101 protein-coding genes, 1 pseudogene and 1 riboswitch (2 of these 103 running past the window's edge) are annotated in these 114274 nt (G+C 71.7%); of the genes and pseudogenes, 62 read left to right on the top strand and 40 right to left on the bottom strand.

Translation table 11 applies throughout. The annotated features are described in order from the left end of the window. Positions 1 to 1002, bottom strand: the 5' portion of a protein-coding gene (locus OG521_34655) for an aromatic amino acid lyase (GenBank protein ID WUW25628.1). Its footprint begins 558 nt before the window's first position; 1002 of the gene's 1560 nt are visible here — the first part of the coding sequence; the start codon lies at positions 1000 to 1002; the stop codon falls past the left edge of the window. Between the two features lie 151 nt (positions 1003 to 1153). Between OG521_34655 and OG521_34650 the strand changes: the two genes are divergently transcribed. From OG521_34650 to OG521_34625, 6 genes are all read left to right on the top strand, one after another. Continuing rightward, positions 1154 to 2197, top strand: coding sequence for an ABC transporter ATP-binding protein (locus OG521_34650; GenBank protein WUW25627.1), 1044 nt, complete (start codon positions 1154 to 1156; stop codon positions 2195 to 2197). Continuing rightward, a complete protein-coding gene (locus OG521_34645) occupies positions 2194 to 2844 on the top strand; it encodes an ABC transporter permease (protein WUW25626.1) in 651 nt (216 codons plus the stop codon). The genes OG521_34650 and OG521_34645 overlap by 4 nt, the downstream gene beginning before the upstream one ends. 4 nt (positions 2845 to 2848) lie before the next feature. After that, the gene (locus OG521_34640) at positions 2849 to 3520 is read left to right on the top strand and encodes an ABC transporter permease (protein ID WUW25625.1); all 672 of its coding nucleotides are present in this window, start codon (positions 2849 to 2851) and stop codon (positions 3518 to 3520) included. A gap of 11 nt (positions 3521 to 3531) precedes the next feature. After that, a complete protein-coding gene (locus OG521_34635) occupies positions 3532 to 4470 on the top strand; it encodes an ABC transporter substrate-binding protein (GenBank protein ID WUW25624.1) in 939 nt (312 codons plus the stop codon). A gap of 144 nt (positions 4471 to 4614) precedes the next feature. Beyond that, complete coding sequence (locus OG521_34630; protein ID WUW25623.1) at positions 4615 to 5055, top strand: hypothetical protein; 441 nt, start codon at positions 4615 to 4617, stop codon at positions 5053 to 5055. A gap of 261 nt (positions 5056 to 5316) precedes the next feature. Next, entirely contained in the window at positions 5317 to 5850 is a 534-nt protein-coding gene (locus OG521_34625; GenBank protein ID WUW25622.1) for an EF-hand domain-containing protein, read from the top strand. A 72-nt stretch (positions 5851 to 5922) separates the two neighbouring features. Here the strand turns inward: OG521_34625 and OG521_34620 are convergent, their stop codons facing one another. The 4 genes from OG521_34620 to OG521_34605 are packed head-to-tail and all read right to left on the bottom strand — an operon-like array spanning position 5923 to position 10182. After that, positions 5923 to 6909 carry a class I SAM-dependent methyltransferase gene (locus OG521_34620; protein ID WUW25621.1) on the bottom strand — a complete coding sequence of 329 codons (987 nt, stop codon included), beginning with the start codon at positions 6907 to 6909 and terminating at the stop codon, positions 5923 to 5925. Further along, positions 6906 to 8012, bottom strand: coding sequence for an NAD(P)-dependent alcohol dehydrogenase (locus tag OG521_34615; protein ID WUW25620.1), 1107 nt, complete (start codon positions 8010 to 8012; stop codon positions 6906 to 6908). The genes OG521_34620 and OG521_34615 overlap by 4 nt, the downstream gene beginning before the upstream one ends. After that, a complete protein-coding gene (locus OG521_34610) occupies positions 8009 to 9418 on the bottom strand; it encodes an aldehyde dehydrogenase family protein (protein WUW25619.1) in 1410 nt (469 codons plus the stop codon). The genes OG521_34615 and OG521_34610 overlap by 4 nt, the downstream gene beginning before the upstream one ends. A gap of 8 nt (positions 9419 to 9426) precedes the next feature. Then, complete coding sequence (locus OG521_34605; protein WUW25618.1) at positions 9427 to 10182, bottom strand: (5-formylfuran-3-yl)methyl phosphate synthase; 756 nt, start codon at positions 10180 to 10182, stop codon at positions 9427 to 9429. 485 nt (positions 10183 to 10667) lie between these two features. On the opposite strand from OG521_34605, the gene recA reads away from it, so the two are divergent. Both recA and OG521_34595 read left to right on the top strand, forming a co-directional pair. Further along, positions 10668 to 11744 (top strand): recombinase RecA, encoded by a 1077-nt coding sequence (gene recA / locus OG521_34600; GenBank protein ID WUW25617.1) that lies wholly within the window; start codon positions 10668 to 10670, stop codon positions 11742 to 11744. 254 nt (positions 11745 to 11998) lie between these two features. After that, positions 11999 to 12652, top strand: a complete 654-nt coding sequence (locus OG521_34595; protein ID WUW25616.1) for a DUF6357 family protein — start codon at positions 11999 to 12001, stop codon at positions 12650 to 12652. Positions 12653 to 12777: 125 nt separating this feature from the next. Here OG521_34595 and OG521_34590 read toward each other — a convergent pair whose 3' ends face one another. Then, on the bottom strand, positions 12778 to 13200 hold the full coding sequence (locus tag OG521_34590) for a secondary thiamine-phosphate synthase enzyme YjbQ (GenBank protein ID WUW25615.1): 423 nt from the start codon (positions 13198 to 13200) through the stop codon (positions 12778 to 12780). A gap of 428 nt (positions 13201 to 13628) precedes the next feature. On the opposite strand from OG521_34590, the gene OG521_34585 reads away from it, so the two are divergent. The 3 genes from OG521_34585 to OG521_34575 all read left to right on the top strand — a co-directional run bounded on the left by OG521_34585 (position 13629) and on the right by OG521_34575 (position 16914). Then, positions 13629 to 14351, top strand: coding sequence for an ATP-binding cassette domain-containing protein (locus tag OG521_34585; protein ID WUW26899.1), 723 nt, complete (start codon positions 13629 to 13631; stop codon positions 14349 to 14351). Positions 14352 to 14498: 147 nt separating this feature from the next. Then, positions 14499 to 15707 (top strand): LLM class flavin-dependent oxidoreductase, encoded by a 1209-nt coding sequence (locus OG521_34580; protein WUW25614.1) that lies wholly within the window; start codon positions 14499 to 14501, stop codon positions 15705 to 15707. A gap of 103 nt (positions 15708 to 15810) precedes the next feature. Continuing rightward, positions 15811 to 16914, top strand: coding sequence for an NAD(P)/FAD-dependent oxidoreductase (locus OG521_34575; GenBank protein WUW25613.1), 1104 nt, complete (start codon positions 15811 to 15813; stop codon positions 16912 to 16914). Between the two features lie 19 nt (positions 16915 to 16933). Here the strand turns inward: OG521_34575 and mltG are convergent, their stop codons facing one another. Together mltG and OG521_34565 are read right to left on the bottom strand one after the other, a co-directional pair. After that, positions 16934 to 17809 carry an endolytic transglycosylase MltG gene (mltG, locus tag OG521_34570; protein ID WUW25612.1) on the bottom strand — a complete coding sequence of 292 codons (876 nt, stop codon included), beginning with the start codon at positions 17807 to 17809 and terminating at the stop codon, positions 16934 to 16936. 505 nt (positions 17810 to 18314) lie between these two features. Continuing rightward, a complete protein-coding gene (locus OG521_34565) occupies positions 18315 to 20123 on the bottom strand; it encodes an ABC transporter ATP-binding protein/permease (GenBank protein ID WUW25611.1) in 1809 nt (602 codons plus the stop codon). Positions 20124 to 20324: 201 nt separating this feature from the next. Between OG521_34565 and OG521_34560 the strand changes: the two genes are divergently transcribed. Further along, entirely contained in the window at positions 20325 to 20768 is a 444-nt protein-coding gene (locus OG521_34560) for a MarR family transcriptional regulator (protein ID WUW25610.1), read from the top strand. Positions 20769 to 20810: 42 nt separating this feature from the next. Continuing rightward, positions 20811 to 23741 (top strand): FAD-binding oxidoreductase, encoded by a 2931-nt coding sequence (locus OG521_34555; protein WUW25609.1) that lies wholly within the window; start codon positions 20811 to 20813, stop codon positions 23739 to 23741. 10 nt (positions 23742 to 23751) lie between these two features. Here OG521_34555 and OG521_34550 read toward each other — a convergent pair whose 3' ends face one another. Continuing rightward, entirely contained in the window at positions 23752 to 24492 is a 741-nt protein-coding gene (locus tag OG521_34550; protein WUW25608.1) for a hypothetical protein, read from the bottom strand. A 256-nt stretch (positions 24493 to 24748) separates the two neighbouring features. Here OG521_34550 and OG521_34545 point away from each other — a divergent pair, with 256 nt between their 5' ends. The 4 genes from OG521_34545 (at position 24749) to OG521_34530 (ending at position 32037) form a co-directional block, all read left to right on the top strand. Continuing rightward, the gene (locus OG521_34545) at positions 24749 to 26665 is read left to right on the top strand and encodes an ABC transporter ATP-binding protein/permease (protein WUW25607.1); all 1917 of its coding nucleotides are present in this window, start codon (positions 24749 to 24751) and stop codon (positions 26663 to 26665) included. After that, on the top strand, positions 26662 to 28443 hold the full coding sequence (locus OG521_34540) for an ABC transporter ATP-binding protein/permease (GenBank protein WUW25606.1): 1782 nt from the start codon (positions 26662 to 26664) through the stop codon (positions 28441 to 28443). Before OG521_34545 ends, OG521_34540 begins: the two co-directional genes overlap by 4 nt. Positions 28444 to 28507: 64 nt before the next feature. Further along, a complete protein-coding gene (locus tag OG521_34535) occupies positions 28508 to 30268 on the top strand; it encodes an ABC transporter ATP-binding protein/permease (GenBank protein WUW25605.1) in 1761 nt (586 codons plus the stop codon). Next, positions 30265 to 32037 (top strand): ABC transporter ATP-binding protein/permease, encoded by a 1773-nt coding sequence (locus OG521_34530; protein ID WUW25604.1) that lies wholly within the window; start codon positions 30265 to 30267, stop codon positions 32035 to 32037. Before OG521_34535 ends, OG521_34530 begins: the two co-directional genes overlap by 4 nt. A gap of 18 nt (positions 32038 to 32055) precedes the next feature. Here OG521_34530 and OG521_34525 read toward each other — a convergent pair whose 3' ends face one another. Beyond that, entirely contained in the window at positions 32056 to 33642 is a 1587-nt protein-coding gene (locus OG521_34525) for an MFS transporter (GenBank protein WUW26898.1), read from the bottom strand. 297 nt (positions 33643 to 33939) lie between these two features. Between OG521_34525 and OG521_34520 the strand changes: the two genes are divergently transcribed. Next, positions 33940 to 34935, top strand: a complete 996-nt coding sequence (locus OG521_34520; GenBank protein WUW25603.1) for an AsnC family transcriptional regulator — start codon at positions 33940 to 33942, stop codon at positions 34933 to 34935. Between the two features lie 105 nt (positions 34936 to 35040). On the opposite strand, the gene OG521_34515 is transcribed toward OG521_34520, so the two are convergent. Beyond that, positions 35041 to 35832, bottom strand: coding sequence for a metal-dependent hydrolase (locus tag OG521_34515; protein WUW25602.1), 792 nt, complete (start codon positions 35830 to 35832; stop codon positions 35041 to 35043). Between the two features lie 170 nt (positions 35833 to 36002). Here OG521_34515 and OG521_34510 point away from each other — a divergent pair, with 170 nt between their 5' ends. Both OG521_34510 and OG521_34505 read left to right on the top strand, forming a co-directional pair. After that, entirely contained in the window at positions 36003 to 38516 is a 2514-nt protein-coding gene (locus OG521_34510) for a DUF3516 domain-containing protein (GenBank protein WUW25601.1), read from the top strand. Between the two features lie 46 nt (positions 38517 to 38562). Then, positions 38563 to 39444: an acyl-CoA thioesterase II gene (locus OG521_34505; GenBank protein WUW25600.1), complete on the top strand. Its 882-nt coding sequence runs from the start codon at positions 38563 to 38565 to the stop codon at positions 39442 to 39444. A 4-nt stretch (positions 39445 to 39448) separates the two neighbouring features. Here OG521_34505 and OG521_34500 read toward each other — a convergent pair whose 3' ends face one another. After that, positions 39449 to 39637 carry a DUF6011 domain-containing protein gene (locus OG521_34500; protein WUW26897.1) on the bottom strand — a complete coding sequence of 63 codons (189 nt, stop codon included), beginning with the start codon at positions 39635 to 39637 and terminating at the stop codon, positions 39449 to 39451. A 331-nt stretch (positions 39638 to 39968) separates the two neighbouring features. Here OG521_34500 and OG521_34495 point away from each other — a divergent pair, with 331 nt between their 5' ends. Next, entirely contained in the window at positions 39969 to 41729 is a 1761-nt protein-coding gene (locus tag OG521_34495) for a cation:proton antiporter (protein WUW25599.1), read from the top strand. 51 nt (positions 41730 to 41780) lie between these two features. On the opposite strand, the pseudogene OG521_34490 reads toward OG521_34495, so the two are convergent. Continuing rightward, a pseudogene (locus OG521_34490) lies at positions 41781 to 42565 on the bottom strand (DUF5911 domain-containing protein). Between the two features lie 166 nt (positions 42566 to 42731). Between OG521_34490 and OG521_34485 the strand changes: the two are divergent. Then, entirely contained in the window at positions 42732 to 44168 is a 1437-nt protein-coding gene (locus OG521_34485) for a DUF2252 domain-containing protein (GenBank protein WUW25598.1), read from the top strand. Between the two features lie 142 nt (positions 44169 to 44310). Next, positions 44311 to 45651: a chloride channel protein gene (locus OG521_34480; protein WUW25597.1), complete on the top strand. Its 1341-nt coding sequence runs from the start codon at positions 44311 to 44313 to the stop codon at positions 45649 to 45651. A gap of 35 nt (positions 45652 to 45686) precedes the next feature. On the opposite strand, the gene OG521_34475 is transcribed toward OG521_34480, so the two are convergent. Further along, positions 45687 to 46121 (bottom strand): hypothetical protein, encoded by a 435-nt coding sequence (locus OG521_34475; GenBank protein ID WUW25596.1) that lies wholly within the window; start codon positions 46119 to 46121, stop codon positions 45687 to 45689. A gap of 162 nt (positions 46122 to 46283) precedes the next feature. Here OG521_34475 and OG521_34470 point away from each other — a divergent pair, with 162 nt between their 5' ends. Both OG521_34470 and OG521_34465 read left to right on the top strand, forming a co-directional pair. After that, on the top strand, positions 46284 to 46865 hold the full coding sequence (locus OG521_34470) for an XRE family transcriptional regulator (GenBank protein ID WUW25595.1): 582 nt from the start codon (positions 46284 to 46286) through the stop codon (positions 46863 to 46865). A gap of 13 nt (positions 46866 to 46878) precedes the next feature. Continuing rightward, complete coding sequence (locus OG521_34465) at positions 46879 to 47445, top strand: GNAT family N-acetyltransferase (protein ID WUW25594.1); 567 nt, start codon at positions 46879 to 46881, stop codon at positions 47443 to 47445. On the opposite strand, the gene OG521_34460 is transcribed toward OG521_34465, so the two are convergent. From OG521_34460 to OG521_34450, 3 genes are all read right to left on the bottom strand, one after another. Then, positions 47415 to 48662 (bottom strand): amidohydrolase family protein, encoded by a 1248-nt coding sequence (locus tag OG521_34460; GenBank protein WUW25593.1) that lies wholly within the window; start codon positions 48660 to 48662, stop codon positions 47415 to 47417. The two genes, OG521_34465 and OG521_34460, sit on opposite strands and share 31 nt — an antisense overlap. 47 nt (positions 48663 to 48709) lie before the next feature. Beyond that, positions 48710 to 50140, bottom strand: a complete 1431-nt coding sequence (locus OG521_34455; GenBank protein ID WUW25592.1) for an MFS transporter — start codon at positions 50138 to 50140, stop codon at positions 48710 to 48712. 91 nt (positions 50141 to 50231) lie between these two features. Next, positions 50232 to 51773 (bottom strand): amidase, encoded by a 1542-nt coding sequence (locus OG521_34450; GenBank protein ID WUW25591.1) that lies wholly within the window; start codon positions 51771 to 51773, stop codon positions 50232 to 50234. 150 nt (positions 51774 to 51923) lie between these two features. Here OG521_34450 and OG521_34445 point away from each other — a divergent pair, with 150 nt between their 5' ends. Further along, entirely contained in the window at positions 51924 to 52928 is a 1005-nt protein-coding gene (locus tag OG521_34445) for an Lrp/AsnC family transcriptional regulator (protein WUW25590.1), read from the top strand. A 36-nt stretch (positions 52929 to 52964) separates the two neighbouring features. Continuing rightward, positions 52965 to 53453 carry a glutathione peroxidase gene (locus tag OG521_34440; GenBank protein WUW25589.1) on the top strand — a complete coding sequence of 163 codons (489 nt, stop codon included), beginning with the start codon at positions 52965 to 52967 and terminating at the stop codon, positions 53451 to 53453. Between the two features lie 75 nt (positions 53454 to 53528). On the opposite strand, the gene OG521_34435 is transcribed toward OG521_34440, so the two are convergent. Further along, positions 53529 to 54758 carry an acyl-CoA dehydrogenase family protein gene (locus tag OG521_34435; protein WUW25588.1) on the bottom strand — a complete coding sequence of 410 codons (1230 nt, stop codon included), beginning with the start codon at positions 54756 to 54758 and terminating at the stop codon, positions 53529 to 53531. 172 nt (positions 54759 to 54930) lie between these two features. On the opposite strand from OG521_34435, the gene OG521_34430 reads away from it, so the two are divergent. Further along, positions 54931 to 55581, top strand: coding sequence for a TetR/AcrR family transcriptional regulator (locus OG521_34430; GenBank protein WUW25587.1), 651 nt, complete (start codon positions 54931 to 54933; stop codon positions 55579 to 55581). Positions 55582 to 55591: 10 nt separating this feature from the next. On the opposite strand, the gene def is transcribed toward OG521_34430, so the two are convergent. Continuing rightward, positions 55592 to 56146: a peptide deformylase gene (def, locus tag OG521_34425; protein ID WUW25586.1), complete on the bottom strand. Its 555-nt coding sequence runs from the start codon at positions 56144 to 56146 to the stop codon at positions 55592 to 55594. A gap of 123 nt (positions 56147 to 56269) precedes the next feature. On the opposite strand from def, the gene OG521_34420 reads away from it, so the two are divergent. From OG521_34420 to OG521_34410, 3 genes are all read left to right on the top strand, one after another. Then, on the top strand, positions 56270 to 56749 hold the full coding sequence (locus OG521_34420) for a nuclear transport factor 2 family protein (protein WUW25585.1): 480 nt from the start codon (positions 56270 to 56272) through the stop codon (positions 56747 to 56749). A 107-nt stretch (positions 56750 to 56856) separates the two neighbouring features. Then, on the top strand, positions 56857 to 58899 hold the full coding sequence (locus OG521_34415; GenBank protein WUW25584.1) for a hydantoinase/oxoprolinase family protein: 2043 nt from the start codon (positions 56857 to 56859) through the stop codon (positions 58897 to 58899). Next, positions 58899 to 60515, top strand: a complete 1617-nt coding sequence (locus OG521_34410; GenBank protein WUW25583.1) for a hydantoinase B/oxoprolinase family protein — start codon at positions 58899 to 58901, stop codon at positions 60513 to 60515. Before OG521_34415 ends, OG521_34410 begins: the two co-directional genes overlap by 1 nt. Here OG521_34410 and OG521_34405 read toward each other — a convergent pair. Genes OG521_34405 through OG521_34390 form a run of 4 tightly spaced genes read right to left on the bottom strand, consistent with a single transcriptional unit; the run spans position 60512 to position 65886 of the window. After that, positions 60512 to 62146, bottom strand: coding sequence for a helix-turn-helix domain-containing protein (locus OG521_34405; protein WUW25582.1), 1635 nt, complete (start codon positions 62144 to 62146; stop codon positions 60512 to 60514). The genes OG521_34410 and OG521_34405 overlap by 4 nt on opposite strands. Further along, positions 62143 to 63207 (bottom strand): DUF917 domain-containing protein, encoded by a 1065-nt coding sequence (locus OG521_34400; protein WUW25581.1) that lies wholly within the window; start codon positions 63205 to 63207, stop codon positions 62143 to 62145. Before OG521_34400 ends, OG521_34405 begins: the two co-directional genes overlap by 4 nt. Continuing rightward, positions 63204 to 64487 (bottom strand): hypothetical protein, encoded by a 1284-nt coding sequence (locus tag OG521_34395; GenBank protein WUW25580.1) that lies wholly within the window; start codon positions 64485 to 64487, stop codon positions 63204 to 63206. The genes OG521_34400 and OG521_34395 overlap by 4 nt, the downstream gene beginning before the upstream one ends. 52 nt (positions 64488 to 64539) lie before the next feature. Beyond that, positions 64540 to 65886: an MFS transporter gene (locus OG521_34390; protein WUW25579.1), complete on the bottom strand. Its 1347-nt coding sequence runs from the start codon at positions 65884 to 65886 to the stop codon at positions 64540 to 64542. A 341-nt stretch (positions 65887 to 66227) separates the two neighbouring features. On the opposite strand from OG521_34390, the gene OG521_34385 reads away from it, so the two are divergent. The 10 genes from OG521_34385 to OG521_34340 all read left to right on the top strand — a co-directional run bounded on the left by OG521_34385 (position 66228) and on the right by OG521_34340 (position 80703). Continuing rightward, a complete protein-coding gene (locus OG521_34385) occupies positions 66228 to 67466 on the top strand; it encodes a MurT ligase domain-containing protein (GenBank protein WUW25578.1) in 1239 nt (412 codons plus the stop codon). A 34-nt stretch (positions 67467 to 67500) separates the two neighbouring features. Then, positions 67501 to 68229, top strand: a complete 729-nt coding sequence (locus OG521_34380; protein ID WUW25577.1) for a glutamine amidotransferase — start codon at positions 67501 to 67503, stop codon at positions 68227 to 68229. A gap of 143 nt (positions 68230 to 68372) precedes the next feature. Beyond that, the gene (locus OG521_34375; GenBank protein ID WUW25576.1) at positions 68373 to 69398 is read left to right on the top strand and encodes a 6-phosphofructokinase; all 1026 of its coding nucleotides are present in this window, start codon (positions 68373 to 68375) and stop codon (positions 69396 to 69398) included. Positions 69399 to 69517: 119 nt separating this feature from the next. Continuing rightward, positions 69518 to 70468 (top strand): cytochrome c oxidase assembly protein, encoded by a 951-nt coding sequence (locus OG521_34370; protein ID WUW25575.1) that lies wholly within the window; start codon positions 69518 to 69520, stop codon positions 70466 to 70468. 115 nt (positions 70469 to 70583) lie between these two features. Then, positions 70584 to 70742 carry a hypothetical protein gene (locus OG521_34365; protein WUW25574.1) on the top strand — a complete coding sequence of 53 codons (159 nt, stop codon included), beginning with the start codon at positions 70584 to 70586 and terminating at the stop codon, positions 70740 to 70742. 913 nt (positions 70743 to 71655) lie between these two features. Beyond that, on the top strand, positions 71656 to 73191 hold the full coding sequence (locus tag OG521_34360) for an endo-1,4-beta-xylanase (protein ID WUW25573.1): 1536 nt from the start codon (positions 71656 to 71658) through the stop codon (positions 73189 to 73191). A 169-nt stretch (positions 73192 to 73360) separates the two neighbouring features. Continuing rightward, on the top strand, positions 73361 to 76117 hold the full coding sequence (locus tag OG521_34355; protein WUW26896.1) for an exoglucanase: 2757 nt from the start codon (positions 73361 to 73363) through the stop codon (positions 76115 to 76117). Between the two features lie 351 nt (positions 76118 to 76468). Beyond that, the gene (locus tag OG521_34350) at positions 76469 to 78523 is read left to right on the top strand and encodes a glycoside hydrolase family 6 protein (protein WUW26895.1); all 2055 of its coding nucleotides are present in this window, start codon (positions 76469 to 76471) and stop codon (positions 78521 to 78523) included. A 352-nt stretch (positions 78524 to 78875) separates the two neighbouring features. After that, the gene (locus OG521_34345; protein WUW25572.1) at positions 78876 to 79589 is read left to right on the top strand and encodes a 1-acyl-sn-glycerol-3-phosphate acyltransferase; all 714 of its coding nucleotides are present in this window, start codon (positions 78876 to 78878) and stop codon (positions 79587 to 79589) included. A gap of 64 nt (positions 79590 to 79653) precedes the next feature. Then, a complete protein-coding gene (locus OG521_34340; protein WUW25571.1) occupies positions 79654 to 80703 on the top strand; it encodes an NAD(P)H-binding protein in 1050 nt (349 codons plus the stop codon). 63 nt (positions 80704 to 80766) lie between these two features. Here OG521_34340 and OG521_34335 read toward each other — a convergent pair whose 3' ends face one another. From OG521_34335 to OG521_34300, 8 genes are all read right to left on the bottom strand, one after another. Continuing rightward, entirely contained in the window at positions 80767 to 82344 is a 1578-nt protein-coding gene (locus OG521_34335) for an alpha/beta hydrolase (GenBank protein WUW25570.1), read from the bottom strand. A 155-nt stretch (positions 82345 to 82499) separates the two neighbouring features. Continuing rightward, on the bottom strand, positions 82500 to 83273 hold the full coding sequence (locus tag OG521_34330; GenBank protein WUW25569.1) for an urease accessory protein UreD: 774 nt from the start codon (positions 83271 to 83273) through the stop codon (positions 82500 to 82502). Next, entirely contained in the window at positions 83270 to 83947 is a 678-nt protein-coding gene (gene ureG / locus OG521_34325; GenBank protein WUW25568.1) for an urease accessory protein UreG, read from the bottom strand. The genes OG521_34330 and ureG overlap by 4 nt, the downstream gene beginning before the upstream one ends. Before the next feature lie 53 nt (positions 83948 to 84000). Continuing rightward, entirely contained in the window at positions 84001 to 84663 is a 663-nt protein-coding gene (locus OG521_34320) for an urease accessory protein UreF (protein ID WUW25567.1), read from the bottom strand. Between the two features lie 13 nt (positions 84664 to 84676). Next, on the bottom strand, positions 84677 to 86398 hold the full coding sequence (locus OG521_34315; GenBank protein ID WUW25566.1) for an urease subunit alpha: 1722 nt from the start codon (positions 86396 to 86398) through the stop codon (positions 84677 to 84679). Further along, positions 86391 to 86702, bottom strand: coding sequence for an urease subunit beta (locus tag OG521_34310; GenBank protein ID WUW25565.1), 312 nt, complete (start codon positions 86700 to 86702; stop codon positions 86391 to 86393). The genes OG521_34315 and OG521_34310 overlap by 8 nt, the downstream gene beginning before the upstream one ends. A 13-nt stretch (positions 86703 to 86715) precedes the next feature. After that, positions 86716 to 87018, bottom strand: coding sequence for an urease subunit gamma (locus tag OG521_34305; GenBank protein ID WUW25564.1), 303 nt, complete (start codon positions 87016 to 87018; stop codon positions 86716 to 86718). Positions 87019 to 87156: 138 nt separating this feature from the next. Continuing rightward, complete coding sequence (locus tag OG521_34300) at positions 87157 to 87786, bottom strand: TetR/AcrR family transcriptional regulator (protein WUW25563.1); 630 nt, start codon at positions 87784 to 87786, stop codon at positions 87157 to 87159. 182 nt (positions 87787 to 87968) lie between these two features. Between OG521_34300 and OG521_34295 the strand changes: the two genes are divergently transcribed. After that, positions 87969 to 88961: an ABC transporter permease gene (locus tag OG521_34295; GenBank protein WUW25562.1), complete on the top strand. Its 993-nt coding sequence runs from the start codon at positions 87969 to 87971 to the stop codon at positions 88959 to 88961. A gap of 41 nt (positions 88962 to 89002) precedes the next feature. Here OG521_34295 and OG521_34290 read toward each other — a convergent pair whose 3' ends face one another. Next, positions 89003 to 89287, bottom strand: a complete 285-nt coding sequence (locus tag OG521_34290; GenBank protein ID WUW25561.1) for a type II toxin-antitoxin system Phd/YefM family antitoxin — start codon at positions 89285 to 89287, stop codon at positions 89003 to 89005. Positions 89288 to 89385: 98 nt separating this feature from the next. On the opposite strand from OG521_34290, the gene OG521_34285 reads away from it, so the two are divergent. The 3 genes from OG521_34285 (at position 89386) to OG521_34275 (ending at position 91315) form a co-directional block, all read left to right on the top strand. Then, the gene (locus tag OG521_34285; protein WUW25560.1) at positions 89386 to 90021 is read left to right on the top strand and encodes an ATP-dependent Clp protease proteolytic subunit; all 636 of its coding nucleotides are present in this window, start codon (positions 89386 to 89388) and stop codon (positions 90019 to 90021) included. A gap of 7 nt (positions 90022 to 90028) precedes the next feature. After that, positions 90029 to 90337, top strand: coding sequence for a hypothetical protein (locus OG521_34280; protein WUW25559.1), 309 nt, complete (start codon positions 90029 to 90031; stop codon positions 90335 to 90337). A 305-nt stretch (positions 90338 to 90642) separates the two neighbouring features. Beyond that, a riboswitch (cyclic di-AMP (ydaO/yuaA leader) is annotated at positions 90643 to 90838 on the top strand. A gap of 3 nt (positions 90839 to 90841) precedes the next feature. Continuing rightward, entirely contained in the window at positions 90842 to 91315 is a 474-nt protein-coding gene (locus tag OG521_34275; GenBank protein WUW25558.1) for a C40 family peptidase, read from the top strand. Positions 91316 to 91354: 39 nt separating this feature from the next. Here OG521_34275 and OG521_34270 read toward each other — a convergent pair whose 3' ends face one another. Continuing rightward, positions 91355 to 91996: a LysE family translocator gene (locus OG521_34270; protein ID WUW25557.1), complete on the bottom strand. Its 642-nt coding sequence runs from the start codon at positions 91994 to 91996 to the stop codon at positions 91355 to 91357. Positions 91997 to 92068: 72 nt separating this feature from the next. Between OG521_34270 and OG521_34265 the strand changes: the two genes are divergently transcribed. Then, a complete protein-coding gene (locus OG521_34265) occupies positions 92069 to 92989 on the top strand; it encodes a LysR family transcriptional regulator (protein ID WUW25556.1) in 921 nt (306 codons plus the stop codon). Positions 92990 to 93074: 85 nt separating this feature from the next. On the opposite strand, the gene OG521_34260 is transcribed toward OG521_34265, so the two are convergent. Beyond that, a complete protein-coding gene (locus OG521_34260; protein WUW25555.1) occupies positions 93075 to 93506 on the bottom strand; it encodes an ATP-binding protein in 432 nt (143 codons plus the stop codon). A gap of 209 nt (positions 93507 to 93715) precedes the next feature. Here OG521_34260 and OG521_34255 point away from each other — a divergent pair, with 209 nt between their 5' ends. Together OG521_34255 and OG521_34250 are read left to right on the top strand one after the other, a co-directional pair. Beyond that, on the top strand, positions 93716 to 94576 hold the full coding sequence (locus OG521_34255; protein WUW25554.1) for a helix-turn-helix domain-containing protein: 861 nt from the start codon (positions 93716 to 93718) through the stop codon (positions 94574 to 94576). Positions 94577 to 94601: 25 nt separating this feature from the next. After that, positions 94602 to 94808, top strand: coding sequence for a DUF397 domain-containing protein (locus tag OG521_34250; GenBank protein ID WUW25553.1), 207 nt, complete (start codon positions 94602 to 94604; stop codon positions 94806 to 94808). 33 nt (positions 94809 to 94841) lie between these two features. Here OG521_34250 and OG521_34245 read toward each other — a convergent pair whose 3' ends face one another. Beyond that, on the bottom strand, positions 94842 to 95984 hold the full coding sequence (locus tag OG521_34245) for an 8-amino-7-oxononanoate synthase (GenBank protein WUW25552.1): 1143 nt from the start codon (positions 95982 to 95984) through the stop codon (positions 94842 to 94844). A 143-nt stretch (positions 95985 to 96127) separates the two neighbouring features. Between OG521_34245 and bioB the strand changes: the two genes are divergently transcribed. From bioB to OG521_34225, 4 genes are all read left to right on the top strand, one after another. Further along, positions 96128 to 97378 carry a biotin synthase BioB gene (gene bioB / locus OG521_34240; protein ID WUW25551.1) on the top strand — a complete coding sequence of 417 codons (1251 nt, stop codon included), beginning with the start codon at positions 96128 to 96130 and terminating at the stop codon, positions 97376 to 97378. Further along, positions 97371 to 98675, top strand: coding sequence for an adenosylmethionine--8-amino-7-oxononanoate transaminase (locus OG521_34235; protein ID WUW25550.1), 1305 nt, complete (start codon positions 97371 to 97373; stop codon positions 98673 to 98675). The genes bioB and OG521_34235 overlap by 8 nt, the downstream gene beginning before the upstream one ends. Position 98676: 1 nt before the next feature. Next, positions 98677 to 99366, top strand: a complete 690-nt coding sequence (bioD, locus tag OG521_34230) for a dethiobiotin synthase (protein ID WUW25549.1) — start codon at positions 98677 to 98679, stop codon at positions 99364 to 99366. Between the two features lie 136 nt (positions 99367 to 99502). After that, positions 99503 to 100201, top strand: a complete 699-nt coding sequence (locus OG521_34225) for a methyltransferase domain-containing protein (GenBank protein WUW25548.1) — start codon at positions 99503 to 99505, stop codon at positions 100199 to 100201. Between the two features lie 203 nt (positions 100202 to 100404). Here the strand turns inward: OG521_34225 and OG521_34220 are convergent, their stop codons facing one another. Then, positions 100405 to 100776: a fic family toxin-antitoxin system, toxin component gene (locus OG521_34220; GenBank protein WUW25547.1), complete on the bottom strand. Its 372-nt coding sequence runs from the start codon at positions 100774 to 100776 to the stop codon at positions 100405 to 100407. Beyond that, positions 100773 to 101000: an antitoxin gene (locus tag OG521_34215; GenBank protein ID WUW25546.1), complete on the bottom strand. Its 228-nt coding sequence runs from the start codon at positions 100998 to 101000 to the stop codon at positions 100773 to 100775. Before OG521_34215 ends, OG521_34220 begins: the two co-directional genes overlap by 4 nt. A gap of 330 nt (positions 101001 to 101330) precedes the next feature. Here OG521_34215 and OG521_34210 point away from each other — a divergent pair, with 330 nt between their 5' ends. The 7 genes from OG521_34210 to mug all read left to right on the top strand — a co-directional run bounded on the left by OG521_34210 (position 101331) and on the right by mug (position 108981). Beyond that, positions 101331 to 102611 carry a cytochrome P450 gene (locus OG521_34210; GenBank protein WUW25545.1) on the top strand — a complete coding sequence of 427 codons (1281 nt, stop codon included), beginning with the start codon at positions 101331 to 101333 and terminating at the stop codon, positions 102609 to 102611. A 78-nt stretch (positions 102612 to 102689) separates the two neighbouring features. Beyond that, complete coding sequence (locus OG521_34205; protein ID WUW25544.1) at positions 102690 to 103115, top strand: GNAT family N-acetyltransferase; 426 nt, start codon at positions 102690 to 102692, stop codon at positions 103113 to 103115. 262 nt (positions 103116 to 103377) lie between these two features. Beyond that, the gene (locus OG521_34200; GenBank protein WUW25543.1) at positions 103378 to 104715 is read left to right on the top strand and encodes a hemolysin family protein; all 1338 of its coding nucleotides are present in this window, start codon (positions 103378 to 103380) and stop codon (positions 104713 to 104715) included. Then, positions 104712 to 105731, top strand: coding sequence for a hemolysin family protein (locus OG521_34195; GenBank protein ID WUW25542.1), 1020 nt, complete (start codon positions 104712 to 104714; stop codon positions 105729 to 105731). Before OG521_34200 ends, OG521_34195 begins: the two co-directional genes overlap by 4 nt. A 135-nt stretch (positions 105732 to 105866) precedes the next feature. Beyond that, positions 105867 to 106709, top strand: a complete 843-nt coding sequence (locus OG521_34190) for an SGNH/GDSL hydrolase family protein (GenBank protein ID WUW25541.1) — start codon at positions 105867 to 105869, stop codon at positions 106707 to 106709. Positions 106710 to 106949: 240 nt separating this feature from the next. After that, a complete protein-coding gene (gene purB, locus OG521_34185; protein WUW25540.1) occupies positions 106950 to 108392 on the top strand; it encodes an adenylosuccinate lyase in 1443 nt (480 codons plus the stop codon). A 22-nt stretch (positions 108393 to 108414) separates the two neighbouring features. Then, on the top strand, positions 108415 to 108981 hold the full coding sequence (gene mug, locus OG521_34180; protein WUW25539.1) for a G/U mismatch-specific DNA glycosylase: 567 nt from the start codon (positions 108415 to 108417) through the stop codon (positions 108979 to 108981). A gap of 331 nt (positions 108982 to 109312) precedes the next feature. Here the strand turns inward: mug and OG521_34175 are convergent, their stop codons facing one another. The 3 genes from OG521_34175 to OG521_34165 all read right to left on the bottom strand — a co-directional run bounded on the left by OG521_34175 (position 109313) and on the right by OG521_34165 (position 111557). Beyond that, on the bottom strand, positions 109313 to 109750 hold the full coding sequence (locus OG521_34175) for a hypothetical protein (GenBank protein ID WUW25538.1): 438 nt from the start codon (positions 109748 to 109750) through the stop codon (positions 109313 to 109315). Positions 109751 to 109878: 128 nt separating this feature from the next. Then, positions 109879 to 110616 carry an ABC transporter permease gene (locus OG521_34170; GenBank protein WUW25537.1) on the bottom strand — a complete coding sequence of 246 codons (738 nt, stop codon included), beginning with the start codon at positions 110614 to 110616 and terminating at the stop codon, positions 109879 to 109881. A 2-nt stretch (positions 110617 to 110618) separates the two neighbouring features. Continuing rightward, a complete protein-coding gene (locus tag OG521_34165; GenBank protein ID WUW25536.1) occupies positions 110619 to 111557 on the bottom strand; it encodes an ATP-binding cassette domain-containing protein in 939 nt (312 codons plus the stop codon). Between the two features lie 107 nt (positions 111558 to 111664). On the opposite strand from OG521_34165, the gene OG521_34160 reads away from it, so the two are divergent. From OG521_34160 to OG521_34150, 3 genes are all read left to right on the top strand, one after another. Beyond that, positions 111665 to 112849, top strand: coding sequence for a histidine kinase (locus tag OG521_34160; protein WUW25535.1), 1185 nt, complete (start codon positions 111665 to 111667; stop codon positions 112847 to 112849). A 4-nt stretch (positions 112850 to 112853) separates the two neighbouring features. Continuing rightward, positions 112854 to 113504, top strand: a complete 651-nt coding sequence (locus OG521_34155; GenBank protein WUW25534.1) for a response regulator transcription factor — start codon at positions 112854 to 112856, stop codon at positions 113502 to 113504. A 99-nt stretch (positions 113505 to 113603) separates the two neighbouring features. Further along, a protein-coding gene (locus OG521_34150) for an ROK family protein (protein ID WUW25533.1) crosses the window boundary here: on the top strand, positions 113604 to 114274 show its 5' portion. 487 nt of this gene lie beyond the right edge of the window; 671 of the gene's 1158 nt are visible here — the first part of the coding sequence; its start codon is at positions 113604 to 113606; its stop codon lies off the right edge, out of view.

Genomic DNA, 114274 nt, shown 5'->3' with positions numbered 1-114274 from the left:
AAGGGCGAGTTGAGCGATGTAGAAGCCGCCGTGGTGGTAGGCCGACATGTCGTCCGGCGAGATCAGCGGGTTCTCGGCCGCCGCGTTGATCTCGACCGCGAGGACGTCCTCCAGCGCGTCCGCCGCGTCGTGCGCGGGGCCATGGATCTGCGGCACGCAGCGGAGCCCGTACGGGTCCTGGATCCGGCCGAGCGGTGGCCTGGGGCGGTCGGGTGCGCCGAGCAGCTGCCGCATCCGTTCCGCGACCGCGTACGAACCGGCGTGCCGCCGCCCCTCGTGCACGGGCAGCGCGTACGCCTCGTACGAACCGTCGATCGCCATCAGGGACAGTGCCGCGACCACCTGCGTGGCCGCGATGAGCCCACGCAGCTCGTGCACGGCCAGGGCGGACTGGCCGAGGGTGAGGGCATTGCTGCTGATCAGGGCGAGGGCGTCGTTGTTGTCGAGGGGCTGCGGATCTGGCGCCGCCCCCGCTCCCCGCCAGGGGTGTTCGCCCGCCAGCGCGAGCCCCATCTGCGCGAGCGCGGCGATGTCGCCGGTGCCGACCGAGCCGAATTCGTTGACCTGCGGGCAGGCGCCGGTCTCCAGTGCCTCGCAGAGCGCCGTGACGACGGTGGGGCGCAGGCCGGCGCCGCCCGCGAGCAGCTGGTTGGCGCGGACCGCGAGCATGGCGCGGACCTGCCGTGCGGGCAGCTCCCGGCCGATCGCTCCGGCATGGCTGCGCAGCAGTCGCAGGCCGTGGTCGGCGGCCGCCTCCGTCGGCACGGACTCGTTCCGGTTGGCACCCACGCCGGTGGAGCGGCCGTAGACGCGACCCCACGAGGCGATCTGCCGAGCGGCGTTCCACGAGGTCTCCACACGCTTCATGCCATCGGCTGCCGGGACGGGCCTTGCGGCGGATTCGGCCAGACGTACGACATCTGCGACCATCAGTCCGCGGCCGTCCAGGACGACGATCGCGCCGCTGTCGCCGGCGACCCCGTCCACGATATGAGACGACATCAGTGGTGATTCCTCCTCAATCAGGCGCTCAGTCTTGCCCTGCGGCCACTTGTTACCGGGGATTTACGTCCGGGCGGCGACGACCTATTGACAATCTATTCAGTCACCGAGAACTCTGCATGATGATATGCAGTCGGGCAAGGGACTCCTCATGATCCAATTCGACCAGGTCCACAAGCGCTTCCCGAACGGCACAACGGCGGTGCACGACCTCACCCTTGAGATGCCGGAGGGTGGCGTGACCGTCCTCGTCGGATCTTCCGGTTGCGGAAAGACGACGACGCTCCGGATGATCAACCGGATGGTCGATCCGAGCTCCGGGACGATCAGGGTCAACGGCAAGGACGTCCTGGAGCAGGACGCCGCCGAGCTGCGCCGCTCCATCGGCTACGTCATCCAGCAGTCCGGGCTCTTCCCGCACCGCACGGTCCTGGACAACATCGCGACCGTGCCGCTCCTGCTCGGCTGGGGACGCAAGAAGGCGCGGGCACGCGCGTCGGAGCTCCTGGAGACGGTCGGCCTCTCCGCCGACGCCGGGAAGCGCTACCCGCATCAGCTCTCCGGCGGCCAGCAGCAGCGCGTCGGCGTGGCCCGCGCGCTCGCCGCGGACCCGCCGGTACTTCTGATGGACGAGCCGTTCGGTGCCGTCGACCCCGTGGTCCGCACCCAGCTCCAGGACGAACTTCGGCGCCTCCAGCGGGAGTTGAACAAGACCATCGTCTTCGTCACGCACGACATAGACGAGGCCGTACGGCTCGGCGACCGCATAGCCGTCTTCCGTACCGGCGGCCACCTCGTCCAGTGCGCCACCCCCGCGGAACTCCTGGCCCGCCCCTCGGACGCCTTCGTCGCGGACTTCCTGGGCGCGGAACGCGGACTGAAGCTGCTGTCCCTGACGACGCTCGCGGAGGTCCCCCAGGGGCCCGCACCCGAGGGCACCCGCTGGCAGCTGGCCCTCGACACCGCCCGCAAGCCACTGGCCTGGCGCGACACCGAGACGGACACGGAGTCCCCGGTCCGCCCGCTGCGGGACACGGACTCGCTCCTCTCGGCCCTCAACGAGTCGGTCTCCGTGCCGAGCGGCCTGGTCGCACGGATCGACGCGGACGGCGTCCTCACCGGCGTGACGTCCCGCGAGGACATCCACGAACACGCGGGGCACGTGCACAGCGAGGCGAGCAGGATGGCCGCATGACCGTCGACTGGTCGTGGATATCCGACCACTCCGGCGATCTCACCACCCTGACGCTCTCCCACCTCCAGGCCGCCCTCACCGCCGTACTCCTCGGCCTGGTCATCTCGCTCCCCCTGGCCGTGATCGCACACCGCGTACCCGGACTGCGCGGGCTTCTGCTCGGCCTGTCGAACGTGCTGTTCACCATCCCGTCCATCGCCGTCTTCGTGCTCCTCCTGCCGGTCAGCGGGCTCACCCGCACCACCACCGTCATCGGCCTGACGATCTACACCCTCGTCGTGCTCCTGCGGAACACCGTCGAGGGTCTGGACTCCGTCCCCGCCAAGACCAGGGAAGCGGCGAAGGCCATGGGCACCAGGCCGCTGCGCACCCTGCTCACCGTCGAGCTGCCCCTCGCCCTTCCGGTGATCATGGCGGGCGTGCGGATCGCGACGGTGATGGCCATCTCGCTCGTCTCCGTGGCGACGTACATCGGCGACGGCGGCCTGGGACAGCTCTTCACGGACGGGTTCCAGCGCAACTTCCCCACCCCCGTCATCGTCGGCGTCGTCCTGACCCTGCTTCTCGCGCTCGTCGCGGACGCGCTGCTCGTCGCCCTCCAGTACGTCCTCACTCCCTGGACCCGCCGGCAGAAGCAGAGGGCCTGATCCGATGTACGAACTCCTCAAGGGCCTCGGCGCCTGGCTGGTCAGCAGTGAACAGTGGACGGGCCCCGACGGCATCGGGCACCGCCTCGCCGAACACCTCCAGTACTCCCTGCTCGCCACCCTCGTCGCCGCCGCCATCGCACTGCCCGTCGGGCTGCTCATCGGACACACCGGGCGCGGCGCCTTCCTCGCCATCAACCTGTCCAGTTTCGGACGCGCGCTGCCCACGGTCGGGCTCGTCGTGCTGGTCTTCCTCGCCAGCGGCCTCTCCATGTGGCCGGTCTACATCGCCCTCGTGGCGCTCGCCGTGCCGTCCATCGTCACCAACACGTACGCCGGGATGACCGCGGTCGACCCCGACGTACGGGACGCGGCGCGCGGCCAGGGCATGCGAAGGCACCAGGTCCTCTTCCAGGTCGAGCTCCCCCTCGCGCTCCCCCTGATCATGACCGGGCTCAGGCTCGCGCTCATCCAGGTCGTCGCGACGGCCACCATCGCCGCGTACGTCTCCTTCGGCGGGCTCGGCCGGTACGTCTTCGACGGGCTCGCCCAGCGCGACCTCGTGCAGGTGCTCGGCGGCGCCGTGCTCGTGGCGGTCGTCGCCGTCGTACTCGATCTCGCGCTCTCCGTACTCCAGCGCACCCTCTTCCGCCACCGCCCCGCCAAGTCGGCCTAGGAGCAAGCACCATGAACCGCAGGACTCTCCTCGGCGGGCTCTTCGCCGCCGCCTCCGTCCCCGCACTCGCCTCCTGCAGCGGTGGCATCACCTCCCTCGACGGACAGGGCTCCGGCGGCGGAGGCGGAGGCGGAGGCTCCAGCAAGGACGGCGTCACCATCGGCACCGCCAACTTCACCGAGAACCAGGTCCTCGGGTACCTCTACGCCGCCGCCCTCGAAGCAGCCGGCGTGAAGACCACCGTCCGCCCCAACCTCGGCACCCGCGAGATCCTCATCCCCGCCCTCAAGGGCGGCGACATCGACCTGCTGCCCGAATACCAGGGCGCCCTGCTCCACTACCTCGACACCAAGGCCACGGCCACCGAGGAGGGCGAGATGCAGAACGCCCTCGCCATGGCCCTTCCGCGCGGCCTGCAGATCCTGCCCTACGGCACGGCCGAGGACTCCGACGCCTTCGTCGTCACCCGCGAGACCGCCCGGAAGTACCGCCTCACGTCCCTGGCCGACCTCGCCGAACACAACGGCAAGCTCGTCATCGGCGCGGCGCCCGAGGTCAAGAAGCGCGCGGTGGGCGCGGTGGGCCTCAAGGACGTGTACGGCGTGGAGTTCAAGGAGTTCAAGTCCCTGGACTCCTCGGGGCCGCTCGTCAAGGGCGCCCTGAAGAAGGGCGACGTCGACGTCGCGAACCTCTTCACCACCGACACCGACATCGTCGCGGAGCACTGGGTCGTCCTCACCGACCCCAGGAACCTGATCCCCGGCCAGCACATCGTCCCCCTCGTCGCCGACCGCAAGGCCGACTCGACGGTCCGCAAGGCACTCGCCCGCCTCGGCAACGCACTGACGACCAAGGACCTCACCGAGCTCAACCGCCTGGTGGACAAGGACAAGAAGGACCCGGAGGACGTGGCGAACGACTGGGCGGCACAGCACGGAATCAAGAAGTAGCCGCCCCGGGCGCGAGCGGCACGGCACGCAGGTCAAGGCATCGGTGACGTTGTTCGCCGGACGTCGCGGCTTTGGACGGCCGGTCTCACGACATTGCCGGGGCCTGATGCGCGGGCCGGCGGCCGGGCAGGCTACTTTGCTCGGATGAGTCTTCTTGATGATGTGGCCGAGCGCGACGGCTGGCGATGCTGGGTCTGCGACGAAGCGGTCGACCCCGACGAGTCGGTGAACGACCCGCGGGGCCCCAGCGTCGACAGCCGGACCGCCGACCGGAAGGCCAAGGTCGCCGAACGGCTCGCACACCGCGGATGCAACACCCGCAAGGGCGCGGTCAAGGTGGTCATCGCCTGGCCGGACAGCCTGTACGTGGTCGAACCCGCGCCGCTGGTCACCGTTGCCCAGAGGCTGGAGCGCAAGGGGGGCCGCGAGATGGTGGGCCGGTGCCCGACCCGCCGCGACGCCCAGGAAGCGGCGGACTGGCTGGTGGACCGGTTCTCCCGGCTGGTACCGGGGCTGCCCGTGACCGCCGACATCGAGCCGGGCGGCGGTCAGTTCCTCGTCATCCTGGCCACCGGCCGCCGGTGACCGGGGCGCACTCGCGTCGAGCTGGTCCGAGTGCGACGGCCGGCTGACGCGATCTGTGCGGCGTCCGGGGTGTCACGCTGAACTACGCCTCGACCGCGTCCCGCAGGCCTGGCCCGCGCGTACGAACTGGTTGTCGGCGAACTCACTTCCTCCGGCAGCGGACGTCTCCTCACCGTCACGTTTCTCCCCCTGCACGGTTACGCAGGTGCACTCACTGAGCCGAGTCCGGGATCGACGGACCGTAGGAGACAGGTGACGGACATGCGAACTGAGGCCACCGAGAGGGTCGAGTTGATCTTCTCCCTCTTCGACGCCAACGGCAACGGGGTCCTCGACGCCGACGACTTCGACCTCATGACGGGACGTGTCCTGGAGGTGGCGGTCGCGTCGGACGACGGCGCCAGGGTGGCCATCCGAGCCGCGTTCCGGCGTTACTGGACCACGCTGGAAACGGAGTTGGACGCCAACGGCGATGGCGTGATCTCCCTCGACGAGTTCCGTCCGTTCGTGCTCGACCCCGAGCGGTTCGGTCCCACGATCACCGAGTTCGCCGAGGCGCTCGCCGCACTCGGCGACCCCGACGGGGACGGTCTGATCGAGCGCCCGCTCTTCGTGTCGCTGATGACGGCGATCGGCTTCGCGGAGGCGAACATCCACGCCCTTTTCGACGCCTTCGGCCCGGACGCCGGGGACCGCGTCACCGTGACCACATGGGCCAGGGGCATCGAGGACTACTACGCGCCGGACCTGGGCGGGATCCCGGCCGACCAACTGGTGGCTGTCCGGGCCGTCTGACACGGCCAGGACCTGAGCGTCCCGGGGCACTGCCGGTCGGTACCGCCCCGGTGCGCCCCACCCGTGCCGACGTCAGGGTCTGCTCTTGTGCGCGAAGACCCACCGGTTCCCCTCCAGCGCGTCGTTCGGTTCGGGGAGGGGACCACGTCCCCGCAGGCGGGTGAATTCGAAGGGCGTGTGCACCGAGGTGGACCAGCCCTTGGCCGCCAGGTCACCCGCGGAGTCGGGGCGCGGCCCGCTGTCGAAGAGGTCGAGCAGATCGATGCCGATCTGTTCCCGCGTCGCCGTGTAGATCGGGCTGTCGCGGTACGCGAGCAGGTCCTTCTCCAGCTTGGCCTCGAAGGCCAGGGCGCTGCCCGTGGTGGTGAGCCGGTCCACCGTGTCGATGAGGTACGTCTCGGCGGGGCCCGGCAGGTAGAAGAGCAGCCCTTCGGCCAGCCAGACGCTCGGGGCGGCCGGGTCGAAACCGACGGAGGTCAGCGCGGTGACCCAGTCGCCGCGCAGATCGACCGGCACCGGGACCCGCTTCGCCTTCGGGGCGGCCGACAGATCCGTGAGCACCTGTTGTTTGAAGGCCAGCACGCCCGCCCTGTCGATCTCGAAGACGACGCAGTCGGACGGCAGGTCCAGCCGGAAGGCACGGGTGTCCAGTCCCGCCCCCAGCAGGACCACTTGGCGGACGCCCGTACCGACCGACCGGTGAAGGAAGTCGTCGAGGACTCCGGTCCGCAGACCGAAGTAGCGGGCGAACCTCCCCCACAACGGGTTGCCGTCCCCGTCCGGGACCTGTTCGATACGCACCGGCCAGTCCGCGCAGGCGGGGGCCGCGCGTACGAAGTGTTCCGCGTAGACGTCCCGGGCCAGGCTGTCGTGGCGGTGGGTCTCGATCGCCCGTGCGGCGGCGACCAGGAGGGAAGTCGATCCCACACCTGCGTCCACGCCTCCCTCGCCGGTCCGCCGCGTCGGCGTGGTGGTCGTGGCCCCTTCGGTGGGAGCGAGGAGCACGGAAGTGTCACTGGTGGGGTGGAGGGAGTCCCCGGGGATGGACGTTTCACTCATCGGTCTCTTCTTTCCGGCAGCAGGACGGGCTTGATCACGCGTCCGGCGTCGCAGTCGCGTTCGGCCTCGTTGATGTCGGCCAAGGGATAGGTGCGGATCAGTTGGTCGAAGGGGAAGCGGCCGGCCTGCCACAGGCCGATCAGCCGCGGAATCAGCAGTTCGGGTACGGCGTCCCCTTCGCAGATGTGCCGGATGCTGCGGCCCCTGTCCAACGTGCCCGGTTCGAGAGGCAGTGCGGTGTGAAGGCGCGCCACGAGACCGAGGGTGCCGGTGGGGCGCAGCGCGCGGAGCGCGTCATTGATGAGCGGGGCGGAGGCCGTGGTGTCCAGGGCGTACTGCGCGCCGCCGTCGGTGTGCCGACGGATGCGCTCGGCCAGTCCGGACGTCGCCGCGGGCAGCGGGATCGCGCCGAACCGCTCGGCGAGCTCCAGGCGCCCCGGATGCCGGTCGACGGCCACGCTCCGTACGCCGGCGGCGGTGGCCGCCATGACCGCGGTCAGGCCCACCGCTCCCGCGCCGAGTACGACGAGGGTGTCGCCGGGGCCGGCACGGAACGTGTTCAGCACGGCTCCGGCACCGGTGAGGGCTCCGCAGCCGAGCGGACCGAGCAGTTCGAGCGGCAGGGCGGTGTCGACCCGGACGGCGTTGCGCGCCGGGACGAGGGCGTATTCGGCGAAGGACGACTGGCCGAACCAGCGGGAGGCCACCGCTCCCCCGGCGGCGTCGGTGAGCCGTGGTGTGTCCTCCTCGCGTCCCCCGAAGAGGTTGAGTGAGGCGAACGAGTCGCAGTAGGCGGGGGCCGCGCCGCGGCAGCTCAGGCAGTCCCCGCAGGAATCGAAGCTCAGCACGACGTGGTCACCGACGCCGACCGCGGTGTCCGGGCCGCCGCCCGCCGCCACCACTACCCCGGTCCCCTCGTGGCCGAGGACAGCCGGCAGCGGGGTGCGTCCGGCTGACCGCCGGACCGCGAGATCGGTCCGGCACATTCCGCTTCCCACGATCTCCACGAGGATTTCGCCGGGGGCGGGCGCGGTGTTCAGAACGACGTCCTCGACCGCGAACGGGCTCTCGCAGGAGCGCAGCACGGCGGCTCGGAACCTCATCCCTCTTCCTCCGGCGGCCGGTGCACGACGAATGGACGGAGGTTGCCGTAGAGGCCCCACGGTCCTCCCGCGACACCCAAGCCGCTCTCCTTGACGCCTGCGAAGGGCTGGGCGAGGGAGAGTTCGGCGTGGTGGTTGATCCAGACCGTGCCGCATTCGAGCCGGTCGGCTGTCGCCGCCGCGCGGTCGGGATCGGTGCCCCAGACGGAGCCGCCCAGCCCGAAGCCGGTGCCGTTGGCCGCTTCGACGGCTTCGTCGAGGTTTCGGTACGGCAGCACCGGCAGAACCGGTCCGAACTGTTCCTCGGTCACCACCGGGTCCTCGGGCGGGACGTCCGTGAGGATCGTGGGAGCGACGAAGTAGCCCGGTCCGTCGAGCCGGTGACCGCCGGCCGCTGCCCTGGCACCGGCCGCCAGGGCCCGTTGGACGAACCTCTCGATCCGGGCCAGCTGGGGGGCGTTGTTGACCGGCCCGAGCCGGGTGCCCGGCACAAGACCGGGTCCGACGACGACGGTCTTCGCGCGGTGAGCGAGGGCTTCGACCACCTCTGCGTGGAGCCGGGCCGGTGCGTAGACGCGTTTGACCGCCATGCAGACCTGCCCGCAGTTGCGGAAGGCGGCCCAGAACAGCCGGTCCGCGACCCGCTCCACGTCGACGTCGTCCAGGAGGACCGCCGCGTCGTTGCCACCCAGTTCCAGGGTGACACGGGCGAGGGAGCCCGCCGCGGCCGCGGCGACGGCCCGTCCCGTCGGCACCGAGCCGGTGAAGGTGACATGGCGGATACCCGGGTGGGAGGCGAGGCGGGCACCGAGGGGTTCCCGGCCGGTGATGACGGTCAGGACGTCCTCGGGCAGGGCTTTGGCGAGGACGGCGCCGAGCAGCCGGGTGGCAAGGGGGGTGTACGGGGACGGTTTGAGGACCACGGTGTTGCCGGCCGCGAGCGCGGGCGCGAACTTCGCCGAAGCGAGCTGGAGGGGGAAGTTCCACGGCACGATCGCGGCAACGGGCCCGAGAGACTGCCAGCGGATCTCGCTGTGCACGGGGCGGCCGTCGGCGATCCGGCGGGTGCGGGGAGCCAGGGCGGCGAAGTACCGAAGCCGGGCTGCCGTACGGGCGACCTCGGCGTACGACTCGGCGAGGGGCTTGCCCTGTTCCCGGGTGAGCAGCGGAGCGAGGTCGTCTCCGGCGGCCTCCACGGCGTCGGCGGCGGCGTTCAGCCCGGCGGTGCGGGCGGCCGGGTCGGCGCGCCAACCGGTCCAGGCGTGCCTGGCCCGGTCGATCACGTCGTCCAGTTCGTCCGGCTGCTGGTCGGGGGTCTCGTCGAAGATCTCCCCGGAGGCCGGGTCGATGACAGCGAGGCAGGGGGCACGGCGTCCGGAGACGCGGCCGGCATGCGGTGTCGGCATCCCGGTGGTCAGTTCAGGGCCGGGACGTCGGCGGCGAACTCCCGGGCCTGCCGGTCCATCTCCGCCCGGAAGGCCGCGACCAGGTGCGGCTGAATCGTTCCGGCGTTGCGGTCACCGCCCGAGCAGACCGCACCCCGCACCCCGACGATGTCCGTGCCGATGCGGGTCAGCTGACCGAGATCGGCCTGCTTGACGCTGCCCGCGAGTGCGGCGAACTGACCGGCCGCGTGGGCGCGGCGGACGAACTCGGCGCAGAGGTCCGGCGGAACATGGTCGAACAGCCCGGTCCCGTCCTTGATCGCGGTGTCCAGCATGGCGGCGTCGGCACCGGCGCGGGCCGCGATGTCGGGCAGGGCGAGCGGGTTGACGCAGCCGACACGATGGGCGTCGGCGTAGCCCGAGGCGACGACGAGCGCGTCCGGACGGTAGTCCTTCACCGCGCGGACAACCGCCCGCATGACCTCGACACCCTGCTCGGGAGTCGTGCATCCGTACAGGCCCACCTTGATGTACGTGGCGCCGGAGACGGCCGCGCCGAGCGCGGCCTGCGCCACGGTGCCGGGCTTGTACGGCACGTCTCCCACGGTGGCGGACACCGGTTTGTCCGCCGGCACCGCGTCGCGGATCTCCCGGATGACCCAGGGGAAGTTGGCGCCGAGAGAGCCCTCGTCGGGCTTCTTGACGTCGACGATGTCGAGGTGCTCCGCCGCCTTCGCGCAGGCGAGCGCTTCCTCGATGCCGTCCGGGGAGATGAGAAGCAACACCGTGAACTCCTTCCGCCGCGAGTCCGCCCGGCCGGGGCAGGGGGAACTGCGGATCGATGGTTCATGTGCGGTGCGCTCATCATTTCCGTTGCCCGCGCGCACCGGTAGGGCGTGCGGAGTTCCCCGGGCGGCGCGTGTGTGCACACGTATGTCTCCGCGTACACCGGCGCGGACCAGAACCTGTTGAACCGTGCCGAAGCCGGCCGCACTCGTGGGCGCGCCCCGGCGCGCTGACGAGTTCCGGCGACCGGACTGGAGGATCCCCACCGGGTCCGGCCGCATGGCCGACCGCCGGCCCGGCCGCGGCCCGCCTCCGGAGTGGTCCGGCGCGTACACCGTCCCGCTTGCCTCCGTTTGGTACCTTTCAACGGACACGTAAATCGATCGGATGTTCGTTTCTGGATCTCCGACACGTCCGTTGTCGGCAGCAGACGCCCACGTTCTCCGACGTGCGGCGGGCCACTCAATCGGACCGGGTGAAGCTCATGGCAGGAACCGACCACGAGAAGGCGCTGGACACCGCGCTCGCGCAGATCGAGCGGAAGTTCGGCAAGGGTGCGGTCATGCGCCTGGGCGAGCGGCCGAACGAGCCCATCGAGGTGATCCCCACCGGGTCCACGGCGCTGGACGTGGCGCTCGGCGTCGGCGGACTGCCGCGCGGCCGCGTGGTGGAGGTGTACGGACCGGAGTCCTCCGGCAAGACGACGCTGACGCTGCACGCGGTGGCGAACGCGCAGAAAGCCGGCGGCACGGTGGCCTTCGTCGACGCCGAACACGCCCTGGACCCGGAGTACGCCAAGAAGCTCGGCGTCGACACCGACAACCTCATCCTGTCCCAGCCGGACAACGGCGAACAGGCGCTGGAGATCGTCGACATCCTGATCCGCTCCGGCGCGATCGACCTGATCGTGATCGACTCCGTCGCGGCCCTGGTGCCGCGTGCCGAGATCGAGGGCGCCATGGGTGACTCCCACATGGGCCTGCAGGCCCGTCTGATGAGCCAGGCGCTCCGGAAGATCACCAGCGCGCTCAGCCAGACGAGGACGACGGCGATCTTCATCAATCAGCTCCGCGAGAAGATCGGCGTGATGTTCGGCTCGCCGGAGACCACGACCGGCGGCCGTGCGCTGAAGTTCTACGCCTCGGTGCGCCTGGACATCCGGCGTATCGAGACACTGAAGGACGGGACCGACGCGATCGGCAACCGCACCCGTGTCAAGGTCGTCAAGAACAAGGTCGCGCCGCCCTTCAAGCAGGCCGAGTTCGACATCCTCTACGGCCAGGGCATCAGCCGCGAGGGCGGTCTGATCGACATGGGCGTGGACAACGGCTTCGTCCGCAAGGCCGGCGCCTGGTACACGTACGAGGGCGACCAGCTCGGCCAGGGCAAGGAGAAGGCCCGCGCCTTCCTCAAGGACAACCCCGGCCTCACCGACGAGATCGAGAGGAAGATCCTCGAGAAGCTCGGAATCGCAACATCGGCGAAGGCCGCGGCCGCCGACGACACGGACACCGTCCCCGCCCCTGCTGTCGCCGTGATCCCGACGGGCAACGCCACCTGACGAGCGTGGGTGCTGACCGGCCGGAGGTCAGGCCTCCGGCCGGTCAGCACCGCGGCGTGCTCCGGGCCGAGGCGCCCACCGACCTCGCGCATCATGTGCGGTGTCACGGTGGCGGTAACGGCCGCGAGGCACCGGCGTTCGAGGCAGCCTCCCGCCGGCCCTTCCGGCAGTTCGTCGGCCATGAACGGCGGCCGGTCCGTCAGCTCTGATGCGACTACGCTGACGCGCGTATCACACCTGCTGGAAGGACACACGTGGCCCGCCCTTACGCCCCTGGCCCAAAACAGTTCGTCTTCGCCGTCGGTGACGGCAACGACCAGCAGGTCTCCGTGGGCAACCCCCAGGAAGCGTACGTGGCATTCTCCGCTTTCTTCCGGGATCGAGACTCTGCTACTTACACCATCGAGGATGAACCGGCGGGACAGAGCTTGGTGCTCATGCCCGGACAAGGCGTGATCGCCCGGATCGAGGCGGCGGACACACCCCGGTCGGAATACCTCCGGGTGGACAGGGGGAATCGCTACCTTCCGAGCGCGATGCTCTTCTTCGAGAACGGATACACCGGCCTCGACCACTTCGGCCAGTGGTTCCCGGACCTCGCGGACCTCGACGCGTCACCGGAGACTCGTGGCGTTGCTCGCGCCGCCACGATCACGACCGAGGCCGCGGCAATCGAGGAAGTCGCCCGGATCTGGGCAGATTCGGGCATCGTAGACCCGAGCGACCAGTACTACGTCTTCTTCGACTCCCATGACGTCGGTGACGACCGGGCCGAACGGGCCGAACTGCTCAAGTTGATCGAATTCCTCGGCATCGAAGGAGTCGACGCCCCGGCCGAGGCCGCCGATGGCGAAGTCTGGGTACGCACCGACCCGCGCCTCGACGCCGAATTCGAACGGTGGTCATGAACAGATAGGCCGGATCGAAGTTGCCCGGGCCTGCTCACCTGCTGCCGTGCAGCGCGGTCCGTCCGCTGTGTGAAGCCGCCGGAACGCGGGGCCCGCTCAACATGACCGCCTGCGAGCGACCCTGGTCAGCCCAGGAAGCTCAGCCGCACCTGACGGTTGGCGTTGTCCTTGTTGGTGTCCACCAGACACACCGACTGCCACGTCCCCAGCTCCAGCCGTCCCGCGATCACGGGCAGCGTCGCGTGCGGCGGGACGAGGGCCGGGAGGACGTGGTCGCGGCCGTGGCCCGGGCTGCCGTGGCGGTGCTGCCAGCGGTCGTCGGCCGGGAGCAGGGCGTGCAGGGCGGCCAGGAGGTCGTCGTCGCTGCCCGCGCCGGTCTCCAGTACGGCGATGCCCGCCGTCGCGTGCGGGACGAAGATGTTGAGCAGGCCGTCGCGGCCCGCGGCCGTGCGGCTGAGGAACTGCTCGCAGTCGGACGTCAGGTCGGTGACGGTCTCCGTCGTGCCGGTGGTGACGTGAAGGACGCTGGTGGTGAAGGCGGAGGACATGCGCCCATTCTCCCGCCCACCACGCAGGATTGCTCGTCCAGGTGCCGAGACACCGTTGACCGTCCTCCTGTCGGCGGCTACGTTCGGCGCCATGTTCCGGTCAGTCATGCTCACTTCGCGCGGTCACATCGACCTGCTGCGGGTGGCCTCTGCCGCGTGTTGTCGCCGCGGCTGCTGACGTTCCTCCACGCATGACCCGTGAGTGACCGGGCGGAGTGATCCGTCGGCCCCTCCGCCTGATGGTGTGCACGCCCCGCCCCGTCCCGTCTCCGTCCTCGGCCTTATGCGTCCGGGGATCTCCTGGTCCGGTTCCTACCGGTGCGGGCCCGGGGCCGGGTCTCGGGGATGCCTCCCGGAGTCCCACCTCCCGATCTCGTCGTCCGTATCCCGGAAAGGCTGCCGTCATGGCGACCGACCTGCACGGAGTCATGAGCGCCCCCTCCCCCTCACCGGCCCTTCCTCCGCAGGACGTCGTACGCGTCGTCGGGCTGACCCGTTCCTTCGGCGGACGGGCCGTCATCGACGGGCTCGATCTCACCCTGCGCGCGGGGGAGTTCACCGCCGTGCTCGGGCGCGGCGGCAGTGGCAAGTCGACGCTCCTGCGGGTGCTCGCCGGGCTCGACCGGGAGATCCGCGGGACCGTTCTGGTGCCGAAGGGGCGTGTGCTCCTTCGGCCGGCACCGCGGCCTGCGCCCTGGAAACGGCTCTGGCGCAAGCTGCTCGAGCCGCCTTCGGGAGATCATCCCGGACCAGGCTTCGTGGAAGTGGTGGGGGAAGACTGCGCGCCCCTCCGTCGGTCCCGGGCCTGGCCGAGGGCGCTCTCCGGCGACGGGGCCCGGCGCGTCCCGGTCGCACGGGTGCCGGCCCGCCGGCCCGATCTGCTGCTTCTCGACGACCCGTTCGGCGACATCGCCGCCTCGTGGCCGGTGGCCGAGCTCCGGCGGCGGCACCGTGGGTGCACGGTTCTGCTCGTCACCCGGGATGTGGACCAGGCGCTGCTGTTCGCCGACCGTGCGCTCGTGCTGCGGGACGGCGTGATCACGTACGGGACGCCGGTCGCGGCGGACCGTCCACGCCTGCCCGGTACACCCGAGTTCGCCTCGCTGCGTGCGCGGCTGCTCGCCGAGCTCGGTCCGGAGGCCGACGTCTGATCCGACTCCGCACGCTCCGACGCCGAACGGGGCCGGCCCCGGGTCCGGTTCGGGTCCGGGGCCGGACCGCTCCGCCTCGTCTCCTGAACCCCCTGCCGTGCCCCTCTGTGAACCCGCCCTCCCCCGCTCGTACGGAAAGGCCTCCTCATGAACGTCCATCTGCACTGGTTCCTCCCCACCGGCGGTGACGGGCGCACGCTCGTCGACCGGCACGCGTACACCGACGGCGGGATCAAGCGGGACCGGATCACCCCGACCAGCGGGGTGCGCGCCCCCGACATCGAGTACCTGGCGCAGATCGCGAAGGCCGCCGAGCAGCTGGGCTTCGAGGCGGTGCTGACGCCGACCGGTACCTGGTGCGAGGACGCCTGGCTGACGACCGTGGCGCTGGCTCAGCACACCGAGCGGCTGAAGTTCCTGGTGGCGTTCCGGCCGGGGGTGATCTCGCCCGTGCTCGCCGCGCAGATGGCCGCGACGTATCAGCGGATCACCCGGGGGCGGCTGCTGCTGAACGTGGTGACCGGCGGCGACTCGACGGAGCAGCGCCGGTTCGGGGACCATCTGGACCATGACCGGCGGTACGCCAGGACCGCGGAGTTCCTGTCGGTGGTGCGGGGCGCCTGGAGCGGGCAGCCGTTCGACTTCGACGGTGAGCACTATCAGGTGGAGGGCGGGCTGACGGCGCTGCCGCCGGACCCGCTGCCCGACATCTTCTTCGGCGGGTCCTCGGCCGCGGCGGGGCCCGTCGCCGCCGCGCACGCGGACGTCTATCTGACGTGGGGCGAGCGGCCCGCCGATGTGAAGAAGAAGATCGACTGGATTCGCGGGCTGGCCGAGGAGCAGGGACGCACGGTCCGGTTCGGGATCCGGCTGCACACCATCTCGCGCGACTCCTCGAAGGAGGCGTGGGCGACGGCCGACCGGCTGCTCGGCGACCTCGACGCCGACACGATCGCGGCCGCTCAGCAGGCGCTGGGGCGCAGTGAGTCGGTGGGGCAGCAGCGGATGCTGGCGCTGCACGGCGGTTCGCGCGATCAGCTGGAGATCGCGCCGAACCTGTGGGCCGGGGTCGGTCTGGTGCGGGGTGGCGCCGGGACCGCGCTGGTCGGCAGTCACGCCGAGGTCGCGGACCGGATCGAGGAGTACCACTCCCTGGGGGTGGAGCACTTCGTGCTGTCCGGGTACCCGCACCTGGAGGAGGCGTACTGGTTCGGCGAGGGTGTCACGCCCGAGCTGGCGCGCCGGGGGCTGCTGTCGACCGTCCCGGCGTCCCCGTTGCTGGGAGTGCCCGCGGTGAACGGCCGGCCGGCCTCCGCACCGGGCGGGGCGCCGTTGCTGTTCGCCGGGGGGCGGTGAGACCGGCGGATGCGCCGGGGCGCGAGGCCGGGCACGGCCCGATCGCCTCTGCGGGAAGATCCGCACACCCGCCACGGTTAGTAGAAACGTGAACAACGTCGGGGTGCACTCAGTCGATGTCGTGGTGATCGGTGCCGGACAGGCAGGTCTGTCCGGCGCCTACCATCTGCGCCGCAGCGGTCTGGAGCCGGACCGCGATTTCGTGGTCCTCGACCATGCCCCGCACCCCGGCGGCGCCTGGCAGTTCCGCTGGCCCTCGCTGACGTACGGCAAGGTGCACGGCATGCACGCCCTGCCCGGCATGGAGCTGACCGGGGCCGACGACAGCCGGCCCTCGTCCGAGGTGATCGGGGAGTACTTCGACGCGTACGAGCGCGCCTTCGGCCTGCGGGTGCACCGGCCGGTCGAGGTCAGTGCGGTGCGTGAGGGCGAGGGCGGCCGGCTGCTCGTCGAGACATCCGAGGGGACGTACGCGACCCGCGCCCTGATCAACGCCACGGGGACCTGGGACCGGCCGTTCTGGCCGCGCTACCCGGGACAGGACACCTTCCGCGGGCGGCAGTTGCACACCGCGAACTATCCGGGGCCCGCCGAGTTCGCCGGGCAGCGGGTGGTCGTCGTGGGGGGCGGGGCATCCGGCACCCAGCACCTGATGGAGATCGCCGAGGTGGCGGCGGACACCCACTGGGTGACCCGGCGGCCGCCGGTCTTCCGGGAGGGGCCGTTCGGCGCGGACCAGGGCCGGGCGGCCGTGGCCATGGTGGAGGAACGGGTGCGGCGCGGGCTGCCGCCCGAGAGTGTCGTGAGCGTGACCGGGCTGCCGGTGACCGACGCCGTCCGGCGGGCCCGCGAGTCGGGGGTGCTCGACCGGCTCCCCATGTTCGACCGGATCACACCGACCGGCGTGGCCTGGGACGACGGTCGGAGCGTCGAGGCCGACGTCATCCTCTGGGCGACCGGTTTCCGGGCCGCCGTCGACCATCTCGCCCAGATGAGGCTCCGTGAGCCGGGCGGCGGAATCAAGGTCGAGGGGACGCAGGCCGTGCGGGACGAGCGCATCCATCTCGTCGGGTACGGGCCGTCCGCCAGCACCATCGGCGCCAACCGGGCCGGGCGCGCCGCCGTCCGCTCCATCAGTCGGCTGCTGGCGCGGACCGCGCCCGGGACCGCCGAGGAGGACGCCGTGTCCGTGCCCGTGTCCGTGTGAGTGCTTCGGTACGCGCCGCTCAGCCGGTGCCCGCGCCGCGGCGGTTGCGGTTGAACTCGGCCACGTTGCGCTGCTGTTCGGCGTAGTCGTCGGTGAAACGGGTGTCGCCCGGTGCGACCGTGACGAAGTAGAGCCAGGGGCCGGGCGTGGGGCTGATCGCCGCCACCATCGCCTGCTCGCCCGGATTGCCGATGGGTGTGGGCGGCAGGCCCTTGCGTTCGTAGCTGTTGTACGGGCTGTCGATCTTCGTGTCGCCGGTGGTGGTGTCCAGAGTGCTGCGGTTCAGCGCGTAGTTGAGCGTCGAGTCCATCTGGAGGGGCATGCCGCGGTCGAGCCGGTTGTGGATGACCCGGGCCACCTTCCCCATGTCGGACTCGGTGTCCGCCTCGGCCTGGACGATGCTGGCGATCGTCACCGTCTGGTACACGGTGACGTTGTTGCGCTGCGCTCCGGCCGTGATGTGGTCCTTGCCGAAGCGGCTCTGTGCCGTGTCGGCCATGTAGCGCAGCAGGCTCTTCGGGGTCGTGGCGGAGGTGACGGGGTACGTCGCCGGGAAGAGGTAGCCCTCCGGGTTGCCCTTCGCCTCGGCCGGCAGCGGCAGATCCGCTGTCGCCACGGCCTTCTCCGTGGTGCCGGCGGGTTCACCGAGGACCTTGTCGGCGGCCGCGTACACCTGCACTGCCCGCCGGCCCTCCGGAATCACCAGGGAGCGGGTCTGCTCGGCGGTCTTCGGCTCCCTGGTCAGCAGCGGTACGAGAACGGCGGCGGCGACCCCGAGCACGAGCACGGCTCCGACGAGGAGCAGCAGACGGCCGCGCCGGGTCGGGCGGAGCCTGCGGCGGGAACTGCGGCGGGTCCTGCGTCCTGGAGGGGTGTCCGGGGACTCGTTCACCATGCGGGCACGCTATCCCGCGCCGATCCCGCCGTCCGGTACCCCGTCCGTGGCGACACGCGCCCCGCATCGCGCGAAGTGAACACACGAACAGGGGATCGGATGTTCGCTGGAACGCGTGATCGTATCGGCATTCGTTGCTCAACCACCCTGCGGCGGTTGATGATTACAGGGCGCAAGCGACGGGCTGCAGACCGCGACTGTGCTGTCCCTGAGTTACATCATGCACAAGGAGAAACACCCGATGAACCTGATCACCAACCTGCTGGCCGGCGTCGTCCACTTCGTGGGTTGGCTCATCTGACCATAGCTCCGCCCGGCGCCGTCGTTCCCCGTCCCACGGGAGCGGCGGCGCCGTCGTGTGCGCCCCGTCCGCGTCGTGTCCGTGTCGCGTATGTGCCGCGCCTGTGTGGCGTCGGCCGCGCGCCGCGGGACCGGGAAGGAGCGGCTCCGGGCCGCGAAGTCGGGGGCAGCGGGCGCAATGCCGCTGCAAGGGCCGGGCGGCAGGTCAGCCCGCTGCCACGGGGGCGAGGTGGGTGTCCCTGCGGACCAGGGCGGCGTAGCGCCCGTCCTGCTGGAGCAGTTCCTCGTGGCTGCCGCGCTCCGCGGTGCGGCCACCGTCCAGGACGACGATCTGGTCGGCGTCGCGCACCGTGGAGAGCCGGTGGGCGATGGTGATCGTGGTGCGTCCTGCCGAGAGTGCGTCGATCGCTTCCTGCACCGCGAATTCCGTACGGGTGTCGAGGGCGCTCGTCGCCTCGTCGAGGATCAGCACCGGCGGGTCGCGCAGGATCGTGCGCGCGATGGCCAGGCGCTGCTTCTCGCCCCCGGAGAAGCGGTATCCGCGCTCACCGACGAGGGTGTCGTAACCGTCGGGCAGGGAGGCGATGTGGTCGTGGATCTGCGCCGCGCGGGCGGCTTCCTCGATCTCCTCGTCGGTTGCGTCCGGCTTGGCGAAGCGGAGGTTGTCGGCGACCGAGGCGTGGAAGAGGTAGGTCTCCTGGGAGACGACGCCGACCGCCCTGGCGAGGGTGTCGAAGTCAAGATCGCGCACGTCGACCCCGTCGAGGGTGACCCGGCCACCGGTGACGTCGTACAGCCTCGGCACCAGATAGCTGAGGGTGGACTTGCCGGAACCGGTGGGACCGACGACGGCCAGGCTGGCGCCGGCGGGCACGGTCACGTCGACACCGCTGAGCGTCGGGCCGCTCTTCTCGTCGTAGCTGAAGTCGACGTCCTCGAAGCGGACCTCGCCACGGATCTTCTCCAGGCGTACCGGCTGCTCCGGTTCGGTGATGTCCACCGTGAGGTCGAGGTATTCGAAGATCCGCTGGAAGAGCGCGAGGGACGTCTGCATCTGCACGCCGGTGGAGAGCAGGCTCACGGCGGGCCGGAAGAGGCCCTGCTGGAGCGAGACGAAGGCGACGAGCGTACCGATCGAGACGTCGGGTCCGCCGGACTGCAGGGCGAGACCCGCGGCCCAGTAGATGACAGCCGGCATGGCGGCCATGACGATGCCGATCGTCGACATCCGCCAGCGTCCGGCCATGCTGGAGCGCACTTCGAGGTCGACGAGGCGCTCGGACTCCTCGGCGAAGCCCTTGGTGAGCGAGTCGGAGCGGCCCATGGTGCGGCCGAGCAGGATGCCGCTGACGGAGAGCGATTCGGTGACCGTGGCCGCCATCGCGGCCATCTGCTTCTGGCGCTGGGTGGTGATCTTCTTGCGCTCACGGCCCACCCGGCGGCTGATCCAGACGAAGACCGGCAGCAGGAGCAGGGAGACGACGGTGAGCCGCCAGTCGAGCGCGAGCATGGCGACGACCGTCGCGATGACCGCGGTGAGGTTGGAGACCAGCGAGGTCGCCGTCGAGGTGACGGTGGCCTGCATGCCGCCGATGTCGTTGGCGATGCGGGACTGGACCTCGCCCGTGCGGGTCCGGGTGAAGAAGGCCAGCGGCATCCGCTGGAGCTGGGTGTACACGGCGGTACGCAGGTCGTGCATGACCCGCTGGCCGACCGTGGTGGAGATGAGGGTCTGCAGCACGCCGAAGACGCTGTTCATCACGGCAGTGAGGATCATGCCGAGGGCGAGCAGCGAGAGCAGCCCGGTCCGGCCCTGCGGGATGGCGGTGTCGAGGATCTCGCGCAGGAGGAACGGGGAGGCGACCGACACCAGCGACGAGGCGCCGACGAGCAGTCCGACCACCGCGAGGCGGCCGCGATAGGGGTGGAAGAGGCGGAGGATGCGGCGCAGCTCGGCGGGCGGCTGGGCGGCGTCCCGGGGCGGGGGTGTCCACGTGGGTTCGTCGGGTTTCATGGGCTCCTTCGTCAGGCGTGCGACAACAGGTAACGGCGGGCGCCCGCGCCTGCGGGCGCGTCCGCGGTGGGGCGGGACGGCCGACGGCCGCCCTGCGGGCTCCGGGCCCGGAAATCGCAGCCCTCGGCAGTGGAACAGATGAGAGCATAGCTCATTGTTACCTATACTCACAATGAACAGGGTCCTGATATTGTTCCCGGTATGGATTCCCCCGACCGCGACGGCGTGCTCGCCGAACAGCTGCTGAGGCTGACCCGCAGGCTCCAGCGCATTCAGAGCCGCCAGCTGGAGCCGATCGGCATCACGCCCGCGCAGTTCCGGCTGCTGCGCACCGTCGCGCACTACGACGGCCCGCCACGGATGGCGGATCTCGCGCAGCGGCTCGACGTCGTCCCCCGCGCCGTGACCACGCTGGTGGACGGGCTGGAGGCCAGCGGCCGGGTGCGCCGTACCCCGGATCCGGACAGCCGCCGGGTGGTCCGGATCGAGATCACGGACGAGGGCACCGCCACGCTGCGCTCGCTGCGCAACGCGCGCCGGGCGGCCGCAGAGGAGATCCTGGCTCCATTGACCGCCGATCAGCGCGAGGTGCTCGGCGGGCTGCTGACCGCTCTGGTCGACGGAATGCCGGAGCGCCGCTGCTGACCGGGTGCGAAGCGCCGAGCCGAGCCGCCGAGGGGATCCCGAATGCCACTGCTGGAGCCGAATCCGCAATCCCTGCGCCCCGGCACGGCGCGTGACCCCGCGCACGACCGGGTGCCCGACGCGCAGGCTGCGGGCACCCCCGAGCCCCTGCGCGGTGAGCTGACCGCACTGCTGGGACCGCAGAAGGTGCTCTGGAAGATCTCGGACCTGGTGCGGTACGCCTCCGACGCGAGTCCGTACCGGTTCGTACCTCAGGTCGTCGTCGTGCCCGAGGACCTCGACGACATCTCCGCGATCCTGTCGTACGCCCACGGCAAGGGGCGCGACGTGGTCTTCCGGGCCGCCGGCACCAGTCTGAACGGGCAGGCGCAGGGTGAGGACATCCTCGTCGACGTGCGGCACCACTGGGCGGGCATCGAGGTCCTGGACGGGGGCGCGCGGGCCCGGATCCGTCCGGGGACGACGGTCATGCGGGCCAACGCCACCCTCGCGCGGCACGGCCGGCTGCTGGGGCCCGACCCGGCGAGCGCCATCGCCTGCACGATCGGCGGGGTGGTCGCGAACAACGCCTCCGGGATGACCGCCGGCACCACCCGCAATTCGTACCGGACCGTCTCCTCCCTCACCTTCGTGCTGCCCAGCGGCACGGTGGTGGACACCGGCGACCCCACGGCCGACGCGGACCTGGCGCACGCGGAGCCGGCGCTCTGCGAGGGGCTGCTCGCCCTGAAGGCGGAGATCGAGGCCGATGCCGCGCTGACCGCCCGGATCCGGGCCAAGTACGAGATCAAGAACACCAACGGCTACCGGCTCGACGCCTTCCTGGACGGTTCGACGCCGGTGGAGATCCTGCGCGGTCTCATGGTCGGCTCCGAGGGGACCTTCGGATTCATCTCCGAGGTCGTCTTCGACACCCTGCCGCTGGACCGCCGGGTCTCCACCGCGCTGCTCTTCTTCCCCTCGCTGACGGCCGCGGCGGCCGCCGTCCCGCTGTTCAACGGGGCGGGCGCCATCGCCGTGGAGGTGATGGACGGCAACACGCTGCGCGCCTCGGTCAGCGTCCAGGGTGTGCCCGCCGACTGGGCCGGACTGCCGAAGGAGACGGCGGCCCTGCTGGTGGAGTTCCGCGCGCCGGACGAGTCGGGCCAGGAGGCGTACGAGCGGGCGGCGGCCGAGGTCGTGCGGCAGCTGGAGCTGGTCCGGCCCGTCACCTCGGTGACCAACGAGTTCACCCGCGACGCCCGGACCATCTCCGGCTACTGGAAGGCCCGCAAGGCCTTCGTCACCGCGGTCGGCGGATCCCGGCCGTCCGGTACGACGCTGATCACGGAGGACTTCGCGGTCCCGCCCTCCCGGCTGGCCGACGCCTGCGAGGCGCTGCTGGCGCTGCAGGCCGAGCACGGCTTCGACGCGGCCGTCGCGGGTCACGCGGCCCACGGCAACCTGCACTTCCTGCTGGCCTTCGACGCGGCGAAGCAGTCCGACGTCGACCGGTACGCCGCGTTCATGGCGGACTTCTGCCGGCTCACCGTGGAGCGCTTCGACGGCTCCCTCAAGGCGGAGCACGCCACCGGCCGCAACATCGCCCCCTTCCTGGAGCTGGAGTGGGGTCCGTACGCGACCGAACTGATGTGGCGCACGAAGCAGGTCATCGACCCGGCCGGGGTGCTCGCGCCCCGGATCGTCCTGGACCGCGACCCGAAGGCCCATCTGCGCGGGCTGAAGACCATCCCCGAGGTCGAGGCGGTCGCCGACCCCTGCATCGAGTGCGGTTTCTGCGAACCGACCTGTCCCAGCCATGATCTGACGACCTCACCGCGCCAGCGCATCGTGCTGCGCCGGGAGATGATGCGACAGCCGGACGGTTCCCCGGTGGAGACGGGGCTCCTGGACGCCTACGGCTACGACGCCGTCGACACCTGCGCGGGCGACTCCACCTGCAAGCTCGCCTGTCCGGTCGGCATCGACACGGGCGCCATGATGAAGGACTTCCGCCACCGGCGGCACTCCCCCCGCGAGGAGCGGGTCGCCGCGCTCACCGCGAAGAACTTCCGTGCCGTGGAGGCGGCGGCCCGGCTGGCGGTCGCCGCTGCGGCCCGGATCGACGACCGGCTGCTCGAAGGTGTCACCGGTCTGGCCCGCAAGGCCGTGCGCCCCGATCTGGTGCCCGAGTGGCTGCCCGAGATCCCCGGCGCGGCCGCCCGGAAGCTGCCCCGCACCTCGCGGACGGCAGCGAGCGCCGTCTACTACCCGGCCTGTGTGAACCGCATCTTCGGCGGACCGGAGGGCAGTCGCGGTCCTTCCCTGCCGCAGGCCGTGGTCCTGATCTCGGCCCGCGCCGGAAAACCGGTCTGGATCCCGGAGGATGTCGCGGGCACCTGCTGCGCCACGATCTGGCACTCCAAGGGGTACGACGCGGGCAACGCCGTGATGGCCAACCGGATCGTCGAGGCCGCCTGGGGCTGGACCGGCGGCGGAAAGCTTCCTCTGGTCGTCGACGCCTCGTCGTGCACCCTGGGCATCGCCCACGAGGTGGTGCCGTATCTGACCGACGACAACCGGGAGTTGCACCGCGAGCTGACGGTGGTCGACTCGCTGGTCTGGGCCGCCGACGAGCTCCTGCCGGAGCTGACGGTGCTGAGGAAGGCCGGTTCGGCGGTGCTGCACCCGACCTGCTCGATGGAGCATCTCGACGACGTCGGCCAGTTGCGCGCGGTCGCCGAGGCGTGTGCCGAGGAGGTCGTGATGCCGGACGACGCGGCGTGCTGCGGCTTCGCGGGCGACCGGGGCATGCTGCACCCGGAGCTGACCGCGTCGGCGACGGCGAAGGAGGCCGCCGAGGTGAACACCCGGGAGTACGACGCCTATCTGTCCGCGAACCGCATGTGCGAGATCGGGATGGACCGGGCGACGGGACGTACGTACCACTCGGCCCTGATGGAGCTGGAGCGGGCGACCCGCCCCGGCCCCTGAGGACGGCCCGTCAGGCCCGGAGACTCGCCCGGTCACCCATCACCACGACCGGGTTCTGCTTCGGGTCCAGGGTGCGCAGCAGCTTCACCATGGCCGCCTTCGGCAGGCTCACACAGGCCGAGGTGCCGCTGCCGTGGTCCATGTGGAGCCAGATGCTGCCGCCCTTCGACTGGCCCTGGGGGCGCGTCGGGTCGTTGGGGGCGGTGCCCTTGACCCGGTTGTAGTCGATGGCGATGACGTAGTCGAAGTCGTGCCAGTAGGGCTTCGCCCAGTAGCGCGGGGCCTGGATGGCGGCCGACTCGCTGTACGGGAGGTGGGCGCCCGGGTCGGGCAGGGCGCCGCCCGCGTCGGTGAGGGTGAAGACGCCGACCGGGGAGCGCTTGTCGTCCTCGTGGTGGTCGGCGGTCCAGCCCTTGCGGCCGTTGTGGGCCTTCCAGTCCGCCGCCTTGTCCCAGGTGGATCCGGTCCGGGTGTAGAGCACGACCGTGGAGTCCGCGGAGTTCTTGCCCGCGCCGTACACGGCGACGACCTGGCGGGAGTCGTCCGGGATCTGCGCCTCCAGGCGGTCACCCACGTCCGGGATGCGCTTGAGGTCGGTCGTCTGCTCCTTGTCGGCGTCCTTCCGGGCGCCGGCCGACGGCGTGCCGCTCTTCTTCGTGTCCTGTCCGTCGCCGCACGACGTCAGGGTCGTGAGCAGGACACCACAGGCGGCCGCCGAGACCACCACTCGTACCGCACCGGCTATATGCATCCGTCCATGCTCGCACCCCGCGGGGTGCGAGGCCGCCCGGGCCCGCGTGGTCCGGTGAATGCGTGCCCAATCTTTACCCCGCCGGCGCCGTAGGGGCAGCGCTCCCGCCCGGCCCCCGGCTTCGGCCGGTAAAAGGGTTTGCCTCGGCCACGGCGGGGGGCGAGGCTTGGACGGTTTGGTCCCCCCACACGCCTCCCCCACGTGTTTTCTGGAGATCCGCCCGCGGATCTCGGCTCCTTCCGATCTTTGGGACATCATGCACATTCGCGATCTTCCGTACTCGGATCCCGGCGATCCCGATGTCCGGTCGGGTCCTCGCTTCCTGATCTGGCTCGGCCGCAGCCAGATCCGCGGACAGCTCAAGTCCATGTCCTGGGGTCTGCTCCAGCAGTGCTCCATCGCGTCGCTGCCGCTGGCCGTCGGCTTCGCCGTCCAGTCGGTCGTCGACCGGTCCGGGGGGCGTCTCGCGCTGGCCGGCGGCATGCTCGCGGTCCTCGGCGTGCTGATCGCGGTGGGCGACACCATGCTCCACCGGACGGCCGTCACCAACTGGATCACCGCCGCCGCCCGGGTCCAGCAGCTGCTGGCCCGCAAGACCGCCGAGCTGGGCTCGGCGCTGACCCGCCGGGTCGCCGCGGGGGAGGTCGTGGCGGTGTCCACCGGGGACGTCGAGAAGATCGGCTGGTTCGTCGAGGCGCTCTCGCGCTTCGCCGCCGCCGCCGCGGCCCTCGTCATCATCTGTGTCGGGCTCGTCCTCTACCTGCCCTCGCTGGGCGTGCTCGTGGCGCTCTCCATGCCGCTGCTCGCCCTGGCCGTACTGCCGTTGCTCCCCCGCGCCACCCGCCGCGCCGACCTCCAGCGCGAGAAGGCCGGCAAGGCCACCGAGCTGGCGTCGGACACCGTGGCCGGGCTGCGTGTGCTGCGCGGTATCGGCGGCGAGGAGCTGTTCCTCGGCCGCTACCGGCGGGCCTCGCAGGAGGTCCGCGAGGCCGCCGTGCGCAGCGCGCGGATGTGGTCGCTGATCTCGGCGATCCAGGTGCTGCTGCCGGGCGTGCTGCTGATCTCGCTGGTCACCTACGGGGCCGTGCTGGCCCGGGACGGGCGGATCGGCGTCGGTCAGCTCGTGACGGTGTACAGCGCGGCGACGCTGATGCTGCTGCCGTTGCGGCACTTCGAGGAGATCGCCATGGCGTACTCCTTCTCCCGGCCGTCCGCCCAGCGCGCGGTCCGGGTGCTCGCGCTGAACCGGGTCGCCCGGCCGTCCACGGTCGACGCCGTGGCGGCCGGTGATCTCTACGACCCGGCCACCGGTCTGATGGCCCCGGAGGGGCTGTTCACCGCGGTGGTGTGCGGCGATCCGGACGAGGCGGGCCGGCTCGCCGACCGGCTCGGCGGTCACGCCCAGCCGGCCGTGGCACGGGGCGACGAGAGCGAGGGCGCCGAGGACACCGAGACCCCCGCGCTGCCGTCGGTCCTGCTCGGGGGAGTACCCCTGGACGAACTGGAACTCGACGCGGCGCGGACCGCCGTGCTGGTCCAGGACAAGGATCCGGTGCTGCTGTCCGGCACGCTGCGCGAGCTCCTCGACGTGCCGTCGTCCGGCCGGGTGGCCGCCGTGGACGCACTGGCGGCCGCACAGTGCGGTGATGTCCTGGACGCGCTGGCGCAGGCGTCCGTCGGCTCCGACGGCGACCCGATGAGCACCCGGATCACCGAACGCGGCCGGTCGCTCTCGGGCGGCCAGCGTCAGCGGCTCGCCCTGGCCCGGTCGCTGGTGACCGACCCGGAGGCCCTGGTGCTGGACGAGCCGACGTCCGCGGTCGACTCGCACACGGAGGCGCGTGTCGCCGAGGGCATCAAGGCGCTGCGCAAGGACCGCACGACGGTGGCCTTCGCCTCGTCGCCGTTGCTGCTCGACCTGGCGGACCGGGTGGCGCTGGTCCACGACGGCACCGTGGTGGCGGTCGGCACGCACCGCGAGCTGCTGCGCGACGAGCCGCGCTACCGGGCGGTCGTCACCCGTGAGACCGACGACGAGATCGCGGCCGCCTCCGCGCCGGACGCAGTGCCGGACCTCGCGGAAACCGAAGACCCACCAGGCACATCAGACACGTCGGACACGGCGGGCACCGCCATGATCGGCACGATCGAGGGAATCGAGGAGAGGGCATGATCGGCGTCGCACCACCGGCGTACGACCCGGCCGCCCCGGAGTCGGCGACGACCCTGCCGGTCGGCACCCCCGCGACCGTCCGCACCTATGTCCGGGAGCTGATGCGGCGCCACCGGCGGCCGTTCGTCGTGGTCACGCTGCTCAACACCGTCGCGGTGATCGCGTCGATCGTCGGCCCGTATCTGCTGGGCGGGCTGGTCGAGGACCTGTCCGACGACGTCACCGATCTCCATCTGGAGCGCACCGCCGTGGTGTTCGCGGTGGCGCTGGCCATCCAGACGGTGGTCACCCGGATGATGCGGCTGCGCAGCGCGATGCTGGGCGAGGAGATGCTGGCGGATCTGCGCGAGGACTTCCTCGTGCGGTCGGTCCGGCTGCCCCCGGGTGTGCTGGAGCGGGCCGGGACGGGTGATCTGCTGTCCCGGATCACCACGGACATCGACCGGCTCGCCAACGCCATGCGCGAGGCGGTGCCGCAGCTGGCCATCGGTGTGGTGTGGGCGGGTCTGCTGCTCGCCGCGCTGGCGGTCACCGCTCCCCCGCTGGCGCTCTCGGCGCTCGTCGCGCTGCCGGTGCTGATCATCGGCTGCCGCTGGTACTTCCGCCGGGCGCCGTCGGCGTACCGCTCGGAGGCGGCCGGTTACGCGGCGGTCGCGGCGATGCTCGCGGAGACCGTGGACGCCGGACGGACCGTGGAGGCGCACCGGCTGGGTGCCCGCCGGGTCGCCCTGTCGGACCGGCGGATCAAGGAGTGGACGGCCTGGGAGCGGTACACGCTGTTCCTGCGGTCGGTGCTCTTCCCCGTCATCAACGTCACGTACGTGACGATTCTGGGCGCGGTGCTGATGCTCGGCGGCTGGTTCGTCATCGAGGGCTGGCTGACCGTCGGCCAGCTGACGACGGGTGCGCTGCTGGCGCAGATGATGGTGGATCCGATCAACCTGATCCTGCGCTGGTACGACGAGCTGCAGGTGGCCCAGGTGTCGCTGGCCCGCCTCGTGGGGGTCCGTGAGATCGAGCCGGACGCGGGTGACTCGGGGGTGACCCCGGACGGCCGTGATGTGCGCGCGGACGAGGTGCACTTCGGCTACCGCGCCGGTCTCGACGTGCTGCACAGGGTGTCGCTGGATGTCGCGCCCGGTACGCGTCTGGCGCTGGTCGGTCCGTCCGGCGCGGGCAAGTCCACGCTGGGCCGGCTGCTGGCCGGGATCTACGCGCCGCGGACCGGTGAAGTGACGTTGGGCGGGGCTCAGTTGTCGCAGATGACGGCGGAGCGGGTCCGTACGCATGTGGCCCTGGTCAACCAGGAGCACCATGTGTTCGTCGGGTCGCTTCGGGACAATCTGCTGCTGGCCCGGACCGGCGCCGAGGACGCGGAGTTGTGGGCCTCGCTGGCCGCGGTCGACGCGGGCGGCTGGGCGGGCGCTCTCGACGAGGGGCTCGACTCCGAGGTCGGTTCGGGCGGTCTGGCGCTCACTCCGGCACAGGCCCAGCAGATCGCGCTGGCCCGGCTGGTGCTGGCCGATCCGCACACGCTGGTGCTGGACGAGGCGACTTCGCTGCTCGACCCGCGCGCGGCCCGTCATCTGGAGCGTTCGCTGGCCCGGGTGCTGGACGGCCGTACGGTCGTCGCGATCGCCCACCGGCTGCACACGGCGCACGACGCGGATGTGATCGCGGTCGTCGAGCAGGGCCGGATCAGCGAACTGGGCAGCCATGACGAGCTGGTGGCGGCGGACGGCGCGTACGCGGCGCTGTGGCGGTCCTGGCACGGCTGACCGCGGCGAACGGGTCCGGGGCTCCCCGCGTCCTCGCCGAAAGGCGGTCACTAGGATGCTGTACATGACATCCATCGGCGTGGATCCAGGGGCCCCGGACTGTCGCGGCCCCGCACGGTACATCTGGTGGCTGATCAACTGCCAGCGTCGCCGGATCGCCGCCGGTGCCCTGCTCGGCAGCGCCTGGATGGTCTGTCTGACGCTGCCGCCCTACCTGTTGTCGCGCGCCATCGACGACGGGCTGGAGCAGGGGCGGGAGTCCGCCCTGGCCGGCTGGATCGCGGCGCTGCTGGGTGTGGGTGTGCTGAACGCGTGGCTGTCCATCATGCGGCACCGCACGATGACGAGGGTGCGGCTGGACGCCGCCTTCCGTTCGGTGCAGGTGGTGGTCGGGCACGCGACGGGGCTGGGCGCGGCGCTCCCGCGCCGGGTCACGGCCGGCGAAGTGGTCACGATCGGCTTCCGCGACGTCGCCATGATCGCCAATACGCTGACCGTCACCGGGCCCGGGGTCGGCGCGGTCCTCGCCTGCGCCGTCGTGGCCGCTCTGCTGCTGAACGTCTCAGTGGTGCTCGCGGCGGTGGTCCTGGCCGGCGTGCCGCTGCTCGCCGTGCTGGTCGGCCCGTTGCTGGGGCGGCTCCAGGGGGTCGAGGCGGAGTACCGGGAGCAACAGGGCCGGCTCGCCTCCCGGTTCGAGGACATCGCCAGTGGTCTGCGGGTGCTCAACGGCATCGGCGGCAAGGAGGCGTACGCACAGCGCTACCGGGAGGGCTCGCGGGAGCTGCGGGCGGAGGGGTACCGCGTCGGCGCGGTGACCAGCTGGATCCAGGCGCTCGGCGTCGGCCTGCCCACCCTGTTCCTGGGGGCCGTCACCTGGCTTGCGGCCCGGATGGCCGCTCAGGGGACGCTCACGGTCGGCGAACTCGTCGCGGTCTACGGCTACGCCGCGGTCCTCGTCGTGCCCGTCTCGTCCTTCATCGAGGGCGGTTACGACATCGGCCGCGGGCTGGTCGCGGCCCGCAGGGTCGTACGTTTCCTGGCCCTGGAGCCCGATTCCACCGGCGGCGAGCCGGCTTCGGACGGGCCCGGACCCGCGTCCGCGCTCCACGATCCGGCGTCCGGTGTCGAGGTGGCGCCCGGTGTGCTGACCGCGCTGGTCAGTGGGCGGCCTTCGGAGTCCGCGGCGGTGCTCGACCGGCTCGGGCGGTTCACCCCGTCGGCCGCGACCTGGGGCACCGTCCGCCTCGACCGGATCGACCTGACCCAGGTGCGACGGCGCATACTCGTGGCGGACAACGAGGCCGATCTGTTCGCCGGCCCGCTGCGGGAGGTGGTCCGCGGCGCCGGGAACCCGGACGAGGCGGCCATCGGCCGTGGCCTCCACGCGGCCATGGCGCTCGACATCGTCCGCGGACTGCCGGACGGCCTCGACTCGCCCGTCGACGCGCAGGGCCGCAACCTCTCCGGAGGGCAGCGCCAGCGCGTCCGCATGGCCCGGGCCCTGCTGGCCGATCCCGAGGTGCTCCTGGCGGCGGAGCCGACATCGGCGGTCGACGCGCACACCGAGGCGGCCATGGCGGCCCGGCTGCGTGCCGCACGGTCCGGCCGCACCACGGTCGTCACCAGCACCTCGCCGCTCCTGCTCGATCGGGCGGACACCGTGTACTACCTGGTCGACGGCTCGGTCGCGGACGCCGGAAGCCATCGTGAGCTGCTGGACCGGAACAGTGGCTACCGCCTGCTGGTGTCCCGCGGCCTGGACGACGAGGACCGGGACCGCACGGGCGGAGATACCGTCCCGCCGTGCCGGGAGCCCGTCCGATGACCGCCGCATCCCCGCCCCGGTCGCGTGCTCTGCCCGTCGCCGAACCGGCCATGGTGCGCCGGGCGGCCTTCCGCCTGATCCGGCTGGACGGGCGCGCCTTCGCCGCCGTGATCGCCCTCAACGCCCTGGCCGCGGCCGCCGGGCTCGTCGGCCCGTGGCTCCTGGGCCGCATCATCGACGAGGTCAGGGCGGGCAGCGGCGTGGCCGCGGTGGACCGCCTCGCGCTCGCCGTCCTCGTCTTCGCGCTGGCACAGCTCCTCCTGGTCCGCTGGGCCGCCTGTCTGGGGCACCGTTTCGGCGAGCGGACCCTGGCCAGGATCCGCGAGCAGTTCACCGACCGGGCGCTCGCGCTGCCCGCCGCGGCCGTCGAACGGGCGGGCACGGGTGACCTGATGACCCGCGGCACGACGGATGTCGCCACGGTCGGTGCCACGCTCCGGGACGCGGGTCCCGAGGTCCTCATCGCCGCCGTGCAGGCGCTGTTCATCCTGGGGGCGGTCTTCGCGCTCGACCCGCTGCTCGGTGTGTGCGGCGTACTGGGACTGTCCGGCATCTGGTTCGCCTCCCGCTGGTACCTGCGCCGGGCGCTCACCGCGTACCTCGCGGAGGGTGCGGCCAATTCGGCGCTCGCGGAGCAGCTGGCGGCCACCGCCGCCGGCGCCCGGACCGTCGAGGCCCTCGGGCTGCGGCAGCGGCGCATCGAGGCCTGCCAGGACGAGATCGACAGGTGCTGGTCCACCCGCACCCGGACGCTGTTCCTGCGCAGTGTCCTCTTCCCGGCCGTGGACGTCTCCTATGTCATCCCGGTGGCCGGCGTCCTGCTGCTCGGTGGCGTCCTGCACGACCAGGGCGCGATGAGCCTGGGCGCCGTGGTCGCGTCGGCCCTGTATCTGCGGCAGCTCTCGCAGCCGCTGGACAGCATCCTGCAGCGTCTGGAGCAGGTGCAGAGCAGCAGCGCGTCGTTCGCCAGGGTCGAGGGTCTGGCACCGGCCGCACAGGCAGCACCGGTCTCCTCCCCCGCTCCGGACGGCGACCGGATCGAGGTGGCCGGTGTGTCCTACGCGTACGAGGACGGGGACGATGTCCTGCACGAGGTCGACCTGACGGTCCGTCCGGGCGAGCGGCTGGTGATCGTCGGCCCCTCCGGCGCGGGCAAGACCACCCTGGGCCGGCTGCTGGCGGGCATCGACGCCCCGCGCACCGGCTCGGTGACGGTGGGGCGGGTGCCTGTCGCCGCCCTGGACGCGGACCGGCTGCGCCGGCATGTCGTCCTCGTCACCCAGGAACACCACGTCTTCCAGGGCACGGTCCGGGACAACCTGCGGATGGCCTCGGAGTCCGCGACCGACGCCGAACTGCGCGCCGCGCTCGCCGCGGTCGGCGCCGAGTGGGCGGACGAACTGCCCGACGGCCTGGACACCGACCTGGGGCACGCGGGGCACCGGCCGGACGGCGCCCGGGCCCAGCAGCTCGCCCTGGCCCGCGTGGTGCTGGCCGACCCGCACACGCTGATCCTCGACGAGGCCACGGCGCTGCTGGACCCGAGGACGGCCCGGCACACGGAACGGGCACTGGCCGCCGTCCTCGCGGGCCGGACCGTCATCGCCATCGCGCACCGGCTGCAGACGGCGCACGACGCGGACCGGGTGGCCGTGATGGAGGACGGCCGGATCACCGAGCTCGGCACGCACGACGAACTCGTGGCGGCCGACGGGGCCTACGCCGCGCTCTGGCGCTCCTGGCACGGCGACCGGTCGCCCTCCTCCTGAACCGGTGCGCGCCGGCTCTCAGCCGTGTCCCCGGACCGGAACCGGTTCGCCGCCGTGGCCCGGGGCGGCCTGGCCGGACGGGCCGGGGTCCGGGTGCGAGGCGGCCGCGGGGACCTTCACCGAGGCGGTGGGCGTCCCGCCCGGCCGGCGCAGCAGAACCGCGGCGACGAGGGCGGCGAGCAGCGTGAGTGCCGCGGCGACGATCAGGCACAGGCGCATGCCGTCCAGGAAGGCGTCGCCCACGGCGCCCAGGGCCGGGCCGGTGGCAGCGCCCAGGTCCATCCCGGCGACCGCACCGAGCCCGCCCTCGCGGGCGGCGTCCACCATGCCCTGCCGGGCCGCTCCCGTGACTCCGGCGTCGGCGAGGTGGCCGGGGAAGGTGTCGAGGGCCCGGGCGGTGAGGAGCGCGCCGAGGACGGCGGGGCCGAGCGCGCCGCCGATCTGCCGGAACGCGTTGTTGCCGGCTGCCGCCATGCCCGCCAGGTGGTGGGGCACGGAGGCGACCGCGGTGGCGGTCATGGGCGTCAGGACGCCGCCCATCCCGAGGCCCAGCAGGGCCAGCCGCCAGGCGACGGAGGCGAACGACGTGTCCGCGTCGAGGGTGGTCAGGGTGAGCAGCGCGGCGGTGACGACGAGCAGTCCTGTGGTGATCAGGACGCGGGCGGGGACCCGGTGCATGAGACGTCCGACGGGCCCTCCGGCGAGAATCGCGGCCGCGGTGACCATGAGGAGACGCCAGGCCGCCTGCAGGGTGTCGAGCTGCTGCACCAGGCCGAAGTAGAGGCTCAGCAGGAAGAAGAAGCCGATGAGCGCCAGGAAGGTGATCATCGCGACGAGGGTGGTGGCCGTGAAGGCCGGGCTGCGGAACAGCGTCAGGTCCAGCATCGGGCTGTCGCTGCGCCGCTCGGCGACCACGAACGCGACCGCGCCGGCCGCGGCGACGGCCAGCGCCACCAGGACCGGGACATCGGTGAAGGAACCGGCACCGCCCTCGATCACGCCGTACACCAGCGCGGTGATGGCCACCGCCGCGGTGATCTGGCCCGGCTGGTCGAGCCGTCGTCCGTGGGGGGCGCGGGAGTCCGTCAGCAGCCGCGCGGCGACGGCCGTCGCGAGCAGGGAGACGGGTATGACCAGGAGGTAGATCCACCGCCAGGCCACGTGCTCCAGTACGGCCCCGGCGATCAGCGGGCCGACGGCCAGCGCGGCCAGGAGCGAGGTCGCCCACAGGCCGATGAACTTGCCGCGCTCGCGGGGGTCGGGCACCACATGGCTGATCAGGGCCAGCGTCGTCGGCAGCAGGGCGGCCGCGCCCAGTCCGGCGAGCGCCTGGCCGGTCCACAGGACCTGGACCGACGGGGCGGCGAGCGCGACGGCGGCGCCGGCGGCGGAGAACAGCAGGCCCGCCTGGAAGACCTTCTTGCGCCCGTGGACGTCGCCGAACACTCCGGCGGTGAGGATGAACGCGGCCATGGGCAGGACGAACGCGTCCTGCACCCAGGACAGTTGGGCCGTCGAGGCGCCCAGTGCCGCCTGGATCGCGGGCAGGCTCACGGCGACGGTGGTCACCGGCAAGTAGGCGACGAACACGCCCAGGCAGGCCATGACGAGCGTGGCCGCCCGCCGGTCGGGCCGGCCGCTCGCCGAGGATGTGACGTTCAAGGAGACGCTCCTTTGCGGCGCAGCGCGCCGCGGTTGATGTCCAGCGGGGTCTCCGTCCGCCCCCGAGGAACCGCACGACTGCCGCACGAGGGCGCGCGCACCGGCGATGCCGCACGGCTCCCGCTCCCCTCGGACGGACCCGCGCCTCAGCATCGGCGACACCCCGCGAAATCAACGAGCCGAGGGCCACTACCGGGGCAGAACCACCACCGGAGTCACCCCTCGTGACAGACTTCCGCCGTGATCGACGACGTGGACATGAAAATCCTCCGCATCCTTCAGCGCTCGCCACGTGCCCCGTTCCGGCTCATCGGCGAGGTGATCGGAGTGTCGGAGCAGACGGCGGCCCGGCGCTGCCAGGCGCTGCGCCGCAGCGGCGCGATGCGGGTCGTGGGCCTGGTCGATCCCGCCGTCCACGGCGAGGCGCAGTGGGTCGCGCGCATCCGCTGCCGCCCCGACCGCGCCGTCCCGCTCGCCGACGCGCTGGCGCGGCGCCCGGACATCGCGTACGCCAGTATCGCCTCGGGCGGCTCGGAGATCATCTGTGTCGTCCGCTCACCGCTCCACGCCCCGCGCGAGGACATGCTGCTCCAGCAGTTGCCCAGGTCCGCCGCCGTGCTCGACCTGAGCATCGATCTGCTGATCCACCCCTTCGGCAGCCCCGGCACCGCGGGCTGGACCGGCTTCGGCGGTCATCTCACCCCCGAGCAGGAGGAGCGGCTGACCACCGGCCCCGCCCCCGCCCCGGCCGGTCCGCTCCTTCCCCTCACCGCGCAGGACGGTCCGCTGCTCGACGCGCTGGCCGAGGACGGCCGTACCTCGCACACCCGGCTCGCCGAGGTCACCGGCTGGTCCAAGGGCCGCGTCGCGCGACGGCTGGAGTCACTGGAGGCGTCCGGCACGCTCTCGTACGACATCGACCTGCTGCCGGAGCATCTGGGCTTCCATCTCAACGCCACCCTCTGGATGCGCGTCGCTCCCGCCGCTCTGGCGCGCACCGGTCAGGAGATCGCCGGGCACGAGGAGGTCGCGTTCGCCGCCGCCACCAGCGGCGACCACAATCTGCTGGCCATCGTGATCTGCCGCGACGCCGAGGACTTCTACCGCTACCTGACCACCCGGCTGGCAGCCACCCCCGGCGTCGACGCCTACGGGGTCAGCATCCGGGTCCGCCGGCTCAAGCAGGCGGCCTCCCTGATCTCGCACGGCCGGCTGGTCCCTCCGTCGCCGGGGTAGCGGTGGGGCGGTTGTCGCCCCGCACATGCCGGACGGCGCCCCGGGCGGGATGGAATCCGCCCGGGGCGCCGTCGTGTGCCCGGGAACCGCCGGGGAGGCGCTGCGTCAGATGACGTTCATCGCGGCTGCCGCGCCCACTCCGCCCGCCAGCATGAACACCGGCATCAGCACCTTCAGCTCCACCCAGCTGCCGGCCCTGAACCGCATGGGCTTCGGCGGGCCGATCGGGTACCAGCGCTTGCGGCCGACCGGGATCGGCCACAGGATCGGGCAGCCGGAGACGGTCAGTGCGTCACCGATGTCATGGACGAGGGCGCCCAGCACGATCGGCAGCCCGAGCCACATGTACTCCTGGCCCGGCGCGTCGAACAGCCAGTCGGAGCCGTTGCCCGCCTTGTCCAGGACGCCCGCGAGGATCCACGCGCTGGTCGCCCCGAGCAGCCAGACAAGGACGTCGCTGGACACCCGGGCGGCCCGCCACAGCAGCCCCTCGACGGCGAGCACCAGGTGGACGAAGAGGATCGCCAGCACCGCCCACCGGCCGCCGGTGACCGCCGCGGCGGAGGCGCCCGCGCCGATCAGGACCGCCCACAGCCAGGTGTGGGTCAGGGTCCGGTGGCCGCCGTTGCGGTTCGAGTCGCCCCGCAGCTTCGTGGCCTTGTAGACGGCGTGCGAGAGCTTGTCGACGATCTCGCAGAGGCCGCGGGAGATCGGCCCGAAGGCGCGCGAGATGGTCGCCGACTTGTGGTCGAGGTCCGGGGCGAGCGCCGCACCCGCGGTGATCAGCGCGCCGACGACCAGGACGGGCCACGGCATGGTGTGGCCCGTGGCGGCCGCGGCCGCGCCCACCCCCAGCCAGGCCGCTGCTCCTGACAGAGAGTGTGCCGGTCCCATCATGGCTGTTTCCGCCCCCGTAGGTGTAGAGAGGTGCGCCGGGTCCCGCCCGTGCACGAGTTCCGGCCATCGTCGTTGCGGTGCGGCCGAGTTGAGTGGGCAGCGTATCGTCCGTGATCTTCGCGCGATCGTCCGGTTCCCTCATCCGGGCGGAAGACAGGCAAGATGGGGGCGTGACCCTTATCGATCAGCTGCCCCCGACCGACGACCCCGACGCCCTTTTCGAGGCTTTCTCGTCATGGACCGAGACGCAGGGGATCACTCTCTATCCTGCTCAGGAGGAGGCGCTGATCGAGGTGGTCTCCGGGGCCAACGTGATCCTCTCCACCCCGACGGGATCGGGAAAGAGCCTGGTCGCGGCGGGTGCGCACTTCACCGCCCTGGCCCAGGACAAGGTCACCTTCTACACCGCCCCGATCAAGGCCCTGGTCTCGGAGAAGTTCTTCGACCTGTGCAAGCTGTTCGGTACGGAGAACGTCGGCATGCTCACCGGCGACGCCTCGGTCAACGCCGACGCCCCGGTGATCTGCTGCACGGCCGAGGTGCTGGCCTCCATCGCGCTGCGTGACGGGAAGTACGCGGACATCGGCCAGGTCGTGATGGACGAGTTCCACTTCTACGCGGAGCAGGACCGCGGCTGGGCGTGGCAGATTCCGATCCTGGAGCTGCCGCAGGCCCAGTTCGTCCTGATGTCGGCCACGCTCGGTGACGTCCGGATGTTCGAGGAGGACCTGACCCGCCGTACCGGCCGCCCCACCTCCGTGGTCCGCTCGGCGACCCGGCCGGTCCCGCTCAGCTACGAGTACCGGCTGACGCCGATCACCGAGACGATCACCGAGCTGCTGGACACCCGGCAGTCGCCGGTCTACATCGTGCACTTCACGCAGGCCGCGGCGGTCGAGCGGGCGCAGTCGCTGATGAGCATCAACATGTGCACCAAGGAGGAGAAGGAGAAGATCGCCGATCTCATCGGCAACTTCCGCTTCACCACCAAGTTCGGCCAGAACCTCTCCCGTTACGTACGCCACGGCATCGGTGTGCACCACGCCGGGATGCTCCCGAAGTACCGGCGGCTGGTCGAGAAGCTCGCGCAGGCCGGTCTGTTGAAGGTCATCTGCGGTACGGACACGCTCGGCGTCGGCGTCAACGTCCCCATCCGGACGGTGCTGTTCACCGCGCTGACCAAGTACGACGGCACCCGGGTGCGGACGCTGCGGGCACGCGAGTTCCACCAGATCGCGGGCCGGGCCGGCCGGGCGGGCTTCGACACGGCGGGCTTCGTCGTCGCCCAGGCCCCCGAGCACGTCGTCGAGAACGAGAAGGCGGTCAAGAAGGCGGGTGACGACCCGAAGAAGAAGCGCAAGGTCGTCCGCAAGAAGGCGCCCGAGGGCTTCGTCGCCTGGTCCGAGACCACGTTCGACAAGCTGATCCAGTCCGACCCGGAGCCGCTGACGTCCCGTTTCCGGGTCACGCACACCATGCTGCTCTCCGTCATCGCGCGCCCCGGCAACGCCTTCGACGCGATGCGGCATCTGCTGGAGGACAACCACGAGCCGCGCAAGGCGCAGCTGCGGCACATCCGCCGGGCGATCGCGATCTACCGTTCGCTGCTGGACGGCGGCGTCGTGGAGCGGCTGGAGAAGCCCGACGCGGAGGGCCGTATCGTGCGGCTCACCGTCGACCTTCAGCAGGACTTCGCGCTGAACCAGCCGCTGTCCACGTTCGCGCTCGCCGCGTTCGAGCTGCTGGACGCCGACTCGCCGTCGTACGCGCTGGACATGGTCTCGGTGGTGGAGTCGACGCTCGACGACCCGCGTCAGATCCTCGCCGCGCAGCAGAACAAGGCGCGCGGTGAGGCGGTCGGGCAGATGAAGGCCGACGGCATCGAGTACGAGGAGCGGATGGAGCTCCTCCAGGAGGTCACGTACCCGAAGCCGCTCAGCGAGCTGCTGTGGCACGCGTACGACGTCTACCGCCAGAGCCACCCGTGGGTCAGCGACCACCCGGTGTCGCCGAAGTCGGTGATCCGCGACATGTACGAGCGCGCGATGACGTTCACCGAGTTCACGTCGAACTACGAGCTGGCGCGTACCGAGGGCATCGTGCTGCGGTATCTCGCGAGCGCGTACAAGGCGCTGGAGCACACCATCCCGGACGACATCAAGTCCGAGGACCTGCAGGACCTCATCGCCTGGCTCGGGGAGATGGTCCGTCAGGTCGACTCCAGTCTCCTCGACGAGTGGGAGCAGCTCGCCAATCCCGAGGTGGAGACGGCCGAGCAGGCGCAGGAGCGGGCCGACGAGGTCAAGCCGGTCACGGCCAACGCGCGCGCCTTCCGGGTGCTGGTGCGCAACGCGATGTTCCGCCGGGTCGAGCTGGCCGCGCTGGACCGGGTCCGCGACCTGGGCGAGCTGGACGGGGACGCGGGCTGGGACGAGGACGCGTGGGGCGAGGCGATGGACGCGTACTGGGACGAGTACGAGGAGCTGGGCACCGGCCCGGACGCCCGCGGGCCGAAGCTGCTGAAGATCGACGAGGACGCGGAGCACGGTCTCTGGCGGGTCCGGCAGACGTTCGCCGACCCGAACGGCGACCATGACTGGGGCATCAGTGCCGAGGTCGATCTGGCCGCGTCCGACGAGGAGGGCCGGGCCGTTCTCCGGGTCACCTCCGTGGGCCAGCTGTGAGCGCGTCCCCGCCGGTGGCGACGCTGCGAGAGTGGAGAAGAACCGCATGACGAACCCCGCCGAGCGTCTGGTCGACCTGCTCGACCTGGAGCGGATCGAGGTCAACATCTTCCGCGGCCGCAGTCCCGAGGAGTCCCTGCAACGGGTCTTCGGCGGGCAGGTGGCCGGTCAGGCCCTGGTGGCGGCGGGCCGCACCACGGACGGGGACCGTCCGGTGCACTCGCTGCACGCCTACTTCCTGCGTCCGGGCCGTCCCGGGGTGCCGATCGTCTACGAGGTCGAGCGGGTCAGGGACGGCCGGTCCTTCACCACCCGCCGGGTGACGGCCGTCCAGCAGGGCCGGACGATCTTCAACCTGACGGCGTCGTTCCACCGCCCGGAGGAGGCGGGGTTCGAGCACCAGTTGCCGCCGGCCAGGATCGTGCCCGATCCGGAGGAACTGCCCACGGTCGCCGAGGAGGTCGGCGAGCACCTGGGCGTGCTGCCGGAGGCGCTGGAGCGGATGGCGCGGCGCCAGCCGTTCGACATCCGCTATGTCGACCGGCTGCGTTGGACGCGGGAGGAGATCAAGGACGCGGACCCGCGCAGCGCGGTGTGGATGCGCGCGGTCGGCCCGCTGGGCGACGACCCGCTGGTGCACACGTGTGCGCTGACGTACGCGAGCGACATGACGCTCCTCGACGCGGTGCGCATTCCGGTGGAGCCGCTGTGGGGGCCGCGCGGCTTCGACATGGCGTCGCTGGACCACGCGATGTGGTTCCACCGTCCGTTCCGGGCCGACGAGTGGTTCCTGTACGACCAGGAGTCGCCGGTGGCGACCGGTGGCCGGGGTCTGGCGCGGGGCCGGATCTACGACCGCGAGGGGAATCTGCTGGTGTCCGTGGTGCAGGAGGGCCTGTTCCGCCGGCTGGACACCCCGGTGTCCTGAGGGGTCAGGTGCCCGGCAGCGGATCCTGGTCGACCTCGTGACGGCGGGTACGGATGTCGGGCGGCGCCGGGTGCAGTTTGGCGTCGCACGACGGGCCGAGTCCCGTCCTGCGTGAGGCCGTGCCGGTGAGCGGGCGACCGCACAGGCGGCAGCGCACGACGCGGTGCCCGGTGGCCGCGGTGGTGCCGGGCAGTTGCCCGGTGTCGGTGCCGGGGACGGGTTCTGGGGACTCCACGCGTCGATCATCCCAGGTGGCGTCGTGGCACGCCCGTGGGGCCGGTCCGCGGCCGGTGGCGGCCCTCACGGCGGAGGAGCCGGCCGGTCGGGCGCCACGTGCCTCGCTCCTCCCTCGCCCCTCGGTCCGTTAGCCCATTGGACGGACAGCGCGGCCCGTCGGCCCCGGCGGGCGCGCGCCTGACCGCCGCCGCCGTGCGCCGCCGCGGAAGGTGGTCGCGCGCGGTGCTCCGCGGGCGGCGAGACCGCGGCCCCGGCACCGGAGGGACGTCGGCGAAGGAGGCACGGTCATGACGGCCGATCAGGTGCTCACGGGGCTTGGGCTGATCGTGGTGCTCGCGGTCGGCTCACAACTGCTGGCGAGCCGGCTGCGCGTCCCGGCGCTGCTCGTGCTGCTGCCGGTGGGGTTCACCGCCGGGGCAATCACCGACACCGTCAACCCCGAACGGCTGCTGGGCGCCGCCTTCTCCCCGCTGGTGTCCCTGGCGGTGGCGGTGATCCTCTACGACGCCGGTCTGGGCCTGGAGCTCAGACGGCTCACGGGGCACACGCGCCGTGTCGTGGTCCGGCTGCTCTGGCTGGGGGCCCTGCTCACCCTGGTGTCCGCCGCCCTGTTCGCCGTACCGGTGCTGGACATGTCGATGCCGGCGGCGGTGATGCTCGCCGCCATCCTCGTCGTCTCCGGGCCGACCGTGGTCGGGCCGCTGCTCAACTTCGTCCGGCCCACCGAGCGGCTGCAGCGCGTCCTCGTCTGGGAGGGCTCACTGATCGATCCGGTGGGCGGCATCCTGGGGGCGCTCGTCTTCCATGGCGTCGTCGCCGGCGGCCGGCACGGGTTCGGCAGCCAGCTGGCGGGCTTCATGATCAGTGCGGCCGTCGGGCTGGCCGGGGGCGTCGCCGGGGCGGTGCTGCTGTGGCTGGTGCTGAGCCGGATGCGGCTGAGCGAGGAACTGGCGACCTCGGTGCAGATCGCCGCCGTGATCGGGGCGGCGGCGGCCTGTGACGCGCTCCGCGACGACACGGGACTGATCTCGGCGGTCGTCATGGGGATGGCCATGGCCAATCTGCCGGGCCTGGACATCCCGGCCCGGCGGCCGTTCCTCGAGACGCTGGTCTCCCTGACGATCGGTCTGCTGTTCATCTCCATCTCGGCCACGGTCACCCCGGCGTCCCTGCGGCACGTGGTGCTGCCGTCGCTCGCCCTGGTCGCGCTGCTCGTCCTGGTGACCAGACCGCTGGTCGCCCACCTCGCTGCCCTTCGCACCGATGTGCCGCGCGGGGAACGGTGGTTCATCGGCTGGATGGCCCCGCGCGGCATCGTGGCCGCCGCCACGGCCTCCACGTTCTCGGCCGAGCTGGTCGCGCAGGGGATCGCGGGCGCCGAGCGCATCCTGCCCGCCACCTTCGTCGTGATCGTCGCCACGGTCACGCTGTACGGCCTGACGGCGTACCCGGTGGCCAAGCGGCTCGGGGTGCTGCGCCCCGCGCGGTCCCGGCCGCTGCTCGTGGGCGGCGCCCCGTGGGCGGTCGACCTGGCGTGCGCGCTGCGTTCGGCGGGGCTTGACGTCCTGATGTGGGCCGGCGCGGACCGGGAGCGGGCACGGATCGAGGCGGCCGGGCTGAAGCTGGCCCCCGGTGAGCTGCTCGCCTCGGCGACCGGCGCCGGCGCGGAACTGGAGGGCATCACCGGGGTGCTGCTGCTCACGGACGAGGACGATTTCAACGCCCTCGCGTCGATGACGCTCCGCGAGAGCGTCGAGGGCCCGGTCCACCGGCTCCCGGCGCCCACGGCAGGCCACGGGGTGGTGGCGCCCTACACGGGCGGGGAGTCGCTGTTCGGCGGCGGGCTCAACGGTCCTGAGCTGTCCCGGAGGTTCGGGGCGGGGGCCCGTGTGGTGGCCCGGCCGGCCGGGCCGGATCTCCCGGCGGGCGAGGCGCTGCTGTTCGTGGTGGGGCCGGACGGCCGGCTGACACCGGTCACGGACACCGGGACGCCCACTCCCGCGAAGGGGGACACCGTCATCGTGCTGAGCCCGGCCCCGGCCGCGTGAGCGGCCGTCGGCTGACCCGCGGTGTGCGTCCCGGGCCGGCGTCGCGCCGCTTCAGCCGCGCCGGGTGTCCAGCGCCTCGTCGAGGGTGCGCGCCGCGGTGATGAGCGAGAGATGGGTGAACGCCTGCGGGAAGTTGCCCAGTTGCTCGCCGCTTGGGCCGATCTCCTCGGCGAAGAGACCGACGTGGTTGGCATAGGTGAGCATCTTCTCGAAGGTGTAGCGGGCCAGCCGCAGCCGTCCGGCGCGGGCCAGGGCGTCCACGTACAGGAAGGTGCAGAGGCTGAACGTGCCCTCCGCACCGCGCAGTCCGTCCGGTGAGGCGGCCGGGTCGTAGCGGTGGACGAGGCTGTCGGAGACGAGCGTGCGGTCCATGGCGTCCAGGGTGGAGAGCCAACTGGGGTCCCTCGGGGCCAGGAAACCGACCCGGGGGCATCAGGAGGAGCGAGGCGTCGAGGACCGCGCTCCCGTACTGCTGGACGTAGGACGCTTCCCCGCACGGCGCGCACGGCCCGCACCAGGGTGTGCCGGTCGGTCGGTGCCCCGGTGAGCGAGGGGACCATCCGGTCGAGGACCTCGCCGACCCCGTCCGGTGACATGAACCGGGTGACCAGCACGGCGGTGTCCGGGTAGTAGAGCTGCCGGCAGGAGTGGCCGGGGCCGTCGGGCGACAGCCGGAAGAAGCCGCCCCGGTCGTGGTCGAGCAGGGCGGCGAAGACGCTGGGTGAATCGAACCTCGGCGCGGCCAGCCAGTCGACGACACCCTGGGCGGAGATCAGCGCGACGGTCTGCAGGTCTCCCACGAGACCGTGGTCGGCTATGGGCGGGTACCGGTCCATGCGTGTCCAATCCCAGGCAGGTCCTGCACCACCCACTATCCGCCGGAGTCGGTCCCGGCGCCCGGCCGCCCGTCTGCTGGTGCCGGAACGCTGCCGACCGGCGATGATCGGGAGGAGCCGGGCAGCGTCGTCCCTTCGTGCCCGCACGGTGGTCAGGAGGGTCCCGATGCCGCAGGACATCAGCCCGGTACGGTACGGCGGCGAGTTCCCCACGCCCGACGAGCGGGCGGCGCGCGGCAAGGCGGCCCGCCGTGCGGTGCCGCGCTCCAGCCACGCCGTGTTCGAGCCGCCGGCGGGCCGGCCCGACCCGCTGGACGTCCTGGAGGCACAGTCGGCGGAAAGGGTGCCCGAACTCGTCCCGATCCGTTACGGGCGCATGGCCGAGTCGCCGTTCCGCTTCTACCGGGGCGCGGCCGCGATCATGGCCGCCGATCTGGCGGCCACCCCGGTCTCCGGGATCAGGGCCCAGCTGTGCGGGGACGCCCACCTGCTGAACTTCCGGCTGCTGGCATCGCCGGAGCGGCAGTTGCTCTTCGACATCAACGACTTCGACGAGACGCTGCCGGGGCCCTGGGAGTGGGACGTCAAGCGGCTGGCCGCCAGCCTCGTCATCGCGGGCCGGGCCAACGGCTTCAGCGACCGGGAGCGCGCCGCCGTCGTGCTGGCCACGGTCAGGTCGTACCGCGAGTGGATGATCAGGTTCGCCGGCATGCGCCATCTCGACGTCTGGTACGCGCGTACGGACGCCGAGCGGCTGCGGACCGTCGCGACGGAGCAGTTGCGCAAGCGCGGGCGCAAGCAGGTGGCCCGTGCCATGGCCAAGGCCCGTACCCGGGACAGCCTGCAGGCCTTCGGCAGACTCACCGAGGTGGTCGACGGACGGCGGCGGATCGCCGCGGACCCGCCCCTGCTCGTCCCGGTCGCCGATCTGATGCCCGAGGTGGAGCGCCGGGCCTTCGAGGAGCAGTTCCGGCGGCTGATCGACGGCTACGCCCGCAGTCTGGCCTCCGACCGGCGCACGCTGCTGTCGGGATTCCGCCTCGTCGACGTGGCGCGCAAGGTGGTCGGTGTGGGCAGCGTCGGAACCCGGTGCTGGATCATCCTGCTGCTCGGCCGGGACAGCGGGGACCCGCTCTTCCTGCAGGCCAAGGAGGCCGGTCCCTCGGTGCTCGCCCCGTATGCCGGTGCGGGCCCCTACCGCAACCAGGGCAGCCGGGTGGTCGCGGGCCAGCGGCTGATGCAGGCGGCGAGCGACATCTTCCTGGGCTGGGAGCGGGTGGACGGCTTCGACGGCCGGCCCCGGGACTTCTACGTCCGGCAGTTGCGCGACTGGAAGGGCATCGCCCAGCCGGAGCTGATGGTTCCGCGGGGGCTCGGTGTCTTCGGCGAGGTCTGCGGTGCCACTCTGGCACGGGCCCACGCCCGCTCCGGCGACCGGATCGCGATCGCGTCGTATCTGGGCCGCGGCGAGGTGTTCGACCGTGCGCTCCAGCAGTTCGCGGAGGCGTACGCCGACCGGAACGAGCGCGACCATCAGGCCCTGGTCGACGCGGTGCGGTCCGGCCGGCTGCCCTCGGCCGAGCCGGCCGGCGACGGATCCTGATCCGCGCCGCACGCCGGCCGACGGCGTCACGCCCGCCCGGTGCGGACATACCCGCCCAAGTCGCCACATCGTGGTATCACCGTGGAGACGCTCCCGGCCCGGGGCGTTCACGGGGATCCGCGATGCCTAGGAGACAACGAGCATGCCGGACAAGTCCTCCGGAGCGCCCGCCGCCGGGCCGCCCGATCCCGTCGCCCTGATCCGCACCCGCGGCTACACGGTCCTGCTGGTGATGGTGGCGATCATCGGCGTGCCCGTCTCGGCGGCGGCGTTCGGCTTCCTCGCGCTCGTCTCCGAACTGCAGTCGCTGACGTACCACGATCTGCCCGAGGCCCTGGGCTTCGACGGCACCCCCTCGTGGTGGCCCGTGCCGCTGCTCGCGGTGGCCGGTCTCCTGACCGGGCCGGCCGTGCGCTTCCTGCCGGGAACCGGCGGGCACAAGCCCGCCGAGGGGCTGGTGAGCACCGGCGCCCCGACGGCCGCGCAGCTGCCCGGCATCGCGCTGGCGGCGCTCGCCTCCCTCGGCCTCGGCGCCGTGCTCGGCCCCGAGGCTCCGCTCATCGCGCTGGGCGGGGGCCTGGCGGTGTACGCGGCGCGGCTGGTCAAGCCGGACCTGGATCCGGGAGCCGGCGCCGTGGTGGGGGCGGCGGGCAGTTTCGCCGCGGTCAGCGCCCTGCTGGGCTCGCCGCTGCTCGGTGCGTTCCTGCTGATGGAGGCCTCGGGGCTGGCCGGGATGATGCTCGGGGTGGCGCTCGTGCCAGGGCTTCTCGCGGCGGGGATCGGCGCGCTGATCTTCACCGGGCTCGGCTCCTGGACGGGCCTGGGGACGTACTCGCTGGCGCTGCACGAGGTGCCGCACGCCGACGGCCCCACCGTCGCCGAGTTCGGCTGGGCCGTCGCCCTCGGGCTGGGTGCCGCCCTCGCGGGCGCGGCGATCCACCGGCTCTCGCTGTTCCTCCAGCCGCGGGTGGAGCGGCGGACGGTGGTGGCCACCGCCGTGATGGGGGTGGTGGTCGGGGTGGCGGCGCTCGTGTACGCGGAGGGCACCGGCAAGTCGGGCTCGGAGGTGCTGTACTCGGGCGAGCACGCCCTCGGCCCGCTCCTCTCCGACAGCGCGCAGTACTCGGTGGGAGCCCTGCTGGTGCTCATCGCGTGCAAGTCGCTGGCCTACTGCGCCTCGTTGAGCGCCTTCCGGGGCGGGCCGGTCTTCCCTGCGATGTTCGTGGGCGCGGCCGGCGGACTGGCGCTCGCCCACCTGCCCGGGCTGAACCCGACCTCCGGTTTCGCCATGGGCATCGGGGCGATGTGCGTGGCCATGCTGAAGCTGCCGATGACGTCGGTGCTGCTGGCCACGTTGCTGCTGGGTTCCGAGGGGCTCACGGTGATGCCGCTCGTGATCGTGTCGGTGGTCGTCTCCTACGTCGTCACGCTGCGGATCACTCCCCCGCCCGCGGCGTTCGCGGCGGAGCCGGCCGGGCGGTGAACCGCCCCGCCCCACTCGGGCGGGGCGGCCTCACGTCAGACCCGCTCCCTCTGTTCGGGTGCCGCGCAGAGTGCCCAGATGATGAAGACGTCCAGGGCGATGAGCACGATGGACCACAGCGGATAGTGGGGCAGCCACAGGAAGTTGGCGAGCGCCCCGAGTCCGGCGAGGACGATGCCCACGGCGCGCGCCCAGGCGGCCCCGGTGAACAGGGCGCAGCCGGCCAGCACGATGACGATGCCGAGAACGAGGTGGATCCAGCCCCAGCCCGTCAGGTTGAACTGGAACACGTAGTCGCGGGTGGTGACGAAGACGTCGTCCTTGGCGATGGCGGCGATCCCCTGGAAGACCGCCATGGCCCCGCCGAAGATCATCAGGATCGCCGCGAAGGCGGTCCAGCCCGTCCGGAACGGGCTGGAGGGCGCCGCGGTGTCGCGGGGCGCTCTCGGTTCTCCATTGGTACTGGCCATGCCGGCCTCCTCGGGTAGCGGAACCACCCGGCGGTACGCGAAGTGCCCCGTCCGGGCCTCCCCCGTCCAAGCGTGGCACGGCGGGGCGCGACCGGCAGCACAGGAGCGGCGGCCTCCGGCCCCTGCACCGATTCCTCTCCGAATGGGGATAGCATCTCTGATGTGAGAGAAACAGACGGGAGCGGGATCTCGTCCGTCGAGGCCGGGCTCGCGGCACGCCTCGGTGAACTGCGCGTCGAGCGCGGCTGGTCGCTGGACGAGCTGGCCCGGCGCAGCGGGCTGAGCCGCTCCACGCTCTCCCGGCTGGAGCGCGGCGAGCTGAGCCCGACCGCCGCCCAGCTCGGGCGGCTGTGCACCGTCCACGAGCGGACCATGTCCCGGCTGCTGCTGGAGGTGGAGGAGCAGCCGCCGCAGCTCGTCCCCGCCGGGCGTCAGACGGTGTGGCGGGACGAGGCGTCGGGTTTCGTGCGCCGGTCCGTCTCGCCTCCGCATCCCGGCCTGCGCGCGGAGATCGTCGAGGGCGTCCTCGACGCGGGCGCCGTGATCGCGTACGGGAATCCGCCGGTCCCCGGCCTCGAGCAGCACATCTGGGTGCTGGAGGGGACGCTGCACCTCACCGTCGACGCCACCGTGCACACGGCCGGCCCGGGCGACTGCCTGCGGTTCCGGCTGCGCGGTCCGTCCCGCTTCCACTGTCCGGGCCCGGATCGGGTCCGTTACGCACTGATGATCGTCGCACCGTGAAAGGACCCGCCGCATGACCGAGATCGTCCCGGTGACCGGACCCGAACTGGTCACCTACGCCGATGAACTGGCCGCCCTCCTGGTGGAGACGGTCGAGGGCGGGGCGTCCGTGGGCTTCCTGGCGCCGCTCGACCGGGCCGCCGCCGCGTGCTGGTGGCGGGAGCGCGCCGCGTCCGTGGAGGCGGGGCACCACCGGGTGTGGATCGCCCGGGACGGCGAGCGGATCGCGGGGACCATCGGCCTCGTGCCGGCCCCGCTGCCCAACGCCCGCCACCGGGCCGAGGTCGCCAAGCTGATCGTCCGCCCGTCGGCTCAGGGCCGGGGGCTCGGCCGGGCGCTGCTCGACGCGGTGGAGCGTTCGGCGGCCGGGGACGGGCTCACGCTGCTGATCCTGGACACCGAGAGCGGCAGCCAGGCCGAGCGGCTGTACCGCTCGGCCGGCTGGACGGAGTGCGGGTCCGTGCCGGACTACGCCGGTGACCCGGCCGGTGTCCTGAAGCCGACCACCTTCTACTACAAGGCGGTCGGCCGGGACACCGCCGCGTCCGCTCAGGCGGCGAGCCCTTCGACGTCCTTGTAGGCGACGCCGTCCTTCATGACCAGCAGGATGTTCGCGGGGTCGCCGAGGGCCCCGATGTCTTCGAGCGGGTTGCCGCGGGCGATCACGACGTCCGCGCGCTTGCCGGGCTCCAGGGTGCCGATCTCGGCGGCGAGTCCCAGGAGTTCGGCGGCCTCGGCGGTACCGGCGCGCAGGGCGCCCATCGGGGTCATGCCGCACTCCACGAGGTATCCGAGCTCGCGCAGGTTGGTGCCGTGCTCGGCGATGCCGCAGTCGGTGCCCATCGCGATCCGCACCCCGCGCTCGACGGCGCGCGGGATGTGCCGGCGGGCGACGTCCTGCCAGTGCTTCTTCTTCGCGTACGCCCAGGGGGCGGCCTTCGCGGGGTCCGGGTCGGTGTTGGCCGTGGTGAGCGTCGGCACGAGGAAAGTGCCCCGCTCCAGCATCAGGCCGATGGCCTCGTCGTCGATCTCGTAGCCGTGCTCGACGCTGGCGACACCGCCCCGCACCGCGTTGAGGATTCCGCCCCTGCCCTGGGCGTGGGCGGCGACCTTCTTGCCCCGGTGTCCGGCGGCGATCTCCGTGATCGTACGGATCTCGTCCTCCAGGAACCCGTCGTCGTCGGGCTGGTCGGTCGGGCTCCACACCCCGCCGGTCGCCGCGATCTTGACGCAGTCGGCGCCCCGGCGCAGCACGTCGCGGACCGCCCTGCGGCATTCGGCGGGGCCGTCGGCCAGCCGCCCCATGGCGTTGTTGTTGGGGCGGTCGTCGTTGCCGGACCGGAAGTCGCCGTGCCCGCCGGTCGGGCTGAGCATGGCGACCGCGACCTGGAGACGGGGGCCGACGAGCAGACCGGACTCGACGGCGCGCCGGTGTCCGGCGTCGGCGCCGCCGAGGTCGCGTGCGGTGGTGACACCGGCTTCGAGGGTCTGCTTCATCCGGGGCCCGGCGAGGAAGGTGAGCAGGCTGTGCGGGAGGGTGGCGATCTCGGCGTGGCTCATGGCCGTTCCCGGGGCGGCCATGTGGACGTGGCAGTCGATGAAGCCGGGGAGTATCGCGTCGCCGTGGACGTCGATGCGCCTCGTCGCGGCCGTGGTGGCGGGGCGGTCCCCGGCCGGGCCCGCCCACACGACGCGGCCGTCCTCGATGAGGACCGCGCCGTCGCGGACCGGTTCGCGCCCGGTGCCGTCGATGAGCAGGCCGTTGTGCAGGAGTACGGAGGTGGTGGGGGCGGGCATGGCGCTGTTCCTTCCCTGGAGAGGGCGCAAGGGGGCTGGGCGGACGTTCAGTTGGCGGCTTTCGCGGGGCGGGCCACGATCGCCGCGGCGACGGCGACGAGGACCGAGACCGCGGCGCAGCACCACCACACGGTGGTGTAGGCGTCGATCGTCGGGATCTCGGTGCCCTTGAAGGTGAGGGCGGTGAGGATGGCCGCGAAGACGGCTCCCGCGACGGAACCGCCCACGGTCTTGGCGGTGTTGTAGATGCCGGTGGCGATGGCGGTGCGCTCGTGGGGGCTGGAGTCGACGATCAGGACGGGCATCGCGCTGAGGGCGAGACCGACGCCCGCGCCGACGACGACGTTGACGACGACGAACTGCCAGGGGTGGTCGTGGGCGGCGATCAGGAACACGTAGCCGATCGCCATGAGGACCCCGCTGAGCGCCAGGGCGCCGCGTCCGCCGATGAGCTTGAAGAGCCGGGAGGCGAACAGCGAGGCGACGAAGGCCATGACGCCGGACGGCAGCATCAGCCAGGCGATCCCGAGGGCGTCGTAGCCGAATCCGTAGCCGACCTTGTCGGCGGGCGAGGAGACGAAGAGCACCAGTGCCGTCTGGGCGCCGAACAGGGCGGTGCCCAGCAGGAAGCTCGCCGCGTAGACGGGGAGCAGGGTGCGCTGCACGGTCAGGCGGATGTCGACGATCGGCTCGGCGACGCGGAGTTCGACCAGGACCCAGACGACGAGGGTGACCGCGGCGACGGCGAACAGGCCGAGGGTGGCCGCGTCGGTCCAGCCCCACTTGGGTCCCTGGGAGATGCCGAGCAGCAGGGTGGCGAGTCCGACGCTGAGGAGTCCGGCGCCGGCCCAGTCGACCCTGCCCTCGGCCCGGGTCTTGGACTCGGGCACCAGGAAGAAGACGACTCCGGCGCACAGGACGGTGGCGGCGGCGGGGATCCAGAGGACGCCGTGCACGGAGGAGATGACCTCGCGGAGCAGTCCGGAGATGACCATGCCGGCGCTGGCGCCGAAGGTCAGCGCCCCGACGAGCATGGCGATGGCGCTGCGGGCGCCCGCGGCGTCCAGCCGGTCGCGGACCAGTCCGATCTCCAGGGGCAGGAGCGCGGCGAGCGGTCCCTGGAGCACCCGGCCGACCAGCAGCACCTCGAAGGAGGGCGCCCAGGCGACGAGCACGGAACCGACGGCGAGACAGAGGACGGCGATGCGCAGCAGCCGCCGGTGGCCGTACATGTCCCCGAGCCTGCCGAACAGCGGCACGGAGACGGCGGCGGCGAGGAGCTGTGCGGCGTTGACCCAGTTGAGGTCGCCCGCGCCGACGTTCAGTACGGTGCCGAGCTCGGGGAGCAGGGTCGGCATCATCCCCTGGATGATGCCGCTGGTCAGCTCGACGAAGACCAGGAATCCGACGACCGCGGCGACGCGGGTGGCGCCGAGGCCGGGCGCGCCGGCGCCCGCGGTGGGCTGGATACGCGACATGGGTTCTCCACTTGGGCACGGCCGCGCGGGGGTGCGCGGCGGGTGGTGGGGCAGGGGACTTCGCAGGTGGGTGACGCGGAGCCGGGCCGGATCAGGGGGTGGGCTGCCGGCCGGCGTCGAGGAGTGAACGGGCCACGGCCCGTACGACGACCAGGTCGGCGGGTCCCGGGGTGATGCCGAGGGCGGCCAGCGCCGCCCCGGTGTCCGGGAATCCGTCGTCCGGGGCGGTTACGGGCGCGGGTGCCGGTCCGGTGCGGTCCGGGTCGTGGAGCGGTGCGGGACGCCGCCCGGGGTCGGGGGCGGCCCGGCGCAGATGCCAGGTGGTGGCGGCCTGGTAGGCCTCGCCCGCGGCGATCAGGGTGTGCTCGCTGCGGGGGCGGCCCGCCAGTTGGAGGGAGAGCGGCAGTCCGGCGGGGTCGGCGCCCATGGGGAGCGCGAGGGCCGGGAAGCCGGTGGGGTTCCAGACGGCGGTGAGGTTGAGTTCCTCGCCGGGTGCGGCCTCCTGCGCGTACGGCCGCGCCGCCGCGGGCCAGGTCGGGGTGGCGACCATGTCGACGCCGTCGGGTCCGTCCATCCGCTCCAGCAGTTGCGCGGTGAGACGTGCGCGGGTGTGCTGGGCGCGGAGGTAGAGGTGGGCCGGGAGGAGTCCGCCCGCGGCGGCCAGCCGGCGAAAGCTCCGGCCGTGCCCGTCCCAGTCGGCTGCGAGCCGTTCACCGTGGGCGGAGAAGGCCTCGGAGAGCATGGTGACGGCGTTGACCGCGAGCAGGCCGCCGAACTCCGGGAGTGCGAACTCCCTTATTTCGGCGCCGAGTTCGGCGAGGGTGCGCAGTGCCTCCGCGAAGGCGTCGCGACAGGTCCCGGTGATGCCGGGTGCGTCCAGCAGTCCGTACGGTACGCCGATGCGCAGCCCTCGCACGCCTTCGGCGGCGGGCCGGGGCCGGCCGGTCATCGCATCGAGCAGGAGTCCGCAGTCACGGGCGGTGACGGCCATCGGGCCGAGGACGTCCTGCGAGGGGCTGAGCGGGACGCAGCCGTCGACGGGCAGCAGTCCGAAGGTGGTCTTGAGACCGGTGGTCCCGCAGAGCGCGGCGGGCAGCCGGACGCTGCCTGAGGTGTCGCTGCCGAGCGCGCCGAGGAAGAGTCCGGCGGCGATGCCCGCGCCGTTGCCGGTGCTCGATCCGCCGGTCCAGCGCTCGGGGTCCCACGGGTTGCGGGGCACCGGGAAGGTGTGGGCGGGGTCCGGGCGGCCCATGGCGTACTCGGCCATGGTGGTCTTGCCGAGGACGACGGCGCCGGCGCCGCGCAGCCGGGCGACGGCCGGTGCGTCGAGCCCGCGCCACCAGTGCGGGTCGTGGACGGGGCTCTGGGCGGTGGCCGGGCCCTCGGCGGTGGCGAGGTTGTCCTTCACCGCGAGCGGCAGCCCGTGCAGCGGACCGCGGTCACCGGCGGGGAGCGAGTCGGCCGCACGGGCGGCGGCAAGCGCCTGCTCCGGGAAGCGGGTCACGTACACGCCGAGGAGCGGGTCGAGCACCTCCGCGTCGGCGAGCGCGGCAGTCACGAGTTCCGCACTGCCGACGGCGCCCGAGCGAAGCGCCGAGGCAGCGTCGGCGAGGGTGGCGAAAGGCTGCTGCACGCTGCACCTCTGAAGGGGGATGTGGCCGGTTCTGATGAAGTAGGGCGATGCTAATCTCCGATCAAGAAACGGCCGGGAATTGCTCTTCCCTGTCGTGAATCATGATCGAATGCAGCTTTTTCCCACACGGTCTCCCGGTACGGATTCTCGATGACTGAAAATCTCCCCTCGCTGAGCGAGCTGGACCTGGCCCTGGTCAACGCCTTGCAGATCAATCCGCGGGCCCCCTGGACCGAGCTGGCGAAGGCCCTGGACATCGACGCGGCGACCGCGGCCCGGCGCTGGGAGCGGCTGCGGTCGGCGGGCCATGCCTGGGTGACGGCGTATCCGTACGGCGCCTCGGGAGCCGGTGCGCTGATCGAGATCGACTGTGCGCCGGGGCAGGCGGGGGCGGTCGCGGAGCTGCTGTCGGCGGACCCGCACGCGGTGACCGTGGAGCATGCGGCGGGCGGCCGCGATCTGCTGGTCACGGCGATGGCCATCGGCTTCGGCGCGCTCTCGCGCTACATCGTGGACCGGCTCGGGACCATCCCCGGCATCATGGCGACCCGGGCGCATCTGATCACCCGCAGTTACACCGAGGGCAGTGTGTGGCGGCTGACGAGCCTCAGCCGTTCCCAGCAGGAGGCACTGGCCGGGTCCCGGCGGTCGGCGCTGGGAGACGCCCCGCATCTGCCCGAGTACGCCGAACTCGTCACCGCGATCGGCGAGAACGGGCGGATGTCCCTCAGCGAGCTCGCCGACCAGCTCGGCATCTCGGTGAACACCGCGAGCCGCCGGCTGAACCGGCTGCTGGAGGCGGGCCGGCTGGTGATCCGCTGCGACCTGGCCCGCTCGCTGTCGGGGTCACCGGTCGCCGTGACCTTCTTCGGCACCGTGGCGGCCGAGCATCTGGACTCCACCGCACGGGAGTTGGCCAAGCTTCCGGAGATCAGGCAGTGCCTGGGACTGGCCGGTCCGCAGAATCTCATCGCGACCGTCTGGGTCTCGTCCCTGGTGGACGCCCAGGCCCTGGAGGTACGGCTCGCCGCGACCCTCCCCCACCTGCGGATCGCCGACCGCGCGGTCGCGCTGCGGGCGGTGAAGCTGATGGGCCGGCTGCTGGATCCGGACGGCCGGGCGGTCGGCTTCGTGCCGATGAACCTGTGGGCGTAAGAATGGCGTGGAAGACACCGAAGAGGAGAGACACCCATGACGCTGCACGACATCCCGCTCCACACCCTGACCGGCGAGCCGACCACGCTGGGCGCGTACCGCGGCCGGGCGGTCCTGCTGGTGAACGTCGCCTCCAAGTGCGGACTGACCCCGCAGTACGCCGGTCTTGAGCGGCTCCAGAAGGAGTACGGGGACCGGGGCCTCACCGTGCTCGGCGTGCCGTGCAACCAGTTCGGCGGCCAGGAGCCCGGCAGTTCGGAGGAGATCCAGACGTTCTGCTCGACGACGTACGGCGTGAGCTTCCCGCTGCTGGCGAAGACCGAGGTCAACGGCGCGGGCCGGCACCCGCTCTACGCGGAGCTCACCCAGCTCGCGGACGCGGACGGGGAGGCCGGTGACATCCAGTGGAACTTCGAGAAGTTCCTGATCTCGCCCGCGGGCGAGCCGGTCGCCCGGATCCGTCCCCGCACGGAGCCGGACGCCCCGGAGGTCGTCGCGGCCATCGAGGCCCAGCTCCCCGCCTGAGCATCGGAACGGCTCCGGCCCCCTCCCCTGTCGGTGTGACAGGCGGAGGGGGCCGGAGCCGTTCGGGAAGCGGGTTCAGCGGATCGGCATCCCGGACAGGGTGCGGGCGATCACCAGGCGCTGGATCTCGCTCGTGCCCTCGAAGATCGTGTAGATCGCGGCGTCCCGGTGCATCCGCTCCACCGGGTACTCACGGGTGAAGCCGTTGCCGCCGAGGATCTGGACCGCCTGCGCGGTGACCTTCTTGGCGGTCTCGCTCGCGTACAGCTTGGACATGGAGCCCTCGGCGGCCTCGAAGGGCTTGCCGGCGCTCGCCATCCACGAGGCGCGCCAGACGAGCAGCCGGGCCGCGTCGATCCGGGTGCGCATGTCGGCGAGCTGGAAGGCGATGCCCTGGTTGTCGATGATCGGGCGGCCGAACTGGGTCCGGGTCTTCGCGTAGTCCAGCGCGACCTCGTACGCGGCCCGGGCGGTGCCGACCGCCATGGCACCGACGGCCGGGCGGGACGCCTCGAAGGTGGCCATCGCCGCGTTCTTCACGCGCTCGCCGCCACCGGAGGCGGCGCGCTCACGGGCCCGGGCGAGGCGCTGGTCGAGCTTCTCCTTGCCGCCGAGCAGGCAGTGGCCCGGGATGCGCACGTCCTCCAGGACGACCTCGGCGGTGTGCGAGGCGCGGATGCCGTGCTTCTTGAACTTCTGCCCCTGGGAGAGGCCGGGGGTCCCGGGCGGCACGATGAAGGAGGCGTGCCCCTTGGAGCCGAGCTCCGCGTCGACGACCGCGACCACGACGTGGACGTTGGCGATGCCGCCGTTGGTCGCCCAGGTCTTGGTGCCGTTGAGCACCCACTCGTCCTTGGCCTGGTCGTACACAGCGCGGGTGCGCATCGATGCGACGTCGGAGCCGGCGTCCGGCTCGGAGGAGCAGAAGGCGGCGACCTTCACGTCGTTCGCGTCGCCGTACATCTGGGGAATCCAGGTGCCGATCTGCTCCTCGGTGCCGTTCGCGAGGACGCCGACGGCTGCCAGGCCCGTACCGACGATCGACAGCGCGATGCCCGCGTCGCCCCAGAACAGCTCCTCCATCGCCATCGGGATGCCGAGGCCCGTAGGGTCGAAGAACTGCTGCGCGTAGAAGTCGAGGGAGTAGATTCCGACCTTGGCCGCCTCCTGGATGACGGGCCAGGGCGTTTCCTCACGCTCGTCCCACTCCGAAGCGGCCGGACGGATCACATCGGCGGCGAAGCCGTGAAGCCAGTCACGGACCTGCTTCTGGTCGTCGTTGAGATCGAGCGTGAACTCGGCCATGTTCCCCTCCACGTACTGCCGTCAAAAACCCATCGTTACTTGCGGTAACAACAGTCTGTTACCGGCAAGTAGCCTCTGTCAACCGCCCGGGCCTCGATCCGCACCCCGCCGGACAGGGTGTTACGTTGCGCAGGCAGGACGGACAGGCACGGTCAGGGGTGGGAGAAACGACATGGAGACCACACGACAGGCCGAGCGACAGCGGACCGCGGCCGAGCGCCGCCGCCGCGAGTTGCTCGAGGCCGCCGACCGCGTGGTGCTCAGGGACGGCCCCGGGGCCTCGATGAACGCCATCGCGGCCGAGGCGGGCATCACCAAGCCCATTCTCTACCGGCACTTCGGCGACAAGGGCGGCCTCTACCGCGCCCTCGCCAAGCGGCACACCGACGCCCTGCTGAGCGCGCTGCGGGCCGCACTCGACGCCCCCGCGGACCGCCGCGCCCGGGTCGAGGCGACGCTCGACACCTATCTCGCGGCGATCGAGGCCCGGCCGCAGGTCTACCGCTTCCTGATGCACCCCTCCGAGGACGCGGTGCCCTCCCTCGAGCAGGGCTTCGACGTGGGCCGTCATTCGGCCCCGCTGCTGCGCCGCCTCGGCGAGGAACTCGCCATGGTCATCGCGGAACGGGTCGATCTCGGCCCGGACAGCCAGGAGATGGCGCGGATCTGGGGCCACGGCATCGTCGGCATGATGCACGCGGCCGGCGACTGGTGGCTGGGCGAACGCCCTTGCTCGCGCGAGCAGTTGGTCCGCAGCCTGGCCGACCTGCTCTGGGGCAGGCTGGCAGCGGCGGGCGACCGCCCCGGCGGTCCCGGGTTCTGAACGCGGCCGGTCAGCCGGTGCGCCCCCAGGGCGCCCGGCGGGCCGCACGCAGCGCCCGCACCCGGCGCAGCCCGGTCAGCCGGTCGGTGTAGACGGCGCCGTCGAGATGGTCGCACTCGTGCTGGAGGCAGCGGGCGAAGAAGCCGGTCCCCTCGATCCGCACCGGCTCCCCCGCGATGTCCAGCCCCTCCACCACGGCACGGTCGGAACGCGGCGTGCCCGCCTCGATGCCCGGCAGCGAGAGACAGCCCTCGGGGCCGCGCACGACGACATCGTCCGCCTCGACGAGCCTGGGGTTGACCACGTGCCCGAGGTGCCGGACGTCCTCGTCGTCGGGACAGTCGAAGACGAACACCCGCAGCGGAACACCGACCTGGTTCGCGGCGAGCCCGACGCCCTGCGCCGCGTACATCGTGGCGAACATGTCCTCGACGAGCCGGGCGAGCGAGGGGCCGAAGTCCGTGACGGGCTCGCACGCGGCGTGGAGCACCGGGTCACCGAACAGACTCATGGTCCGTACGAGGCCGGAACTGCCGGGGATGGGGCGGTTTCGCATGCCGGCCATCGTACGTTCCACGCACGGCCCGGCCGCCGTCACCCTTCCCGGGGACGGTGCGGCCTGGCGGTTACGGTGTCCTGCGTCAGCGCCGTCCGGCGCCTCCCCCGCGATCCCCGTCGGAGCCTCCGCATGCACCTCTCCACGCCTTCCGGCACCCCGTCCGCCGCCCGCCCCGGCGCCACCCCCGCCGAGGCCGGGGCCATCTGGTCCCTGGTCACGGGGATGTACGACGCGTACGTCGCGGGGGACCGCGCCCGGATCGACGCGTGCCTCGATCCGGCGGCGACCATCTGGGACTCCGCCGGAGGGCCGCTGGTCCAGGGACAGGACGAGCTGGACCGGCTGCGCGCCGAGCGGCCCGCCGCGGGCGACGGGCCCGAGGAGACCGGGCTGTACGCGTACGACCCGGTCGTCGACGTCTTCGGCGACACCGCGCTGCTGCGGCACTGGCTGCGCGTCACCTTCGCCCCGGCGCCGGGCGGCGTCCCGCTGCTTCCCGAGCTGAGCCGCAACACCGCCGTGCTGCGCCGGAGCGCAGGCGGACGCTGGCTGATCGTGCACCTGCACGAGGACGTCCAGCAGGCGGGCGGCGAGCCCGGGACCGTCTGACCATGCGCCGCGCACGGTGCCGCATCCTCATCCGTGCAGTGCGCACACGCCCGCGTCGACGGCCGCCGATAGCGTCCGCTCATCCTTGAGACAAGCCGGGAGGCGGCATGACGTACCGGGTGGCCATGGACATCGGTGGCACGTTCACCGATGTCGTCGCGTACGACGAGACGCGCGGCACCTATCTCGCAGCAAAGGCCCCGACCACGCCGGGCGATCTGGCGGAGGGCGTCTTCGCCTCGCTGGGCAGAGCCGTCGACGATCCGGGCGACATCTCGTTCTTCGTGCACGGCACCACGCAGGGGCTGAACGCCCTGCTGGAGCGCAAGGGCGCCCGCGTCCTGCTGCTCACCTCCGCCGGGATGCGGGACGTCTACCGCATCGCCCGCGGCAACCGTGACCGCATGTTCGACCTGCACTACCGCAAGCCGGCCCCCCTGGTCGGCACGGCGGACACCGCCGAGGCCGGCGGGCGGCTCGACTGGCGCGGCACCGAGCTGGTGCCCCTCGACGAGGAGGCGGTCCGCGCGGCCGCGCGGCGGGCCCGCGCGGAGGGCTTCGCGGCGGTCGCCGTGTCGTTCCTGTTCAGCTATGTCGACCCGGCGCACGAGCTGCGCGCCGGGGAGATCCTCGCCGAGGAGCTGGGCGATGACGTCATGGTCGTCCTCTCGCACCAGGTGGCGCGCGAGTGGCGGGAGTACGAGCGCACGTCGTCGGCCGTGCTGGACGCGTACACCGGCCCGGTCGTACGCCGCTACCTCGGCCGGATCGAGGAACGGTTCGCCGAGCGCGGACTGGCGGTGCCGGTCCAGGTGATGCAGTCGTCGGGCGGCATCGTCAACGCCGCGTACGCCCGCCGCCACCCGCTGCAGACACTGCTGTCGGGGCCGGTCGGCGGCACGATGGGCGGCACCGCGGCGGCCGCGCTGCTGGGGCGGCCCAACGCGATCTGCGTCGACATGGGCGGCACGTCCTTCGACGTGTCACTGGTCCTGGACGGGCGCCCGGACGTCTCCAACGAGGGCTCCGCGGACGGCTTCCCGGTGCTGATGCCCCTGGTGAACCTGCACACCATCGGCGCGGGCGGCGGTTCGCTCGCCTACGCCGAGGCGGGCGGTCTGCGGGTCGGCCCGGAGTCCGCGGGCGCGGTGCCCGGTCCCGCCTGTTACGGCCGCGGTGGCACCCGCGCCACGGTCACCGACGCGAACGCGGTGCTCGGCCGGGTGGACCCGGAGTGGTTCGCGGGCGGCCACATGACGCTCGATGTCGCGGCGGCGCGGCGTGCCGTCGGCGAGCTGGCCGGTGAGCTGGGCCTCGGGCCCATGGAGCTGGCGAGCGGCATCTGCTCGGTGGCCAATGCCAAGATGGCGCAGGCCATCCGTACCCTGACGGTCGAACACGGCCGGGAGCCGCGGGAGTTCGTACTCCTCGCGTTCGGCGGGGCGGGCCCGATGCACGCCGTCGAGATCGCGCGCGAGCTGGGTGTGGAAGAGGTCGTGGTCCCCCGTTTCCCCGGTGCGTTCTCCGCGTGGGGCATGCTCGGCACCGAGGTGCGGCGCGATCTGACCCGCCAGTTCTTCACGCCGGGCGACACGCTCGACGGCGACGCGATGGCCGGTGCGCTCGCGGGCCTGGAGGCCGACGGTCTGACCGCGCTCGGCGAGCAGCAGATCCCGGCGGAGCGGCGCCGCGTCGAGCACGCGGTGGACATGCGCTACGAGGGCCAGGACTACACCCTGACCGTGCCCCTGACCGACGCCGCCGAACCGGCAGCGGAGGGCTTCCTCGAATCGGTCGCCGACCGCTTCGCCGCGCTGCACGAGCGCCGCTACGGGCATGCCACACCCGGTGCCCCGGTCGAGTTCGTGACGCTGCGCACCACGGCACTGGGCGCGCTGCCGCCGCTGGAGCCCGCCGTGTTCGCACCGGAGACGGGCGGGGCGCCGACGCCCCGCAACAAGTCCGTCCACTTCGACGGCACGGTCCACGACACCCCCGTGCTGCGGCGCGAGCAGCTGTCCGCCGGCACTCATCTGGCAGGTCCCGCGATCATCGTCGAGGCCACCTCCACCACCGTCGTCCCGCCGGACGCGACCGTCACCGTCGACGCGCACGGCTTCCTCGTCATCAAGCTCGGAGGCGCATCCTGATGACCCACGCGACGCATTCGGACGGGTCCGGGATCGACCCGGTCACCACCGAGATCATCCGCTGCGCGCTGCTGCAGGCCGCGGAGGACATGAACACCACCCTGATCCGCTCCTCGTACACGCCCACGATCTACGAGGCCAAGGACTGCGCGGTCGCCCTCATGGACCGCGACCACAACGTCCTGGGCCAGTCGTCCGGGCTGCCGATCTTCCTCGGCAACCTGGAGGAGTGCACCCGGGCCACGGAGCGGATGTACGGGCCCGGCGTCTGGCAGCCCGGTGACGTCTGGGTCCTCAACGACTCCTACATCGGCGGCACCCACCTCAACGACGTCACGGTGTACGCGCCCATCCACGTCGAAGGCGAACTCGTCGGCTTCGCGGCCTCCCGCGCCCACTGGATCGACATGGGCTCCAAGGACCCGGGCGGTTCCATGGACTCGACGACGATCTACCAGGAGGGCCTGCGCATGGGCCCGCTGAAGATCTACGAGGCCGGCGAACCGTGCACGCTCACCCATGACCTGATTGCCCGTCAGGTGCGCTTCCCGCAGCCGACCCTCGGCGACATGCGGGCCCAGGTCGCCTGCGCCCGCACCGGTGCCCGGCGGCTGGCGGAGATCGTGCGGCGCTGGGGCATGGACACCCTGCTCGCCGCCCGCGACGCCATCTTCGAGCAGACGGAGCGGCTGGAGCGCGCCCAGATCGCGGCGATCCCGGACGGGGTGTACGAGGCGACGGGGCACCTCGACAACGACGGGATCGACCTCGGCACCCCGCTGCACGTCACCGTGAAGGTCACCATCGACGGCGACCGCATGACGATGGACGTCACGGACTGCGCCGAGCAGGCGACCGGTCCGGTCAACTGCGGGGCGGCCCAGACGGTCGCCGCCTGCCGGGTCGGCTACAAGCTGCTCGTCAGCGGCGAAGTCCCGCTCAACGGCGGCTCGTTCAAGCCCCTCGACGTGCTGACGCGTCCCGGCACGATGCTCGCGGCGGTCGAACCGGCCGCCTGCCAGTACTACTACTCGCACCTGGGTCTGCTGATCGACCTGGTCGTCAAGGCGCTGGCCCCGGCCGTTCCCGACCGCGCGGCGGCTGCCTCGTACGGCGACTCGATGATCGTGCAGTTCACCGGCCTCGACCCGCGCACCGGCAAGCTGTTCGTCTCCCAGGAGGCGACGGTCGGCGGCTGGGGTGCCTGGGAGAGCGGCGACGGCGAGTCCTGCCTGATCAACAACGTCAACGGTTCGCTCCGCGACATGCCGGTGGAGGTCCTGGAGACGCTGTTCCCGGTCCGGGTCGAGGAGTACGCCGTCCGGTCCGGCTCCGGCGGGCAGGGCCGCACGCGGGGCGGTGACGGGGTGGTCCGTCAGTACCGGTTCACCGCCGACCAGGACCTGTCGCTGTGGTGGGAGCGGTCCGTCACCCCGGCCTGGGGTCTGTTCGGCGGCGAGGAGGGTGCTCCGCCCCGGGTCACGCTCAACCCCGGCCGCGACGACGAGCGTTCCCTGCTCAAGGCCAACGCGCTGCCGGTCCGGGAGGGCGATGTGCTGCGCTGCGAGAGCGGCGGCGGGGGCGGGTTCGGCCCCGTGGGGCACGACACTCCCTAAGGTGTGTCCGCCCCTGATCCGTCTGACAGACCCTGAGGGCTGTCCCGCGATTCCTGGCGGGACAGCCCTTGGTCGCCGCCGAGCAGCACCCGGCAGGCCAGATGGAGGGCGAGCCGCTGCGCCGGGTCGTCCGGGTCGAACCCCAGGGACCTGATGCGGTCCAGGCGCGCGGCCACGGTGTTGCGGTGGACGCCGAGGGCCGTCGCGGCGGGGCTCAGCGCGGCTCCCGTGTCGAGGACGGCCGCGAGGGTGCGCAGCAGGGTGCCGTCGCGGTCCGCTTCGAGGAGCGGGGCGAGGACCGCGGTCGCCGGGCCGCGCAACGCGGCCGCGGGCAGGGCCGCCAGGAGCTGCGCGGTGCCGAGCCGGTCGGCGCGCACCACGCCGCCGGGCGCGCCGGCCGCCGCCACCCCGGCGGCGGCCCGGGCGTCGGCGAGCGCGGCGCCGAGCCCGGGCAGTCCGGCTGCCGCGCCCGCGACGCCTCCGGCCACGGGCACGTACCCGCCGATGTCCGCCAGGGCGGCGCGCAGCCGGCTCTCGGCCCCGGCGACCGGGTCACCGCCGTCCGGGGCCGGGACGGACTGCCAGGCGACCCAGCAGTCGTCGTGCGCGACGAGGGGTCCGCCGGGTCCACGGCCCGCCCACAGCGCGGTGAGCGCGGGCCCCGGGTCCTGTCCCCCGGTCCACGACGCCACCGGCTTCAGCGCGTACGCGACGAACGGGCCCCGCATCGGCCAGCCGAGGCCCGCCGCGAGCGCCCGGGTGTCGGCGGCCGGTTCCGCCGCGAGGAACCGGGTGAGCAGGAGCGTGGCGGTGCGGCCCGAACGTTCTGCGGAGAGGCGGCGGTTGGCCGCCCACGCCGTCAGGGGGGTGACGGCGAGTTCCAGGACGGACGTGACGGTCTTCTCCCAGCCCGCGGCCCGGGACCGGGAACGGGCGTGGAGCGTGACCAGCGCCGTCCCGTCCGGACGGTCGGGGTCGGGAACGGGGAGCGCCACCCGTACGGCCGCGTGCGCCTGTGCCTTGCTTTCCTTCCCATCCTTTCCGTCCTTCCCGTCCTTCCCGTCCTTGCCGGGTGCGGCCGGTTCGCCGAGTGCGGCCGAACGGCCGCCGATGACCGTGCCCGTGGCATCCGTCAGCGCCACGTCGGTGGCCGGCAGGACGGCGTGCAGGGCCGCGAGTACGGGCCCGGCGTGCGGTCCCGCCGCGGCCAGCCGGCGTGCCGCGTGGGCGACGAGCGCGGTGCGGCCGGCCTCGGGCTGGGCGACGGCCGACGCGATGCGCACGGCGGCGTCGAGTGCCGGTTCACGGACGACCAGCAGGGGTACGCCGAGACGCGCCGCGAGTTCCCCCACGGACGCGGCGTGCACGGGTGAGCCCGAGATCACCACACAGGCGGCGGCCTGTTCCCACGCCTTGCGCAGCGCCGTCTCGACGGTCCATCCCGCCTCGGCGATCCGGCCGGTGAGGACGATCGCCGCGTGCGGCTCCAGGCGTTCCAGCGCGTCGAGTTCGTCGACGATGCGGACGTTGCGGATCTCGGAGCGGCGTCCGGCGGTCCCGTGCACGGTGACGTCCGGAAGGGCGCCGTGCTGGACAAGTTCCGCGACGGTCAGGGCCCCGTCGTCGTTCACCACAGGTCCTCCCGGACGCGGTCGAGGGTGTCGGTCGGTCCGCCGGAACGGGCGAGGGCCCGCCCCTGCGGACTCTGCCAGGCCGGGGCGGCGCGCAGGACGACCACGTCGACCCGGGCGCCGGGCGCGGCACGGTCCACGTCGAGGACCCGGCCGTCGCCGGTGAGCATCAGGATCTGGTCGGGCGCGGCCGCGGCGACCGCGCCGTCGGCGAGGGCCAGCAGCACTTCGTTGTGGGCTTCCAGGCGGAAGCGCCGGCGCAGCCCCTCGTCCTCGGTGACGACGACGCTGGTGGGCCGGGACGGCAGCACGCCGGGTGCGGCGGTGCGCGGGACGGGGCCGGCGTGTTCGAGGGCGGTGATGGTGCCCCGGCACAGCGTCCGGGGCTGCCAGGGCGCGTGCCGTCCGGGTCCGGTCAGGGCTCCCGCGGCGGTGGCGCGGCTGACGGTTCCGGGGACCATGTGGCGGGCCAGGGTGGCGCCGTCCATGGGGTATCCGGCGACCACGGCCCAGCCGCCGGCGGCCAGGATCATGGGGCGCAGCAGTTCCTCGACGCGCTGCCGGGGCGATTCGACCGCGACGACGTCCCCCGCCGCGGTGCCGACGGCGAGCGGCGCCGCGCTCACTCCGCCGAGGGTGAAGACGGTCTGTTCCAGGAGCGGCAGGACCCGGCCGCAGCCGTCCCCGTCGACCAGCGGCAGTCCGCACACGGCGGCGGTCACGACGGACAACAGGGCGTTCTCGGCTGCCGTGTTGAGCCCCACGACCGCCTCGGCGCGCCGCCCGAGCAGCCGTTCCAGTGCCCGGACCGCGGCCAGGGGCTCTTCGCCGGTGGGGAGTTGCTCGGCCAGGGCCACCGAGGATCCCATGAACGTGACCGTCACACACAGGCCGACCCCGTCGAGTGCGTCCGGCGCGAGCAGGGTGACGGGTCCGCGCGCGGCGATCTCGGCCCTGGCCCAGTCGAGCGCCACGTGGAACGCGGACTCCTCGATGCCGGACGCGAGGATCCTTGACCCGTCGGCGAGCGACTCCAGCGCCTGGAGCCCGAGGGCGGTCACGGCGTCTGCCCGCTCGACGGGAGGCCGGTGGCCCGGATCCGGACGCGGTGCACTCCGGCGGGCAGATAGGAGACCGGGGCGTGTGTCATGCGGTCCACCCGGACGCTGCCCGGTGCCGCGCCGGCCGCCACTGCCCGGGACAGGGCGTGGCCGCACGCCGTGTCGAGGAGCGCCTCCAGTTCGGCGCGGCCGGTGGCGACGACGATCTGCTCGACCTCGACACCGCAGTCGGCGCGGGCGGCGAACAGCGCGGCGTCGTCGCCGGACTCCGCACCGGACGCGGGTGCCGCTCCCCCGGTCCACACCACTTCGGCGTCCGGCAGCCTCTCGCGTTCCCGGTCCGCCAGGGCTGCGGCGGCCGCCGGGTCGAACCCTCCGGAGCCGTACGGGAGGACCGTCGTCCGGGGGCCGCCGAGGTCCATGCGCAGGCCGAAGGGTCCGGGGCCCGGCTCCGCACGCTCCGGTTCGCCGTCGATCACCGGCACGCAGCGCACGGCGTCGGCCGCCGCGTCGAGGACGAGGGCGCGCCGGATTCCGGTCCGCAGGACGGCGCCGCGTGCCGCGGTGCCGGCGGCGGGGGCCGTGGCGATGACGGGGTGGCCGCGGAAGTACTCGGCGCAGACGACACCGCCGTCGTCCCGGGCGAAGTAGAGCGGAGCGGTGATGCCGTGGGCGGCGAGGGCGCGCGTGGTGTCGGCGACGAGGCCGTCGGCCCAGGCCCCGAGCGCGGCGTTGGCCACGGTCGCGTTCTCCCGCTCCCTCAGTCCGGGCGAGCCGATCTCGTGCGAGAGGCACAGCATGGCGCGCGGCAGGAGCTGTGCGACGGCCGCGGCCGCGGCCCGTTCGGGCGCGGGGCGGGCCGGGGCTCCGGCCGCGCAGATCGCGAAGGCCGACACACCCTCGTCGGCGGCGCGGCGGGCGAAGGCGAGGACCGCTTCGCCGTCGAGCGCCGCGAGCGGGGTCCCGGTGACGGACGCGCCGCCCGCCACGCGGCCGGTCAGCCGGACCGGGCCGCGGGCGGGTGCGAGCGCGGGGTGGCTCGGCGGGGCGATGCGCAGCACGGCGACCGGGTTCGCGTCGAAGGGGCGGCGCCCGAGGTCGGTCACGACGGCGACGGAACGCGGCGGCTCGGGCAGCGGCCCCAGGGCGGTGAGCACGGAACGGAGGCAGCCGGCGAGACCGGGCACGCTGTCGACGGCCGCACGGGCCACCGGTGCGCCGTCGGCCCGTGCGGCGACCGCCACGGTCCTCGCGCGCCCCACGTCGATACCGAGTCTCACGTGGCGATCCTCCCATCGCACGGCGGCCGCCGCCCGGTCCGCGCCGGGCGCCCTACTCCAGATCGCGTCCCTCGGTCTCGGGCAGCGGCACCGCGAAGACCAGGGCGACGGCGAGGAAGCCCATGATGAAGAGGATCGTCGAGGAGTACCCGGTGGCACGGGCCAGCATGTAGCCGACCACGGACGGGGCCAGCGAGGTGGCGCCGAGCTGTGCCGCGGTCGCCCAGGAGTAGCCGGTGGCGCGCAGCGCCGTCGGATAGAACTCGCCGTTCCAGGTGTTCCAGACCCCCCAGGCGCCGAGGCTGAAGAACGAGAGGGCGAAGTTCGCGACGTACATCTCGGTGAGGGTGTCGGAGTACGCGAAGGCGATGCCGGCGACCGCGGCGAGCGCCACGTACGGCAGGAAGATCCGCTTGCGGCCGAACCGGCCGGTCAGGTACGAGGCGGAGACGTACCCCGGGATCATGAACACGGCGCTCAGCGCGACGAATCCGAGGCTCGCGGACATGCTGAGGCCCTTGTCCTGGAGCAGGGTGGGCAGCCAGGTCTGCAGGCCCCAGTAGCCCCAGTTGAAGGCGAAGTTCACGACGAGCATGAGCACGGTCGTCTTCAGCAGCCGGCCGCGGAAGAGCTCGACGGGCCGGCCGGCGAGCTCGGGTTCGACCACCTCGAAGACGGTGCCCTGCGGGACGTCGGCGCCGAGCCGCCTCAGCACGGCCGCTGCGTCGTCGTGGCGTCCCTGCTGGGCCAGCCAGTACGGCGACTCCGGGACCCAGGCCCGGATGGCGAAGACCCAGAGGCCGGCGAGCGCGCTGGCGACGGCGACCACGTGCCAGCCCATGTCACCGAGGAGCTGGGTGGCGCCGACGGCGAGGAGGACGCCGATCGGCCACCCGATGGAGAGGTAGACGGCGGCCCGGCCCCGGCTCTTCGTCGGCAGCAGTTCCAGGAAGTAGGGGAAGGTCACGGTGTAGATGCCGGCCAGGGCGAGGCCGGACAGGAAGCGCGCGGCCATGAGGAGCGTGAAGTTCGGCGCCAGGGCGCTGGCCAGCGCGATCACGCCATACGCCGCCAGGCTCCACAGGCAGACCGCGCGCCGCCCGATCCGGTCGGACACGGGGCCCCACACCAGGCTGCCGGGAATCATGCCGAGGGCCACCGCCGAGAGCACCCAGCCGATACGCCCCTCGTCGATGGCGAAGGCGTCCCCGAGGTCGCCGGACACGTAGACGAGGGCGAGCTGCTCCCAGGACTCGATGACGAACGCCATGAAGAGGGCGAGGGCCGCGAGCAGATGGGAGCGGTTCAGGGACATGTTCTCGAACCAGAAGCCGACGGGCCGTGCGGCGCTCGTGGCCTGCGGTCCGGGGCCCTCCGAGGCCCCGACCTGTGCTGACATCGCGCTCACTGTATGTCCTCCCACACCTGTGTGCCCATCCGTGATCCCGTGGCCGGGCGGAGTGGGCGCACACTAGACGCGGCTCGGGAGCGGCACATGTGCGTGGCGCACTGCGGGAGAACCGGGCCGTGTGCAATCGGCCCTGCAGGGCGTGGTGCGACGCCGCGCGCCCTCCGCCGTGCGGGTTCCGCGGGCTCCCCGGGGGGTACGGAGTGCCGCTTTCGTGCTGCCGCCGGGCGTCTTCGTACGGGAACTCCACACCCCGGACGGTGCCGCCGTGCCTTTGCCGCACCGGACATCGATAGGCTGGGCGCGGACCGATGCAAGGAGGATCTAGGACGATGGCAGGCAACACGGAGCCGTTGTCGCCGCGGGCCAAGCTGGCCGTGACGGCGGGCAAGGCCGCTGCGGCGGTGTCACGGGCGGCCGGGCGGGGCAGCGGATCGGTGATCGGCGGCCGGGTGGCGCTCAAGCTCGACCCCGACCTGCTCGGGCGGCTGGCGCAGCACCTGGACGTGATCCTCGTGTCGGCGACCAACGGCAAGACGACCACGACCCGGCTGATCGCGGAGGCGCTGCGGGCGGCGGGCCCGGTCGTGTCGAACGCGCTGGGCGCCAACATGCCCGCGGGTATCACCTCGGCCCTGGCCGGCGGCTCGGACGCGCAGTACGGCGTGATCGAGGTCGACGAGAAGTACCTCGCCGGGGTCGCCCGCGACACCACGCCCAAGGTGATCGCGCTGCTCAACCTCTCGCGCGACCAGCTGGACCGGGCGGCGGAGACCCGGATGCTGGCCGAGAAGTGGCGGGAGGGACTGTCCGGCTCGAAGGCCGTGATCGTCGCCAACGCCGACGACCCGCTGATCGTCTGGGCGGCCTCCTCCTCCCCCAACGTGGTGTGGGTCGCGGCCGGCCAGGCGTGGAAGGACGACGCCTGGTCCTGCCCGTCCTGCGGCGGTGTGATGCAGCGCCCCGGTGACGACTGGTTCTGCGGCGAGTGCGGTTTCCGCCGTCCGCCGCCCAGCTGGGTCCTGCACGGTGACTACGTGCTGGACCCGCACGGTTCGGCATGGCCCATCCACCTCCAGCTGCCCGGCCGCGCCAACAAGGCCAACGCCACCAGCTCGGCCGCCGTGGCCGCCGTCTTCGGGGTGCCGCCGCAGGTCGCCCTGGAGCGGATGTACCAGGTGCAGGCCGTCGCGGGCCGCTACGACGTGGTCACCTTCCTCGGCCGTGAGCTGCGGCTCCTGCTGGCGAAGAACCCGGCGGGCTGGCTGGAGACGTTCTCCCTGATCGACCCGCCGCCCACCCCGGTGATCCTCTCCGTCAACGCCCGCGGTGCGGACGGCACGGACACCTCGTGGCTGTGGGACGTGGACTACACCCAGCTCGCGGGCCACCCGATCTTCGTGCTCGGTGACCGCAAGCTGGACCTCGCGGTCCGGCTCGAAGTGGCCGGTCTCGACTTCCGGGTCTGCGAGAACCTCGACGAGGCCGTGCAGCAGGCACCGCCCGGCCGCATCGAGGTCATCGCCAACTACACCGCCTTCCAGGATCTGCGCCGTCGTGTCGGCAACTGACCCCGGCCCCGGCCCCCTCCGGAGAGGACGAAGCATGAGCAACAACAGCCTGCGGCTGGTGTGGGTCTACCCGGACCTGCTGAGCACCTACGGCGATCAGGGCAACGCCCTCGTGGTGGAGCGCCGGGCCCGTCAGCGCGGTCTCGACGTCTCGCGCGTCGACGTGCGCAGCGACCAGCCGATCCCCACGTCCGGCGACATCTATCTGATCGGCGGCGGTGAGGACCGGCCGCAGCGGCTCGCGGCGGAGCGGCTGCGCCGCGACGGCGGTCTGAGCCGGGCCGCGTCCAACGGCGCGATCATCTTCTCGGTCTGCGCCGGGTACCAGATCCTCGGCCACGAGTTCATCAACGACCTCGGTGAGCGGGAGCAGGGTCTCGGTCTCCTCGATGTGGTCTCGACCCGCGGCGAGGGTGCGCGGTGCGTCGGTGACGTGCTCGCGGACATCGACCCGCACCTCGGGCTTCCGCCGCTGACGGGGTTCGAGAACCACCAGGGCGTCACCCATCTCGGGCCGACGGCGCGCCCGTTCGCGCGGGTGCAGTTCGGCCGGGGCAACGGCACGGGCGACGGCACCGAGGGCGCGTACAACGACACCGTTTTCGGTACGTACATGCACGGTCCGGTGATGGCGCGCAACCCGCTGATCGCGGATCTGCTGCTGAAGCTGGCCCTCGATGTGAACGCGCTGCCGCCGACGGACGACCGCTGGTACGAGGCGCTGCGCGCCGAGCGGATCGCCGCCGCGACCCAGCCCGCCTGATGAGGCGTATTTCGCTCAGCTGAGCGGAGTCCAGCAGGCGGACGCCCGGTTCGGTCCCGCCACCCTGCGCCGGTAGGGTGGCGGGGATCCAACCGGACGACGTGGTCCGGTCGTCGGCCCACGTTGCAAAGGTTTCCCGGGCAATGCGAATTGGTGTGCTCACCTCCGGCGGCGACTGCCCCGGCCTCAATGCCGTCATCCGTTCCGTCGTCCACCGCGCTGTGGTCGACCACGGCGACGAGGTCATCGGCTTCCACGACGGGTGGCGGGGCCTCCTCGAGTGCGACTACCGCAAGCTCGACCTGGACGCGGTCGGCGGCATCCTCGCCCGCGGCGGTACGATCCTCGGCTCCTCCCGGGTCCAGCCCGCGCACCTGCGCGGCGGCGTCGAGACGGCCAGGGGCCATGTCGCGGACCTCGGCCTCGACGCGATCATCCCGATCGGCGGCGAGGGCACGCTGAAGGCCGCCAATCTGCTGTCCGAGGCGGGACTGCCCATCGTCGGCGTTCCGAAGACGATCGACAACGACATCGCGTCCACCGACGTGACCTTCGGCTTCGACACCGCGGTGGGCGTGGCCACCGAGGCCCTCGACCGGCTGAAGACCACCGCCGAGTCCCACCAGCGCGTCATGATCGTCGAGGTCATGGGGCGCCACACCGGCTGGATCGCCCTGCACTCGGGCATGGCTGCCGGTGCGCACGCCATCGTCGTCCCCGAGCGTCCCTTCGACATCGACGAGCTGACCGAGCTGGTCGGCCGGCGCTTCTCGGCCGGCAAGAAGTTCGCGATCGTCGTGGTCGCCGAGGGCGCGAAGCCGCGCGAGGGCTCCATGGAGTTCCAGTCGGGCGTCAAGGACATCTACGGGCACGAGCGCTTCGCCGGTGTGGCGACGCAGCTCTCCATCGAGCTGGAGCAGCGCCTGGGCAAGGAGGCGCGTCCGGTGATCCTCGGCCATGTGCAGCGCGGCGGCACGCCGACCGCGTACGACCGCGTCCTCGCGACCCGCTTCGGCTGGCACGCGGTGGAGGCGGCGCACCGCGGTGAGTTCGGGATGATGACGGCCCTGCGCGGCACGGACATCACGATGGTGCCCCTCGCGGACGCGGTGGAGACCCTGAAGACGGTCCCCGCCGAGCGCTACTCCGAGGCCGAGTGCGTGCTCTGAGACACACCACCGTCTGAGAACCGCCCCCGGCCGCAGTTGCGGCCGGGGGCGGTTCTACTCTGGTCGGGACAACCGGCACGAAACGGGGACGTCCCGACGTCCCCATCGGGAGTGAACAGATGGATCACAGCGGGCACGGCATGAACATGGATCTGCCGCCGTTCACGCTGGGACGCGGACTCCAGTTCTCCGCGGACCCGTTCTTCCTGACCGGCTGCGTCCTCGCGGTGGTCCTGTACGGATACGCGGTGCTGCGGCTGCGCGGGCGCGGGGACGCGTGGCCGGTCAACCGGACCGTCTTCTTCGTCGTCGGCGTGCTGTCCATCGCCCTGGTGATGTGCACCGGTCTGAACGACTACGGCATGGTCATGTTCAGCGTGCACATGGTGCAGCACATGGTGATCAGCATGCTCTCGCCGATCCTGCTGCTGCTGGGCGCGCCCGTGACACTCGCACTGCGTGCCCTGCCGGTCGCCGGGCGTGGCACCAAGGGGCCCCGCGAACTCCTGCTGATGCTGCTGCACAGCCGGTACATGAAGATCATCACGCATCCGGTGTTCACCATCCCGCTGTTCATCGCCAGCCTGTACGCGCTGTACTTCACGCCGCTCTTCGACTTCCTGATGGGTTCGACGGCCGGGCACCTCGCGATGATGGTGCACTTCCTGGCGGTGGGCCTCGTCTTCTTCTGGCCGATCATGGGCATCGACCCGGGGCCGCACCGCCCGGGCTATCTGATGCGGATGCTGGAGCTGTTCGCCGGGATGCCGTTCCACGCCTTCTTCGGCATCGCGCTGATGATGGCGAGCGAGCCGATGGTGAAGGTGTACGAGAACCCGCCCGCCTCCCTCGGTATCGACGCCCTGTCCGACCAGAACGCCGCGGGAGGCATCGCGTGGGCGTTCAGCGAGATCCCGTCGGTGCTGGTCCTGGTGGCCCTGGTGTTCCAGTGGTACCGCTCGGAACAGCGGACGGCGAAGCGCACGGACCGCGCCGCGGACCGGGACGGCGACCAGGAGCTCCAGGCTTACAACGCCTATCTCGCGTCGTTGCAGGCGCGCGGACAGTAGCGGTGGAGGGGCCTTCGGGGTGACGATGGCAGTCACGGCCGTGCGGAGAGCGTGCGTGCCGGGCGTCGGGGCGCAGACGGGGAACCCCGGACAGGACCTCTAGGAAGGTGCGCGCATGTCCGGATCCACGAAGACCATGGGAGTGCTCACCGTAGGTGCCCTGGTGGCAGTCACCGCGTACACGGTGGCACTGGGGAGCAATGGCTGGCTCTGGTTCGGCTGGGTGGTGCTGGGGCTGATCACTATCGGGATGGTGGCCACCCGGGAGACCTGAGCCGGGGCGCAGCAGGGCGGCACCGTCGCGTACACCCGGGCGGTGCCGAGCGCGTGCCCGGCGCCGCGCGCGTTCGCCCCTGCTCTTCGGACGCCGTGCCGCCGGCCGCGTCCGAGGAGTCCGTGACGGGCGTCGCTCAGGAACGCTCGCGGCCCGCGTCGCGTCCCGCAGTCCGGTCCCGGCCCCTGCATCCCGCCAGGGGGCATCTCGCCGTCGTCCCGGCGGCAGTCCGAGCCGCTGCACTCGCCGACCGCTCCGGCGGCGGTGGTGGCTCCTCCCCCGGCCCCGACCGGGCAGGCCCGTATCCGTACATCTGGACCATCCGCCCGGCGACGTCCGGCTCGCTCACGGTCCGCCGAGACCGGCTCGGCCCACTCGGATCGCAGCGGCCGCCCGTCACTCTCCGTTAATGGGAGAACACAGGCGTCCCTCGGCTCCGCGACGACGACAGCCGCACCGATGAGCTGCCCGTCCGGCTCACCCCGGACCGCTGTGCAGTGGGTTTACCACCCGGAGCCGGGGCGGCACCCCGATGGCGTCGATCCGCGGCACATCATTGCGTGGGCGGCACAGGCTCCCGAGGTGTCACCGAGCGTACCCGCGCGGATCGACGCCGCCCGCGCCCCGACGGCACTCCGCGCAGCCGTTCGCCCACCCCGTCGCGCGCGCCGGCCGCGCCGCGCCGGCCGTCCGTTCGGAGTGTGGCCGAGTTAACGCGCTCGTAAGGGAGTTGTGATTTAAGTCTTGACAGGTGCCTATCACCACGCCACCTTGGGAGCGCTCCCACAATCAAGACTTGCACACTCCACTCCCCTCCCTTCTCCCCCAACACCGGGCGGCGACAAGGGCGTTGCGGGGCGCAGCCGCGCTCCTCGTGATGCTCCACGCTGCCCGGCCGAGGAAGGCGTTTGTCATGAGCTTGGTGAAGCGCTGCAGACACAGGCGCACCGGAGGGCTCCCGGCCCTCGTGGTCGGTGCCCTGGCCCTCGCCACCACCCTGACGGGTGGACCGGCGACCGCGGCCGAACAGGGCACGTTGCATGAACTCGCCGCCGCCCAGGGCAGGTACTTCGGCTCCGCCACCGACAACCCCGAACTGCCCGACGCCGCCTACGCGGCCACCCTGGGCTCCGAGTTCGGGCAGATCACCCCCGGCAACTCCATGAAGTGGGACACCACCGAGCCGGTGCGGGGCCAGTTCAGTTTCGCCAAGGGCGACGCGATCACCGACTTCGCGCAGCAGCACGGCCAGACCGTGCGCGGCCACACCCTCGTCTGGCACAGCCAGCTGCCCGGCTGGGTCGGTTCGCTGCCGTCGGCGCAGGTGGAGGCGGCCATGACGAATCACATCACCGAGGAAGCGGCGCACTACCGCGGCGCGGTCTCCGCGTGGGACGTGGTGAACGAGCCGTTCAACGAGGACGGGACCTTCCGCACGAGCCCCTTCTACACCGCCATGGGCAGCGACTACGTCGCCACCGCCCTGCGCGCCGCCCATGCCGCGGACCCGGACGCGAAGCTGTATCTCAACGACTACAACATCGAGGGGCTCGGCGCGAAGAGCGACGCGATGTACGCCCTGGTGAGCGAGCTGCTGGCCGAAGGTGTGCCGCTCGACGGGGTCGGGATGCAGGCGCATCTGGCCGTCCAGTACGGCTTCCCGTACCAGATGCAGGCGAACATGCAGCGGTTCGCCGGCCTCGGTCTCGACGTGGCCGTCACGGAGCTCGACGTACGGATGCAGTTGCCCTCCGACGCCGCCAAGACCGCCACCCAGACCTCGTACTACCGGCAGGTGACCGAGGCCTGCCTGGCGGTCGCGCGCTGCGTCGGCATCACGGTCTGGGACTACACGGACAAGTACTCCTGGGTCCCGAGCACGTTCCCGGGTGAGGGCGCGGCCAATCTGTACGACGAGGACCTGGCACCGAAGGGCGCCTACTCCGCCGTGCGCGCCGCACTGGGCGGCGGCGACGACGGCGGGGAGGGCGGCGGACCCGGCGCGCTCAAGGCGCAGTACCGCAGCGCCGACTCCTCGGTGGCCGACAACCAGATCAAGCCCGGTCTCCAACTCGTGAACACCGGTGACACGGCGGTCGACCTCGCGGACGTGACGGTCCGCTACTGGTTCACCTCCGGCAACGGGGCCTCCACGTACAGCACTTGGTGCGACTGGTCCCCGATCGGCTGCTCCACCGTGACCCACCGGGTCGCCGCCGTAAGCACCCCGGCGGCTGGCGCCGACCACTACCTCGAAGTGGGCTTCAGGAGCGGCAGCCTCGCGCCGGGCGCCACCACGGGGGAGATCCAGCTGCGCCTCAACAAGACGGACTGGTCGAACTTCGACGAGTCGGACGACTACAGCCACGGCACCGGCACCACGTACGCGGACGCCTCGAAGATCGCCGTGTACGCCGACGGCGAGCTGGTCTGGGGCATCGAGCCCTGACCGCAGGCCGCACCGGCCCGCTCCCCCTCAGCTCTTCCGCTCCCCGCGCTTTCCGTACTTTCCGCTCGCCCCGTCCCCTTCCGCACCCCTCCTTCCCCCGACGACACCCGCCAATGGAGGATTTGTGTCGATATCACGTAGAACATTCAGCAGCGCCCTGGGCGGCAGCCTGCTGGCCATGGGCCTGGCGCAGGGCACCGCCGTCGCGAAGCCCGCGGCCCCGGCGGCCGGCTCCGGTGCCCGTGCGGCCGCGGCCGACGACCCTTACACCCAGGCCTTCCTCACCCAGTACGGCAAGATCAAGGCGTCCGCCAACGGCTACTTCAGCCCGGACGGTCTGCCGTACCACTCGGTCGAGACCCTGATGGTGGAGGCGCCCGACCACGGCCACCAGACGACGTCGGAGGCCGTCAGCTTCTGGATGTGGCTGGAGGCGGCGTACGGCAGGGTGACCGGTGACTGGGCGCCCTTCAACGCGGCCTGGGCGGTGGCCGAGAAGACCATCATTCCCCAGCACGCGGACCAGTCGACCGCCGACTCCTACAACCCGTCGGCCCCCGCCACCTATGCTCCCGAGCACCCGCTGCCGAGCGGCTACCCCTCCGCCCTGGACGGCACGGTCAAGGTCGGCACCGACCCGCTGGCCACCGAACTCGCCTCGTCCTACGGCACGATGGACGTCTACGGCATGCACTGGCTGATGGACCTGGACAACGTCTACGGCTACGGCAACAAGCCGGGCACCGGCGGCGAGTCCGGTCCGGGCGCCGGCGCCTCGTACATCAACACCTACCAGCGCGGAGCGCAGGAATCGGTGTGGGAGACGGTCCCGCAGCCGACGACCGACCTGTTCAAGTACGGCGGCCCCAACGGATATCTCGACCTGTTCGTCGGTGACGCGAGCTATGCCAAGCAGTGGAAGTACACCAGCGCGCCGGACGCCGACGCCCGCGCGGTGCAGGCTGCCTACTGGGCGTTCCGCTGGGCCTCGGACCAGGGCAAGGAGAGCCAGGTCGCGGCCTCGGTCGCCAAGGCCGCCAAGATGGGCGACTACCTCCGCTACGCCATGTTCGACAAGTACTTCAAGCGGATCGGCGACTGCACCGACCCCGCCTCCTGCCCGGCCGCGACGGGCCGGGACTCGCAGCACTACCTGCTGTCCTGGTACTACGCCTGGGGCGGCGCCGCGGCGGGCAGTGGCGGCGGCTGGGCCTGGCGCATCGGTGACGGCGCCTCCCACCAGGGCTACCAGAACCCGCTGTCGGCCTGGGCGCTGTCCAACGTACCGGCGCTGACGCCCAAGTCGGCGACGGCCAGGGGCGACTGGTCCAAGAGCCTGACCCGGCAGCTGGAGTTCCTGACCTGGCTGCAGTCCAGCGAGGGCGCCTTCGCGGGCGGCTGCACCAACAGCTGGGAGGGGAGCTACAGCGAGCCGCCGGCCGGCACGCCCACCTTCTACGGCATGGCCTACGACTGGCAGCCGGTCTACCACGACCCGCCGAGCAACAACTGGTTCGGATTCCAGGCCTGGGGCATGGAGCGCCTCGCCGCGTACTACCACGAGACGGGCAACGCGTCCGCCGAGGCGGTGCTGTCCAAGTGGGTCGCCTGGGCCTCGTCGGAGACGACGGTGGGCGCCGACGGCAGCTTCCGCTTCCCGTCGACGCTCAACTGGACGGGGCAGCCGGACACCTGGAACGCGGCGAACCCGGGGAGCAACTCCGGTCTGCACGTCACGGTCGTGGACTACGCCAACGACGTCGGCGTGGGCGCCGCGTACGTCAAGACGCTCACCTACTACGCCGCCAAGTCGGGTGACGAGGACGCCGCGGCGCTGGCCAAGGCGCTACTGGACGCGATGGCGCTGAACGCCACCGACAAGGGCATCTCGGTGCCGGAGACCAGGAAGGACTACAACCGGTTCAACGACGAGGTGTACATCCCGGCCGGGTGGTCGGGCACCATGCCGAACGGCGACACCATCGAGCCGGGGTCGACCTTCATCGACATCCGCAGCTGGTACAAGGACGACCCGGACTGGCCGAAGGTGCAGGCCTATCTGGACGGCGGCGCGGCCCCCACCTTCACGTACCACCGGTTCTGGGCGCAGGCGGCGCTGGCGCTGGCCTTCGCGATCTACGCGGAGCTGCTGGTGGAGGGCGGCGGCGAGCCGGGCGGGGACACCGAGGCCCCGACGGCGCCGGCCGGCCTGGCCGTGACCGCGACGACCAGCAGCAGTGTCTCGCTCTCCTGGTCGGCCGCCACCGACAACGTCGCGGTGACCGGCTACGACGTCTACCGCAACGGGGTGCTGGCGGGGAACGCGACGACCCGGGCGTTCACCGACACCGGCCTCGCGGCGGCGACCGAGTACAGCTACGCGGTCGCGGCGCGGGACGCCGGCGGCAACACCTCGGCCCTGTCCGCGGCGGTCACCGCCACCACGAAGTCGGGCGGCTCGACCGGCACCGGTGCGGTGAAGGTCCAGTACAAGAACACGGACTCCTCGGCGACCGACAACCAGATCAGGCTGGGGCTGCAGGTCCTCAACACGGGCAGCGCCCCGATCGACCTGTCGACGGTGAAGGTGCGCTACTGGTTCACCTCCGACGGCGGCCCGAGCACCTTCGGCACGTACTGCGACTACGCGGCGCTCGGCTCGTCCACCATCACCCACGCGGTGTCGGCGGTCTCCAGCCCGAAGACGGGGGCCGACCGCTATCTGGAGATCGGGTTCACCGGGGGCGCGGGCACCCTGGCCGCCGGAGCGTCCACCGGTGAGATCCAGCTGCGGCTCAACAAGAGCGACTGGTCCAACTTCAACGAGGCCGACGACTACAGCCGGGCCACCAACACCGCGTACGCGGACACGTCCAAGGTCGGGGCCTATGTGGCCGGCGCCCTCGCCTGGGGTGTCGAGCCGTGACCGGCAGACGGTTCCCGGCCCCGGCCCGGACGGCGTACGTCAACGGCGCCCTGTCCTCGTGCACCACCCCGTGACCCGCCGCTGACCGGCCGGGCCACCCACCGCACTCCCGATGGCGGGTCAACCACTCACCCCCGCTGTGCCCGCCATCGGGGAACCACCACCGTCCTCACCGACGCACCACACCCGGGTCGCCGTCTCCGCTGACGGCTTCCCGGAGCACCACCCCCACCGACCCGTCTGCGGGGAGTTTCCGCAGGCGTACGAGAGGAGCACGGAGCCGCAATGAGTACCAGAGGCACGATCATGCACGGGCTGCGCCGGAGGCTGGCCGCAGTCTCCGCCCTGGCCATGGGCGCGGCACTGGCGGTGGCCCTACCCACCACCGCCTCGGCAGCTGCGCGGGTCGACAACCCCTATGTGGGCGCCACGGCATACGTGAACCCCGACTGGTCCGCCAAGGCGGCGGCCGAACCGGGCGGCGCCGCCATCGCCGACACGCCGGCCTTCGTCTGGATGGACCGCATCGCGGCCATCGAGGGCTCGGCCACCGCGAAGAGCCTGCGCGAGCACCTGGACACCGCGCTGGACCAGGGTGCGAACCTGTTCCAGGTCGTCATCTACGACCTGCCGGGACGCGACTGCGCCGCGCTGGCGTCGAACGGTGAGCTCGGTCCCACCGAGCTGGACCGGTACAAGAACGAGTACATCGACCCGATCTCCGACATCCTCGCCGACCCGGCCTACGCGAGCCTGCGGATCGTCACCATCATCGAGCCCGACTCGCTGCCCAACATCGTCACCAACGCGGGCGGCACCGCCGGTTCCACCGATGCCTGCGCGACGATGAAGGCGAACGGCAACTACGAGAAGGGTGTCGGCTACGCCCTGCACACCCTCGGCGCCATCCCGAACGTCTACAACTACATCGACGCCGCCCACCACGGCTGGCTGGGCTGGGACAGCAACATGGGCCCGGCCGCCACGGAGTTCAAGAAGGCCGCCACGTCCGAAGGCGCCACGGTCGACGACGTGGCCGGCTTCATCGTGAACACGGCCAACTACTCGGCTCTCAAGGAGCCGAACTTCAAGATCACCGACTCGGTGAACGGCACCACGGTTCGCCAGTCCAAGTGGGTCGACTGGAACTACTACACCGATGAGCTGACGTTCGCCCAGGCGCTGCGCACGCTGCTGGTGAGCCAGGGCTTCAACTCCAACATCGGCATGCTGATCGACACCGCCCGCAACGGCTGGGGCGGCTCCGCGCGCCCGACCTCCGCGGGCCCGACGACCAGTGTGGACGCCTACGTCAACGGCGGCCGGGTCGACCGGCGCATCCACGCCGGCAACTGGTGCAACCAGAGCGGCGCCGGCATCGGCGAACGTCCCACCGCGGCCCCCGAGACCGGCATCGACGCGTACGTCTGGGCCAAGCCCCCGGGCGAGTCGGACGGCAACAGCGCCCCCATCGACAACGACGAGGGCAAGGGCTTCGACCGGATGTGCGACCCCACGTACACCGGTAACGGCCGCAACGGCAACAGCATGTCGGGTGCCCTGCCCAACTCCCCGCTCGCGGGCCACTGGTTCTCCGCGCAGTTCCAGGAGCTCGTGAAGAACGCCTACCCGCCGATCGACGGCGGTGGCAACCCGGGTGGCGGCGACGACACCCAGGCGCCGACCGCGCCGACCGGTGTGACCGTGACGGCGAAGACCAGCGGCAGCGTCTCGCTGTCCTGGACGGCGTCCACCGACAACACCGGGGTGACCGGCTACGACGTGTTCCGTGACGGCGTGAAGGTGGGCTCCTCCACCACGACCTCGTACACCGACTCGTCGCTGACCGCGTCGACCGCGTACAGCTACACGGTCAAGGCGAAGGACGCGGCCGGCAACGTCTCGTCGGCCTCGGCCGCACTGTCCGCCACCACGTCCGCGGGCGGCGGCACCGGAACGGGCTCGCTCAAGGTGCAGTACAAGAACACCGACTCCTCCGCGACCGACAACCAGATCCGGATGGCGCTGCAGCTGGTCAACACCGGCAGCACCGCGGTGGACCTGTCCACCGTGAAGCTGCGCTACTGGTTCACCCCCGAGTCCGGGGCCTCCACCTTCGGTACCTCGTGCGACTACGCGGTCATCGGCTGCGGGACCCTGACGCACGGTGTGAAGACCGCCGGTTCGGCGGCCGGTGCCAGCCACTACCTGGAGGTCGGCTTCGGCAGCGGCTCCCTGGCGGCGGGCGCGTCCACGGGCGAGATGCAGCTCCGGCTGAACAAGAGCGACTGGTCCAACTTCAACGAGGCCGACGACTACAGCCGTTCGACGTCGACGACCTTCGCCGACGCCGCGAAGATCGGTGTGTACGTCACCGGCGCGCTGTCCTGGGGCACCGCCCCCTGATCCCGCGTCCCGGCCCCCGTCCTGACACGGTGACGGGGGCCGGGCCCGGGAACCGCAGCAGACCCGCCCCCCGCCGGAGAACCGGCAGGGGGCGGTGTCATGTGCGCGGGAGGTTCGGAACACGGCGGGGTGGGAAGGCGGACCGGACAGGCTCCGTCCCCCTGGTCCTGGTCACGTGGCACAACCTGGACCGGGCTCCCCGGTACTGCCCCTGACGGCGGCCCGCCGGGTGGCTCCTGGCGTGGACGGTTACGAGGGAGGAGGGCTGGACATAGGCTGTCCCCTCTGGCTTGTCCGCTGACCTGGCAGAACGCAGTCCTGGAGCCGATCCGGCAGAGCTTGGAGCCGCCCCGTGTTCTATTACCTGCTCAAGTACGTCGTCCTCGGACCGCTGCTGCGGTTGTTCTTCCGCCCCGTGATCGAGGGCGCGGAGCACATTCCGCAGGACGGTGCGGCGATCGTCGCCGGCAATCACCTGTCGTTCTCCGACCACTTCCTGATGCCCGCCATCATCAGACGGCGGATCACCTTCCTGGCCAAGGCGGAGTACTTCACCGGCCCGGGTGTGAAGGGCCGGCTGACCGCCGCGTTCTTCCGCAGTGCCGGGCAGATCCCGGTGGACCGGTCGGGCAAGGACGCGGGGCAGGCGGCGATCCGTGAGGGACTCGGAGTGCTGAGCAGGGGCGAGTTGCTGGGGATCTACCCGGAGGGCACCCGTTCGCACGACGGCCGTCTCTACAAGGGCAAGGTCGGTGTGGCCGTGATGGCGATCCGGGCCCAGGCGCCGGTGGTGCCGTGCGCGATGGTCGGCACCTTCGAGATCCAGCCTCCCGGCAAGGTCGTCCCGCGCATCAAGAAGGTCACCATCCGCTTCGGCGAACCCCTGGACTTCTCACGCTACGCGGGCCTGGAGAACGAGAAGGCGGCGATCCGGGCGGTCACGGACGAGATCATGTACGCGATCCTCGGCCTGTCCGGTCAGGAGTACGTCGACGAGTACGCGGGCAAGGTGAAGGCGGCCGCGCAGCCGGACGGTGCGGGGAAGTTCCCCGAACGCCGACGCTGACGGCGGATTCGCGATCGGTGAACTTCGCTGGTCAGGGCGTCGGGGGCCGCCTAGCGTTCGATGCATGAGCAAGGGACACGCATGGGTGCTGGGAGCGACGGGTCAGATCGGGCGGGCCGCGGTGCGCTCGCTCGTCGAGGACGGCTGGGAGGTGACCGCGGCCTCGCGGGGCGGCGGTCGTGACGAGCGGTGGGACGAGGGGGTCAGGGCCCTCGCGCTGGACCGCGACGAGGAGGGCGCTCTCGCGGCGGCGCTCGGTGACGGCTGCGATGTGCTGGTGGACATGGTGGCGTACGGGGAGGCGCAGGCCCGCCAGCTGACGGCTCTCGCGGACCGGATCGGCTCGGCGGTGGTCGTCTCCAGCGGGGCGGTGTACGCGGACGAACAGGGCCGCAGTTTCGACACGCTGGGCGAGCCGGACGGGGTGCCGCGCTACCTGGTTCCGATTCCCGAGTCGCAGGCCACGGTCGAGCCCGGCGATGCGACGTACGTGACGCGGAAGATCCGGCTGGAGCGGGAGCTGCTGGCGGCCGGCGACGCTCTTCCGGTGACGCTGTTGCGGGCGGGCGCGGTCCACGGTCCGTACTGCCGCTCCCCGCGTGAGCTCTACTTCGTGAAGCGGGCCCTGGACGGCCGCACGCGCCGGGTGCTGGCGTACGGCGGGAAGTCCCGTTTCCACCCGGTCCACTCGGCCAACGCGGCGGAGCTGATCCGGCTGGCCGCGCTGAAGCCCGGTTCTCGGGTGCTCAACGCCGCGGACCCGCAGGCGCCGACGGTCGCGGAGATCGGCGAGGCGGTGGACGCGGTGCTGGGCCGGCGGTCGACGACCGTGCTGATGCCGGGCGCCGGCACCCCGGACGGCGTGGGTGAGACGCCGTGGAGCAGCGAGTATCCGATCGTCTACGACATGACGGCCGCGGAGCGGGAGCTCGGGTACCGGCCGGTGACGGGCTATGCCGAGTCGCTGCCGGAGACGGTGGAGTGGATCACCGCGCAGCTCGCCGGACGGGACTGGACGGACGCCTATCCGGCGATGCTGCGGTCGTACGGCACCCAGCTCTTCGACTACGCGGCGGAGGACGCCTGGCTGGAGGCGCACGACCGCGAGGTCTGAGCCGGGCGACGGAGGACGGGCGGCCGGTGACGTACCCGGCCGCCCGCCCCCCTCACCCGCGTGTCACGGCTTCGGCGTGGCGTGCGGGGCGCACGTCACATCGCGCCGGTCCGTCTTCCCGGTGAGCAGGTAGCCGTCCACCCGCTCGTTGATGCAGGGGTTGACCAGACCGGTGACGCCGTGCGATCCGGCGCCCTCCTCGGTGATGAGGCGCGAACCCCGGAAGCGCTTGTGCAGTTCGACGGCGCCCTCGTAGGGAGTGGCGGCGTCTCGCGTGGACTGCACGATCAGTACCGGGGGCAGACCCTTGCCGGTGCGGACGTCCAGCGGGGTCTGCTGCTTGGCCGGCCAGGTGGCGCAGGGCAGGTTCATCCAGGCGTTGGCCCAGGTCATGAACGGGTACTGCGCGTGCAGCCGGGTGTTGTCGCGGTCCCACTTCCGCCAGCTGGTGGGCCACTTGGCGTCCGCGCACTCGACCGCCGTGTAGACGGCGTTGCTGTTCTCGGAGCGGATGTTGCCCGCGGTGTCGGACAGGTCGGGGGCGGCGGCGTCCAGCAGGGCCTGGGTGTCACCGGCCCGGTAGGCGCTCCAGGTCTGGGCGGTGGGTGCCCAGGCTGAGTCGTAGTACGGGGCGCCCTGGAAGAAGCCGATGAGCTCGGCCGGGCCGAGGACCCCGCCGATCGGGCTCTTCTTGGCCGCCGCGCGCAGCTTCAGCCACTCCTGCTCGACCTTCTGGGTCGTGTCGCCGATGTGGAAGGTGGCGTCGTTGGCGGCGACCCATGACTTCCAGTCGTTCCAGCGCTTCTGGAAGGCGATGTCCTGGTTCAGGTTGGCCTGGTACCAGATGTTGTCCTTCGCCGGGTTGACGACGCTGTCGACGACCATGCGGCGGACGTGGGAGGGGAAGAGCGTGCCGTAGACCGCTCCCAGGTAGGTGCCGTAGGAGACGCCCAGGTAGTTGAGCTTCCTCTCGCCGAGCGCGGCGCGGATGACGTCGAGGTCGCGCGCGGTGTTGGGGGTGGTCATGTGCGGCAGCATGTCGCCGCTGCGTTCGGCGCAGCCGTCCGCGTACTCGGCGGCGAGCTTGCGCTGGGCGCGCTTGTCGGCCTCGGAGTCCGGGACCGGGTCGGCCTTGGGCGCCTTGACGAACTCCTGCGGGTCGATGCAGGAGATCGGCGCCGAGTGGCCGACGCCGCGCGGGTCGAAGCCGACGAAGTCGTAGGCCTTGGCCGTGTTCACCCAGAGCGGGCTCTTGGTCGCGATCCGCTTGGGGAACGCCATGCCCGAGCCGCCGGGGCCGCCCGGGTTGTAGATCAGGGCGCCTTGGCGCTCGCGGCTGGTTCCGGTGCTGACGTGCCGGTCGACGGCGATCCTGATCTTCTTGCCGTCGGGCCTCGCGTAGTCCAGCGGGACGGTGACCCAGCCGCACTGGATCGGTGCCGCGATGGCCCAGTCGGCCGGGCAGTCCGCCCAGTCGATGCCGGCCCGGGCCGCGCGTGCCGCGGCCAGTTGGACGCCGTGTGCCTCGGAGCCGTTGTGGTGGCGGCCGTCGGCAGTGGCAGCGGGCGCGGCCATCGCGCCCGCTATGAGCGTGCCCGCGATCAGGGCGCCGGCCGGGGCGAGCGCTGCTGTGCGTCTCAAGTGGAACCTCCCCCATAGTGAAGCGCCTTTGGGTGCGGCGCAGTTCAGTAGGAACCTCCCGCGGATCCTGTCGTCTGTGAGCCGCCTGAGAACAGGTCGCGCACCCACTTCTTTACCGAATCGATAACCGGACACCGGTGTCCTGCCAGCGGTACTCAGCCGTCCGCGCGGACCTTGAGCGCGTCGGCCGCGGCGTCGAGCACGGCCCGCAGTGCCCTGGCGTCCGCGGCGACCGCGGTCACCAGGACGGCAGGGCCCGCGAGCCGGGTGAGGGCGGCGGTGGGCCCCAGCAGCCGGCTGTCCGGGCACACGTCGTCGAACGCCGGGTCCACGACGAGCAGTTGTCCGACGGCGCGGTGGCCGCCGAGCACCGCGGGGCCGTCCCAGCCGCCGGGTGCGCCCGGCCCGTACGCGACCTGCTGGTCGAGCAGCGGGCGTCCGGCCCGCCGGACGGTGAGTCTGCTGTGGAGCGTGCCCGTGGTCTCACCGTGCCGGCCCAGGATCTGTTCCTCGCGCAGCACCAGCCGTGCGGAGAAGGCGAGTTCGACCCGGGTGGTCATCCGGAGTTCGCTGCCGTGCGCCGAGATGAGCTGCTCGGGCAGCCAGTCGAGCCCGGCCCCCTCCTCCACGGTCAGCGCCAGGCCGTAGTGGGCGGGTCGCGGTGCGGGACCGGGGCCGGGCAGGGCGACGGTGGCCGCCGCCGAGTCGACGGTGAGCCGGGTGCCCCGCTCCGCCCGCACCTCGATGGCCAGCCGGTCCCCGCCGAGCGGGGCGCTCATGGCGCCGACGACGGTGACGCGCGCGGATCCGGGGACAGCCGCCCTGGTCCGGCGCACGGCGAGCGGTCCGGCGCTCTCCAGGACGGGGAGCGAGGTGCCGCCGTGTCCGTCGCGCACGGCGGTGACGCGGGCGGTGGCCCGGACGCTCATGCGGTCCAGGAGGCGAGCTGCCCCCGCACCCAGTCCGCGACGGGTCCGACGCCCTCGCCGGAGGTGAGCGAGGTGAGGACGACGGGCAGTTCGCCGCGCTGCTGTGCGGCGTCCCGGGCCATCCGGCCTAGATCGGATCCGACGTACGGCGCCAGGTCCGTCTTGTTGATCACGAGCAGGTCGGCCGTGGTGACACCGGGGCCGCCCTTGCGCGGGATGTCGTCGCCGCCCGCCACGTCGATGATGAAGATCTGGGCGTCCACCAGCCCCTTGGAGAAGGTCGCCGTGAGGTTGTCACCGCCGGATTCGACGAGGATGAGGTCGAGCGGCCCCACCGCGTCCTCCAGGTCCTCGACCGCTTCGAGATTGGCGGATATGTCGTCGCGGATGGCGGTGTGCGGGCAGGCGCCGGTCTCGACGGCCTGGATCCGCTCGGGCGGCAGCACCGCGTTGCGCAGCAGGAACGCGGCGTCCTCGCGGGTGTAGATGTCGTTGGTGACGACGGCCAGGGACAGCTGGTCGCGCAGCGTGCGGCAGAGCGCGGCCACCGTCGCGGTCTTCCCGGAGCCGACCGGTCCGCCGAGGCCGATGCGCAGGGCCCGCCGGGTGCCGTCGGGGCGTGCGGCGTCGGCGCCGACGGCAGCCGGGCCGGGGTGGGAGTGGTCGAGGTGCATGGTGCGGCTCCTGTGCTGTTGTTCGGTGCGGCGGGCGGTGCGGTGCGCCGGAGTCATGAGGCGAAGAGCCGGACCGGCCAGCCGGCGTGGGCCTCGGCGGTGATGTCGAGCAAGGGGGCCGAGGCGGCGGGCAGTTCGTCGATGGGTCCGCGCGCGGCGTCGGCGGCCTGCCGGGCGACTCGGTCGAGTTCGGGGGCGAGCCGGGCGAGGACGGCGGTGGCCTCGAACGGGTTGAGGGAGAGCAGCCGGACCACCGCGGTGGCCGGACCGCCGACCGTCTCGTACGCGGCGCAGTGCGCGGCGTCCTCGGGCCCGAGCCCGGCCGCTCGCGCGGTGAGTCCGAGGACGACGGGCTGGTGGGCGCCGCGCGGCCGGGCCAGGGCGAGCGCGTCGAGCTCCTCGCTCGGCCAGGTGGCACGGGCGGCCCGCATCAGCTGCCGGCCGAGCTTGCGGGCGACCGCCCGCAGGGCGGGTGAGGGTGTCCGGGCGTCGGCGGCCTCGTCCAGGGCCAGTGGATCGTGCCCGTGGGCGGCCGCCGCCGCGAGCGCGGCCGCGGTGAGCCCGGTGGTGTGCAGACGGCCCAGGCAGAAGTCTGCGAGGTCGTCGGCGTTGCGGATGCGTCCCTGGGCGACGGCCGGTTCGGCGCCGCCGGAGTGGGCGTGGCCACCGGCGGGGAACCGGCCGTCGGCCAGGACGAGCAGGGCTGCACGGCTCATCTGGTGTCCGGTCTCAGAAGAGGAAATAGCGCTGGGCCATGGGGAGTTCGGCGGCGGGGGCCGGTTCGACCGGGTCGCCGTCGATCGTCACGGCGAAGCTGTCGGGGTCGACGTCGACCCGGGGCAGCGCGTCGTTCTCCCGCATGTCGGCCTTGGTCACCCCCCGGGTGCTGGTGATCGGCACGAACCTCTTGCCGAGCCCGAGCCGTTCCGGCAGTCCGTCCTTGATGGCCGCGGCCGACACGAAGTTGAAGGAGTTGCCGGCCGGGGCACGGCCGACCGCACCGAACATCGGCCGGGGAAGGACGGGCTGCGGGGTCGGGATGGAGGCGTTGGCGTCGCCCATCTGCGCGTACGCGATCTGCCCGCCCTTGATGACCGTCTGCGGCTTGACCCCGAAGAACGCCGGTTCCCACAGGACCAGGTCGGCGAGCTTCCCGGTCTCGACCGAACCGATCTCCCGGTCGAGGCCCTGGGCCACGGCCGGGTTGATCGTGTATTTGGCGACATAGCGACGGACCCGGTGGTTGTCGGCCCGCCCGTCGCCGGGCAGGGCGCCGCGCCGCTTCTTCATCACATGGGCGGTCTGCCAGGTGCGCATGACGACCTCGCCGATCCGGCCCATGGCCTGGGAGTCGGAGGAGATGATCGAGATGGCGCCGAGGTCGTGCAGGATGTCCTCGGCCGCGATGGTCGAGGGCCGGATCCGCGACTCGGCGAACGCCAGGTCCTCCGGCACCGCCGGGTTGAGGTGGTGGCAGACCATCAGCATGTCGAGGTGTTCCTCGATGGTGTTGACGGTGTGCGGCCGGGTCGGGTTGGTCGAGCTGGGCAGGACGTACGGCTCCGAGACGACGCTGATGATGTCGGGGGCGTGGCCGCCTCCCGCGCCTTCGGTGTGGTAGGCGTGGATGGTGCGCCCGGCGATGGCCGCCAGGGTGTCGGCGACGAAACCGGCCTCGTTGAGCGTGTCGGTGTGGATGGCGAGCTGGGCGCCGGTCTCCTCGCAGACGCTCAGACAGGTGTCGATGACGGCGGGCGTCGCGCCCCAGTCCTCGTGGATCTTGAACCCGAGCGCTCCGGACCGCAGTTGGGAGTGCATCGCGTCGCGCGACATCGTGTTGCCCTTGCCGAGCAGTCCGATGTTGACGGGGTACGCCTCCAGCGCCTCGAACATCCGGGCCAGATGCCAGGGGCCGGGGGTGATCGTGGTGGCCTTGGTGCCCTCGGCCGGTCCGGTGCCACCGCCGACGAGGGTGGTGATGCCGCTGGAGAGCGCCTCGTCGACCAGGGTCGGCGAGATGAAGTGCACATGCGCGTCGATCGCGCCGGCGGTGAGGAACTTCCCGTTGCCCGCGATGATCTCGGTCTCCGGACCGATCACCAGATCCGGATGGACGCCGTCCATCGTGTCCGGGTTGCCCGCCTTGCCGATGCCGGTGATCCGGCCGTCGCGGATGCCGATGTCCGCCTTGACGATGCCCCAGTGGTCGATGACGACGGCGCCGGTGATGACGGTGTCCGGGGCACCCTCGGCGCGGGTGGTGCGCGCCTGGCCCATGGACTCGCGGATCACCTTGCCGCCGCCGAACACCGCCTCGTCACCGGCGAGCCCGGGTCCGCCGCAGCGGTCCTCCTCGATCTCCACGAGCAGAGCGGTGTCGGCGAGACGGATCCGGTCGCCGGTGGTGGGGCCGAACAGGTCGGCGTACACGGCACGGTGGAGCTCAGGCATCGAGAGGGCCTCCGGTCTCGCCGCGCAGGCCGGGGACGATGCGCCGTCCGGCCAGCGGGACGAGTTCGATGTCGACGGGGACGCCGGGCTCGAAGCGGACGGCGGTTCCGGCGGCGATGTTCAGCCGGAGCCCGCGGGCGGCCGCCCGGTCGAACGCGAGGCCGGGATTGGCCTCGGCGAAGTGGTAGTGCGAGCCGACCTGGACCGGTCGGTCGGCCGCGTTGAGGACGGTGAGGCGGACGACGGGCCGTCCCGCGTTGAGCGGCACCGGCTCGTCCGCGTACAGGATCTCTCCGGGGATCACGAGCGCCGCCCCGTCAGACGATCGGATCGTGGACGGTGACGAGCTTGGTGCCGTCGGGGAAGGTCGCCTCGACCTGCACGTCGTGGATCATCTCGGCGATGCCGTCCATGACGTCGTCGCGGGTGAGCACCTTGCGGCCGGATGCCATGAGTTCGGCGACCGTACGTCCGTCGCGCGCACCCTCCATCAGATGCGAGGTGATGAGGGCGACCGCCTCCGGGTGGTTGAGCCGCAGTCCGCGCGCACGGCGCTTGCCGGCCACGTCCGCGGCTACGTGTATGAGCAGGCGTTCCTGCTCGTGCGGGGTCAGTTGCACGTGTCCACCTCACAGTCGTTCGCCCAGTACCGGCCCTGGGCGCAGCGAGACCCTAGCCGCCCTCAACAGTCTGTTGAATGACGAACCGGTGCCTCACGGCGAGGTATTGCACGTTAGAGCCGAAGTTTTTCCGGCGCGTTAACTGGCCTTTTGCAGATTCATGGACATCAGGCCCCGCAGGCCGCTCTCCAGGAACTCGGGTCCGGCGTCGCCGAACAGGGCGACCTGGGTGATGAATCCCTGGGCGATCGCGATCAGCGTGCGGGCCACGTGCTCGTCCGGCACGTCGGTCACCAGCACACCGGACTCGCGGTACAGCCCCACCAGCCCGGACCACGACTGCCGCAGACCGGTGTAGGCCTCGTCGAGGGTGGCGGCCAGCCTCTCGCTGCGCAGCGCCTCGGACCACACCTGGACGATCAGTCCGGCGAAGGCCCGCCGGTCCAGACCGCGCGCCGCGTTCGCCTCGTCGTGGAACAGGGTCCGCACCACGCGGCCGATCAGGACGTCGGGGGTGGGCGGCGGACTGACCCGCGCGGCACGGTCGAACGCCTCACGGACAGCACCGACGGCCTCTCCGGCGATGGCCGCGATGAGGTCGTCCTTACCGCTGAAGTAGCGGTAGACGGCCCCCGCCGACAGCCCGACCTCCCTCAGGACGTCCTGCATGGAGGTGGCGTGGAACCCGTCCCGGGCGAAGCAGCGCGCGGCGCCGTCGAGGATCTGCCGACGGCGGGCATCGAGGTGTTCCTGGGATACACGGGCCATGCCCTCAACCTAAAACGAACATTCCTTCTTGACAAGAGCGACGCCCGGCGAGACAGTGGCGATGACATAAAACGAACGCTCATTCTCTATGAAGTGTCCGTGGAGCGCCCGCTGAAGCGCCCCGTCACAGCACCCGCACCCGCACCCGCATGGAATCGCTCTCCCTGAATCGAGGTCCCGTCATGCCCGCTGCCCCGAACCACCGTTTGGTGGCGGTCGTTCTGCTGGTCCCCGTCGTGGTGGCCCTCGCCCTCTGGGCGTTCGCCTGGCCCGCCGCCCGGATGGCCCCACGGGATCTTCCCGTCGGCATCGCAGGCTCCGCCCCCGCCGCCGATCAGCTCCAGCGGCAGCTCGGACAGCGCGACGGCGCCTTCGAGATCCACCGGTACGACTCCGCGGCCGCCGCCCGCACCGCGATCGAGCACCGGGCCGTATACGGCGCGGTGGTCGTCACCCCCCGGGGCCCCGAGCTACTGACCGCGTCCGCGGCCGGCCCCGTGGTCGCCCAGTTGCTGCACGACGCGGTGGCCGGTTCGGCCCCGGCCGGCACCGCCGTGCCGGTCACGGACGTGGTGGCGGCACCGGCCGCGGATCCACGCGGCAGCGTGCTCGGCGCGAGCATCCTGCCCCTGGCCATCGCAGGCGTGGTCGCCGGTTCGGCCGTGACCCTGCTGCGACTGCGCGGCGGGCGGGCAGCCCTGGCGCTGCTGGGCGCGGCCGCACTCGTCGGAATCATCGCCACCGCGCTCACCGACAGCTGGCTCGGGGTCCTCACCGGCGACTGGTGGAGCGAGGCGGGGGCCCTCGGCCTCACCGTGCTGGCCATCGGCGCGACGGTGGCGGGGCTCGCGGCACTGATCGGCCCGGCGGGCATCGGCCTCGGCGCCCTGCTCATGGTCCTCGTGGGCAACCCGTTCTCCGGAGTCACCAGCGCACCCGAACTGCTCCCCCGGCCGGCCGGGATGATCGGCCAGTGGCTCCCCCCGGGCGCGGGCGGCTCACTGGTGCGGTCGGTCGCGTTCTTCGACGGGCGCGCGGCGGGCGGCGCGGCCCTCACCCTCGCCCTGTGGGCCGCACTCGGGCTGATCGCGGTGATCGCCGGAGGGCGCCGCCGGCCACCGGCGCCGGAAGCGCCCGGCGCCGCACCCGCGCGCGAAGCCGCACGGGTGGGATGAAGAGCCGGAGCACCGTCTCCGGAGGGGGCGGGCAGGGCGGGTCAGTTGCCCGGGCCCTGCTGCCCCCGGTGCTCCGCGGCGATCCCGAAGCGGTGCCGTTCGCCCGCAGCGGACGACGAGGAGCCGATCGAGGAGACCGAACTGATCACCTGCTCCTGCTCCGCCGCCTCGTCGTTCTCAAGTCGCTCCAGGTCAGCGGCCGATACGAACGCCACGAGCGGCTTGCCGTGCCGCGTCACGACCACTCGCTCGCCGCCGTAGACGACTCGGTTGATCAGTTCGGCGAGCTCAGCGCGGGCTTGCGTCACCGGAATCTCGTAGGCCATGCTCCCCATCATAACCTTCTGTACGTCCTGTACATTTTTTACAGAAGCGTGCGCGGGTGCCTTCCCGGCCCCCGTGCGCCCGGAGGAGAGGCCACACCATGTACCGCCCCGCCGCCCGTCACGTCCTGCCCGAGTTCACCGAGCGCACGGCCCAGGGCACCCGCACCCTCGATCCGTACTCCAAGCTGCTGGCCGAGCGGGTCGTCTTCCTCGGGACGCCGGTCGACGACGTCGCGGCCAACGACCTGGTCGCGCAGTTCATGTACCTGGAGCACGACGCCCCGGACCGGCCCATCTCGCTCTACATCAACTCTCCCGGCGGCTCGTTCGGCGCCATGACCGCCGTCTACGACACGATGGCGTACCTCACCTGCGAGGTGGAGACCTTCTGCCTCGGCCAGGCGGGGGCAGGCGCCGCCGTCCTGCTCGCCGCGGGCGCGCCTGGGCGGCGGCACGCCCTCCCCGGCGCCCGTGTCGTGGTGCAGCAGCCCGAACTCGCCGAGCCGGTACAGGGACAGCCCTCCGACCTGGAGATCGAGGCGCGGGAACTGGCCCGGATGCGCGAGACCCTGACCGGCATGCTGGCCCGTCACACGGGCCGCCCCGCCGAGGAGATCGACGCCGACACCGAGCGCGATCTCATCCTCGACGCCGAGGGCGCCAAGGCCTACGGACTGGTCGACCACATCGTGCAGAACCGCGACCTTTCGCTGCCGCCCCGCCCCGCGCGGTGAAGTGCCGATGCAGCCACCGGAGTTCCCGCCGCTGCCCGCCCTGACCCGTGCCGAGGGCGAGTTCATCGACCGCTACCTGCAAGTCCTCGACCAGGTGGGCCGGATCAATCCGTCCCACGGCGGCGACACGTACGGCGCCCTGCGCGCCGCCCAGGCGCTCGCCTCGTACGCGGCCGCGCTGCGGGACGCCCTCGCGTTGATGCACGAGCGGGGCGAAGCCCAGATCCACGCAGCCACGTTGACCCGGGCGTTGCGCCTGCTGGACGGCGAGCGGCGCGCCGGACGCGTCACCGTGCCGCCCGACCCGCCGAGTTGATCAACTCCCCGGCGTCGACACGCCCGGCTGGCGGATCAGATTTTCTCGCTCGTTCGGCGTAGGCGTTACTTCGCACGAGGGACAACTCGATTTGCGTTTTCAAGGTGGACAGTGGGTGAAATCTCCCGTTCCGTCGCTGGTACGGCACCGGCCGACGGACTCGGGCGATCCACCTGAACTTCACCTGTCCACCCGAACGGGCCAGTCGTGATGAGCCTCACATATCGCCGTTTCACCTCGGAAATCCGGCACCCGGTGAGTCAAGATCCCTGGGACGACAAGCCCCCGCCACCGCGGCGGGGCGGTCCGGGCGGACGCCGAGTCCTGCCGCCGCCCGGATGCCTGGTCGACAGGAGTGGATCGGCAGGAGTGGAGGACCCGAGCACAACGGGCCGACCGGACTTCCGGTCGTCCCTCGGGGTGAAGCCGCATCCGCGGCCGGGCGACTTCGCCAGCCCGAACCCGACAGGTCATCCTTCACAGGCGGCTGACGAAGGGTTGCGCATGACTGCGCAGGTTCATGTCCCGTCTCTGCTCGCCCGGGCCACCACGGCTTCGGTGATGACACTCGCCGCCGTCGGCGGCACGCTGTTCGTTCCCGGCGTCGTGACCGACGCCCAGGCCGCGACCCATTCGATGAAGGCGCTCAACATCGCCGCGTCGAAGAAGGGGGCGCCCTACCGGTGGGGGGCCACCGGCCCCAGCCGCTTCGACTGTTCCGGCCTGACGCTCTATTCGTTCAAGAAGGTGGGCAAGAAGCTCCCTCGCACGGCCCAGCAGCAGTACAACAAGACCCGCCACATCTCGTCCGCCAAGCGGCAACGCGGCGATCTGGTCTTCTTCCACTCCGGCCGCAGCATCTACCACGTCGGCATCTACGCGGGCAGCGGCAAGATCTGGCACTCGCCCAAGACCGGGGCCGTGGTCCGCCTGGAGAAGATCTGGACGAAGAGCGTCTACTACGGGCGGGTCCGCTGAGGCCCCTGCTCCGTCCCGGCCCCCGGTCCCGCCCGCGCGTCAGCGCAGCAGCGGACCGGTCACCAGGACCAGCCCCAGTGCGGTGAGTGCCGCGCCGCTGCCGCCCTCGATCGCCCGGGCGGTACGCGGCCGGCGCAGCCACCGCCCCAGGCGGTCCACCAGGAGCGCCACGGCCGGGAACCAGATCAGCGCCAGCAACACGACGATCGCGGCCAGCAGCAGCGTTCTGGGCAGGGGCGCGGCCCCGTCCGGCACGAACTGCGGCAGCAGGCTCAGGAAGAGCACGGGCGCCTTGGGGTTCAGTGCGTTGGTGAGGAAGCCCTGGCGCAGCGCCTGCCCGGTTCCCTTCGTGGCCCGCGCACCGGTCTCCTCCTCCGGCCCGCTGCCCGGTTCCGGCCGGCGCCGGGCCGCGAGCAGGGCCCCGATGCCCAGGTAGAGCACGTACGCGCCGCCGAGGAGCTGGACCGTCCGGAACAGCACGGGTACCGCCACCAGCACGGCGGCCAGCCCGGCGACGGCGAGCGCGGTGTGGACGAGGAGGCCGCCGGCGACCCCGAGAGCCGTCGCCACTCCCGCCGACCGCGAGGCGAGGGCGTTGCGTACGACGACGGTGAAGTCCGCGCCGGGCAGCGCGACCATGCCGGCGGCGACGCCGACGAAGGCGGTCAGTTGTGCGTCCATGGCTCCACACTGGACCCCGTAAGCCTTTAGCGTGTACTTGCAATCTTCTGGGTCTGCCAAAAGGAACGCTTAATGTACGACCCGACACGGCTCGCGGCGCTGGTGGCGGTCGCGGAGGCCGGTTCGATCACGCGGGCCGCCGCCCGCCTGGGATACACCGCTCCCGCCCTGTCCCAGCAGCTCGCCAAACTGGAGCGGGAGGCGGGGGCAGCGCTGCTGGTGCGCCATCACCGCGGCGCCCGCCTCACGGCGGCGGGCGAGCTGCTGGCCGGGCGGGCCCGGCGGGTCCTCGACGAGATGGAGCAGGCCCGTCATGAGCTGGCGCGTCTCGCCGGACTCTCCGGCGGGCGTCTGCGGGTCGGCACGTTCACCACGGCGGGCATCCATCTGCTGCCCCCGGTCCTGAGCGCGTTCCGCCGCGCGCACCCGGACGTGGAGCTGATCGTCACCGACTACGAGCCGCCGGACGGGGTGACCGCGGTGGCGGCGGGCGAGGTGGATCTGGCGCTGACCCATGCGTACGAACCGGCCGCGGCGACGACGCTGCCCTCGGGCGTCCTGGCCGAACCGCTCCTGATCGAGGAACTGGTGCTGATCACGGCCGTCGGGCAGGTCCTGGCCGACGGCAGCGGCCGGCTCCCGGTGACGGACCTCGCGGGCCGGCCCCTGATCAGCAGCGCGCCCACCCATCCGCCGCGGCGCGGGGTGGAGAGCGCACTCGCCGAGGCGGGGGCGCTGCCGGCGGTGGTCTGCGAGTCGCCCGGCTACGCGCTGGTGTGCGCCCTGGTCAGCGCGGGCATCGGGATGGCGGTGGTGCCCGAGATGGTCGCGGCGATGTCGCCGACACCCCTGTCGGTACGCCGGCTGGAGCCGGCCGCGTTCCGCCGGACGATCTCCGTGGTCCACCGCGGCGACCGGTCGAGCGCCGCGGCGGCCACGCTGCGGGCGCTCCTGCGGAGCGGTTTCGGGAGGGCGGGGTCCGTACCGCAGTGACCGGGACGGGCCACTGCGGGGCAGCGGCAGAGACGGCGAAGGAGACGGCGCCAGGACCGTGGCCGGGCCGGGCCACGCGGCGGGCTCACTGCTGGACGGGAACGTGCCAAGGCAGCGCGATCCAGACGGTCTTGCCGCCGTCGGCAGTGGGGGTGACGGTCAGCCGGCCGCCGTACTCCTTGGCCAGCGCACGAATGATCACCATCCCGCGGCCGTTGTCCTGCTGGACGGCCGCGGGGAGCCGCTGCGGCCAGCGCGGGTGACTGTCCGTCACCCCGAGCCGCAGCTGCTCCTCCCGCTCCAGGCGGATGTCCACGGTGAAGGTGGGCGACTGTCCGAAGGTGTGCTGGACGGCGTTGGTCGCGAGCTCCGAGACGATGAGCCGGACGGTCTCGGCCGTCTCCGTGCCGTCGGGCAGTCCCCATTCGGCCAGCACCCGGGCCACGTACCGCCGGGCCGCGGACACCGATACCGGCTCGCTCGGCAGAGTGACGCTTGCTTCTTGGTGGTCTGCCATGGCGAGCCGTCCCTTTCCCACCCGGTAGCGACCCCGCGATCGACGGTCCGGGTTGTGCTTCGCGCCAGATTGCCACTGATGCTGCCCTCGGTGACGGCGATCCACCAAGATATGCATATATCTGTCGCTCAAAGCGGTGAACTCTGCCCCGGACACCCCGCGCGGGCGCCAAACTGTCCGCTCGGCGGGGAGTGGGAGGGAGGCATCACATGCAGCACGGCCCTGCGGTGCGACGCCGCAAGCTCGGGGAGGAGCTGCGGAGTCTGCGCCATGCGTCGGGACTCACCAGCCGGGACGCGGCGCGGCTGCTCGGCTGGCACCAGTCGAAGGTCAGCCGGATCGAGACCGGTGTCAGCGGAGTGCGGCCCGGCGATGTGACGCGGCTGCTGGACGCGTACGGCATGCACGACCCGAAGCTTCGCGAGGTCCTGGAGGCGCTGGCCGGTTCGGCGGGCGGCGGAGGCGCGGGCTGGTGGCACGCCTACCGGGGCCTGATCCCGCCCCAGTACCGCGACTTCATCAGCCTGGAATCGCAGGCGCGCACGGCGCGCACGCTGGAGACATCGGTGGTGCCCGGCCTGTTGCAGACCGCCGACTACGCCCGCGCGGTGACCCGTGCCTCCCTCGACGGGCTGCCGGCCGGCCAGTTGGACTCGCTCGTGGAGGTGCGGCTGGCCCGCCAGGGGGTGCTGCGGAGCGATCCGCCGCTGCGGCTGAGCGCGGTGCTCGACGAGGCGGTGCTGCGGCGGGAGGTCGGTGGCCGGCGGGTGATGCGGGAACAGCTCCGCCACCTCAGCCGCATCGCCCAACTCCCGCACGTACAGCTTCAGTTGCTGCCGTTCTCGGTCGGCGGCTATGTGGGACTCACGGGACCTTTCGTTATCTTCTCATTTCCGAACACTTCTGATCTGGATGTGGTCGTTCTCGACCATTTGACGAGTAGCCTCTACCTGGAGCGGAAAGAAGACCTCGAGGCGTACAGCTCGGCCTTCCGCACGCTGCAGGCACACGCGCTGTCGCCGGAGCACTCGTTGGACCTGATCGCCGCAATCGACCGCGCCGGTCAGTGACCCCGGACTGCCCGAGGGGGGCGTCATGTCGGATTGCCTCGCACAGCACGCGTTACGGTGGCGGCGCAGCAGCCGCAGCACGGGAATGAACAACTGCGTGGAAGCCGCACCGTTCGCCGGCCGGCGGCTGGCCGTACGCGACTCGAAGGACGTGTCCATGCGGCCGCTGCAGTTCTCCGCAGCGGCCTGGACGTCGTTCGTCTCCGCCCTGAACGGCGGTGCCGTCGGCTGAGCCCGTCCCGGCCCCGACCGGCCGCCGGGCCGGTCAGCCGGCCGGTGCCGTCCGCCGGATCGTCGCCACCGCACGGGCGATCTGCTCATCCGTGAGATCGGCGCGCGCGGTCAGCCTCAGCCGGGAGATGCCGTCCGGCACGGACGGCGGCCGGAAGCAGCCGACCGCCATGCCGGCCGCCCGGCAGTCCGCCGCCCAGCGCACGGCGGCATCGGCGGAGGGCGCGCGCACGGAGACCACGGCCGCGTCGGGGCGGACAGCGGTCAGACCGGCTCCGGTCAGCTGCTCGTACAGCGCGGTGGCGACCGTGCGGGCCCGGTCCGCACGTCCCGGTTCCCGGCGCAGCAGTCGCAGGCTGCCCAAGGCGGCGCCGACGGCGGCCGGTGCGAGCCCGGTGTCGAAGATGAACGTCCGGGCGGTGTTGACCAGGTGGTCGATGACACGGGCCGGTCCCAGCACCGCCCCGCCCTGGCTGCCCAGGGACTTGGAGAGGGTGAGCGTGGTGACGATGCCGTCGCCGCCGGCCAGACCGACCGCGGCGAGCGCGCCACGGCCGCCGTCCCCGAGTACGCCCAGGCCGTGCGCGTCGTCGACGAGCAGAGCCGCGTCCTCGGCACGACAGGCCGCGGCCAGTTCGGCCAGCGGTGCGGCGTCCCCGTCGACCGAGAAGACCGAGTCGGTGACCGCCAGCGCCCTGCCCCGGTGCGTGTGCAGGGTCTTGCGCACCGCCTCGGGGTCGGCGTGCGGCACGACGGCGGTCTCGGCACGCGAGAGCCGGCAGCCGTCGACGATCGAGGCGTGGTTGCCCGCGTCCGAGACGATCAGGGAGCCCCGGGCGGTCAGGGCGGTGAGCGCCGCGAGGTTGGCGGCGTAGCCCGAGGACAGCACCAGTGCGGCCTCGAAACCGCAGAATTCGGCCAGTTCGTGTTCCAGCTCGGCGTGCAGCGCGGTGGAACCGGTGACCAGCCGGGAGCCGGTGGCGCCACCACCCCAGCGGCGCGCCGCGTCGGCGGCCGCCTCGGTCACCTCCGGATGCCGGGTCAGGCCGAGGTAGTCGTTGCTCGCGAGGTCCAGCAGTTCCGGTTCGGCGGACCGCGGCCGGAGCGTACGGACGAGTCCGGCGTCCGCGCGGCGGCGCGCCTCCTCGTCGATCCAGTCGAACGGGGCGAAGGACATGGGCGGGTCCCTTTTGTAGGCAGCTCACAGACCCTAACCGGGGGCGCAGCCGGGCATGGTGTGGCAATGCACACACCCTCTACGGGCTCTGTTGTCCGGTTCCTCCTTGGCTCGGGGCGGTGCCGTGCGTCAGGATCATCGCCATGGACCTCCTGAACACGCTGGTGGACAAGGGGCTGCGGCGCGAGCTGCCGACCCGTGAAGAAGCGCTCGCCGTACTGGCGACCCCGGACGACGAACTGCTCGACGTGGTGGCCGCGGCCGGAAAGGTGCGCCGTCAGTGGTTCGGGCGGCGGGTGAAACTCAACTATCTGGTCAATCTGAAGTCCGGGCTCTGCCCCGAGGACTGCTCGTACTGCTCCCAGCGGCTGGGCTCCAAGGCCGAGATCCTCAAGTACACCTGGCTGAAGCCGGACGAGGCGTCGAAGGCTGCGGCGGCCGGTGTGGCCGGCGGCGCCAAGCGCGTCTGCCTGGTCGCCAGCGGCCGGGGCCCGACCGACCGCGACGTCGACCGGGTGTCGCAGACCATCGAGGCGATCAAGGAACAGAACGAGGGCGTCGAGGTGTGCGCCTGTCTCGGTCTGCTCTCCGAGGGCCAGGCGGGCCGGCTGCGGTCGGCGGGCGCGGACGCCTACAACCACAACCTCAACACGTCCGAGGGGACGTACGGGGAGATCACCACCACCCACACCTACGCGGACCGCGTCGAGACGGTGCACCAGGCGCAGGCCGCCGGGCTCTCCGCCTGCTCCGGGCTCATCGCGGGCATGGGCGAGAGCGACACCGACCTGGTCGACGTGGTGTTCGCCCTGCGCGACCTCGACCCGGACTCGGTGCCCGTCAACTTCCTCATCCCGTTCGAGGGAACCCCGCTCGCCAAGGAGTGGAACCTGACGCCGCAGCGCTGCCTGCGGATCCTGGCGATGGTGCGGTTCGTCTGCCCGGACGTGGAGGTACGGCTCGCGGGCGGCCGCGAGGTGCATCTGCGCTCGATGCAGCCGCTGGCCCTGCACCTGGTCAACTCGATCTTCCTGGGCGACTACCTGACCAGTGAGGGCCAGGCGGGACAGGCCGACCTCGACATGATCGCGGACGCGGGCTTCGAGGTGGAGGGCGCCGGCACGACGACGCTCCCCCGCCACCGCGCGGACGCCGGAGCCGGCTGCGGATCGCACGCCGCCGGAGGTTCGGAGACGGGCGGCGGCTGCGGATCGCACGCCGACGCGGGCGCGGGGGCGCAGAGCGGGTGCGGTTCGCACTCCGGCGGATGCGCGCCCTGCGGCGATGCCCCCGAGGCGGTCGCCGCGCAGGAGGCGGAGGTTCCGGGAGCACGCACCGACCTGGTGGCGGTCCGCCGCCGCGGCGCGGGGACGGATCTCGCACCCAATGCCTGAGCCGCTCTCCCCGGCGGGCCTGCGCGCCCTGGACCGGGCCCATGTCTGGCATCCGTACGGCCCCATGCCGGGCCGGCAGGAACCGCTGGTCGTGGAGTCCGCGTCCGGGGTGCGCCTCCGGCTCGCCGAACCCGCCCACGGGCAGCACGAGTTGGTCGACGGCATGTCGTCGTGGTGGTCGGCCGTGCACGGGTACAACCACCCGGTGCTGAACGAGGCGGCACGCGGCCAGCTGGACCGGATGAGCCATGTGATGTTCGGCGGGCTCACGCACGAGCCCGCCGTACGGCTGGCCGCCCGGCTGGTCGAGATCACTCCGGAGCCGTTGCAGCACGTCTTCCTCGCCGACTCCGGCTCCGTGTCCGTCGAGGTCGCCGTGAAGATGTGCCTCCAGTACTGGCGCTCGGCCGGCAGACCGGCCAAGCAACGGCTGCTGACCTGGCGCGGCGGGTACCACGGGGACACCTGGCAGCCGATGTCGGTGTGCGACCCCGAAGGCGGCATGCACGAACTCTGGTCGGGTGCGCTGCCGCGCCAGGTCTTCGCCGACGAGCCGCCGGCCGGCTTCGACGCGGAGCCGGACGCCGCCTACGCGACGCACCTGCGGGAGCTCATCGCCCGGCACGCCGACGAGCTGGCCGCGGTGATCGTGGAACCCGTGGTGCAGGGGGCGGGCGGGATGCGCTTCCACTCGCCCGGCTATCTGCGCGTCCTGCGCGAGGCCTGCGACGCGCACGGCGTCCTGCTGGTGTTCGACGAGATCGCGACGGGTTTCGGACGCACGGGCAAGCTGTTCGCCGCCGAGCACGCCGGCGTCGCACCCGACGTGATGTGCGTGGGCAAGGCTCTGACCGGCGGTTATCTGACGATGGCGGCGACCCTGTGCACGACCGCGGTGGCCGACGGCATCTCGCGCGGCGAGGTGCCGGTGCTCGCCCACGGGCCGACGTTCATGGGCAATCCGCTCGCATCGGCGGTGGCCTGCGCCTCCATCGACCTGCTGCTGGGCCAGGACTGGGAGCGGGAGGTCAAGCGGATCGGGGCGGGTCTGCGCGACGGTCTGGCCCCGGCGGAGGAACTGCCCGGGGTCCGCGATGTGCGGGTGCTGGGCGCCATCGGTGTCGTCCAGCTCGATCACGAGGTGGACATGGAGGCCGCGACGCGGGCGGCGGTGCGCGAGGGCGTGTGGCTGCGGCCGTTCCGCGATCTCGTCTACACCATGCCGCCGTATGTCACCGGTGACGACGATGTGGCGCGGATCTGCCGCGCCGTGTGCGCTGCGGCGCGGGAGGGCTGAGATGAACATTCTCGTGGTGACGGGGACGGGCACCGAGATCGGCAAGACGATCGTGACCGCGGCGGTGGCGGCCGCGTCCGCCGGCCGCCGGGTGGCGGTGCTCAAGCCCGCCCAGACGGGTCTGGAGCCGGGCGAACCGGGCGACGCCGCAGAGGTCGCGCGGCTCGCGGGCCGGCATGTGACGGCGGTCGAACTGGCCCGTTTCCCGGAGCCGTTGGCCCCTGCCACGGCCGCCCGTCGGGCCGCCATGGCACCGGTCCGTCCGTTCGAGGTCGCCGAGGCCGCCGAGAAGCTGTCGACCGACCACGATCTGGTGCTCGTCGAGGGTGCGGGCGGCCTGCTCGTACGGTTCGACGACGAGGGTGCGACCCTGGCGGACGCCGCCCGGCTGCTGGCGGCTCCGGTGCTGGTGGTGGCACCGGCCGGGCTCGGCACGCTCAACTCCACGGCGCTGACCTCGGAGGCGCTGCGCGCCCGGGGGCTCGGCTGCCTCGGTGTGGTGGTCGGCAGCATGCCCGCCGAACCGGACCTGGCGGAACGCTGCAATCTGGCGGACCTCCCGGTGGCCGCGGACGCGCCGCTGCTGGGCGTCGTCCCGGCGGGTGCGGGAGCGCTGGATCCCGCGGACTTCCGTGCCAGGGCCGGAAGTTGGCTGGACGGGCGGCTGGGCGGGACCCGGATGCCCGACTGAGCGGTGTGCGGCGCAGGACGGGGCCGCGCCGACGGGGCAGAATCGAGATAGCCGAACCTTTCCGGCCGAGCGGTCCCGCACGCGGCGTACACCGTCGCGCCGGCCCCCTCGGACCGGCCCGTCGAGGAGGTCCGTCATGCGGTTGCGGAGCACGAAGATCCCGCAGGATGCGGTGCACCACCCCGTCTTCGCCCGGTGCTACGCCCGGCTGAGCGTGGCCGCGGAGTCCGCCGGAGGCCTGGCCGCCGTAAGGGCGGAGCTGCTGTCCGGACTGTCGGGGCGGGTCATCGAGATCGGCGCGGGCAACGGTCTGAACTTCGCCCACTACCCGCCGGCGGTGTCCGAGGTGGTGGCGATCGAACCCGAGCGCATGCTGCGGCAGTTGGCGGTGCGGTCCGCCCTGCGGGCCGGAATCCCGGTGGATGTGGTGCCCGGTACGGCGGAGGCGCTTCCGGTGAAGAGCGAGGCGTTCGACGGGGCCGTGGCCTCGCTCGTGCTGTGCACCGTACGCGACGTGCAGCAGTCGCTCGCCGAGATCCGGCGTGTCGTGCGGCCGGGGGGTGAGCTGCGCTTCTTCGAGCACGTGCGGGCCGACGGCCGGTTCATGGCCGCCACCCAGCGGGCGCTGGACCGGACCGTGTGGCCGCGGGTGGCCGGGGGCTGTCACACCTCGCGCGACGCGCTGGCCGCCATCGAGGCGGCCGGGTTCGTCGTCGAGACGTACCGCAGGGTCAATCTGCCGGAGCGCGGAATCCGGCTCCCCACGTCCTCGTGCGTGCTGGGCGTGGCACGGCGGTCGGCCGTGGTGGACCGGGGACGGCAGGGCCTCCGCTGACGGCTTTGCGGGGCGCTCATGTATGACGGCCGCAGTCCGGCACGCGGGGACTTGCACACGGCTTTCGCGGCCGGGCGGCCGGGACCCGTCCCGGCGCGCTCCGCTGCCGCCGGAAGGCGCCCGGGTCGCTCGGGTCACCCAGGTATCACCCGGGTCACCCAGGTATCACCCGGGTCACCCAGGTATCACCCGGGTCTCCCGGGTCACAGGCTCCACTGACGGAGCTCGTCGGCGATGGCCCGGACGTCCGCCTTGCCCTCCTTGACCAGCAACGCCAGGTCACGCACCTGTTCGGGCGAGGTGATGACCTTCAGCCCCGACGCGACGAGGTATCCGTAGGCGACGGCGGACGCGAACATCGCGTTGGACCGCTCCAGCGCGGGCACGTGCAGCAGCAGCTGCAGCAGTGCGGCCGCCCTGGAGTGCGGGTCGCTGTAGACGGGACTGCCGAAGATCTCCGCCTCGTGCCGTGCGACCGCGGCGACCAGCGCGCCCCAGTCGGTGACCTGGGGATCACCGGGCGTCTTGTGCTCCGCGACCATGAGCAGCCAGGAGAGGTGAATCCGGAGGTTCAACGGGTCCCTTTGCGCTCCGGGCCGAACTCCTCGGCGAACACCGATTCGTACTGCTTCATGAAATCGGCGGCGGCCTCGACGAATGTATGGCCGACCTCGCCCGCGTCCTGTTTGACGAGCTCCTCTATGTAGCGGTTCACGCTCATCCCCCTTTGGAGCGCGCGCTGCCGCGCGGCCTCGGCGGTGGCCTCGTCCACTCGAACGTTCAGCTGAGTCTTGGGCACTTCATCACGCTAGCGCGGGATTGCTAGCACCGGCAAGAGGAGCGGACCGGCGGGGGAAACCCGTGGCCGGAATCGGCCCGGCCGAGCGCCCCACGGGGCCGCAGCACCCCGGCCACCTGGCATATCGCGGCACCCGTCCGCCCCAGGCGTCGAGGCGCTCGCGCCCGTACCGTCGAAGCATGAGCGACGGATACCGCACCCGACCGCCCCCTCCATAGAACAGGTGGTCATAATTCCTGGTCAGGAAGCCGAAGTCAGCGCAGTCGGCCACGTCCTGGCGGCGCACGCCCGCCAACCGACCAGATCTCGCGACGACTCATGGAGTGCACATTGAGTACGACGTTCCGTTCCCGAATCACCGCCCGGCTCGGGCGCACCTACCTGGCCAGGATCCAGCGGCACGGAATCGGCTCCTCCACGATCAGGCTGCTCCCCGAGGAGTTGCTGATGCTCCTGCGCCGCGACGGCCTGGATCCCGTGAAGCGTCTGGCCGCGACCCGGGCGGAGGCCCCGGTCTCCAAGGTCACCCTGCCGTTCGGCATGGACGCCTGGGTGGTCACCGGCTATGAGGAGTCGAAGGCCGTGCTCGGCTCCGCCGACGGGTTCAGCACCGACTTCGCCAACCTCGCGGGCAATGCCGGAATCGCCGCCGAGCAGAGCCCCGGCGGGCTCGGATTCAGCGATCCGCCGGTCCACACACGGTTGCGCCGCATTCTGACCCCGGAGTTCACCATGCGCCGCCTGCGGCGACTGACGCCGCGGATCGAAGCGATCGTCGAGGAGCGACTGGACGCGATGGAGGCCGCGGGCGGACCGGTCGACCTGGTGCACGAGTTCGCCCTGCCCGTCCCCTCCCTCACCATCTGCGAACTGCTCGGCGTCCCGTACGGCGACCGGCACGACTTCCAGCAGCTGGCCATGGACCGCTTCGACCTCTTCGGCGGGACCACCGCTCCCTTCGGTGCCATGTCCGCGTCCCTGGAGTACTTCAGGGAGGTCGTCAGGGCGCAGCGGCAGAAGCCGGGGGACGGTCTGCTCGGCATGATCGTGCGGGAGCACGGGGACAGCGTCGACGACGAGGAACTCGCGGGCCTCGCCGACGGCGTGCTCACCGGCGGCTTCGAGACGACGGCCAGCACGATCGCTCTCGGCTCCCTCGTACTGCTGCAGAACAGGGACGTCCTGGAGCGTCTGCGAACGGACGACACAATGACCCCGCCGTTCGTCGAAGAGGTGCTGCGCTATCTCTCCGCGGTCCAGATGGCCTTCCCCCGGTTCGCCCGTCGGGACATCGAGATAGCCGGGGTGGTCATTCCGCGCGGCGACATGGTCCTCTGCTCCCTGAGCGGCGCGAATCGCGATCTGTCGTACGTCATGGACGACGGGGGCTTCGACCCGCACCGAGCCACCCCGGCCGGCCATCTGGCCTTCGGCCACGGCATCCACCGCTGCATCGGCGCCGAACTGGCCCGCATGGAACTGCGTGTCGCCTTCCCGGCACTGGCCCGGCGCTTTCCCGGCATGCGGCTCGCCGTGCCGCCGCAGGAGCTCAGCTTCCGGAAGCTGTCCATCGTCTACGGCATCGAGTCGCTCCCGGTGCATCTCCGCTGAGCCGGCGGATCCCACGCAGTCCCGCGCCCGCACGGAATACATTCGCCCATCGGAGTGACACTCTGCTTGGCTCGCCCCATGAGTGATCTCCATATGCGCTGCGCCACCCTCGCCGACATCGACAGCGTGCTGCGGTTCTGGCGCGAGGCGGCAGAGGGAACCAGCATCAGCGACGACCACGACGGCGTGTCCCGCCTCATCACGCGGGACCCCGAAGCCCTGCTCCTGGCGGAACGTGACGGTCTGCTCGTGGGAACCGTCATCGCCGGCTTCGACGGCTGGCGGTGTTCCGTCTACCGGCTGGCCGTACATCCCCGGTTCCGCCGGCAGGGCATCTCCACGGCACTGCTGGCCGCGGTGGAGGAGCGGTTCAGTGCCCTCGGTGGACGCCGAGCGGACGCCATGGTCCTGGAAGCCAATGAGCGAGCCCAGTACGCATGGGCCGCGGCCGGCTACCACCGCGAGGACCACTGGCGGCGCTGGATCAAACCGTTCCAGGACTAGGAAGCCGTACCGGGGGCAGACAGGGGCCAGGCCGCCGGAACCGGTGGACCAGGTGATGTACCCGAGGGTCGGGATGACGCCCGAGCAGCTGGAGCGGCCCTCTCGACCACACTTCTTTGCCGATCCTTTACTATGGGGTCTCTCCTGACGACCCTGACGAAAGGTGTGAGCGTCCGCCCATGGGCGAGCCTCCCAGTAGCCGATATCGCCGACATCGCGCGATCCTTCAGTCCCTGCCCGATCATGGGACGGAGGTGAACCGATGACCGAAGTGCTTCTGCTGCTCGTGGCAGTACTGCTCTCCCTTGCCTGCGGCGCCTTCGTCGCGGCGGAGTTCTCCCTCACCACGGTCGAACGCGGCCAGCTCGAACGGGCTGTGGAGCAGGGGGAACGGGGCGCCTCCAGCGCCATGAAGGCGGTACGCAGCCTCACCTTCCAGCTCTCCGGGGCCCAGCTGGGCATCACCGTCACCAATCTGGTGGTCGGCATGCTCTCCGAATCGTCCATCGCGAAACTGATCCGTGGCCCGGTCGAAGCCATCGGGCTGTCGCCCAGCGTGTCGTCGTCCGTGGCTCTCGTCATCGGAACCGCCCTGTCCACCGTGTTCCTCATGGTGGTCGGTGAGCTCGTCCCGAAGAACTGGGCCATCTCGTCGCCACTCGCCGTGGCGAAGACGGTGGCCACCCCGCAGCGGGCGTTCACCGCTCTCTTCCGGCCCTTCATCAGCCACCTCAACAACACCGCCAACCACATCGTGCGCCGCTTCGGCCTCGAACCGGCGGAGGAGCTGGCCACCGCCCGCAGCCCGCAGGAGCTGGTGGCGCTCGCCCGCCACTCCGCCAAGGCGGGCGCCCTGGAGGCCGACACCGCGGAGCTCTTCGTCCGGACCCTCAACCTGGCGGAGCTGACCGCGGAGAACGTCATGACTCCGCGGGTGCAGGTCACCGCGCTGGAGGTGCGCGCGACGGCGGAGGACGTCGCCAACGCCACACGGGCGACCGGGCTGTCCCGCTTCCCCGTGTACCGGGGCAGCCTCGACACCGTCGTCGGTGTGGCCCACATCAAGGACGTGCTCGCGATCCCCGCGGAGCAGAGGCCCCGTAAACGGGTCTCGGAGATGCTGCGTGAGCCGCTGCTCGTGCCGGAGACCCTGACCGTGGACCGGCTGCTGGACAGGCTGTCCGGCAAGCTCGCCATGGCGGTCGTCATCGACGAGTACGGAGGCACAGCGGGTGTCGTGACGCTCGAGGACATCGTCGAGGAGGTCGTCGGCGAGGTGCGGGACGAGCACGACCCGCATGAGACTCCCGACCTCGCACCGGCCGGCGAGGACGCCGACGGACGCACCCTGTGGTCGGCGGACGGCGCCGCCCGCACCGACCAACTGCAGAGGATCGGCCTGAGAGTGCCGGACGGACCGTACGAGACCCTCGCCGGGCTGATCGCCACAGAGGTGGGCCGCATCCCGGCCGTCGGTGACTCGATCGACCTGGCCGGCTGGCGCCTCGACGTGGTGGACGCCTCCGGGCGCCGCGCCGCACGGGCCCTGCTGCACGCGCCGCTCCCCGGTTCCGACGAGCCGTCGGAGGACGAGCGATGACCGCCGTACAGCTTTTCATCGGCCTGATGACCCTCGTCGTGAACGCGTTCTTCGTCGGTGCGGAGTTCGCTCTCATCTCCGTGCGGCGGAGTCAGATCGAACCGCAGGCCGAAGAGGGGAACCGGAGGGCACGAAGCGTCATCTGGGGGCTCGAGCACGTGTCGGCGCTGCTCGCGGCGGCACAGCTCGGCATCACGCTGTGCACCCTGGTTCTCGGCATCGTGGCCGAGCCCGCCATCGCGCATCTGCTGGAACCTCTCTTCGACGCCGTGGGCGTGCCGCACGGCCTGGTCCATCCGATCTCGTTCGTGATCGCGCTGTCGGTGGCCACGTACCTCCACATGCTGCTGGGCGAGATGGTGCCGAAGAACATCGCACTGGCCGAGCCCGTGCGCACCGCTCTGCTGCTCGGGCCTCCGCTGGTGACGCTGGCCCGGGCGCTGCGACCGGTGATCTTCGCGATCAACGCCTTCGCCAACTTGCTGCTGAAGCTGTTGCGGGTGGAGACAAAGGACGAGGTGTCGGCCACCTTCTCGGACGACGAGCTGGCCAGACTCGTCAAGGACGCCGGCGACGCGGGACTGGTCGACGACAGGGCGGCCGAGCGCCTGCACCATGCGCTGGAACTGGGGCGCAGGCCGGTGCGGGACGTGGTGCTGCCGGTGGACCGGGTGATGTACACGAGGGTCGGGACGACGCCCGAGGAACTGGAGCGGCTCTCGTCCGAGACCGGGTTCTCTCGATTCCCGGTCATGGACAGCGAACAGCGGATCCTGGGCTACCTCCATGTGAAGGACGCCCTCGACGTCACCCCCCGTGACATGCCGTTCCCGGTGACCGCGATGCGGCCCATCGCCCGGGTACGGGCGGCGACACCGCTCGACGACGTACTGACCGCTCTCCGCCGCAGCCGTACGCATCTGGCGGCCGTTCTCGACGAGGACGACCGGCTGGCCGGCATGGTCACGATGGAGGACGTGCTCCGGGAACTCGTGGGCCGGGCACAGCCGCGCTGACCCCGGCCCCGGCACCCACCCCGGCGCCGGTGTCCGGTCCCGCCTCCCCCCGAGGGCGCGGGACCGGGCGCAGGAGCGGTGCGGCCACTGGCTCCCGGCAAGCGGTGGAGCGCACCGCGATACGATCACAGCGCCATGGAAATGAATGCCGAATACACCAGTCTCGTCGCGGTCGGCGACTCGTTCACCGAGGGCATGTCGGACCTCCTGCCCGACGGCTCGTACGGGGGCTGGGCCGACATCCTTGCCACCCGGCTTGCCACCCGCACCCCCGGATTCCGCTACGCCAATCTCGCCGTGCGCGGGAAGCTCATCGGCCAGATCGTGGACGAGCAGGTGGACGTGGCAGCGGCCATGCAGGCGGACGTGGTGACGCTGGTCGGCGGCCTGAACGACACCCTGCGGCCCAAGTGCGACATGGGCATGGTCCGCGGCCGGATGGAAGAGGCCGTGGAGCGCCTCGCTCCCTCCTGCAAGAAGCTCGTGCTGATGCGCAGCCCCGGACGCAACGGACCGGTGATGGAGCGCTTCCGGCCACGGATGGAAGAGCTCTTCACCCTGGTCGACGATCTGGCCGCCCGGCACGATGCAGTCGTCGTCGATCTTTACGGGTCCGCCGTGCTGGGCGACCCCAGGATGTGGGACGTCGACCGTCTCCACCTGACCGCCGAGGGGCACCGGAGGGTGTCCGAGGCGGTCTGGCAGAAGCTGGGGCTGCCGCCGGAGGACGACTGGCAGACGGTACTGCCCTCCGCGGTCCCGCCGCGCTGGGCCACCCGGCGGGTCGACGACCTGCGGTTCGCCCGCCAGCACCTGTTCCCCTGGATCGGGCGGCGCCTGACCGGACGCTCGTCGGGTGACGGCAGGACGGGAGCGCAGTTCAGCGCCGAGCTGGGACGGGCCTTCTGGGTCACCCCGGAGGACGCTGCCGCTCCGGGCCCCGTGGCCACCTGGCGCCGCCTGGACGCGGACGAGTAGCAGACCCACCGAGAAGGGCAGCGGGGCACAGCCCCGGCTGCCGGCTCCCACATTCGCGGCTGTGTCTCTGTCTGCGTGCGTGCCCGCGTCCGCGTCCGCGTCTGCGTCTGTGCGCGCGTCCGCGTCCACGCCTGAGTCCACGGCTGTGTCTGGCCCTGTGTCTCCGTCCGCACGCTCGTAGCAACCCACAAACCGGGGTGCGGCGCCGACCTGCATAAACCGCCAGTAGAATCTGCACACGTGACTGCTGTGTCTGCGAAGCCTCGCATCCCCAATGTCCTGGCCGGCCGCTACGCCTCTACGGAGCTGGCTGTCCTCTGGTCCCCCGAGCAGAAGGTGAAGCTGGAACGTCAGCTGTGGCTGGCGGTGCTGCGCGCCCAGAAGGACCTCGGGATCGAGGTACCCGACGCGGCCCTCGCCGATTACGAGCGCGTCCTCGACCATGTCGATCTGGCCTCGATCGCCGAGCGCGAGAAGGTGACCCGGCACGACGTCAAGGCCCGCATCGAGGAGTTCAATGCCCTCGCCGGCCACGAGCAGGTCCACAAGGGCATGACGTCCCGCGACCTGACCGAGAACGTCGAGCAGCTTCAGATCCGGCTGTCCCTGGAGCTGATGCGCGACCGTACGGTCGCCGTCCTGGCCCGGCTCGGAAAGCTCGCCGGTGAGTACCGCGAGCTGGTCATCGCCGGCCGGTCCCACAACGTCGCCGCGCAGGCGACGACGCTCGGCAAGCGCTTCGCGACCGCGGCGGACGAACTCCTCGTTGCGTACGGCCGGCTCGAGGACCTGCTGGGCCGCTACCCGCTGCGTGGGATCAAGGGCCCCGTCGGCACGGCTCAGGACATGCTCGACCTGCTGGGCGGCGATGCGGAAAAGCTCGCCGACCTGGAGCAGCGCATCGCCGGACACCTCGGCTTCGCCCAGGCCTTCACCTCGGTGGGCCAGGTCTACCCGCGCTCGCTCGACTACGACGTGGTGACGGCCCTGGTGCAGCTGGCCGCGGCTCCTTCGTCGGTCGCGAAGACCATCCGCCTGATGGCAGGCCACGAGCTGGTGACCGAGGGCTTCAAGCCGGGCCAGGTCGGCTCCTCCGCCATGCCGCACAAGATGAACACCCGCTCCTGCGAGCGCGTCAACGGCCTGATGGTGATCCTTCGCGGTTACGCGTCGATGACCGGTGAACTGGCCGGTGACCAGTGGAACGAGGGCGACGTGTCCTGCTCCGTGGTCCGCAGGGTGGCCCTTCCCGACGCGTTCTTCGCGTTCGACGGTCTCCTCGAGACCTTCCTGACGGTGCTCGACGAGTTCGGCGCCTTCCCGGCCGTCGTCGCCCGCGAGCTGGACCGCTACCTTCCCTTCCTCGCCACGACCAAGGTCCTGATGGGCGCGGTCCGTGCAGGTGTCGGCCGCGAGGTCGCCCACGAGGCCATCAAGGAGAACGCGGTCGCGTCCGCCCTGGCCATGCGCGAGCAGGGCACGGAGCGCAACGAGCTGCTGGACAAGCTGGCAGCGGACGAGCGCATCCCGCTCGACCGTGGGCAGCTGGACGAGCTCATGGCCGACAAGCTCTCCTTCACGGGCGCGGCGGGCGACCAGGTCACCGCACTCGTCTCCCGGATCGAGGAGCTGACCAAGCAGCACCCGGAGGCCGCCGGTTACACACCCGGCTCCATCCTCTGATGAGCGCCCGGACGATCGCGCGATGAAGCCCGAAGAGCTCCAGGCCGCCCGTGACCGCGTGGTTCCCGATGTGGTCGCGGGCGGCCTGCGCGTGCTGTTCTGCGGAATCAACCCGAGCTTGATGACAGGTGCCACAGGTCATCACTTCGCCTTCCCTGGTAATCGTTTCTGGCCGGTGCTCCATCTGTCCGGATTCACTCCCAGGCAGTTGAAGCCCAGCGAGCAGTCAGAACTCCTCGGCTATGGGCTGGGCATCACCAATGTGGTCGCCAGGGCAACGGCCCGGGCCGACGAGCTGTCCGCCGAGGAATTCCGTGCCGGGGGACAGATCCTCACCGCGAAGGTCGAGAGGCTTCAGCCGCGGTGGCTGGCGGTCGTCGGTATCACGGCCTACCGGACCGCATTCGGCGAGCGGAAGGCACAGGTCGGGCCCCAGGACCGGAAGATCGGTGGCGCCCGCGTCTGGGCACTGCCCAACCCCAGCGGCTTGAACGCCCACTGGACCGTGCAGTCAATGGCGGATGAGTACGGACGTCTACGAACGGCCGTCGACTCGAACCCGGCAAGCCGTCCCTCTGGCGACGTCTGACAACCGGCAGATCTCTCGACTGGCGACTGGCTGCCGGATTCGTCTGCCTGCCGGATTCGTCTGCCTACTGGATTCGTCTGCCTACTGGATTCACCCGGCCCCACCACTGGCCCGACACGACCGAGAATCCGAGTGAGCGAGAGAGCGAACCCAGCCGGCATCTCCCCATGGAGGGGAATCACCCGCGGACGTTGCCGGTCCCTCCGGACGTTGCCGGTCTCTCCGTGCGTTCTCGTCGCACCCTCACAGCTGACGCCCCCACGCCCCACTCCAAGCCCCGGCCGGGCCGCTCACATCCCGAAAGGGATCGTGAACGGGATCGCGAGGGGGATCATGGGGGATCGATCTCGGTCACCACCACGCCGAGCTCGCACCCTGGGCCACCCTCCTCCAGGTAGAGCGCCAGGCCTATCCAGAGCTCGTCTATGTGCCAGAGGCGCAGTTCCTCACACCCGGCCACCATCTCGGCCCACGGGTCGGGTATCTCCTCGCCGGACATCATTCGCTCCTGCGCACTCCACAGACTGATCGGCTGTGGTTCACCCCATCGCACCCCGAGCAACGTGAACAACGCCTCGTGCTCCGCGAGACACTGCACACGGTGCTCCAGCCGCCCTGCTTCGTCGTCGTCCCAGTGGTCGTCATCGGCGTGCAGTGATGCCGTGTGGTAGCCGGGCCCGCTGACTCCCGAACCCGATCGGATGCGCTCCGCGGGAAACTCTCGGGTGCGCATCCCGTCGATGAGGCGGAGGTGATGTGCGGTGGTCATGCCGTCAGTAAACCGCCCTGCACTGACAACGGAAGCCCTGCCCTTTCCTTTAGGGCGATTTAGGCCATCTCGTTCCGGTCTTCCGGCATTCCCGCCTTCCCGCCGATCCGACCGCTCCTCCTCATGGTCTAGGCGTCCCTGCTCCGCAGTGCCCACCATCCGGCGAGGAGCGCCGCCGCAGCCCAGGCCGCAGTGACGGCCAATCCTGTCCAAGGGCCGAGGCTACTCTCCACATGCTGGTGCAGAACCAACTGTCCGGCCCGGTCGGGCAGATAGTCGGCCGCACCGCCGGCGATATCCCCGACGACGAACGAAGCGATCAGGATGAAGGGGATGAGCAGGCTGAGCACGGCAACGGCGCTGCGGAACAGAACCGTCAGCCCGGCGGCGAAGAGCGCCATCAGGGCGAGATATATCCCGCCGCCGAAAGCGGCCCGAAGGGCGCCCGGTTCGCCCAGACCGACGGCGTACTCCCCCATAAACAACTGTCCCGTCAGGAATGAACTGAAGCTGGTGACGAGCCCGACGGCAAGAACAGCGCCTCCGACAAGCGACATCTTGACCGTGTAGAAGAGGGTGCGCCGTGGAACCGCTGCCAGCGAGATGCGCAGCGCTCCGTTGACGTACTCGGACGAGATCGCTGTCGCCCCGAAGCTTATGGCGGCGATCTGACCGAAGTTCAAAGCGTAGAAGGCTCCGAAGACGAGGTCCGCGTCCGCCTTGTCCGCCTCGGCCTGGCCGACCGTGGCGAAGGTGAGCACCGTGACAGCCATGGTGGCGAGGAAGACCGCCGTCAGAGATCCGGCGACCGAGCGCACAGATCTGATCTTGATCCACTCGGAGTGCAGAACTGCGGTGGTGGACATGGTCAGGCCTCCTGTCGGGTGGTGGCTCCGTCAGCGGCGGACTCGAACTCCGTCGCACCGGCGGTGAGATCCAGGTAGGCCTGTTCCAGCGTGGCCTGTTCGTCGGTGAGCTGAAGAACCGGAAGGCCTTCCGCGGCGGCGAGGACCCCGATTTCCTGCGCTCTCGCCGCGTGCACGGTCCAGTAGCCGTCTTCGTTCCGCTCGGCCCGGTATCCCTTGTGAGCCAGGACCTCCCCGAACCGGGCCGGTTCGGTCGTGCGTACCCGGACGCTGGGCCGGCTCCGGGAGTCGAGGAACTCCCGCATCGGGAGGTCGACCAGCAACCGGCCCCGCCCCAGGACGATCAGATGGTCGGCGAAGGACGACGTCTCGTTCATCAGGTGGCTGGAGACCAGCACCGTGCGCCCCTCCCGGGCGAGCCGCTTCATCAGTTCCCGGATCCAGACGATGCCTTCGGGGTCGAGACCGTTCGAAGGCTCGTCGAGCATGACCACCTCCGGGTCTCCGAGCAGCGCGGCCGCTATGCCCAGGCGTTGGCGCATGCCGAGGGAGAACGTTCTGATCCGCCGGCCCCCGACTTGTCCGAGTCCGGCCTCCTTCAGGACTTCCTCGACTCTTGTCCCGCTCAGGCCGTTGCTCGTGGCCAGGGCGAGGAGGTGGTTGCGCGCCGTCCGCGAGCCGTGCGCGGACTGCGCGTCGAGCAGTACCCCGACGTGGCGCAGCGGATCGCCCAGAGCCGCGTAGGGCCGGCCGCCGATCGTCGCGGTGCCGGCGGTGGGCCGGTCCAGGCCGAGGACAAGCCGCATCGTGGTGGATTTGCCCGCCCCGTTCGGTCCGAGGAAACCGGTGACCCGGCCGGGCCGCACGCTGAACGTGAGTCGATCCACGGCACGGGTCGCGCCGTAGTCCTTGGTGAGCTCGTTGACGTCGATGCTGGTCATGTCCTCAGCGTCGCCGCCACACCCGCCGGCGGTCCTCCCCCGCCGGAGTGGATCATCTCCCTCGCTCGGGGGAGCCACCGCGTCGAGCGCGCTGGCACGATGGTGGCATGTCCAGCTTCCTCCGCCCGCTGACCGCGCCGGTCACCTACACCCGGTGGCTGCATCTGCTCCTGCCGGGTGCCGCCGTGAGTGTGTGGCTCTTCATCTCGACGGACACCCCGTGGGTGCCCGTCGTCCTCGCAGCCCTGGTGGGGCTGATACCCGGCATGCGCCTCGCCGAGGGGATCCAGGCGCAGTTGCTGCTCACGCCCGCGGAGCGCGGAAACCTCGAAGCAACCATTTCGGTGGCTCCCTCCGCCTCATGGTCCGAGCGCTGGCGGACAGCGCTCTGGCTGGAGGTGCGGCTGGGCTGTGCGGCGCTGGCCGGACTGGCGACGGTCTGGCTGCTGGCCACGACGGTCGATCTCGTGCGCTCAGCGGTCGGCTCCGCGCCGAGCGACGAATGGTTCGCCGCGGGCCTGGGCACGCACTGGTGGGCCGCCGTCCTTGCTCCGGTGCCTCTGATCATGCTGCTCGCGGTGGTCATCAGTTGTGGGGAGCTGATCACGGCTGCCGCCCGGTGGCTTCTCGGACCGACGCCGATGCAACGGATAACCGCGCTGGAGGAGCGTACCGAGCAACTCCTCGAACGCAACCGGATCGCACGCGAACTGCACGATTCGATCGGACACGCCCTGACGGTCGCCGTCGTGCAGGCAGGCGCGGCCCGGGCGGCGCATGACCCCCAGTTCACCGAGCGGGCGCTGGTGGCGATCGAGGAGACGGGCCGAGACGCCCTGGACGATCTCGAACGGGTGCTGAGGGTGCTGCGCGAGTCGGGCACGCCGCCGGGGCAGCGGCCGTCGCTCAGTGAGGCCGGCCGTCTGCTGGACTCGGCTCGCGCTTCCGGGGCCGAGGTCGATGCCGAGGTGTCCGGTGCACTGGAGCAGGTGCCGCCTTCGGTGTCCCGCGAGGGGTACCGGATCCTCCAGGAGGCCCTCACCAATGTCCTGCGGCATTCCGGATCGGTTCCGGTCCGGGTCCGCATCACCGTGGCAGACGGCCGGCTGGAGCTGAAAGTGACGAATCCGCTCAAGGATCCGCTCAAGGATTCGTCCGATAACCCTGGAGGTGGAAGCGGGCTGCGGGGCATCAGGGAGAGAGCGGCACTGCTGGGCGGCACTGCCAAGACGGGACCGTACAAGGAGGAATGGATGGTGCACGCGAGCCTTCCTCTGTACCGCATACGCTGACCGGATGCCGGTTACCGTTCTTCTGGTCGACGACGAACCCCTGGTCCGCGCGGGACTGCGTGCCGTGCTGGAGGCCCAGCCCGACATCGAAGTGGTGGGTGAGGCCGGTGACGGTGCGGCGGCGATCCCGCTGGTGCGTCAACTGCGTCCTGATGTGGTCGCGATGGACGTCCGCATGCCGCTGATGGATGGCATCGAGGCGACGCGGGTCGTGCTGCGCACGGTGCCGGAGCCGCCGAAGATCCTGGTGGTGACGACGTTCGAGAACGATGAGTACGTCTATGAGGCGCTGCGCGCGGGGGCGGACGGGTTTCTCCTCAAGCGGGCCCGGCCGGCCGAGATCGTGCACGCGGTGCGGTTGGTGGCCGAGGGCGAGTCCCTGCTGTTCCCGGCCGCGGTCCGGCAGCTCGCGGCAGAGTACGGAACGAGCAAGGCAAGGAGGGTCATGGAGCGGGCCTCGCTCACGGAACGCGAAGAGGGCGTGCTGCGGCTGATGGCCAGGGGACTGTCCAATGCCGAGATCGCCGCCCGGCTCATGGTGGGCGTCGAGACGGTGAAGACGCATGTCAGCGCCGTGCTGGCGAAGTTGGGCGCCCGGGACCGCACCCAGGCGGTCATCGCAGCCTACGAGTCCGGATTCGTCGCTCCGAGCTGATACCGGGCGTTCCCGGACTGCAGTGCCGCCCACGCTCGCCCTGCCCCTGAGCAGCGAGTACCATCCGCCTGACATGCGCACGAGCTGGGAGGACACACCGTGGGCCGGCTGACCGGTGGGGACCCGTCGTTGCTGCGCCGGATCAATTCCGCGGTGGTGCTGCACGCCCTCCGCGGCGCGCAGTCACCGACACTGACGGACCTGACCCGGATCACGGGTCTCTCCCGGCCCACGGTCGAGGGCGTCATGGAGGGGCTCTTCGAGGCGGGGCTGGTCGTCGAGTCGGCTCCCGACGGGGCCGAGGCGCGGCGGCAGGGCCGTCCGGCCCGCAGGTTCCGCTTCCGGGCCGAGGCCGGACACCTGCTGGGCGTCGAGATCGGACCGCACCGGGTCTCGGCACTGTTGTCGGGGCTGGACGGCCGGATCATCGGTGCCGGCTCACGTGAGGTGTCGGAGACCGCCTGCGCGGACGACCGCCTCGACAGGGTGCGGACCGTGGTCGCCGATGTCCTTCGGCGCACCGGCGTGGCCCGCAGCAGTCTGCGGGCGGTCGGGGTGGGCAGCCCGGGCATCGTGGAGGCCGACGGTACCGTCCGGCTGGGCACGGCTCTGCCTGACTGGACGGGGCTGGCGCTCGGCGAGCGGCTGAGGCGCTCCTTCCGCTGCCCCGTTCTGGTGGAGAACGATGCGAACGCGGCCGCCGTCGCCGAGCACTGGAAGGGTGCGGCCACGGAGTCGGACGACATCGTGTTCGTGCTGGCGGGGCTGAG

The organism is Streptomyces sp. NBC_01463 (assembly GCA_036227345.1).
GTDB lineage: Bacteria > Actinomycetota > Actinomycetes > Streptomycetales > Streptomycetaceae > Streptomyces.
The sequence above is the reverse complement of the archived record's forward strand: the minus strand, read 5'-3'. Positions and strand labels throughout refer to the sequence as shown.

Excerpts from the sequence above, each read along its gene's own strand:
- OG521_34260 (WUW25555.1), bottom strand. The coding sequence starts at position 93,506 with ATGGCAGACCACCAAGAAGCAAGCGTCACTCTGCCGAGCGAGCCGGTA.
- OG521_34435 (WUW25588.1), bottom strand. The coding sequence starts at position 54,758 with ATGGCCGAGTTCACGCTCGATCTCAACGACGACCAGAAGCAGGTCCGT.
- OG521_34515 (WUW25602.1), bottom strand. The coding sequence starts at position 35,832 with ATGATGGGACCGGCACACTCTCTGTCAGGAGCAGCGGCCTGGCTGGGG.
- OG521_34540 (WUW25606.1), top strand. The coding sequence starts at position 26,662 with ATGATCGGCGTCGCACCACCGGCGTACGACCCGGCCGCCCCGGAGTCG.
- OG521_34545 (WUW25607.1), top strand. The coding sequence starts at position 24,749 with ATGCACATTCGCGATCTTCCGTACTCGGATCCCGGCGATCCCGATGTC.
- OG521_34360 (WUW25573.1), top strand. The coding sequence starts at position 71,656 with ATGAGCTTGGTGAAGCGCTGCAGACACAGGCGCACCGGAGGGCTCCCG.
- OG521_34250 (WUW25553.1), top strand. The coding sequence starts at position 94,602 with ATGTCGGATTGCCTCGCACAGCACGCGTTACGGTGGCGGCGCAGCAGC.
- bioD (WUW25549.1), top strand. The coding sequence starts at position 98,677 with ATGAACATTCTCGTGGTGACGGGGACGGGCACCGAGATCGGCAAGACG.
- OG521_34205 (WUW25544.1), top strand. The coding sequence starts at position 102,690 with ATGAGTGATCTCCATATGCGCTGCGCCACCCTCGCCGACATCGACAGC.
- OG521_34420 (WUW25585.1), top strand. The coding sequence starts at position 56,270 with ATGCACCTCTCCACGCCTTCCGGCACCCCGTCCGCCGCCCGCCCCGGC.
- OG521_34195 (WUW25542.1), top strand. The coding sequence starts at position 104,712 with ATGACCGCCGTACAGCTTTTCATCGGCCTGATGACCCTCGTCGTGAAC.
- OG521_34610 (WUW25619.1), bottom strand. The coding sequence starts at position 9,418 with ATGCCGACACCGCATGCCGGCCGCGTCTCCGGACGCCGTGCCCCCTGC.
- OG521_34170 (WUW25537.1), bottom strand. The coding sequence starts at position 110,616 with ATGTCCACCACCGCAGTTCTGCACTCCGAGTGGATCAAGATCAGATCT.
- OG521_34175 (WUW25538.1), bottom strand. The coding sequence starts at position 109,750 with ATGACCACCGCACATCACCTCCGCCTCATCGACGGGATGCGCACCCGA.
- OG521_34330 (WUW25569.1), bottom strand. The coding sequence starts at position 83,273 with ATGAGCGTCCGGGCCACCGCCCGCGTCACCGCCGTGCGCGACGGACAC.
- OG521_34615 (WUW25620.1), bottom strand. The coding sequence starts at position 8,012 with ATGAGGTTCCGAGCCGCCGTGCTGCGCTCCTGCGAGAGCCCGTTCGCG.
- OG521_34415 (WUW25584.1), top strand. The coding sequence starts at position 56,857 with ATGACGTACCGGGTGGCCATGGACATCGGTGGCACGTTCACCGATGTC.
- OG521_34165 (WUW25536.1), bottom strand. The coding sequence starts at position 111,557 with ATGACCAGCATCGACGTCAACGAGCTCACCAAGGACTACGGCGCGACC.
- OG521_34225 (WUW25548.1), top strand. The coding sequence starts at position 99,503 with ATGCGGTTGCGGAGCACGAAGATCCCGCAGGATGCGGTGCACCACCCC.
- OG521_34430 (WUW25587.1), top strand. The coding sequence starts at position 54,931 with ATGGAGACCACACGACAGGCCGAGCGACAGCGGACCGCGGCCGAGCGC.
- OG521_34265 (WUW25556.1), top strand. The coding sequence starts at position 92,069 with ATGTACGACCCGACACGGCTCGCGGCGCTGGTGGCGGTCGCGGAGGCC.
- OG521_34350 (WUW26895.1), top strand. The coding sequence starts at position 76,469 with ATGGGCGCGGCACTGGCGGTGGCCCTACCCACCACCGCCTCGGCAGCT.
- OG521_34535 (WUW25605.1), top strand. The coding sequence starts at position 28,508 with ATGACATCCATCGGCGTGGATCCAGGGGCCCCGGACTGTCGCGGCCCC.
- def (WUW25586.1), bottom strand. The coding sequence starts at position 56,146 with ATGGCCGGCATGCGAAACCGCCCCATCCCCGGCAGTTCCGGCCTCGTA.
- OG521_34440 (WUW25589.1), top strand. The coding sequence starts at position 52,965 with ATGACGCTGCACGACATCCCGCTCCACACCCTGACCGGCGAGCCGACC.
- OG521_34460 (WUW25593.1), bottom strand. The coding sequence starts at position 48,662 with ATGCCCGCCCCCACCACCTCCGTACTCCTGCACAACGGCCTGCTCATC.
- OG521_34365 (WUW25574.1), top strand. The coding sequence starts at position 70,584 with ATGTCCGGATCCACGAAGACCATGGGAGTGCTCACCGTAGGTGCCCTG.
- OG521_34565 (WUW25611.1), bottom strand. The coding sequence starts at position 20,123 with ATGAAACCCGACGAACCCACGTGGACACCCCCGCCCCGGGACGCCGCC.
- OG521_34290 (WUW25561.1), bottom strand. The coding sequence starts at position 89,287 with ATGGCCTACGAGATTCCGGTGACGCAAGCCCGCGCTGAGCTCGCCGAA.
- OG521_34300 (WUW25563.1), bottom strand. The coding sequence starts at position 87,786 with ATGGCCCGTGTATCCCAGGAACACCTCGATGCCCGCCGTCGGCAGATC.
- OG521_34630 (WUW25623.1), top strand. The coding sequence starts at position 4,615 with ATGAGTCTTCTTGATGATGTGGCCGAGCGCGACGGCTGGCGATGCTGG.
- OG521_34255 (WUW25554.1), top strand. The coding sequence starts at position 93,716 with ATGCAGCACGGCCCTGCGGTGCGACGCCGCAAGCTCGGGGAGGAGCTG.
- OG521_34340 (WUW25571.1), top strand. The coding sequence starts at position 79,654 with ATGAGCAAGGGACACGCATGGGTGCTGGGAGCGACGGGTCAGATCGGG.
- OG521_34505 (WUW25600.1), top strand. The coding sequence starts at position 38,563 with ATGACGAACCCCGCCGAGCGTCTGGTCGACCTGCTCGACCTGGAGCGG.
- OG521_34645 (WUW25626.1), top strand. The coding sequence starts at position 2,194 with ATGACCGTCGACTGGTCGTGGATATCCGACCACTCCGGCGATCTCACC.
- OG521_34245 (WUW25552.1), bottom strand. The coding sequence starts at position 95,984 with ATGTCCTTCGCCCCGTTCGACTGGATCGACGAGGAGGCGCGCCGCCGC.
- OG521_34550 (WUW25608.1), bottom strand. The coding sequence starts at position 24,492 with ATGCATATAGCCGGTGCGGTACGAGTGGTGGTCTCGGCGGCCGCCTGT.
- OG521_34465 (WUW25594.1), top strand. The coding sequence starts at position 46,879 with ATGACCGAGATCGTCCCGGTGACCGGACCCGAACTGGTCACCTACGCC.
- OG521_34155 (WUW25534.1), top strand. The coding sequence starts at position 112,854 with ATGCCGGTTACCGTTCTTCTGGTCGACGACGAACCCCTGGTCCGCGCG.
- OG521_34485 (WUW25598.1), top strand. The coding sequence starts at position 42,732 with ATGCCGCAGGACATCAGCCCGGTACGGTACGGCGGCGAGTTCCCCACG.
- OG521_34560 (WUW25610.1), top strand. The coding sequence starts at position 20,325 with ATGGATTCCCCCGACCGCGACGGCGTGCTCGCCGAACAGCTGCTGAGG.
- OG521_34580 (WUW25614.1), top strand. The coding sequence starts at position 14,499 with ATGAACGTCCATCTGCACTGGTTCCTCCCCACCGGCGGTGACGGGCGC.
- OG521_34495 (WUW25599.1), top strand. The coding sequence starts at position 39,969 with ATGACGGCCGATCAGGTGCTCACGGGGCTTGGGCTGATCGTGGTGCTC.
- OG521_34525 (WUW26898.1), bottom strand. The coding sequence starts at position 33,642 with ATGGCCTGCCTGGGCGTGTTCGTCGCCTACTTGCCGGTGACCACCGTC.
- OG521_34380 (WUW25577.1), top strand. The coding sequence starts at position 67,501 with ATGAGCAACAACAGCCTGCGGCTGGTGTGGGTCTACCCGGACCTGCTG.
- OG521_34270 (WUW25557.1), bottom strand. The coding sequence starts at position 91,996 with ATGGACGCACAACTGACCGCCTTCGTCGGCGTCGCCGCCGGCATGGTC.
- OG521_34480 (WUW25597.1), top strand. The coding sequence starts at position 44,311 with ATGCCGGACAAGTCCTCCGGAGCGCCCGCCGCCGGGCCGCCCGATCCC.
- OG521_34650 (WUW25627.1), top strand. The coding sequence starts at position 1,154 with ATGATCCAATTCGACCAGGTCCACAAGCGCTTCCCGAACGGCACAACG.
- OG521_34585 (WUW26899.1), top strand. The coding sequence starts at position 13,629 with ATGAGCGCCCCCTCCCCCTCACCGGCCCTTCCTCCGCAGGACGTCGTA.
- OG521_34635 (WUW25624.1), top strand. The coding sequence starts at position 3,532 with ATGAACCGCAGGACTCTCCTCGGCGGGCTCTTCGCCGCCGCCTCCGTC.
- OG521_34410 (WUW25583.1), top strand. The coding sequence starts at position 58,899 with ATGACCCACGCGACGCATTCGGACGGGTCCGGGATCGACCCGGTCACC.
- OG521_34320 (WUW25567.1), bottom strand. The coding sequence starts at position 84,663 with ATGAGCCGTGCAGCCCTGCTCGTCCTGGCCGACGGCCGGTTCCCCGCC.
- OG521_34620 (WUW25621.1), bottom strand. The coding sequence starts at position 6,909 with ATGAGTGAAACGTCCATCCCCGGGGACTCCCTCCACCCCACCAGTGAC.
- ureG (WUW25568.1), bottom strand. The coding sequence starts at position 83,947 with ATGCACCTCGACCACTCCCACCCCGGCCCGGCTGCCGTCGGCGCCGAC.
- OG521_34445 (WUW25590.1), top strand. The coding sequence starts at position 51,924 with ATGACTGAAAATCTCCCCTCGCTGAGCGAGCTGGACCTGGCCCTGGTC.
- OG521_34235 (WUW25550.1), top strand. The coding sequence starts at position 97,371 with ATGCCTGAGCCGCTCTCCCCGGCGGGCCTGCGCGCCCTGGACCGGGCC.
- OG521_34530 (WUW25604.1), top strand. The coding sequence starts at position 30,265 with ATGACCGCCGCATCCCCGCCCCGGTCGCGTGCTCTGCCCGTCGCCGAA.
- OG521_34190 (WUW25541.1), top strand. The coding sequence starts at position 105,867 with ATGGAAATGAATGCCGAATACACCAGTCTCGTCGCGGTCGGCGACTCG.
- OG521_34315 (WUW25566.1), bottom strand. The coding sequence starts at position 86,398 with ATGCCTGAGCTCCACCGTGCCGTGTACGCCGACCTGTTCGGCCCCACC.
- OG521_34590 (WUW25615.1), bottom strand. The coding sequence starts at position 13,200 with ATGTCCTCCGCCTTCACCACCAGCGTCCTTCACGTCACCACCGGCACG.
- OG521_34385 (WUW25578.1), top strand. The coding sequence starts at position 66,228 with ATGGCAGGCAACACGGAGCCGTTGTCGCCGCGGGCCAAGCTGGCCGTG.
- OG521_34280 (WUW25559.1), top strand. The coding sequence starts at position 90,029 with ATGCAGCCACCGGAGTTCCCGCCGCTGCCCGCCCTGACCCGTGCCGAG.
- OG521_34455 (WUW25592.1), bottom strand. The coding sequence starts at position 50,140 with ATGTCGCGTATCCAGCCCACCGCGGGCGCCGGCGCGCCCGGCCTCGGC.
- OG521_34625 (WUW25622.1), top strand. The coding sequence starts at position 5,317 with ATGCGAACTGAGGCCACCGAGAGGGTCGAGTTGATCTTCTCCCTCTTC.
- OG521_34640 (WUW25625.1), top strand. The coding sequence starts at position 2,849 with ATGTACGAACTCCTCAAGGGCCTCGGCGCCTGGCTGGTCAGCAGTGAA.
- OG521_34390 (WUW25579.1), bottom strand. The coding sequence starts at position 65,886 with ATGTCAGCACAGGTCGGGGCCTCGGAGGGCCCCGGACCGCAGGCCACG.
- OG521_34295 (WUW25562.1), top strand. The coding sequence starts at position 87,969 with ATGCCCGCTGCCCCGAACCACCGTTTGGTGGCGGTCGTTCTGCTGGTC.
- OG521_34200 (WUW25543.1), top strand. The coding sequence starts at position 103,378 with ATGACCGAAGTGCTTCTGCTGCTCGTGGCAGTACTGCTCTCCCTTGCC.
- mltG (WUW25612.1), bottom strand. The coding sequence starts at position 17,809 with ATGGTGAACGAGTCCCCGGACACCCCTCCAGGACGCAGGACCCGCCGC.
- mug (WUW25539.1), top strand. The coding sequence starts at position 108,415 with ATGAAGCCCGAAGAGCTCCAGGCCGCCCGTGACCGCGTGGTTCCCGAT.
- OG521_34475 (WUW25596.1), bottom strand. The coding sequence starts at position 46,121 with ATGGCCAGTACCAATGGAGAACCGAGAGCGCCCCGCGACACCGCGGCG.
- OG521_34285 (WUW25560.1), top strand. The coding sequence starts at position 89,386 with ATGTACCGCCCCGCCGCCCGTCACGTCCTGCCCGAGTTCACCGAGCGC.
- OG521_34275 (WUW25558.1), top strand. The coding sequence starts at position 90,842 with ATGACTGCGCAGGTTCATGTCCCGTCTCTGCTCGCCCGGGCCACCACG.
- OG521_34555 (WUW25609.1), top strand. The coding sequence starts at position 20,811 with ATGCCACTGCTGGAGCCGAATCCGCAATCCCTGCGCCCCGGCACGGCG.
- recA (WUW25617.1), top strand. The coding sequence starts at position 10,668 with ATGGCAGGAACCGACCACGAGAAGGCGCTGGACACCGCGCTCGCGCAG.
- OG521_34375 (WUW25576.1), top strand. The coding sequence starts at position 68,373 with ATGCGAATTGGTGTGCTCACCTCCGGCGGCGACTGCCCCGGCCTCAAT.
- OG521_34160 (WUW25535.1), top strand. The coding sequence starts at position 111,665 with ATGTCCAGCTTCCTCCGCCCGCTGACCGCGCCGGTCACCTACACCCGG.
- bioB (WUW25551.1), top strand. The coding sequence starts at position 96,128 with ATGGACCTCCTGAACACGCTGGTGGACAAGGGGCTGCGGCGCGAGCTG.
- OG521_34370 (WUW25575.1), top strand. The coding sequence starts at position 69,518 with ATGGATCACAGCGGGCACGGCATGAACATGGATCTGCCGCCGTTCACG.